The organism is Pseudomonas capsici (assembly GCF_017165765.1).
Lineage (GTDB): Bacteria > Pseudomonadota > Gammaproteobacteria > Pseudomonadales > Pseudomonadaceae > Aquipseudomonas > Aquipseudomonas capsici.
Window position 1 is genome coordinate 56149 of sequence record NZ_JAFGZD010000010.1, and the last position, 115343, is coordinate 171491.

Below are 115343 nucleotides of genomic sequence, written 5' to 3' on the forward strand. Positions count from 1 at the left end.
CCCGCGCCCCAGGCGGCGACCAGCAGCCACTCGCGGGCAAAGCCGGCAGCCAGGCCGGTCAGCGTCGCCAGCGTCAGCCACAGGGTCGAGCCGAGCATGGGCGGGCGGCTTAGTGGAACAAAGTGAAGAGGCCTTTGCCGCCCACTTTGTACTTGAGGTTACGGGCGCGCTCGCCTTTGATTTCGGCATTCGGTCCGCTGACGATGGCGTAGTCCGGAACAGGTTTGGAGACCACGCTGCCGCCACCCACCACCGCACCTTCACCGATATTGGCCCCGAACGAGAGCAGGGCGCGGCTGCAGATCCAGGCGTAGTCGCCAATGAATACCGGCCCGCCCACCGCCCAGAATTCGGGCTCGTTGAGATCGTGCCCGCCCGCGATGATCAGCACATGAGAGGCAATGGTCACATGATCGCCGATCACCAGCCCGCCACGGGCATCCAGCTGACAGTGCCAGCCGACGGTGGAGTCGTTGCCGATGCGCAGGCTGTCCACCCCCAGCACCTCGGTATTGCGCCAGACCGTCGAGCCCTTGCCGATCTTGGCCCCGCCCATGCGCAGCCAGAGCAGACGCAAGGTGTGGCTGGGAATCTTGCAGATCAGGATGTTGTAGATCTGCTCCCAGGTGCGCAGCATGCGGTCGCGCAGTGTCGGCCAGTTGATGCCGTACAGCGGAATCAGCGCGCCCAGGGTTTCGCTGGCCAGCAGGCGATAGAAGCGTCGAGCCAGAGGATGCTCGATGCGCGGCTCGATATTCAGGTAGCAGATGAAGGACAGGGTGTTGTTCTTGATCCGGGTTTCGAAGCACACCTCGTTGTCCAGCATCCACTGGTAGGCGGCCTGCAGTTCTTCCAGATCCACGCCCATCTTGCGGGCATAGTCGGGAAGGGCCTCTCTGAGGTTATGCGAATGCATCATGCGGTGTTTCATTGCGGTGTTCCCAGGTCGGTTGAGGCGGCGGGGGATTTCAAGGGATTTGCAGCCTTGGTGCGCAGGCGCGTGGCTTCGTGCAGGCTGATGCCGACGAACAGCCAGAACAAGGCGACCAGCACGCTGGTGAAACTGAAATAGTGATCGAACAGACCGCTGAACAGCGCGGACAGCACACCGATTGTGCAGCCCAGGCCAATGGCATTGTCAGGGGTGAGGATGATCTTGCCGGAGGTCGGACGTACTTCTTTCCACCAGCTCAGGGTGACGGCAATGAACAGCAACATGCCGGGAATGCCCATCTTGTAGATGAAGTTCAGCCACAGGTTGGAAATACCGAACTGGGTATAGCCCGGCACGGGAGGATCGATCTTGAAACCGATGCCGAACGGAAACAGCGCCATGGCCTGCGGGAAGTGCGTGTACTCCAGGAAGCGGATGGCGGTACTGGTGTCGTCGTTGCTGAACAGGCCCATGAGACGATCCTGCAAGGGCGGATAGAACATCAGCAGCAACACGCCTCCGATGCCGCCCCCGATCAGCAGTCGCCCGAGATACGGCAGGCGACGACGCGCCATCCACAGCATGACCGCCATCAGACTCACCAGTGCGCCCCGTGAGCCGGTCAGCAGCAGGCCGATGGCACCCAGCGCCGCGACCAGCAGGCCCAGCGAACGAGGTCCGCCGCTGCGAGTGATGCCGAAGCAGAAGGCAATCGGCAGGATCATCGCCAGGACACCTCCGGCCACGTTGGGGTGCAGCCATGGCGAGCCCATGCGACTGGAAAGTGACAGCAGGCTCTCGCTCAACACGTCCAGGCCGCCGTAGCCCATGATTGCCAGAACCGGCGTGATGGCCGACGCCGAACCATTGATCACATAGGTCGGAATCGACAGCACCAGCATCATCAGAGTGCCGCTCAGTACGGCGATGATCACGTGCTCGATTGTCTTCTCATCGTTCAGCAGGCGAGGCACCAGGAACAGGATCGACAGGTTGAACAGCCAGCGTACCCAGTTGATCGGGCCGTTGCCGTCGGAAACGATGGTGATCTGGCCGATCAGGAAGGGGAAGGCGCTGAACAGCATCAGCGCCAGCAGCAGGCGTTCGGTGCGCATCATCTTCGGCACGCGGGGCTGTTCGAAGAACATGGCCTGCAACAGATAGCTGGCCCAGGTCAGCATGATCAGGGCTTCGGACACCGTGGTGCGAATGCCGATCTGTATCGTGGAATAAGGGATGAAGGCACCGATCACACAGAACAGCAGCAATCCGCGGATGGGCTGGCGGACCACGGTGATGATGGACGCTGTTCCGACCGCTATCAGCAGGACCTTGGACGCTGGCAGCAGCCAGATCATGACGCCGAAGGCCAGACCGAAAAACAAGCCGAGTGGCATCGCTACCGGCATCAGCGCAACTCCTCGAGAGCTTCATGCAGGCGCTTGTAGAACGCTTCGGGGGCATAATAGGTCGCCCAGGCCCTGGAAATTTCGGGGTCTTCCTCGGGGGCCGTTGACAGTTCTCCCATCAGTTGCACCAGTGCTTGGCTGTTGGTGGGGGAAAAGCGCGGGCTGTCCGGCGGCGTGATTTCATCCAGAGACGAGCCGGTGGCGACCGCGACCCGTGTACCGACTTTGAGGGCTTCGATGACCGGCAGGCCGAAACCTTCGGCATACGAGGGTTGCCAGAGACGGTCGGCGTTGCGATAGACCGCATGCAGTTCGCTGTCGCTGATACCGCTGAGTACATGCAGCCCCGGCAGGCGGCGCTGGGAATCGTTCAAGGGTTCGCTGCCGCCGACCAGCACCAGGTCCGGCACGGTGGGGAACTGCAGGCGGGCGTTCTGCCAGGCGTCGACGAACCAGGCAATGTTCTTGCGGGGCTCGCGGGTTCCGACACACAGCCAGTAACGCTCGGGCAATTGCAGTGCGGCAATGTCCGCAGGCTCGTCTTTGAAGCCTTCTACCAGCAGCGGCACGATGCGCAGCTTTTTCCTGGCTGAAGGGAACAGGCGAATGACTTCATTGGCGGTGAATTGCGAGGGTACCCACACCACATCGGCGACTCTCAGGGAGTAAGCAATCGAGAGATAGTCGGTCAGGCGATAGAACGCGGCCTTGAGGCGCGAGCCGTGATTGTTCTTCTGGGTGATCTGGAACAGGTCATGCAACTGCAGCACGTAACGCACATTGGCAGGCTTGCGCCCCAGTGGCAGCCCCATGTTGATATTGGCAACGTAGATCTGGACCTCGGTGTCGCGCAGAGCCTTGGGCAGGAACAACCCCTCGAAACCCAGGCGATCCGGCAGGCGATGCACCGAGTTGAGTGGGGTTGCCCATTTGGGGGTATGGATCAGACGCCGGATCGGATGTTCGTAAGGCGCAACTCCGAACAGTTGCAGTTGCACATCGGGGTGAGCGCGAAAGGCTTCTTCCAGCGCGAAGTTCTGGCGGCCGATGCCGCTGACGGGGTAACCGGCCGCAGCGCGGTAATCAAGTCCGATACGCATGCGCGAGTTCCTTGCTTGGGGGCGAAATCCGGGTGTAGATACCTTCCAGCTGGGCGGCCGAAACCGACCAGTCGTGCCGTGAGCGCACGTAGGCACGTCCGGCTTCGCCAATCTGAATGAGACGTGCAGGGCTGTCGATGTTGTCGGCGATCAGACGCGCCAGTTGTGCCGGCTCCTCGCTGCCCAGATAGTGCTCGCCATGGGTGACGTCCAGACCTGAAACGCCTTGCCCGGTCGTGACCACCGGCAGACCGGCAGCCATGGACTCCAGAATCTTCAGCTTCGAGCCGCCACCCTGGCGCAGGGGGGCGAAAAACATCGAGGAACTGCTTTGCAGGGCGCGCAGGTCCGGCACGAAACCCAGCCACTCGATGCGCTGATCGGGCCAGCGCTCGCGCCAGGACTCGGGCATGCCAAAGCCGCCGATGGCAAGGCGCACGGTGGGTGAAAGCTCCCAGACCAGCGGCATGATTTCGTCCAGCGCCCATTCGACGGCATCCACATTGGGACCGTATTCATAGTTGCCGATGAACAGCAGACGGCGGTTGTAGCGGTCTGCATGAACGTTGGCGTAGTAGCTGCAATCAACGCTGTTGACGGCAATGGACGTGGCCCGGCCACTCAGGCGCGAAAGCACCTTGGCATCTTCTTCGGTCACGGCGACCAGTTCGCTGGTCTGGCGGAAGACCCGCAGCTCCCAGCGCCGGTAGCGCCAGCGGTCATAGACGGCGAAAAGGCTGGCCCAGCGGGGTAGGCGGTCATAACTGGCTGCGCCCAGCGCCGATTCGACGTTGTGTTCTGTGAGCACGAACGGCTTGCCCGAGCGCTTGAGCGGCCCCTCGAACGGCTGAAAGGCATAGGTGTGCTGGAGCTGAATGATGTCCCAGTCTTCTTCGAGCAGCTTTTCAAAGGCCTGCTCCAGTTTGGGGGCATAGCCGTTGACGCTGGCCAGCATCGGCGGTGGCGCAAAAGCCACGGCCAGCAGGGTGCGCAGGCTGAACAGCGGACGCCGGTCGATGACGATCAGGCGTTCCAGCCAGGGTTCCAGCGCGCTGCGACAGGCATCGTCGAGCGGCACCTTGGATTGCACCAGCAGGGTGATTCGATGACCGCGTGCGGCCAGATTGCGCAGCAGATGATACTCACGTGTCTTGCCGCCGCTGGTGGTGGGCCAGGGCAGGTAGGGCAGTGTCCATAGAATTCGCATGCTTATGGATTCCATTCCAGAATTTGCAGGGTGGGTTTGAGTGCCAGGCTGATGCCCTGGCTACCGGATAAGGGAGTCTGGGTGCCGGTCAATGGATCATGCACGATGCCTTCATGGATTTGCGGGAAATTCAGGGTGGTGCCGGTGGCGCTCCAGAACATCAGCAGGCGTTTGCCGTCGCTGCTGCGTGTCCATGGCACGGCAAACAGATCATCGGGGACTGTGCTGACGGTGGGCGGAGCGGCTGGCTCCAGGCGCGGCCCGGTAATGTTCAGAAAATTCTGCAGCGCGGTATAGACCGGCTTGGGGTTGGCTTGCAGGTCGAGCAGGCCGTAACCCTGATCGCGGGCGCTGGCGCGTTCGTCCAGATCGCTGAGGTTGAACAGGAAGATGCGCTGGAAATCCAGGGCGCTCATCAGTGCCAGGCGGCGCAGGGTGTAATCGGCCTGGCCCTGGGTGCCGATGATGGCCTGCATTTCCACCGGGCCGGCATAGCTCGACCAGCCCCATTCGGTGGCCCAGACCTGTGACACGCCATTGCTGTGCAGCAGATTGTTCATGGCATTGGAGCGCACCAGGAAATCCCGGTCTTTGACCGAGTCGCCTTCGGGGTATTCGGAGTACGGGTGATACGCCGCCACAATGTTCTGCGAGCCCAGGCCGTTTTCGACCAGTCTCTGCAGCATGTAGTCCGAACGATGCTGCATCTGGCTGTAATAGGCCATGCCGGCTGTCACGATGGTCTTGTCCGGCATGACAGAGCGGATCGCATTGGCTGTGGTGGTCAGCAGATTACCGTAGGCAACCGGGTCGGCCTGGGGCAGCCAGATGATGTTCGGCTCGTTCCAGACCTGCCAGTTACCGACATGAGGATAACGCTGGGCCAGCGCCGCCATGCGTGCGGCGAAAACGTTGAAATCCAGCGGAGGATACTGATCGCGGCTCGCTGCGGTAGAAACCGAACTGCTGGCGAAGGGTGCCGAGCCCACCAGATAGGCGAGGGTGTTGTAGCGATGGCTCTTGATGGCAGCCATGGCGTTATCAAGATCCGTGAGGTTGTACTGATCCTGGACCGGCTCGATGATCGGCCAGTGAATGGTCAGTCGCACCCAGTTCAGCCCCAGTGCGTCCAGACGCTCCATTTGCTGCTGGTAGATCTCCGGGGCGAAATACTGGAACTGCACGTTGACGCCCAGGAAGTCCTTCCAGACCACCGCGCGCGGTGCCTGCAGGACGGTCGCTGCCTGAGCGAAAGCTCCTGCCAATGTCATCGCGACGCTCAGTAATGCCGCGATGCCCAGCCGTGATCTTGATGTGCGCTGCATGTCAGTTCACCTCGCATGCCTGCCTGAATACATCCCTGAAACGTTCTGCCGTCTGGCTCCAGACACGGGTCTTGCCTATGCGCGTAGCGTTTTCCGACCATTCGATGGCCATCCGCGGTGCTGCGCAGATACGATTCAATGCCTCGGTCAAAGCGGCTACATCGCCCTGGGGATAGATCATGCCGTTGCCATGGGAGACTTCTTCGGCAAACGAGCGGGCATCAGACGTGATGACTCCGCGACCGCAGGCAGTGGCCCAGGACAGCGCGCCGCTGGTGCCGCGCAGCTTGCCCAGAATCTTCAGTTTGCTGGACTCGCGATAGGGCAGGACCATCACGTGATGGGCCTGGATGACATGGGGGATCTGTTCGGCGGGCAGGTCCAGTTGCCAGTCCACCAGATCCACCAGACCCAGTTGCCGGATACGCAGACGCAACTGGTCCAGATAGCTGCCCGACGGTCCAAAGGCCATTTCCGGTTCGCTGCCACCGGCCAGTGTCAGGCGGACTTTGGCGCGCAATTGCGGCTGGGCGACAAAGACATTGGCCAAGGCATCCAGAAGGTCCTCGATACCCTTGCCGCGATAGATGAAGCCGAAATACAGCAACCGCAGAGGCTGCAGAGCCGGGAGTGGCACCGGTTCGATTGCCAGGTTGCCATGATTGATCACGGCCATCTGCGACTGTTCCAGGCCCATGCGTTGTTTCAGGCTCTGGCTGCCTGCCTGAGTCAGGGTGATCAGGCGGGTCATGCTTCTTGCCAGTTGGCGCTCTTCGCGCAGGCACAGCGGGTCGGCCAGTACCGTGGCGATTTCCGGCAGGGGCGAGCGCATGCTGCTGGCCAGGGATAACGGCCATGGCAGTTTTTCCCGACGCCATACCAGGCGCTCCGGATCATGCACGGTGGCGGTCAAGGGCAAATGCGGGAAACGCTGACGCAATACCCGCAATGCCTGAAACTCCGCCAGTCGTCCGCCGCCCAGTTCGGCATGCACCAGATCGATGCCGCTCCAGTCGGTTTCGGCAACACGTTGCTCGGCCTGGCGAGGATCGTTGCCGATGCCCTGCAAGGGCGTATGTACCTGCACGCCCGACTCCAGCAGAGCATGCCTGAGGTGCCCGGCATAATCGGCGATGCCGTTCTGTTCCGGTGGCAGTGGGGCGAGCAGGGCTATTTGCATCAGGCACGGCTCCCGATACGTTTGAGGAAACGCAGGACACTTTCCGGGACCACGAAGCGGCGGCGGTTGAGAATAATGCCGTCGACTTTCTTGAACGCGGTGTTCAGCGTGGTCAGTGCATCTTCGAGCATCGGTACGGTGGTTTGCTCTGCACGCACCACCAGCACGATCTGATCGGCATCGCGCAGCAGGACAAACGCCTCCTGGTTACCGTAGACGCCTGACGCATTGATCAGCGCGATCTCTCCCGGTTTTGCCGGGCCGCGTCCCTCAGTGCGTACCTTGTGACCCTGTTCGATCAGCAGGGTACTGAGGCGCGAGATGACAAAGTTCACCCCTTCACCGCGGTGTACGGAGGTGAAACCGATGGCCAGGCCTTTTTCCGCAACCTGACCCAGCGGCAGGATGCCGTAGATCCGGTGCAGGTTGGCCGTGAGGGCTGCACTGCGATCCTGGGCACGTTCCAGGTCCGGGAGACTGGTCCAGACCGGTACGCCAAAACGTCCTTCGATCTTGTCGCCGTCGTGGATGCGCTGGTCCAGCAGATAGAAGAAGTACAGCGCCAGGAAACCCACGACAACGCTCAAGGGGAAGGCCATCAGCAGCATCAACAGGCTTTTCGGGAAGACCCGGCTGGCGTTGAAGGTAGCGTCTTCAATGGTGGCGATGTTGCTGATCTGGCTGTTATCCAGTTCGCGGTCGATACGCGCCTTTTCCAGGCTGTCGGTGTAGAGCGCATAGCTTTTCTGGGCCGCATCCAGTTCGTTCTGCAGGCGCGAAAGCTCCGGCTCCAGTTTCAGGGCCAACTGGCGGTCTTTTTCCAGTTGAGCCAGTTGTGAGTCCTGCTGCGCCAGTTGGGTCTGCAGGCGGGCGTAGCTGGTCTGCTGGTCGGCATACACGTTCTGCATGCGGTTATAGATAGGGTTGGGCGTAATGCTTTCGGAGCGCTGGATGGTCGCATCCTGTTCCTTGAGCAGTTGCTTGAGGTTGGCGATTTCCTCGTTGGCAGCGCGTACCGGCGGCGCCTGCTCCTTGAACGAACGCAGCAGTTCCTGACGCTCGACTTCCTTGCCGTTGATGCGGTTCTGCAGATCCTGGCGGTTCGGGTTCAGCGCCAGTTCGCGACCTGCCGAAACCGTCTTGGGTTGCGCAGCCAGCTGTTTCTTCAGCGTGTCGAGCCCGGCCTTGGTTGAGGCGATGGCACGGATGGTGTTGTTGCGCTCGGTACGCAGATCATTGAGACCCTGAGACGTATCGGCCAGACGCTGGGAAATGCTCACCGCACCCAACTGGTTCAGATAGCCCTGTATCTGCTGCTTGTAGGAAATGATGTTGGCACCAATCGCCTTGACTTCGGTTTCGTAGAATCCGTACAGACTGACACGGCCCAGGGTCTTGGTGCGTTGCAGCTGGTATTCGTCGATCCAGGTCTTGAGCACGGTCTGCGCAACGACCGGGTCATTCCAGGTGAAGGTCAGTTCCATCACCGAAGAGCCCTGTTCGTGACGGACCTTGAAGTTCTTCTCCAGATCTTCGGCCATGCGTTCGACCGGCGTGCGCTTTTCCGCCAGGCCGACGAATTGCAGCACGCTATGGCCAGCCTCGAAGACTGAACGTACGACGTACTTGATACCGTTTTTCACTGAAGCCAGAACGCCGGTTTCAGGTTCGGCCTTGGACAGCTCGTTCAGGTACTTCTCGGCCACCATCCGCATGATCGGGCGACCGGTGAGCATGCGCTCTTCGTCCAGCAACGGGTCACGAAGGCCGTTGGGCACGACGATTGCCTGGCGGTCGGACAGCTCGATGGGCACGGTGCTGGTGTCACGACCTGGCTTTACCAGCAACAGCGCGGTGGACTCATAGCGGTTGGGCAGCAGGAACGCACCCAGAACGACGATGACGAACGTCACCAGCACGGTGATCTGGACTTCGCGCTTGAAGATAAAAAACAGGCGTAGCAGATCGCGAAATGAACGGATATTGATCATGTCTTTTCCCTGACGATTAGTTGTTGTTGCGCAACTCGTAGTTCATGCCAAGACCTATCGATTTCGCGAAAGGAATCAACTGGTTGAAGTACAGGTTGACACCGTCCACCTTGTTTCCGACCGAGGATTTGGGGACGAACACTACATCGCCACGTTGCAGCAGGACCGGTGCGCGAGGACCGCCAGCGTCTGCCCAGAGAAATTTGCTGTAGTCGAAGAAGTAAGTCTTGTAGAGGCCGTTTTCTTCAAGGCGCAGCAGGGCCACCTTACCGGCATCTGCATCGAGTGCGACTCCGCCTGCACCGACCAGAGCCTGCTCCAGATTGGTGGCCACATTGACCGGCAGCGTGACCGAGTTGCGCACCGCGCCGCCCACGAACACTGTATTGCCCGGTGACTGGGAAATATTGATGGTCAGGGCGGTCTCGCGATAGACATCCTTGAGCTTGCTTTCCAGTACGTCGTTCAGTTGCTGCAGAGTCAGACCTGCCGCCTTGACCGTGCCGATGTAGGGGTAGGAAAAGGTGCCGTCATTGAGGACCTGAAACAGCGTCAGCTCATAAATGGAGTTGGCGGTGAACGCCGATATGGACGGTGCCTCCCCGGTGTTGCGCACGATACGCAGGGTATCTCCGGGGCGAATCCGTTCCGGTGGCAAGGGTTTGCCAGCAAGAGCCCGGCCAGCCGCCTGGCCAGCCTCTATCTGCGCCTCGTCATCGGGCAAGCCGACCCGGGCGGGTGTATTACAAGCGCTTAGCAGCAATACGCTGATTAACAGCAGAATGCTTTTCATCGGTCCTGAACTCCTGTCATGCACGAATAAGGCTCCCTTTCGGGTAAAGAAATCATGTTGGCCGGTACTGCCTGTCCAGTGCGTGTTGGTTCAGTTCCTCATCGCTATTGATTGGCGTGTCATGCTGACCTTGCCATCCGTGTTCATGCCTTGGCCGCTTCCGGTGCCCGGCCATAAATGTCAGTGAAGCGCACGATGTCGTCTTCTCCCAGGTATTCGCCGCTCTGGACCTCGATCATCACCAGATCGATGACTCCCGGATTGACCAGGCGGTGTGTGTGGCCCGGTTTGATGAAGGTCGATTCATTGGTGTCGAGCATGAATTCGCGCTCGCCATTGGTGACCCGTGCCATGCCGCTGACCACGATCCAGTGTTCGCTGCGGTGGTGGTGCATCTGCAGCGACAGCGAACCCTGCGGACGAACCACGATGCGTTTGATCTTGAAGCGCTTGCCTTCTTCGAGCACGGTGTAAGTGCCCCACGGCCGGGTGACGGTGCGGTGCAGGCGATAGGCATCGTGTCCCTGGCGCTTGAGTTCCTGGGCGATGATTTTCACGTCCTGGCTGCGGGTGCCATCGGCGATCAGCAGGGCGTCCGGTGTGTCGATGATGACCAGATTGTCCAAGCCCACCGCACCTACCAGACGTTTCGGAGAGTCGATGTAGCAGTTGGTCACGTCATGCAATACGGTCTGGCCATTGCACTGGTTGCCCTGTGCATCTGCGGCAGTGAGTTCGCGCACGGCCTGCCAGGAGCCGATATCGCTCCAGCCCAGCTGGCAGGGCACCACGGCGACTTTCTGCGAACGCTCCATCAGCGCGTAATCGATGGAGATGTCCGGCACCTGGCCGAACAGTTCGCTGTCCAGTTCCAGTTGCAGTTCGTGGTTGCCTTCCTTGCTGATGCTTTTTTCAAGGCAGGCCTTGACCGCTTTCAGCACGTCGGGGGCATGGATTTCAAGCTCGCGCAGTACGGCATCGACGCGCATGCAGAACATCCCCGCATTCCACAGGTGCAGTCCGCCGTCCACGTAACCCTGGGCAGTGGCTTCATCGGGTTTCTCGACGAAGCGTGCGACCTGATAGCCCTCGGCATTGAGTGACTGGCCTTTTTCGATATAGCCGAAACCGGTTTCCGGCTTGGTCGGCAGAATACCGAAGGTCACCAGCCAGCCCTGATCGGCCAGCTCCTGGGCAACGCCGACTGCCTTGGAGAAAGCGTCCACATCGGTGATCAGATGGTCGGCAGGCAGCACCAGCAGCTTGGCGTTCTCCCCATACAGACGGGTCACATGCAGCGCTGCCGCAGCGATGGCCGCTGCCGTGTTACGACCAAAGGGCTCAAGAATGAAGTCCAGAGGCAGTTTGGTCTTGTTGAGCTGGCGATAGTCGTCAGCGGTGCGGAAATACACTTCGCGGTTGGTGACCGTCAGCAGCCGTTCGACTTCCGGCAGGCCTGTGGCGCGTTTGAAGGTTTTTTGCAGCAGACTTTCGCCATCGGGAAGACGCATGAAAGGCTTGGGCATGGCTTCGCGAGAGACTGGCCAGAGTCGGGTGCCGGACCCGCCGGCAATGATGCAGGGGATGAGGTTGCTCATCAGTAGGCCTCACGAGTGAAGAGCACTGCCGGAACAGTGCGCATAAGGATGTAAAGGTCGAACCAGACGGACCAGTTTTCTATGTACTCAAGATCGAATTCGACGCGCTTTTCGATTTTTTCCACGGTGTCTGTTTCCCCACGATAGCCATTGATCTGTGCCAGACCGGTAATGCCCGGCTTGACCCTGTGGCGTGACGTGTATTCCTTCACCGCTTGCTCGAAGAGAATGCCGGCCGCTTTGGTTGCCGTTGCATGGGGCCGAGGTCCCACCATCGACATGCTGCCTGCCACGACATTGAACAACTGTGGCAGCTCATCCAGGCTGGTTTTGCGTATGAAGCGCCCGACCCGAGTGACCCTGGCGTCACCTCGCGTGGTTTGTTGCTCGGCGGTTGCATCGGCCTGATGCTGATGCATGGAGCGAAACTTGAAGACTTCGATCAGTCGGTTGTTGTAGCCATAACGTTTCTGGCGGAACAGCACCGGGCCTGGAGAATCAAGCTTGATCGCCAGAGCGATGAGCAGCATGACCGGCGACAGCGCCACCACCGCCAGGGTCGACAGCACAATGTCCTCGGCACGCTTGAAGAATGGTGACCAGCCATTGAGCGGCACATCGGATGCGTTGAACATCGGCAGTTTGGCGACTTCGGTAATCCGGTTGTGGGTGTGCCGGAACGCGATCATGTCCGGCACCAGCAAGACATTCACCGGCAGCCTGCGCAGTTCGCGAATGATGTAGTCCATGCGGTTTTCGGCGGTCCAGGGCAGGGCAACCAGCACCTGGGTGACCTTTTCCTCACGGATCAACCGTTCCAGGTCGCTGGTGTTGCCCAGCAACGGCAGGTTGGCGACGGTCTTGGGCATGCGGCCGATGCGATCATCGATGAAGCCTGTTACACCCGAGCGGATGTCCTGATTCTCAAGCAGGTATTCGGCCAGGCGCAGGCCGTTTTCCGTGGCCCCCAGAATCACAGCGTTCTGCAGAAAGATACCCTTGCGCATCTGGTGCTTGAAAAATACCAGCATCAGCAAGCGCACGATGCAGAACAGGGCCAGGCTGCTGATGTACCAGAAAATCATTTGTTCGTTGGTCAGACGCTCGAAAAAGCCCATGGTCTGATGCATGAACAGCAGGACGCCGAAGGCCGCAGACCAGGCGAAAACAATGACGCGCAGGCGCAATGCGTTGCTGAACAAGGCTTCGGAATAGACCCCCAGCGCCTGAAAGATCAGGACGCAGACCACGCTGAAGAACAGCGGCATCACGGCGTAGTCTTTAAGGTTGTCGATAGCCCCGTCGTGCATCAGGGCGAGAATCAGCAGCCCTGGCAGGATGCAGGAAACTCCATGTATCAGACGGATGCCCAAAAGAAAGTATTCGACCAGGCTGGTGCGAGTCAGCGAAAGACTGTCGACTGGTTGCAACCGCATAAAGCTCCCTCACTACATGGCACTCATGGCCGGTCCATGATCTGTCGGTCGTAATATCCTAGAGTCAAAAAAATATCTTTTCTATTTATTTGTTGATAGAAAAGCCATTTATTTGTCGTTTTTGATTTTTTCTTATTTGTTTTGATGGTGTGTCAATTTTTTCAAGATATTCAAAGCCTTTGATAGCGTAGGTCTTTTCTTTACTTTTCGAAGATGAGCACCCTCGAATGGGGGGTTCTTGACAGTAAAGCTCATGACACAAAAAAAGTTTCCCTCTGGCGATATTATTTTGCCCCTTGAGAGCGCTGCAGAAGGGTTTCAGAAGCCTTTCCCCCAATAATTTCGGGTAATCCTGCGCTGCGGAGGGTGCGGAAAAAAATCTCTTCACAGAGGGGCCTTTTCCTGCTCGGTGGGGTCACATTCAGGTGCTATACGGAAATTGTCTTTGGACAGATCATCGATCATGGGGAGGCGTCATGACAAAACGCAGAGCGATTCTGATTCTGCACGGCAAGCAGTCGCTTAATGAGGATGTCCGCAGTGCCGTGCTGGAAAAGCGCCAACAAGGCTGGGAACTGGATGTGCGACTGACCTGGGAGGGCGGTGATGCCCAGCGACTGGTGACTGAAGCACTCGCTGCCGGCCATCGGCATGTCATTGCCGGAGGCGGTGACGGAACGGTACGCGATATTGCCGAAGCACTGGCTCAGGCCCGGAGCCAGAGCAGCCTGGTCATTCTGCCGCTGGGTACCGCCAATGATTTCGCCCGTGCTGCAGGCGTGCCGCTGGACGTGGCGGACGCGCTGGATCTGCTGGATGTGGAGCCGCGTGCGGTGGATCTCGGCGAGGTAGACGGCAAATTGTTTCTGAACATGGCCACCGGCGGCTTTGGCAGTCAGGTTACGGCCAATACCTCCGAAGACCTGAAAAAGGTGCTGGGCGGGGCTGCTTACCTGTTTACCGGTCTGACGCGCTTCAGTGAGCTGCATGCGGCCCACGGTGAACTGGTCGGGCCTGACTTCCACTGGCGTGGCAATCTATTGGCTCTGGGTATCGGCAACGGTCGACAGGCCGGGGGCGGACATGTGCTGTGTCCGGGTGCCATGGTCGATGATGGTCTGCTCGATATCAGCATCCTGCCAGCACCCCAGGAGGTGGTCGGTACGCTCAAGAGCCTGCTCGAAGGTGGCCTGGGGATCGACAATCTGTTTGTGCGAGCACGTTTGCCCTGGGTCGAGCTCAAGTCTGCCCAGGGGCTGGACATCAATCTCGATGGTGAGCCGCTGTCGGGTGAGAGCCTGCGCTTCGTGGCGCGTCCGGCTGCCTTGCAGGTCCATCTGCCGAAGAACTCACCTGTGCTCGGAGCGGTTCAGGCGCTCAATCGTCGAGACTGATGATCCGTTCACGCACGCTGAACAGCACCAGCCCGGCGACATCGTAGATTTGCAGGCGCTTCATGATCTGTGATCGATGACTCTCTACGGTCTTGATGCTCAGGCCCAGTCCGCTGGCGATTTCCCGGGTGGACTTGCCCCGTACCACCAGGCGCAGTATCTCCAGCTGGCGAGCCGTGAGGTTGTATTTGTCCAGCGCTTCGGGTCTGTTGGTACGCGGTCCGCGCAAGGCCCGGTTGATCACGGTATGGGCGATGGCCGGGCTCAGATAGCGTTCGTCGTTGCGCAGGGCTTCGAGCGCCTGCTCCAGTTCTCTGGCTGTCGCATCCTTGAGCAGATAACCATGGGCGCCCATCTCCAGAGCATTCATGATCGTTTCGGGATCGGTGTGCATGGATATGATCAGCACCTTGCTGTGGGGTTGTACCGCAAGCAGTTGCTCCAGCGCATCCAGGCCATTGGTGTCCTTCATGGTGATGTCCAGAAGGATGATGTCAGGTTGCAGTTCGAGCGCCAGGCTCGACAACTGGCTGCCATCGGCTGCTTCGCCAATGACGGCATAGCCGGGAAGGTCTGAAACCAGGGCGCGCAGGCCCGCCCTGATCAGCGAGTGGTCATCGATCAGCAGTAGATTGCAAGTCATTGAGGCTTCTTGTATGCGTTGGCCCGTTCGTGTGTGCGAGGAGCCCAGGGAAACAATACGTCGATCTGTGTGCCTTTACCTGGCGTGCTGTGCAGGCTCCAGGAGCCCTTGAGCAAGGCTACCCGTTCGGCCATGCCAGCCATGCCGCGCTGGTCGGCGTGTGCCGGGTTGTCAGCCGGCTCGAAGCCGACCCCGTCGTCCGAGATGAAGAGCGAAAGCCCGGCGGGCAGGCGCTGCAGGCGTACCAGCAGGTTTTTCGCGTGGGCGTGGCGCAGCATGTTGGTCACGGCTTCCTGAGTGACGCGAAAGGCCGCCACCGCCATTTCTTCGGGAATACCGGCCAGTCGCTGCTGACATTCCAGGCTCCAGCGGACCTGACTGTCGCTCAGGGTTTTCAGCAGGTGGGCCCGCAGGCTGGCCTCCAGACCCAGGCTCGACAACTGGCGGGGATTGAGGATGCTCGACAGGTCGCGCACTTTATCCAGGGTTTCTTCAAGGATGGCGTTCAGTTGCGCGCCGTGGGATTGCGCCTCTTCGGGCAGGCGGCGCTGCAGCCAGTTGCACTGGATCTTTGCCGCAGTGAGCATCTGTCCGATGTCGTCATGCAGTTCCCGGCTGAGTCGATGGCGCTCGCTTTCCTGAACCTCCAGCATCCGGTCGGCCAGTTCCTGGGGCTTTAGCTGAATCAGCTGGCGGGTGCGCAGTTGGGCGAGCCAGATACTGACAAAGGTGATCAGGTTGAGGGCAAGCAGTGGAAGGGGCAGGGCGTCTGAAGTCAGGAACAGCCCGATATTGCCCAGTATTGCGCCAGTGCACAGCACGTTGGTCAGCCAGTGGCCGTTTTTCGTGTTGAGGTATCGCAACCCTGGAAGCTTCCTGCTGACATGCATAGCGAATGGCGCCACTTGATGGTCGGTGCGGATCGATGTCCGGCAATTGTATAACCGCTCCTCAATTCAAGAGCCTGTCCATTACCGGGCAGTGATCTTGTCTCAATACAGGGCGATTTAATGGTTAACCCGCATTTCTGTAAACAGAAAATTGCCGGTCAATATGTGCGGTGGCCATTCCTGATGATGTTTCTGGATATTTCCATGATGCCGCAGAATTGAAAAAACATGGCTTGCGAACAGGGCTGACTCGCAAGGCCGACTGTTACTGGCCACTGATATTGGAAATTTCGGACAGCTTTGCCAGAAGCTCCTGCTGCTCTTCGCAATCCATGAGAAGTTCGCCAGTCTGGGGGTCGATCAGCTCCAGTTGCCATGACATCAATTCCAGACAGCTTTTCAGCGTATTCAGGACTTCCGGCGAAAAGCCCTTGTACTGACAGGCCTCGGTAAGCCACTGCTGCAGCTTTCTGGAAAAATCGGCAAGGCTTTCGATCGAGGCGCTCTGGGCCTCGATGCTCAGTTTGAGCAGATTGGTCAGCAGGCCTTCGATGGCGTCTTCATCGTCGCCGATCATTTCCAGGTGCGACAGGCATTCTTCCGACTTGTAGAGAAGGCTCTGTGAATTGCTAAGGAACTGATCGTGTTTTTGCTGCCACTCATTACTGTTCAGCATCCTCTGTCTCCACGCATTTGAGGTAGCGAATTTGTTTCGCCCGCAGCGAATGGACGACAGTTAATGTTGATTTCAAATGAATGTATGTAGGGGTTTTCTGAATGTTGCTTAAGGATTGCTTGTAAACATTTGAAGCATGAAGCCCTTCAATGACACCAAACCCTTGTCGGATTGCAATGCGAGCAAAGGGAGGCTTCCATTCGCTCACTGTGAATGGCGTCACAATAGTGGCTATTGAGAGTTGAGAATATCAGGTCGTCCCTGATAGGGGCTCAGGGGTACCCCTAGGCTCGAAAGCATCGAGCCTGTTTTTTTGTAAGGGTCAAAGAAGAGTTTTCTGTCATATTTGACCACGGGCAGTGCGACATCAGTAAAGCATGATGGTAATGTGACATCAATGCTTGGACATTGTATTTATGGCTATTAAGGTCCGGGCTGTTGCAGCCGATACAGGTACTGCAGACTCATCGTGATCAACGCTTCAGGAGCTATAAATGGCTGGCATTCTCGACACAGTAGATCAACGCACACAGCTGGTGGGCGAGAATCGCCTGGAAATCCTCATGTTTCGCCTTGCCGGTCGTCAGTTATTCGCGATCAACGTGTTCAAGGTCCAGGAAGTGCTCCAGCTACCCAAACTGACCCTGATGCCGCAGCGACACTCGTTTGTCTGCGGCGTGGTCAACCTGCGCGGCCAGACGCTGCCGGTGATCGACCTGTCCCAGGCGATCGGCATGCGCCCGCTGGTGCCAGGCCCGGGCAGTACCATCATCGTGACCGAATACAACCGTTCCGTGCAGGCGTTCCTGGTCGGTGGCGTGGACCGTATCGTCAACATGAACTGGGACGCGATCATGCCGCCGCCGACCAGCGCCGGTCGCCAGCATTACCTGACCGCCATCAGCAAGGTCGATGACCAGCTGGTGGAAATCATCGACGTGGAAAAAGTCCTCGCCGAGATCGTGCCCTACAACGCCAAGGTGTCCCGCGAGAAGCTGGAAGATCCGGCCCTGGAGCATGCCCGTGGCCGCGAAATCCTTCTGGTGGACGACTCCAAGGTGGCACTGGCCCAATTGCGCGACACTCTTTCGCAGCTGGGGCTCAAGCTGCATGTGGCCAGCGATGGTCTCAAGGCGCTGAACATGCTCAAGGGCTGGGCAGATGCCGGGGAGAACGTCGAGGAAAAACTGCTGATGGTCTTTACCGATGCCGAGATGCCGGAAATGGACGGCTATCGCCTGACCACCGAAATCCGCAACGATCCGCGTCTGCGCAGCCTGTACATCGTGTTGCACACCTCGCTGTCCGGCAGCTTCAACGAATCGATGGTCAAGAAGGTCGGTTGCGACAACTTCCTCTCCAAGTTCCAGCCCGACAAACTGGTTGAAGTCGTGCGTCAGCGTCTGCTGATGGTCAGCGGCGGCTGAAACATTTGCTGCCTTGCCTGGGGTGGCTCGTATAAGCTGCGACTTTCATGTCGCAGTTTTTCGAGCCACCAAGGAACAGGCAATGCTACGTCTCGCTTCTCTCTATCGTTTTCCTCTCAAATCATGCAAGCCCGAAGTGCTGCAGCGCGCGGCGTTCGACGAATTGGGGTTGGCAGGCGATCGACGCTGGATGCTGGTGGACGCAAACAGCGGACGTTTTTTCACTCAGCGAGCCTTGCCGCATATGTCACAACTGTCCGTGCTGTGGAATGCAGCGGGTGGCGTGACCCTTTCTGCTCCCGGTTTCCAGCCTCTGGATGTGGCTCTGCCTGCCAATGCAGAGGCGACTCTGCGCGGTGTTACGGTCTGGCGCGATACCTTGCAGGTGCCGGATGCGGGAGAGGAGGCGGCTGCCTGGGTCAGCGAATTCATCGGCAAGCCGACTCGTATGGTGTATGTGCCGGTGGATCGCGCTCGTTCGCTGCCCAGTGGATACGGCACTGGCACTGACAAGGTGTCGTTTGCCGACGGTTTTCCCTTGCTGCTGATCGGTCAGGGTTCGCTCGACGATCTGTCGGCCAGAATCGGGCGTCCCCAGGAGATGCTGCGCTTCAGGCCCAATCTGGTCATCGAAGGTGCCGAGGCCTTTGCCGAGGACAGCTGGAAGCGCATTCGCATCGGTGAGATGGAGTTTCGAATCCTCAAGCCGTGCGCGCGCTGCATCCTGACCACCATCGATCCGGCGACCGGGCAGCGCAGCGAAGATCGCGAGCCTCTGACGACGCTCAAGACCTATCGTGAGGTCGAAGGGGATGTGCTGTTTGGCCAGAATATGGTCAACGACGGGCCGGGTGTGCTGGAAGTCGGGATGCCGGTGGAGATTCTGGAGTAACGGCCAGCTATCCGGAGGGCAGGGCAGCATGACTGTCCTGCCCTCCGTCAGCGTTTAAAGGTCGTCGAAGAAACGCTCGTGCCAATCCACCAGCGGCTGAGGTGAATTGAGCTTCTGTCCGTAGATCACGGAATAAGACAGCACGTTCTGCACGTACTGACGGGTTTCGTCAAAGGGAATGCTTTCTACCCAGACATCGAATGCCAGATGGTTGGCACCCTTGAGCCATTGGCGAACGCGGCCAGGGCCGGCATTGTAGGCGGCGGAGGCGAGCACCCGGTTGCCATTGAACTGACCATGGACCTGGCTCAGGTAGGCAGCACCCAGCTGGATATTCTTGTCAGGGTCGAACACCTGCTGCGGCGAAGCCAGCGGAATGCTGAACTTGCGGGCGGTTTCCTTGGCGGTGGCCGGCATCAACTGCATCAGGCCGCTGGCACCCACGCCTGAGCGGGCGTCGTCCATGAAGGCGCTTTCCTGGCGGGTAATGGCGAACACCCAGCTCGAATGCAGGCCGCGTACCTGTGCTTCCCGGACCAGCGTGTCACGGTGGGCCATGGGGAAACGGATATCCAGGTCGTCCCAGTACTGCGCCTGACTGATGGTGCGAATCGCCGGGAAATACCACTTCATGTCATAGGCCAGCTTCGCCTGGGCAACCATTTCATCGCGGTTGAACAGGCGGCTGACGTGATACCACTCGCGACGGCCGTCGACGATTTCGCCACGATCATGAAACTCCAGGGCGCGGCGTATGCCCGGCGTGTTGCGAACCTTGTTGACCAGCGCAGGGCTGAGCACCAGAGGCTTGTTGTTGAGCTGGTAAGGGCTCTGGGTGCGGTCGGCCGCCAGGAAACCATAGAAGTCGCGCTCCTTGGCCACGTCCTTGTACAGAGTCGGGATCAGCGGGTTGTTCGGCTGGGCAAGTTCGAGTGCGCGAGCTTCCCAATAGCGCCAGCGATTGGTGCTGGCCAGATCCTGAGGCAGGCGGCGGGCCAGTTCGTAGGCATCCTCCCAGCGTCCCAGGCGCAACAGCAGGCGCAGGCGCCATTCGGTCACTGTGTTGTCCCGCAGTTCGGGATCATATTTGGTCATGACCTCCAGAGCCCGGTCGTCATAACGACGGGCCAGAGTCAGGCCGATTTCCTTGGCGATCTCTACCTGCTCTTCGCGGGAGAAGTGCATGGTCGCGGCGTAACCGTCGAGCATGGCCAGGGCTTTTTGCGGGTCCTGTCTGGCGAGGCGACGCAAGCCAAGACCGACCACGTCGGACATGGCTTCATCCACAGGGGCGAACTGCGCCGGGTTATTGAGCATTTCCGGCTTCTGGGCAACGGCCAGCAGCAACTTGCCCTGAGGTGCCAGTGAATTGAGGCTGTTGACCAAGGTGTTTGCCAGGCTGTAGTTGCGAGCCTGGGCGGCCAGCTTGGCGCGCTGCCAGCGTTTCTGCTCGGTCAACTGACCGGCCGCTGCCCACTGGCTGAAGAATGCATCGCAGGCGTCCGGCTGGGTCTTGCCGGTCATCCACAGCTTTTCGGCGCTGGCATAGCCTTCGGCGCGCATGTTGTTGTTCAACTGGTACTGACCGTACAGGCAGTCCAGTTCGACAAAATTCATCTTGGGGCTGTAGTACTTGACGAAGGTTTGCCAGTCGCCGCGCTCTGCCAGCCAGCGCAACCAGCGCAGCTTCATCCAGTTGGCCTGTGGCAGATCGCCGTGCTCGGCCAGGAATCGTTCTATTTCCTGATTGCTGGCGGTCTTGAGGCGCGCAGTCAGTTCGTCGTATTCGAGGTAGGGCTCCAGCGGATAGGTGGCCAGTGCCGATCTGTACATCTGATAAGGGCCCGAATCACCCTTGGCCAGTGCCCGTTTTGCTTCGTCGTAGTATTTGCGTTGTTGGCTGAGGTCTGCCGCGTGAACATTCTGGGCCGCGGTGGCAGAGAGCAGCAGGCAGGATAAAAAGCTGAACAAGCGACTGCGCATGAGACTTCCGAGCAGATGATTCGTGAAAAGTGCCACTAGCTTAGCCTTTTGCCAGCCCCGGGTGAAAGCATTGCCGAAGGCTGTAGCTCGCGGGAATGAAACCGGATGTTATAAGGCCGACACCCTCCGTCGCTGGCGGGCGGCATGAATACCGACATCCATGGGTGATCTCAGGTAGAATGCGCGCCCGGTTTTTGGAGAAGATCATGACCCTGCTCAAATTCAGCGATGTGTCCCTTGCTTTCGGCGCCATGCCGTTGTTGGACAAGGTGTCCTGGCAGATCGCCCGTGGTGAGCGGGTGTGCATCATCGGTCGCAACGGTACAGGCAAGTCCAGCATGTTGAAGCTGGTCAAGGGCGTGCAGAAGCCCGATGACGGTGCCGTCTGGCGTGCGCCCGGCCTCAAGATCGGCGAGTTGCCCCAGGAATTGCCTGTGGCCGACGAGCGGACCGTTTTCGACGTGGTCGCCGAGGGGCTCGATGGCGTGGGCTCCTTGCTTGCCCAGTATCACCATCTGGCCCAGAACTGCGTGACCGAGGAAGACCTCAACAAGCTCATGCACGTCCAGCAGGAACTCGAAGCCCGTGACGGCTGGCGCCTGCAGCAACTGGTCGAAAGCACCCTGAGCCGTCTGCAACTGCCGGCCGACAAGACCCTGGCCGAGTTGTCCGGTGGCTGGCGTCGCCGTGTGCTGCTGGCTCAGGCGCTGGTGTCCGAGCCGGATCTGCTGCTGCTCGACGAGCCGACCAACCACCTGGATATCGGCGCAATCGCCTGGCTCGAAGAAGCCCTCAAGGATTTCCAGGGCGCGGTACTGTTCATTACCCACGACCGGGCATTCCTGCAGAACCTGGCGACCCGCATTCTGGAACTGGACCGTGGCGGTCTGATCGACTGGAACGGCGACTACGCCAGCTTCCTGGTGCACAAGGAGGCGGCACTGGCGGCCGAAGAAACCGCCAACGCCCTGTTCGACAAGCGTCTGGCCCAGGAAGAAGTGTGGATTCGTCAGGGCATCAAGGCCCGTCGCACCCGTAACGAAGGCCGTGTGCGCGCCCTCAAGGCTCTGCGCGTCGAACGCAGCGAGCGTCGCGAGCGTACCGGCAAGGCCAATATCCAGCTCGATACTGCCGAGAAGTCCGGCAAGCAGGTAATGATGCTGGAAAACGTCAGTTTCGCCCATCCGGGTGGTCCGACGTTGATCAAGGATTTCTCCATGGTCCTGCAGCGCGAGGACCGTATCGGTCTGCTGGGAGCCAACGGTACTGGCAAGACGACGTTGCTCAAGCTGATGCTGGACAACCTGCAGCCTACCCAGGGCAAGGTCGAAGTCGGCACTCGTCTGGAGGTCGCTTACTTCGACCAGTTGCGTCATCAGCTCGATCTGGAAAAGACCGTGATCGACAACGTGGCCGAAGGTCGTGACTTCATCGATATCGATGGCCAGAGCCGCCACGTCCTGAGCTATCTGGGCGATTTCCTGTTCAGCCCGCAACGTGCGCGGACGCCGGTCAAGGCATTGTCCGGTGGCGAGCGTGCCCGCCTGCTGCTGGCCAAGCTGTTCAGCAAACCGGCCAACCTGCTGGTCCTCGACGAACCCACCAACGACCTGGACGTGGAAACTCTGGAACTGCTCGAAGAAGTGCTGCTGACCTTCAAGGGCACCGTACTGATGGTCAGCCACGACCGGGCATTCCTGGATAACGTGGTGACCAGCACGCTGGTGTTCGAAGGGGAAGGCAAGGTTCGCGAGTATGTCGGTGGCTATCAGGACTGGCTGCGTCAGGGCGGTTCGCCGCGCCTGCTGGGTGTGACCGACACCAAGTCGGGCAAGGCCGAGCTGAACAGTGCCGTGGTGCAGGCTGCACCGGTTGCCGCTCAGGAAATGCCGGTCGCGAAAAAGAAGCTCAGCTACAAGCAGCAGCGCGAGCTGGAAGCCTTGCCGGGGCAGATCGATGAAGTGGAAGGGCTGATGGCTGCCCTGACTGCCGAAATGGCCGAGCCGGGCTTCTATCAGCGCTCTTCCGAGCAGACCACTGCGGTGCTGGCTCAGGTCGAAAGCCTGCAGGCGCAGCTCGATGCCTTGCTGGAGCGCTGGGCCGAACTGGACGAGTGATACCGATTCGCACCTTCAAAAAAAGCCCGGGATCGATGCCCGGGCTTTTCGCTGGTGAGTGTTTTTACTCAGGCTTGTTGAGGCGTACGGCCAGAACGTCGCAAGGTGCGCCATGCAGGACGTCATTGGCGGTCGAGCCCAGCAGCAGGGCCAGACCATGGCGGCCATGGCTGCCAACAACAATCAGGTCGCACTTCTGGTTCTTGGCCAACTGGTGGATTTCCTGGCGTGGCTGGCCGTAGACCAGATGGCTTTCGCCTGCCTTGATCTCCGGGTATTTTTCCTTCAGCTTTTCCAGCTTTTCCTTGGCCTGATCGAATTGCTGCTGTTGCAACTGTGACAGATCCATCGGGACGTCGCCCCCGAAGGCCATGGCCATGGGTTCGACGATATGCACCATCGACAAGGTGGCATTGCTGGCCTGGGCCAGCACCCGGGCGCGACGTATGACGGGATCGCACTCGTCGGTGAGGTCAATGGCAACCAGAATGTGTTGATACGACATAAGGAGGTCCTCCGAGAGGATTGCGATAAGTGTGAGTATGGCTTCTTCGCACGCTTGTGGGCAGGCCCTTTTGCAAGCCATTGTTTATTTTGATTTTTTTAGTGCTGCGAAAGCTGGCGAGCAAGACTGTGGTCTGCTCTGCGACTCTTTCGGGTGATCTCCTTTTATCGGCGCGCATTCGCATCCGTTTCGATGCCGGATATTTCCAGATGCGGCCACTTTTCGTACAGAGCCTGATCGGGCGGGGACAAGAAATATGATGACCTTGGTGGTTCTGTCAATCATTTGTGTGATGTTGAGCCCTCTGGTATGGCTGCGTCCCTCGCGTCAACAGAGCGGCAGAATGGCCTTGCGCCTTGAGGCCCGGCGTCTGGGAATGGCCATGCAACTGGTACCCCAGGAGTGGCCGCACTGGCTGTCAAAGGAGCCGCCAAGCCCGTGCGCCCAATATCATCGTCCTCGATCGGGCTCACAGATGGCATGTTGGGCCTATTGGCAGAGCGAGCCGGGTGTCTGGCTCAATCGCTGGCGCGAGCCTTGCGAGGATGCCGGGTTGATAAATCATTTCAATACGTTGCCGGCGGACGTGTTCAAGGTCGAGGCCGATACGCAGATGATTGCCTTGTTCTGGGGCGAAAAGGGGGAGCCGCAGGTCTTGCCGAAAATCGATGCGGTGCTCAAGGCGCTGGCCTGAAGCCCGCTTGATTCGCAGCCAATAAAAAGCCCGACAAAAGCATCGGGCTGGGGGTTGGCCAGGCAGGCCGATAATTCTGGGTGCTACGGTGCAATGCCGTAGATCGCCGGGTGCCCTGCGCCGATGAGCGGCTTTGCTGGCACTGGCCAGACTTTAGACCTTGCGCTCCGTTTTGTCGCGTTTTTCCCGAGTATTTTTCATCTGCGAGCCTCAACGGTGCAAAAAGCCCTGTCCGGGGTTTGCTCCGAGCTTTGCATTATCACTTTTTTGAATGGGCCCAAATCAAACTCGGGGCCTTGAGTGAGGGCTGGCCCGCAATCTGGCCAATACGCCGTTTTTATTGATGTTTCGTTGAATTGACAATTTTCGGGTTTTGCCTGATGGTGTGCATACCCAAATCAAACGGGCGTATGAATTGATCGTTTGGTCGTCAGACGGCTCTGACAGAACTCTGACTACCACGTCGGCGGGTGTGCTTGATTTGGCGTGTTCATCGACGGCGACGTCGTAGTCTCGTCGAACCCCAAGGTTCGGCGAGTATTGTTCAGCTTCCCTATTGTGGAGATCAGTTGATGATTTACGAAGGTAAAGCCATCACGGTTAAGGCTCTTGAAAGTGGCATCGTCGAATTGAATTTCGATCTCAAGGGTGAGTCCGTCAACAAGTTCAATCGCCTGACCCTGAACGAGCTGCGTCAGGTGGTGGATGTCCTCAAGGCCGACGCTTCTGTCAAAGGTGTGATTGTCACCAGCGGCAAGGATGTATTCATTGTCGGTGCCGACATCACCGAGTTTGTCGATAACTTCAAGCTGCCGGAAAGCGAACTGATTGCCGGTAACCTGGAAGCCAACAGGATCTTCAGCGACTTCGAAGACCTGGGCGTGCCAACGGTCGTTGCTATCAATGGCATCGCTCTGGGTGGTGGCCTGGAGATGTGTCTGGCGGCTGATTATCGTGTCATCGCCAGTACTGCGAAGATCGGTCTGCCAGAGGTCAAGCTGGGCATTTACCCTGGTTTTGGCGGTACTGTCCGCCTGCCTCGTATCATCGGGGCCGACAACGCCATCGAATGGATCGCTTCGGGCAAGGAAAACGCTGCCGAAGACGCCCTCAAGGTCGGCGCTGTCGATGCGGTGGTCGTCCCTGAAAAACTTCAGGCTGCTGCTCTGGATCTGGTCAAGCGCGCCATCAGCGGCGAGTTCGATTACAAGGCCAAGCGTCAGCCCAAGCTGGACAAGCTCAAGCTCAATCCGATTGAGCAGATGATGGCATTCGAAACCGCCAAGGGTTTTATCGCAGGTCAAGCCGGACCGAATTATCCGGCACCTGTCGAAGCCATCAAGACTATCCAGAAAGCCGCCAACTTCGGTCGCGACAAGGCTCTGGAAGTCGAAGCGGCCGGTTTCGTGAAAATGGCCAAGACGTCTGCGGCCCAGAGTCTGATCGGCCTGTTCCTGAACGATCAGGAGCTGAAAAAGAAAGCCAAGGCATACGATTCGCTGGCCAAGGATGTGAAACAGGCTGCCGTACTGGGCGCTGGCATCATGGGCGGCGGTATCGCCTACCAATCGGCTGTCAAAGGCACGCCGATCCTGATGAAGGATATCCGCGAAGAAGCCATTCAGCTGGGTCTCAATGAGGCTTCCAAGCTGCTGGGCAGTCGTGTCGAAAAAGGTCGTCTGACTCCAGCCAAGATGGCCGAGGCACTCAATGCGATTCGTCCGACCTTGTCCTATGGCGATTTCGGCAATGTCGACCTGGTGGTCGAAGCGGTAGTCGAAAACCCCAAGATCAAGCAGTCCGTACTGGCCGAAGTCGAAGCCAATGTGGCTGAAAACGCCATCCTGGCCTCCAACACCTCGACCATTTCCATCACCTTGCTGGCTCAGGCCCTCAAGCGTCCGGAAAACTTCGTCGGCATGCACTTCTTCAACCCGGTGCACATGATGCCGCTGGTGGAAGTCATCCGTGGCGAGAAGTCCAGCGAAGAAGCCGTGGCCACCACCGTTGCCTACGCCAAGAAAATGGGCAAGAACCCGATTGTGGTCAACGACTGCCCGGGCTTCCTGGTCAACCGGGTCCTGTTCCCGTACTTCGGCGGTTTCGCCAAGCTGGTCAGTGCCGGTGTGGACTTCGTGCGTATCGACAAGGTCATGGAAAAATTCGGCTGGCCCATGGGGCCTGCGTACCTGATGGACGTGGTCGGCATCGACACGGGGCATCATGGTCGTGACGTCATGGCGGAAGGTTTTCCGGACCGCATGAAGGACGACACTCGTTCAGCCGTGGACGTGCTGTATGAGGCCAAGCGCCTGGGTCAGAAGAACGGCAAGGGCTTTTATGCCTACGAGACGGACAAGAAGGGCAAGCCCAAGAAGGTCAGCGATCCGACCGTGCTGGACGTACTCAAGCCGATTGTCTACGAGCAGCGTGAAGTGACCGATGAAGACATCATCAACTGGATGATGATCCCGCTGTGCATGGAAACCGTGCGCTGCCTGGAAGACGGTATCGTCGAAACCGCCGCCGAAGCCGACATGGGCCTGATCTACGGCATCGGTTTCCCTCCGTTCCGTGGTGGTGCGCTGCGTTACATCGACTCCATCGGCGTCGCCCAATTCGTTGCCCTCGCTGACCAATATGCCGAGCTGGGTGCCTTGTATCAACCGACCGCGAAGCTGCGTGAAATGGCCAGTAAAGGCCAGAGCTTCTTCGGTTAAGCGCCTTCTGAGGAATGAACGTATGAGCTTGAATCCAAGAGACGTCGTGATTGTCGATTTCGGTCGCACTCCGATGGGCCGCTCCAAGGGCGGCATGCACCGCAACACCCGCGCCGAAGACATGTCGGCGCATCTGATCAGCAAGTTGCTGGAGCGCAATGCGAAGATCGATCCGGCCGAGGTGGAAGATGTCATCTGGGGCTGCGTCAACCAGACCCTGGAGCAGGGCTGGAACATCGCGCGCATGGCGTCGCTGTTGACCCAGATCCCGCACACTTCCGCGGCCCAGACCGTGAGCCGCCTGTGCGGCTCGTCCATGAGCGCGCTGCACACGGCAGCCCAGGCGATCATGACCGGCAACGGTGATGTCTTCGTGATCGGTGGCGTCGAGCACATGGGCCACGTCGGCATGATGCATGGCGTCGATCCTAACCCGCACATGTCCCTGCATGCTGCCAAGGCGTCGGGCATGATGGGCCTGACTGCCGAAATGCTCGGCAAGATGCACGGCATTACCCGTGAGCAACAGGATGCCTTCGGCCTGCGCTCCCACCAGCTTGCCCACAAGGCGACGCTGGAGGGCAAGTTCAAGGACGAGATCATCCCGATGCAGGGTTATGACGAAAACGGTTTCCTCAAGGTTTTCGACTACGACGAAACCATCCGTCCGGATACCACCCTGGAAAGTCTCGCGGCGCTCAAGCCTGCATTCAACCCCAAGGGCGGTACTGTGACAGCGGGTACCTCATCGCAGATTACCGATGGTGCGTCCTGCATGATCGTCATGTCTGCCCAGCGTGCCAAGGACCTGGGCATCGAGCCGATGGCCGTCATCCGCTCCATGGCCGTGGCGGGTGTCGACCCGGCAATCATGGGTTACGGCCCTGTGCCTGCAACCCAGAAAGCCCTCAAGCGTGCGGGCCTGGGCATTGCCGATATCGACTTCTTCGAGCTCAACGAAGCCTTCGCTGCACAGGCCCTGCCAGTGCTCAAGGATCTGAAAGTGCTCGACAAGATGAACGAGAAGGTTAATCTGAACGGCGGCGCTATCGCCCTGGGCCATCCATTTGGATGCTCCGGTGCGCGTATTTCGGGTACTTTGCTCAATGTAATGAAGCAGAATGGCGGCAAGCTGGGTGTCTCGACCATGTGTATCGGTCTGGGCCAGGGCATTGCCACTGTTTTTGAACGCATCTGAGATTGAAAGGGTCTGTTGTCGTCAACGGACCCTGAATTGATGCGAGCCGGGGCCTGGTCCCCGGCTTTTGTATTTTGGAAAAGGCAACTTTTTTACCCGTTGTTTCAGTCATGTTTCAAGAGGGCAGCAGCATGCAATTACAGCCAGGGCTCTATCGCCATTACAAAGGCCCGGAGTACCGGGTATTCAGTGTTGCGCGGCATTCCGAGACCGAAGAGGACGTGGTGTTTTACCAGGCTCTTTACGGTGATTTCGGGATGTGGGTGCGTCCTTTGAGCATGTTCCTCGAGTCCGTCGAGGTTGACGGCGAGCAAGTGCCGCGCTTTGCTTTGGTTCAGGCCGAGCCGAGTCTCTTCAGCCGTCCGTGAGTCGGCATCGCACAACAGCCTGTGCTTGACCTCACCTTGTAGCCACTATATATAGCGTGGCCTTTATAAGCTCCACTCGTCTTTCATCTAGTTTTCAGGAATTTTCTGATCCATGGGCAAATCGCTGGTCATCGTGGAATCCCCGGCTAAGGCCAAGACCATCAACAAGTATTTGGGCAACCAGTACGTGGTGAAGTCGAGTATCGGCCATATCCGAGACCTGCCCACCAGCGGTTCGGCTAGTGCTGCCAAGGAACCTGCCGCCAAGCGTGGCAAGGCAACTGCGAGCGAAGCGCCCGCACTGAGCCCCAAGGAAAAGGCCCGGCGTCAGCTGGTGTCGCGTATGGGCGTCGACCCCGAACACGGCTGGAAGGCCAAGTACGAAATCCTTCCCGGCAAGGAGAAGGTGATCGAAGAGCTGCGCAAGCTGGCCAAGGATGCCGACACCATCTATCTCGCAACGGACTTGGACCGCGAAGGGGAAGCCATTGCCTGGCACCTGCGCGAAGCCATCGGCGGGGATGACAGTCGCTTCAAGCGCGTGGTGTTCAACGAAATCACCAAGAAAGCCATCCAGGAAGCCTTTTCAAAGCCCGGCGAGCTGGATATTGCCCGTGTGAACGCCCAGCAGGCCCGTCGCTTCCTCGACCGCGTCGTGGGCTACATGGTTTCGCCTCTGCTCTGGCAGAAGGTTGCTCGTGGCCTGTCGGCCGGTCGTGTGCAATCGGTTGCCGTGAAACTGGTCGTCGAGCGTGAACGCGAAATCCGCGCCTTCATTCCTGAAGAATACTGGGAAATCCATGCCGACCTGGGCACTGCCAAGGGTGCCAATGTGCGCTTTGAAGTCGCCAGGGAAAACGGCGAGGCCTTCAAACCGCTCAACGAAGCTCAGGCCATGGCGGCGCTGGAAAAGCTCAAGGCTTCCAGCTACAGCATCGTCAAACGTGAAGACAAGCCGACCAGCAGCAAGCCGTCGGCACCGTTCATCACGTCCACCTTGCAGCAGGCGGCCAGTAACCGTCTGGGCTTTGGTGTGAAGAAAACCATGATGATGGCTCAGCGCTTGTATGAAGCGGGCTACATCACTTACATGCGTACCGACTCCACCAACCTGTCGGCCGATGCCGTCAGCATGGCGCGCACTTACATCGAGACAGAGTTCGGCAAGAAATACCTGCCCGACTCCCCGAATGTCTACAGCAGCAAGGAAGGCGCACAAGAGGCTCACGAAGCGATTCGTCCGTCCGACGTCAACACCCATCCAAGCAAGCTGTCGGGCATGGAGCGTGATGCCGAGCGCCTTTACGAACTGATCTGGCGTCAGTTCGTGGCCTGCCAGATGCCACCGGCCCAGTACCTGTCGACCACGGTCAGTGTTGCTGCCGGCGACTTCGAACTGCGCGCCAAGGGCCGCATCCTGAAGTTCGACGGTTACACCCGCGTATTGCCGCAGATGTCCAAGCCTGGCGATGACGGTGTGCTGCCGGACATGGCGCAGGGCGAAACCCTGAAACTGGTTGCGCTGGACCCGAGCCAGCACTTCACCAAGCCGCCGGCGCGTTACTCCGAAGCAAGTCTGGTCAAGGAAATGGAAAAACGTGGTATCGGTCGTCCTTCGACCTATGCGGCGATCATTTCCACCATTCAGGATCGTGGCTACGTTGCATTGCACAATCGCCGTTTCTATTCGGAAAAAATGGGCGATATCGTCACAGGCCGTCTGTCCGAGAGCTTTTCCAATCTGATGGACTACGGCTTTACGGCCGGCATGGAAGAGAACCTCGACGATGTGGCCCAGGGTGAACGCGACTGGAAGAACGTGCTGGACGAGTTCTACGGCGACTTCCGCAAGAAGCTCGAAGTGGCCGAAGCCCCTGACAGCGGCATGCGTGCCAACCAGCCGGTCATGACCGACATTCCGTGCAAGGTATGCGGCCGTCCGATGCAGATCCGCACCGCCTCGACCGGCGTATTCCTCGGCTGCTCGGGCTACAGCCTGCCTCCGAAAGAGCGTTGCAAGGCGACGGTCAACCTGACTCCCGGTGACGAGATCGCCGAGGATGATGAAGGTGAGTCCGAATCCCGCGTATTGCGCGGCAAGCATCGTTGCCCGGTCTGCAGCACGGCCATGGATGCCTATCTGCTGGACGAGAAGCACAAGCTGCATATCTGCGGCAACAACCCGGATTGCTCGGGTTACGAGATCGAAGAGGGGACTTATCGCATCAAGGGCTACGAAGGTCCGAGCCTGGAATGCGACAAGTGCGGCAGCGAAATGCAGCTCAAGACCGGGCGTTTCGGCAAGTTCTTCGGCTGCACCAATGCCGAATGCAAGAACACCCGCAAACTGCTCAAGAGTGGTGATGCAGCGCCGCCGAAGATGGACCCGGTGAAGATGCCTGAGCTCAAGTGCGACAAGGTCGACGATACCTACATCCTGCGCGACGGAGCTTCCGGTCTATTCCTGGCTGCAAGCCAGTTTCCGAAGAATCGTGAAACCCGCGCACCGCTGGTCATGGAGATCGTGCCGCACAAGCACGAAATCGATCCCAAGTATCATTTCCTCTGCGAAGCGCCTCAGAAAGACCCCGATGGCCGCCCGGCGGTAATTCGTTACAGCCGCAAGACCAAAGAGCAATATGTCCAGACCGAAGTGGAGGGCAAGCCGACCGGTTGGCGTGCGTTCTATGAGGGTGGCGTCTGGAAGGTCGAAGACAAGCGCTGATCGAATGTGCCCGGCGCAAGTCGGGTACGGTTTGTCCCGAAGGCTCCTGGCGGGTTTATCCTGTCGGGAGCTTTGACGCTTGGGGCTATGCTCTTTTTATCTGACCGTTATGGAGAATGCCGCCATGGCCCATGAACTCTATACCCGCACCAATCAGAAGATCTATTTTGCCGGGCTTGCGCTTGAGGCGCTGGGCAAGGCCGAGAAGGGGCAGGCCATCAATGCCCAGGCACTGTTGCAGGCTGAGCGTGAAGCCGTCCTGTTTCATTTGTATGGCGCGCTGCTGGGGCTGTGTCATGAGATTGCTGGTTTCTATCGCTTGCCTCAGGCCAATGCGCCCCGGGCCGAACTGCTGCTGACTCAGGATGTGCTGGACGCTGTGGCAATCCCGGAGATGGCCGAGCTGGTCGAGCTGACGAAGAATCGGGAAACCTGGCTGGCGCAGCTTCTGTCGGCCTACAGCGCCTTGTTCGAGCCGCCTCGCGCCCCGAAAACGCCCAAGGGGGATGTGACCCAGGCGATGATTGTGGCGGTAAATCTGGACAGTGACCCTGAGATCGAGCTGACTCGTGAGGAACTGGAAGGCTGGCGACAACAACTAAAGGGTCTGGCCATTCGTTTTCGTGAAGGCTTGAGCGAGTGCTAAAACCAATGATCTACAGGCTGGCAGACTGTTACAATGCTGGCCTTTCGCGGAGTATTTGTACTGATGCCTACCTCTTTTCTTGAAATTGTCGAACTACCTGACGGCCGCATAGAGTTGCGTCGAGCCGATGATGAAGGGGCGCTGGTCACCCTCGACTTCTCGGCGGATGCCAAGTCTTTCATGCAGGGTCAGCATGTCGAGATTGCCAAGGCAATGCTGAGCGTAGGTGTGCAGATGGCCGGACGGCTGGCCGAGGGTGAGCTCGAAAAGGACACCGGCCCGAGAGTTCTTCATTAACGAGTGGGCAATCAGCCCAGTCGAATATTCAGGCTCTGTGCATTCCCGACCCGTGCCGCATTGACCAGTTGCTGGCGAGCAGCAGCGCTCAGCGGGTTGAGCCAGCTGACCACCGTATGACTTCTTCCCAGTCGAAGCGCCTCACGAGTCAACTCCAGTGCGCTTTGAGTCCCGCGCGGTTGCAATAGCAGAATTCGCTCTCTGTTGAGCCCTGCATCCCTCAGCCATGTCTGAGTCAGGCTCGAGGGTGGCGCAATCAGGGTCAGCCAGCGGTCGCTGGTATCCTGGCTCAGCTCTCGAAGAATGGGGGCCATGAGGCTCAGGCAGTTCCCGGCAGCGCCGCGCAATGTCAGTTCACTGAAAGCTTCCGGCTCGTTTCTCCAGGCTTTTTCGGGTTCTTCGGCAATCATCGGAGTCATGGGCTGAGCCAGGAACGCCTCGAACAGCGGCAATTGCGTATGCGGTGCTTGATGGATCTGCATGGAGTCTCCTTAGCGGCGAATGACGCCGACACTCAGGCCTTCGATTACCAGTTCCTGATCCTTGAGATCGACCTCGATGGGGACGAACTCCGGGTTTTCAGCAATGAGCCAGACCTTGCTGCCTTCACGCTTGAAGCGTTTTACCGTGACCTCGTCGCCGATTCGTGCCACCACGATCTGGCCGTTGCGGGCTTCGCGGGTGGTGTGGACGGCCAGAAGGTCGCCGTCGAGGATGCCGATATCCTTCATGCTCATGCCGTGGACACGAAGCAGGTAGTCGGCACTGGGATGGAAGAAGGTCGGGTTGATATTGCAGGACTCTTCGATATGCTGCTGGGCCAGGATCGGCGCACCAGCGGCAACACGGCCGATGATCGGCAGGCTGTTTTCGTCGGGTTTGGCCTCGAAACCGGGAATGCGGATGCCGCGTGAGGCACCAGGCGTCATTTCAATGGCACCCTTGCGGGCAAGTGCCTTGAGGTGTTCTTCGGCCGCGTTGGGGGATTTGAACCCCAGTTCCTGAGCGATTTCCGCACGGGTAGGCGGGTAGCCATTGTCTTCGAGGCAGCGTTTGATGAAGCCCAGAATCTCGGCTTGGCGTGGCGTCAGTTTGATCATGGCGGGCGCTCTGTCTTTTTATACAGTGACTGGGATTATATACAGTGAAGGCGTATTGGCAATCGTCCTTTTCATTTTCGTCGCCCGGCGGTCGGGTTGCAGTCTGTCTGCAAGAAGTCGGATAAGTGACTGTTCGGCCACTATATGAACAGCCCGCTTGACAAGAGCCCCGGCTGATACGTATGTTTCAAACGTTCGTTTGTTAGGCAGAGAGCCATGGCCCAGTCGGAAACCGTTGAACGCATTCTTGATGCTGCCGAGCAATTGTTCGCAGAAAAAGGCTTTGCCGAAACTTCCTTGCGTCTGATAACCAGCAAGGCGTCGGTCAATCTGGCTGCGGTGAACTATCACTTCGGCTCCAAGAAGGCTTTGATCCAGGCGGTTTTCTCGCGTTTTCTGGGACCTTTCTGCATCAGTCTCGAGCGCGAGCTGGAGCGTCGTCAGGCAAAGCCCGAGCAAAAGCCAACCCTTGAAGAGCTGCTGGAAATGCTCGTCGAGCAGGCGCTGGTGGTTCAGCCGCGTAGCGGCAATGACCTGTCGATCTTCATGCGTCTGCTGGGGCTTGCCTTCAGCCAGAGCCAGGGGCACTTGCGTCGCTATCTGGAAGACATGTACGGCAAGGTATTCCGCCGCTACATGATCCTGGTCAACGAAGCCGCGCCACGCATTCCGCCTATCGAACTGTTCTGGCGCGTGCATTTCATGCTGGGTGCCGCAGCCTTCAGCATGTCCGGTATCAAGGCCCTGCGTGCCATCGCCGAGACCGATTTCGGCGTCAACACTTCCATCGAGCAGGTCATGCGTCTGATGGTGCCATTCCTGGCTGCCGGCATGCGTGCGGAAACCGGCGTTACAGACGCTGCCATGATTGCCGCACAGCTCAAGCCACGTACCAAAAGCTCTTCAAGCGCCCCCGTCGCCGCCAAGGCCTGACGATTCCTGGATGCGCTCGCATTGCGCGAGGCTCCAGGATCAAGCACCATGCCGGGATTGATTGGAATGGTGTGTTAAGGGTTTTTCTATGAGTTCTGGCCTGCAAGGCTCCCTGATGGTCGATATCGACGGTACCTGGCTGACCGCCGAAGACCGTCAGTTTCTACGTCACCCCGAAGTGGGCGGTCTGATTATCTTTGCCCGTAACATCGAGCATCCGCGCCAGGTACGCGAGCTGAGCGCGGCCATTCGTGCCGTTCGCCCGGACTTGCTGCTGGCTGTGGATCAGGAAGGTGGCAGGGTTCAGCGTCTGCGACAGGGCTTCGTGCGGTTGCCGGCGATGCGTGCCATTGCCGACAAGCCCGATGCCGAGTCATTGGCCGAACACTGCGGCTGGCTGATGGCGACCGAGGTGCTGGCTGTGGGCCTGGACCTGAGTTTCGCGCCGGTCCTGGACCTCGATTTCCAGCGCAGCGCGGTAGTTGGAACCCGTTCCTTCGAGGGTGATCCGGAGCGGGCCGCCTTGCTGGCTGGTGCCTTTATCCGTGGCATGCAGGCTGCCGGCATGGCCGCCACCGGCAAGCACTTTCCGGGGCATGGCTGGGCGGAAGCCGATTCCCATGTGGCAATCCCCAATGACGAGCGCAGCCTGGACGAGATTCGTAGCAAGGACCTCGTGCCTTTTGCGCGCCTGAGCAAGCAGTTGGCAGCCGTCATGCCTGCCCATGTCATCTATCCGCAGGTCGATTCGCAGCCTGCCGGTTTCTCCCGTCGCTGGTTGCAGGACATCCTGCGCGGCGAACTGCAATTTGACGGTGTTATCTTCAGTGACGACCTGTCGATGGCGGGTGCTCACGTGGTGGGGGATGCGGCCAGCCGTATCGAGGCTGCGCTGACGGCCGGTTGTGACATGGGCCTGGTCTGCAATGACCGTGCTGCCGCCGAGTTGGCCCTGAGTGCTGCACAGCGTCTGAAGGTCAAGCCTTCTGCGCGCATCGCCCGCATGCGTGGCCAGGCTCATGCTTCGACGGATTATCGCCAGCATCCGCGCTGGCTGGCGGCGCTTCAGGCGCTGCGCAATGCCCAATTGATCGATTAAGGATTTGCAATGACGGTTTACGCGATTATCGGCGGCACGGGCCTGACCCAGCTGGAAGGTCTGAACATTCGCCAGTCCCTGCCCATGAATACGCCTTATGGCGCGCCGTCGGGCGAAATCCAGATCGGTGACTATGCCGGTCGCGAAGTGATGTTTCTGGCCCGTCACGGCCATCCTCATCGCCTGCCGCCGCATCAGGTGAACTACCGCGCCAATATCTGGGCCTTGAAGCAGGCCGGTGCGCAAGCGATTCTGGCGGTGAATGCCGTGGGGGGTATTCATCCGGCCATGGGCACCGGGCATTTCTGCGTGCCCCATGATCTGGTGGATTACACCAGCGGCCGGCAGCACACGTTCTTTGCCGACGATCTGGAGCAGGTCACCCATATCGACTTCAGCTACCCCTACAGCGAAGCCCTGCGTGCCCGTCTGATCGCTGCACTGGCGGCTGAAGGGTGCGAGTTCAGTGACCGTGGAGTGTATGCCTGCACCCAGGGGCCGCGTCTGGAGACAGTGGCCGAGATCATTCGTCTTGAGCGTGACGGCTGCGACATCGTTGGCATGACCGGTATGCCGGAAGCGGCACTGGCCCGTGAGCTGGAGCTGGATTACGCCTGTCTGGCGCTGGTGGTCAACCCGGCGGCGGGCAAGTCGACGACTGTCATCACCATGGCCGAGATCGAGCAGGCGCTGCGCGATGGCATGGGCAAGGTGAAAGCGACCCTGGCGCGGGTGTTGTCGGCGCAGTGAAAAACCGCTTCATCAGCCATTTCAGATTCAACGTATGGCCAAAGGCTTACAAGTGCTGAAGATATTTCGCTCTTTTCGCTTTATGCCGGGGTCCGTACTATTGGATCCAACAACTGGTGAACAGGGAGTTCGCCAGGATCAAGGATGATCGACCATTGCCTGGGAGGCGGCCGACAGGGAGTTGGATGGTCTTTGGAAAAACCCGCTTCGGCGGGTTTTTATTTGCCTGTCAAAAAGTTTCGGATGCCCCATAGGAGCTTATTTCTTGCCTTTCTTTGGGGCTGCCGGCAGCGGTGCGAACAACGCCTGCAGGTCTTCGTCGCGCAGCTTCCAGTCTCCGGCCGAGCGGCCATCCAGAACGCCTGCCGCCAGTGCCGATTTTTCCTGCTGCAAGCGCTGGATCTTCTCTTCCACCGTGCCTCGGGCAATCATCTTGTAGACGAATACAGGTTTGTCCTGGCCAATGCGATAGGCGCGGTCGGTGGCCTGGTTTTCTGCGGCCGGGTTCCACCAGGGATCATAGTGAATCACGGTGTCGGCAGCGGTCAGGTTCAGGCCGGTGCCGCCGGCTTTCAGACTGATCAGGAACACCGGCAACTTGCCGTTCTGGAATTCATGAATCGGTGTACGACGGTCCCGGGTCGCTCCTGTGAGCAGGGCATAGGGAATGCCGCGCTGTTCCAGCTCCTGCTCGATCAGGGTCAGCATCGAGGTGAATTGCGAGAACAGCAGGATCTTGCGACCTTCGGCCAGCAGTTCCTCGAACATCTCCATCAGGCTTTGCAGTTTGGCCGAGCTGCCCTGTTTGGCATTGACCGGCATATCGTCGTTGACCAGTCGCAGGTCGCAGCAGACCTGACGCAGCTTGAGCAGAGCCTCAAGAATGATGATCTGGCTGCGGGCCACGCCTTTGCGGGAGATCTCGTCGCGAACCTTCTTGTCCATGGCCAGGCGCACGGTCTCGTAGACGTCGCGTTGCGCGTCATTGAGTTCGACCCAGTGAATGATCTCGGTCTTGGGCGGCAGCTCGGTCGCCACCTGTTCCTTGGTGCGACGTAGCAGGAAGGGTTTTATGCGGGCGTTGAGGTGATGCAGGCGATCGACATTGCCGTGTTTTTCAATGGCCGTCCGGTAATTGCTGTTGAATTCCTTGCTGCTGCCCAGCCAGCCAGGCATCAGGAAGTGGAACAGCGACCACAGCTCGCCCAGATGGTTTTCCAGGGGCGTACCGCTCAGGCACAGGCGCTGGCGGGCATTGAGGTTGCGTGCGGCCTGGGCGGCCTTGCTGTTGGGGTTCTTGATGTACTGTGCTTCATCGAGAATCAGCACATGCAGCGGCAGTTTCTCCAGCAGTTCAAGATCCCGGGGCAGCAGGGCGTAGGTGGTCAGGATCAGGTCGTAGTCCTGAAGATTGCTGGCTTCCTGATGACGATTGGCGCCATACAGGGCCAGGACCTTGAGCTGAGGCGTGAAGTTTTCGGCTTCGTCCAGCCAGTTGGGGATCAGGCTGGTGGGCATGACCGCCAGGGCAGGGCGGTCGAGGCGTCCGGCCTGTTTCTCCATCAGCAGATGCGTCAGGGTCTGCAGGGTCTTGCCCAGTCCCATGTCATCGGCCAGCACGCCGCCCACTTCCAGCTCGCGCAAGGACTGCATCCAGCTCAGGCCTTCCAGTTGATAAGGGCGCAGCGTGGCATTCAGGCCTTCGGGCATGACGATCGGCGCATCCTTGATGTTCACCAGTCGTTCGGCGAACTGGCGCAGGCGGTCGCCGCCTTGCCATACCAGTGGCAGGTCATCGAGTTCGGTCAGGCGCGCCGCATCGGCCCGGCTCATGCGCAGGGTATTGCTGTCTTCCTCGCGCCAGTAGAAATCACCCAGGGTCGCCAGCACCGGCTTGAGCCGCCCGTAGGGCAGGGCGACCTGTACCGGGCCGCCGCCGTTCTGGGTGAAGTGATTGAGCTGGACCAGCAGTTGTTCTTCATCGCCGCGCTTGGCTACGGCCGAAGGGCTCATCAGTTCCGGGTGGCTGCGCAGCAGGTTGATCAGGATCGGCAGCAGGCTCAGGCGTTCGCCGTTGACGATGATGCCCAGTTCCAGGTCGAACCAGTCGCGTTCGGTTTCCTCGTCGATGACGGCATACCAGTCGTCCACGGGCGTGACATCGAAGCCGAAGTCATCGCGTATTTCGATTTCCCAGCCTTCCTCGCGCAGCCTTGGCAGGTCGTCCAGTACAAAATGCAGCCAGGCCTTGTCGGTAGGCAATTCATACATGTCCCCGGCGCTGTCGGGCAGAGCCTTGCTTTGTCGGGTGGCGACCTTGAAGCCGATGTCGTTCAGTTGCTGGCGATATTGCCGCTCCTGCTCGCCCTGGCGACGGATGCGCAGGGTTTCGGTTTCGGTGTGCTCGATGATGTCGCTCTTCTGGTTGACCAGATCGCTGCCCAGGGAACTGACCAGAATGCTGACGTTGGTAGTGCCGACTGCATAGTGCTTGCCATAGGCGAAGGCCAGGGCCGCACGGTGCTGGATGTGGCGCTGCATGCGACCGTTGCGCGGCTCGTAGGCGCTGAATTCGATACTGGCGAGTATCAGTCGCGGTGTGGGTTTGATGGTGTCGATCAGGCGCTCGGGCAGGGTGGTCTGATGTTCTGCAACCTCGCTGGCGTGGGAAGCCATGGCGGCAGCCAGGGCCTGCTTGTTGGCCGGGTCCTGCAGAAAATGCAGGGCCGCTACGCAATGCTTGCAATCGTTGTGTACCGGGCAGGTGCACTTGCAGACCAGAAAGTTCTTGTAGCGATCCGGATCCTTGAACAGCAGGGTCTGGGTATAGAGCTCGTACCCTGAGCCCCGGCAGGTGGTGCGAATGATCTGTGGGCTGGACTCTTCGAGTGCGATGCGATTTTGCAGGGCATAGCTGTACCCCCGCTCAAGAGTCTGGGGTTTGAATAGCTGTGTCCATGCCGAAGCAAGGACTTTTTCGAGAATGGACGACACTGTTTTAAAAAGCCCTACGCCTTAGCGATGCTCAAAAGAAAGGGAGCGCAGGTGCGCTCCTGAGTGCTCAAAGGGGAGAAACTTTTATCAGCAGGGCTAGGCTGCTGTTATCCAGATAGATCAGCTCGCCGTTCTTGACCCTGGCGGTCTGTTTCATGTGCTCACTGCTGATCAATATGCCATGAGGATCAAGCTGGTTGATCCAGAAGTTCGCGGATATATCGGTAAAGCGCGAGATTGCCAGGCTGATGGTGCCCTCCACCGGGAAGTGGCCAAGTTGTTCCTTGCCGCTGGTCACGGCCATTTTACTGTTTTCGGTGCCGATGCTCTGTTGCCAGGCCTTTTGCAGCAGTACCTGATATTTACCGCTGTCCTGAAGCTTGCTGGCCATGTCGTTCAATGCAGGGCTTCGCTCGTTGCCGGAGTCGATGCGGGTGGCGCCGGCGCTCCAGTCTTCGGGGGCGAACTGCAGTGTGGCGGCAGGCTCGCCGAGCTGGCGAAACAGGATCATTTCCACCTGATACAGGCTGTCGGCAAAGGCTGTCGGAGCGACAAGCGTCAGCAGCAGGATCAATGAACGGAACAGACGCATGGATGAATCCTTCAAGCAGTTTTCGGGGTCAGGCGCTCAAGCAGCGCTTCGATCGTATTGAAGCGCTCGTCGGGGCGCTCCATGGGGACCATGAATTTGAAGAGTGTGGCACCTTCGAACTTGTAGCGGTTGGGCTGGCTCTGGATCAGTTTGATCAGGGTCAGCGGGTCAACCGGGGTATCGGCTGCGAACTCCAGACGTCCACCCTGAGGCCCGGCATCGATCTTGCGGATGCCCAGTTTCTCGGCATGCAGCTTGAGCTGCGTGATGCGTATCAGGCTCTTGGTGGGTTCGGGCAGCAGGCCGAAGCGGTCGATCATCTCCACCTGCAGGTCCTTGAGGCCATCCTCGTCGGCAGCGTTGGCAATGCGCTTGTAGAGGATCAGGCGGGTATGCACGTCCGGCAGGTACGATTCGGGAATCAGTGCCGGAACCCGCAGGTTGATTTCCGGGCCGCCGCCCAGCGGCTGATCGAGGTTCGGCTGTTCGCCCTTGCGGATCGACTTGACGGCGCGTTCGAGCATTTCCATGTACAGGGTGAAGCCGACGGCCTGGATCTGGCCGCTCTGACCGTCGCCCAGCAGTTCGCCTGCGCCGCGGATTTCCAGATCGTTGGTGGCCAGTACAAAACCTGCGCCCAGGTCCTGGGTGTTGGCGATGGCTTCCAGGCGCTTCTCGGCATCGGGGGTGATCTGCTTGCGTGGTGGCGTCAGCAGATAGGCATAAGCCTGGTGATGACTGCGTCCGACCCGGCCGCGCAACTGGTGCAACTGCGCCAGACCGAACTTGTCGGCGCGCTCGATGATGATGGTGTTGGCGCTGGGCACGTCGATGCCGGTCTCGATGATGGTCGAGGCGATCAGTACGTTGAAGCGCTTGTGGTAGAAGTCGCTCATCACCTGTTCGAGTTCGCGCTCGCGCATCTGGCCGTGCCCGATACCGATACGTGCCTCGGGCACCAGTTCGGCCAGATCGGCGGCGCATTTCTCGATGGTCTTGACGTCGTTGTGCAGGTAGTAGACCTGACCGCCGCGCAGCAGCTCGCGCAACAGCGCTTCCTTGATGGTCGGCTTGTTCTGCTCCATGACAAAGGTGCGGACCGACAGTCTGCGGGCTGGTGGTGTGGCGATGATCGACAGATCGCGCATGCCCGACACGGCCATGTTCAGCGTACGCGGGATCGGTGTCGCGGTGAGGGTCAGGATATCGACTTCACTGCGTAGGGCCTTGAGCTGTTCTTTCTGGCGTACTCCGAAGCGGTGCTCTTCGTCGATGATCACCAGCCCCAGATTCTTGATTTTTACATCGTCCTGCAGCAGCTTGTGGGTGCCGATGACGATATCGATCTTGCCCTCGGCCAGATCGGCCACGGCAGCGCTCACGTCCTTGGCGGACTTGAAACGGCTCATGACTTCTACCCGGACTGGCCAGTCGGCAAAGCGGTCGCGGAAGCTGTTGTAATGCTGCTGGGCGAGCAGGGTGGTGGGCACCAGAATCGCTACCTGACGTCCGCCGTGTACGGCAATGAATGCGGCGCGCATCGCCACTTCGGTCTTGCCGAAACCCACATCGCCGCAGACCAGCCGGTCCATGGGCTTGGGCGCCAGCATGTCGGCGCGGACCGCTTCGATGGTGGTCTGCTGGTCCGGTGTTTCCTCGAACGGGAAACCGGCGCTGAACGTTGCGTAATCGGCTTTCGGGTCCTGGAAGGCATAGCCTTCGCGGGCAGCCCGGCGAGCGTAGATGTCCAGCAGCTCGGCGGCTACATCGCGCACCTGCTCGGCGGCCTTGCGCTTGGCTTTCTGCCAGGTTTCCGAGCCCAGGCGGTGCAGCGGCGCATTTTCGTCGTCGCTGCCGGTGTAGCGGGCGATCAGGTGCAGGTTGGCGACCGGTACATAGAGCTTGGCGTCTTCGGCATAGGCCAGCATCAGGAACTCGGCGACCTGATTTTCGACTTCCAGCGTCGCCAGCCCGAGGTAGCGACCAACGCCATGATCGATGTGCACCACCGGCGCGCCTTCGCGCAGTTCGGTGAGGTTCTTGATCACCGCATCGTTATTGCCGTTGTCGTTGCGCTTTTCACGGCGTCGGCGCTGCATGACCCGCTGCCCGAACAACGGGCTTTCGGCCACCAGGGCCAGTGCCGGTTGTTCCAGCACCAGACCTTCATCCAGAGGTGCGATGGTGATTGCCAGCCGGTCCTTGCCATTGACGAAGTCCAGCCAGCTATCGACGGTCCTGGGACGCAGTTTCAGGCGATCCAGCAGCTCCAGCAGCACTTCGCGGCGTCCGGCGGATTCTGCGGTGAACAGCACGCGACCGGGGAATTCGTCGAGAAAGGTCGACAGCGCGGCCAACGGCTGGCTGGCCTTGGCCTCGATGGCCAGATCCGGCAGCCCCTGGGCCGGGAAGCGTTCGCGACCGACACCGGGCTCGACATCCTGCTGGCTGGCAACCACTCGCGGCCAGCTCTTGAGGCGTGAAAAGCAGTCTTCCACCGGCAGGAACAGCTCGGCAGGCGGCAGCAGCGGGCGATCCGGGTCGATGCGACGCTCTTCGTAGCGGTTGCGTACATCGTTCCAGAAGTTTTCGGCGGCCTGTTCGATGCCCGGCAGCGAGAACACCTGGGTGTCCTGGGGCAGGTAGTCGAACAGGGTCGAGGTTTCCTCGAAGAACAGCGGAATGTAGTACTCGATCCCGGCTGGCGTGATGCCGCTGCTCAGGTCCTGGAAGATCGTACTGCGTCGGAAGTCCACGTCGAAGCGCTCGCGAAAGCGCGCCTTGAAGCGTGTGACTTCTTCTTTCTGCAACGGAAACTCCCGGGCCGGCAGCAGGCGGACCGACTCGACCTTGTCTATGGAGCGTTGCGTGTCGGGATCGAAGGTGCGCAGGGTTTCGATTTCGTCGTCGAACAGGTCGATCCGGTACGGCACCTTGCTGCCCATCGGAAACAGATCAATCAACGCGCCGCGCACGGTGAACTCGCCATGTTCGTACACCGTATCGACATAGCGATACCCACTGGCCTCCAGGCGTGTGCGCATGGCTTCGACATCGAGCTTCTGGCCGACATCCAGTACCAGGCTGCTGCCCAGCAGGAATTTGGTCGGGGCCAGCCGATGTAGGGCGGTGGTGATGGGAACTACCAATACGCCATGATCCAGTTCCGGCAGGTTGTAGAGGCTGGCGATACGCTGGGAAATGATGTCCTGATGCGGCGAGAACAGGTCGTAGGGCAGGGTTTCCCAGTCCGGAAAATGCAGGACCGGCAGTGTCGGCGCGAAGAACCTCAGTTCCTGCTCCAGCCGCTCGGCGCTCTGGCTGTCGGCGGTCAAAAGCAGGGTGAAGCGCTTGGCGGCGCTGGCTGCCTCGGCAATAGCCAGGCTCAGTGCGGCACCGGGAAGATTGCCCCAGTGTTGTTTGCCGGCAGCGGCAGGAAGAAGCGGTAGACGCAGAACGGGCACGGAAGGTCAGGCTCCAGGCGTTGCGACAGGGGCGGCGATTGTACCGGGGTAAGGTACTGGCTGTCAGTTTTCAGGTCAGCTTGAAGCATAAAAGCCCGGCGCGGCGATTTGTCGTTCATATGAGGAACAAAATGTAGTGCGCGTTGATCTGACAACGGCGCATTGCTCATAAACAAAGGCGGCGGCATAATGTAGCCCCTTTTTTCAGCCCCTACATGTGGAAGGTTCCCGTGACTCAGAAGCCCGACCAGTGTCTTGGTGAATGGATCGATCGTGAAGCGCTCGCCGAGGCGATGATTCCGCTTATCGGCCAGCTCTACCGCAATAACAATGTGGTGAGTTCGATCTATGGCCGCAGCCTGATCAACCGTTCAGTCATCGCGATTCTCAAAGCTCACCGCTTTGCCCGTCATCGCCAGTCCGATGCACTTGAGTTGTCCGTGCACGAAACTTTCCCGCTCGTCAAAGCGATGAGCGAGCTTGAGCTGGGTGCCGCTTCGGTGGACCTGGGCAAGCTGGCCGTGAAATTCAAGACCGAAGGCAATGGCCGTTCCGCCGAGCAGTTCGTGCGTGACGAACTGGCCAGTGTCGTTGGCAAGAAAAACGCCACTCCGGCCAAAGGCACTGACGTCGTGCTTTACGGTTTCGGTCGTATCGGTCGCCTGCTGGCCCGTATCCTGATCGAGAAGACCGGTGGTGGCGAAGGCCTGCGCCTGCGTGCCATCGTTGTCCGCAAAGGCGCGGAAAACGATCTGGTCAAGCGTGCCAGCCTGCTGCGTCGTGACTCGGTACATGGTCCTTTCGACGGCACCATCACCATCGACGAAGCCAACAGCACCCTGACTGCCAACGGCAACCTGATCCAGATCATCTACGCCAAGAACCCTGCCGAGGTGGATTACACCCAGTACGGTATCAAGGACGCCCTGCTGGTGGACAACACCGGTGTATGGCGTGATGCCGACGGTCTGGGCCAGCATCTGGCATGCCCGGGTATCGACCGCGTTGTTCTGACCGCGCCTGGCAAGGGCAAGCTGAAGAACATCGTGCACGGTATCAACCACGGTGAAATCACGGCCGACGACAAGATCGTGTCCGCTGCATCCTGCACCACCAACGCCATCGTGCCGGTGCTCAAGGCTGTCAACGACAAGTTCGGTATCGTCAACGGTCACGTTGAAACGGTTCACTCGTACACCAACGACCAGAACCTGATCGACAACTTCCACAAGGGCGATCGTCGTGGCCGCAGCGCGGCGCTGAACATGGTCATCACCGAAACCGGTGCTGCCACTGCTGCTGCCAAGGCTCTGCCTGAACTGGCCGGCAAGCTGACCGGTAACGCGATCCGCGTTCCGACGCCGAACGTTTCCATGGCCATTCTCAACCTCAACCTCGAGAAAGCCACCAGCCGCGAAGAAATGAACGAGTACCTGCGTCACATGGCGCTGCACTCGGACCTGCACAAGCAGATCGATTTCGTGAACTCGCAGGAAGTGGTTTCCACCGACTTCGTTGGCTCGCGCCACGCTGGTGTCGTGGATGGCGAAGCAACCATCGTCAATGACAACCGCGTTGTTCTGTACGTCTGGTACGACAACGAATTCGGTTACAGCTGCCAGGTTGTTCGCGTCATGGAAGATATCGCCGGCGTCAACCCGCCAGCCTTCCCGCAGTAATGATGTAATTGCCCGGTCTTGCCGGGCAGTTCCCCAAACGGGCCGAATCCTGTATCTACAGGTTTCGGCCCGTTTTGTTTATGGAGAGTCGCTTGATGAGCGGTGGTTCGACAATGGATTGTGCGCAGAAACAGCTCAAAAGCAGTTTTTTCATGTTGTTTCTGACGATTTTCATCCCTTTTGGCCTGGGGCACTTCGTCTCTTACATGTTCCGTACGGTCAATGCCGTGATCTACGTCGATCTGCAGACGGACCTGAGCCTGCCTGCGAGCAGTCTGGGATTGTTGACGGGGGCCTATTTCCTGACCTTCGCGGCAGCGCAGATTCCGCTGGGTGTCATGCTCGATCGTTACGGTCCTCGCAGCGTGCAGGCGCCGATGCTGCTGCTCGCGGTACTGGGTGCGGTGATTTTCAGCATATCCAGCACCGAAGCGGGTCTGCTGGTGGGGCGCGGCCTGATCGGCCTGGGGGTGGCGGGTTCGCTGATGAGTGCCATCAAGGCCTGCGCCATCTGGTTGCCGCCTGAGCGTCTGCCCTTGAGTACGGCTTGCCTGCTGTCGATTGGCGGGCTGGGTGCCATGGCTTCAACGACGCCCTTGCATGTGCTGCTCAGTTGGTTCACCTGGCGTGAAGCGTTTCTGATTCTGGCGTTGCTGACTTTTTGTGTCGCCGTGATCATTCACGTCAGCGTCCCCCGGACTTACGAAGCCAGGAGCACGCGTTACTCCGATATGTTCGCTGCCGTGGGCAAGCTCTATTCGTCATGGACCTTCTGGCGCCTGGCTCTGTACTCGGTATTCGCCCATGCGATTTACATGTCGGTGCTGTCGTTGTGGATGGGACCGTGGTTGCGCGATATGGCCGGTCTGAGTGATTCGGGTATGGCCAGCGTGTTGCTGTTCGGCACTGTCGCCATGGTTGCCGGTTCTCTGGCGTTTGGTGCCATAACCGATTATCTGCGCCGTTTCGGGGTGCAGCCGATCATGGTCTGCGGTGCGGGGATGGTGATCTTTATCGTCTTCCAGATGCTCATGGCCAGCGGCTTGCCGGTTTCACCGTACCTGATTGCCATGGGGTTCAGCTTTTTTGGTACGTCCACCACCATGAACTACGCCATCGTTGCCCAGTCGGTTGCACCCGAACTGGCGGGACGAGTGAGTTCGTCCTTCAACCTGGTGGTATTCGTACTCGCGTTTTTCCTGCAATGGCTGATGGGGATCGTGCTGAATCTATGGCCGATGGGCGAGGGGGCAGGGCACCCGGTGGAGGCTTATCAGTGGTCGCTGGGCCTGATGATTGCCTTGCAGTTGCCGGGTGTGTTGCTGTGGCTGAGTTTCAGGCCCTGGAAGCTCAAGGTCTGAAAACGAAAATGCCCCGACACCGGGTCGGGGCATTGTGATGTTGCGTTGCTACAGTGCTGATCAGGCTGTAGCTGTAACACCCGGGGTTTGCAGTTTGTGTCCGCCCTTGCGGAACAGCACCAGTGTTGCGATCAGGCCCAGGATCGCAGCGCCGGTCAGCCAGATACCAGGCGCAGCCTTGTTGTCCAGTACATGGATCAGGTAGGTACATGCCGCCGGGGTGAAGCCACCGAAGGTTGCAGTCGCCAGGCTGTAGGCCAGGGAGAAACCGGTGGTGCGAACGTCTACCGGCATGATTTCGGTCAGGGCTACCACCATGGCGCCGTTATAAGAGCCATACAGGAACGAGAACCACAGCTCCACCATCAGCAGATTGCCGAAGCTCGGGTGTGCCACCAGCCACGACAGGGCCGGATAGGCTGTTGCGATGGCCAGCACGGTTGCAGCGATCAGGAGTGGCTTGCGCCCGATACGGTCGGAGAACGAACCCATGATCGGCAGCCAGATAAAGTTGGACACGCCCACGCAGACCGTTACCAGCAGGCTGTCGATGTCCGACAGATGCAGTTCGTTCTTGCCGAAGGTCGGGGTGTAGGCAGTGATCAGGTAGAAGGACACGGTGGTCATCACGACCAGCGCCATACCGCCCAGCACCAGGCCGAAGTTCTGGCTGATGGAGCGCATGACTTCGCTCAGGTTCGGACGATGGGTACGGGCCTCGAACTCGGGCGACTCTTCCAGGGAGCGGCGGATGATGAAGATGGCCGGTACGATCAGGCAGCCCACCAGGAACGGCACGCGCCAGCCCCATTCGCCCATCTGATCAGGGCTGAGCCAATGGTTGAGGCCGACGCCCAGCAGGCCGGCGAAAACCACGGCAGCCTGTTGACTGGCCGACTGCCAGCTGACGAAGAAACCTTTGCGACCCGGCGTGGAAATTTCCGCCAGATAGACCGAAACGCCACCCAGCTCCACGCCCGCGGAGAAGCCCTGCAGCAGACGGCCCAGCAGAACCAGCAGGGGAGCGGCAACGCCCAGGGTTGCGTAACCCGGTACGCAGGCGATCAACACAGTGCCCAGAGCCATCAGCGCCAACGTGATGATCAGCCCTTTGCGGCGACCGTGACGGTCAATGTAGGCACCCAGGAAAATCGCACCCAGAGGGCGCATCAGGAAGCCGGCACCAAAGGTAGCCAGCGAAAGCATCAGGGACGCGAATGCGCTGTCGGCAGGGAAGAAGGTCTTGGCGATGGCTGTGGCGTAGAAGCCGTAGACCATGAAGTCGAACATTTCAAGAAAGTTACCGCTGACAACGCGAAAAATCGCCTTGCCCTTGCCTGTGTTTGAGGCCATTGGAAATACTCACTTAGGCTGTATAGCTAGGGGATCCGTTGTATTTATGTCCTGCTTTGCACCGGTGAAGGCTCAAGCCCGCACCTGACGCATAATTGTAACCATATGTGTAAACGCCTTCGAAAACAACCTTCCACTGCATGACAGTCTTTTGAAATGCGAGGTCGATCATGACTGTATGGGGTATTTGTTTATGTCTCGGGGAGGGGGCATATGGCTTTAGCTCATTGAAATAGCGCCTGGGCCTCTGGCTTGCAGATGGCCATCAAACAAGTGAGCCGATTTCATATGACTATTGCATTCGATGTTGCAGAACAATTTGCCGCTCGCCCGACCTTGCGTCGGGTCGCTGTCGCAACCTTGCGTCAGGAGCTGCGTCAGTTGTACCCGACATTGCAGATCGACCCGCAGACGGCAGTCGTCTCCCGCAAGACGACCGCAACACGTCTCTCATCTTCAGCCTCACAAGAGGCTCAACCCCTTGTCGACTGTCTGCTGGAGCATTTCGCAGCCCAGTCCAGCGTGAAGTGGAGCAGCGCACAGCACATGCTGCTGGGGGCGGCAGGCCCGTTGTCTGTAGAAATGTCCGACGTCAGTGCTTTGCTGAACCGGGTAGCGCTCGGTCTGTTCGAAACCTTCAAGCTGGCACTGGTCAATTACTGGAGCGAGTGCACTGAAGAGTCTGTCGGTTGCCGCAGCCGCTGGGAGTGGCTGGCGGGGCGGATCAAGCAGGTCTTGCTCGATGAACTGAGCACAACGCCTTCCCGTGAGCAGTCGCCCATGGCCAGGAAATGGTTGCACGATGTCGCCCTGTTTCCGGAAAAAGCCGAGCGTGAACGGTTGGCTGTACAGCGGCCTCTGCCCAGTACCTGCATTATTCGCTTGCAGGTCGGCGGACCCGACTCTAAATCGGTGATCCTGCCGGCCCTGGTCATTTTCAACACTCGGAAGGGCAATGAGCAGGTCCTGATGTATCAGCTGTCGGGTCGCTACCAGAGCTGGCCGACGTTCAGCGCCTGGGAGCGAAGCCTGGCGTATCTGCTGGATGATCAGGTGGAGAAACTGAACGTGCAGTGGACCGCCCATGAGCCGGAAGACGACATTTTCGGCGTGCTGGCCATGGCATTGCTGGAGAACCAGCTGGTGGGCATCCAGGGGCTCGAAAGCAGCCCGGGCTATGATCTTGATCGTCTGGAACATTCACTGGCAGCGCTGACCGACATCTGCGGACTCTTTGAGGTGGAATCCGCTCGTTCTTCGGCGCTGGATATCGAGCGTTTGCCGCTGTGGATGAGAAACGCGCAGGAAGCGGACCGCAATCAGTACAGTCGCCTGATGGTCGATCTGGCGGTGACCCAGAAGCGTTCCGGGGGCCACTCCTTCAATGAAGGGCTGCCGCCGATTCTTGAATTCGCGTCCCGATCCCTGGCCATGGCCATCGCTCAGGATCACCTCGACGGAGTGGACTTTCTGCCCGAACAGATTCAAGTGCGAATAAACAAGGTCACTGCTATCGCTGTGCCGTCAGGCGGTCAGGTTGTTGTATCCGGAGGTGTCGAACCGGTGATCATGACATTTCCCGAGTTCGCTCTGGAAAATCTTGCCGGGCTGCCTGCTGGGGAAATCAAGGTCTATCGCACGGATGGAAAACCATTGCCGCACTGGATGACGGGGGAGTATCTGAAAGAGCTTACCGTGCGCGTCGATATCGGCCAGGTTTATCCGGATCTGCTCAAGCGCTATCTGGTGACTGACACCGCCGAAGCGCAGCGGCGCGAGGCCTTGTTTGCCGCTCAGTTGCGTCTCCAGCTGCCTTTGCAGGCGCTGGAGCAGAAGATCAAGGGCGATCTGAGCCAGAGGGCTTATCAATCCGTTTGCGCCATCATGCAGACAAGTGTGACCGAGCGACGTGTTGGCACTCGGCCAATCGTCCTGCGACCCCTTTCCTTCGTTCGTCAGGCGGGACATCGGGCCGATGTGGTGGCCAATATGTTCGTGATCGGCCCGCAGGATAACGCTGTCGGGCCGCATGTGCTTTACAGGCCTTTTGCCCATACCCCACTGACCGAGTTTGCCAACTGGTCGGCGTTGCTTGCGGCGGTCAAACAACCCGGAGCATTGCAAAACAACATACTGGTCTGGTTGAGTGACAGTGCGCGTCCGGTTTATGCCAATGGCGGTTTTGATGAGCCACATATCGTTCGCTTTGGTCTGGGCTCGGATTCCGCCCCCCTGGAAAAACCCCAGCCAGCGGTGCTGGGCACCGATGTTCTGCGGGGCGACATCATGCTCGGCCTGTTCAATGCCAATGCCCGGGCGCTGATCGAACTGGCAGACCGCAATGCTGTTTCCAATGCTGAAAGTCGCTGGGCGCTGTTCAAGGAAGGCGGCTGGCTCTTGCTCAATACCGTGCTGCCGCTGTTCAGCGGGCCGTTTGCCAATGCCTTGTGGCTCGAGCAACTGTTGTCCGGCGTCGATCAGCAACTTTCCAGACCCGTTTCGGAGAATGAAGGGGGCTCGGCACAGCTTGCCGGCCTGTTGCTCAATATCTCGCTGATCTTGCTGCATTCCGGGGTTTCTCTCAATAACCTGGCATCCGTGAATAGGCTTGCCACCAGGCGGATGCTGGCAGAGCCGGTTATGGCAGCCGATCCTGTAACCGTTCGTCAGGCTCCTGCCGTTGCCGGGAGCTTGTTGAGCGATGTGCGGACCGTGCTCGACTTTTCCTGGTCGCAACCCGGCAATCGACTCAGCGGAGCACAGCGTCTGGAGCTGGAAAAATTCAAGATCCGGCCTGCAACTGTCCCCGGCAATCCTGTTGCCTCGGGGACGTATGCCGGTCTCTACAGCTTCAATGACCTCTGGCTGGCCAGAGTCGGCAGCGACCTGTTTCGGGTTACGGTCGGGGAGGATGGAGTGCGTGTCGTGCGTCCCGACAGTCCAGAGGTGCCCGGTCCCTGGCTCAGGCACGATGGCCAGGAATGGCATCTGGATCTGGGGCTGCATCTGCGTGGTGGCGGGCCGAAGAAAAACATTCGCCAGATGGCCCGGCAGAACGCAGAGAATCTGACCCGTATCAATCAGAGCCTGGCAGAGCTCGATGGGCGCGAAACGGAACTGGTGAACAGGATCACAGGCTACAACGCGCATCTGAATACGGCCACCGGTGAAGTGCGGCAGCTTTTTTTCGACCGTCTCGAAAGCGCAATGGGCGAAGAGGTCGAGCTATTGAAGCAGCGGATGAATCTGTGGGAGCAGTTGCGGGCAGGAGATCGACCTCCCGAGCGACAGAGGGCACAGGATATTGCACGGGTCACGATCTATCTGGAGTTTCTGGAAGGTCGGCTGGCGGCCGAGAACGGCATCCTGGCCGGCACCGAAATCGCGAAAATGGCCGGTACCGGGAGCGTGCTCTCGGATGAAAATATCGAAACCTATCTGGGACTGTTCAAGTCGCTGTCGAACAGGCAGGAAAAGGGCATGCACTGGTCGCAGATTCGCGAATCGCTCTGGGAGAAGCTGCGCGCGGTGCCCAAGGTGGGCGAAGAGTTCTGGCGCAAGCAGGTTACGACGCTTTATCAAGGCAAGCTGTTCTCCAACCTCGAGTGGAGTTTCCAGCACATGATGTCGTACCTGGAGCTGTGTTTCAGCAGAGAGCACATGACAGCCAATGAAGAGTTTCGGCCTTTCAAGGAGTTGCGCAACGACATGGGCTTGAATGGCGCGTTCGCGTCTCATGCCGAGCTTGAAAGGCCCAACGACTATTCGCTGGCCGAACGAATCGATGTTCTGGAAAGTGTCTTGCGCGAGTATCACAAGGCCAGAGGGATTGCTGACGATGTCGATGCCGGACTCTTCACCGGGGATCAGGTTCAGTACCTGGAGAGCTTCAGGCGCGAGCTCAATATGCTGTGCGAGAGGACTCAAACCCAGCTGGCGAAGCTGATTCAGGAAAACGTCGAGCCTTCGCCCGCCGTGGTCGAATATGTGCCGCGGGTCGCGCAGCCTGACAAGAGGGTCATCAGGACCCGAAATCATCGCTCCTTTGTCGGGCATGTACGCCGCGACGACAAGAGTTTTCCGGGTGAAGTCGCCGATGTCATGAATACGCAGACTGGCCAGGTGATCAGTTCCTGGCACCGGCATGCGGATGGTCAATGGGTGGAAATGCAGACCGCCCGACCCGAAAGGCCAACTCCCGGTGCCCGACCGGTATCGGCAAGTGAGTTGCAAAGACGCGCCCGTACATTTCTGCTTGAAGTGGAGCCTGCCCTCGAAAAGGCCCGCTCGCAGGCCACACAGGCCTATGAGCCCGAAGATATCGAAGACATTCTGGTTTTCAAGGCGGGCAAGCTGATTGCGCTTGCCGAGCAGATGACCGAAAGCGCCAGGACATCTGAAAATCTGTCGCAACAGATGATCTCGAGTGCCGCGCAGTTGCGCGATGCCGCAGCCCGTCTTACGGCAGAAGGCCGCAGACTGCGTATCACCATGATCAAGTCTCAGCCGCCGACAGCCGCACGTATCAGCTATCTGCATCGCCAGGGCGAAATCAACATTTCCTCTTTCGAGGGCAGGAAAAACATGTCGGGTGCCAGGCGTGATGACTTTCTGCAGGAGTATGCGATTCGTGACAAGGACAACCGGTTGTTATGGTGGGCGCATTTCCACTACAGAAACGAAACGGACAGCGCCCAGGCATTCACGGCGGCTCACCTGAAATTGCCCGAGCAGAGGATGATCGGTTACAAGTCACTGATCAAAAGCTCGGGAGGGGCAAAGGACGTGGTCAATATCTATCGCAGTGCCATTGGCAGGGACGTCGCACAGCGCCTTTTCCTGGTGCTGAGTCCATGAGGGTGTGGCTGGGCAGGTCTGTGCTCATGCTGTTTTCCGGTGCCATTGCCGGCTGTGATCCGGGGCCTGCCTTGCAGAATTTTGGTGGGCCGACCATGGGCAGCGGTTATTCGGTGAGTTATGTGCGCCACCCCGGTCAGCCCGATGTACGTGTCGTCCAGCCCGAAGTCGAGGCGATACTGGCCGAGGTCGACCAGCAGATGTCCACCTGGCGCAGCGATTCGGATGTCGAGCGTTTCAATGTCATGCCGGTCAATCAATGCCAGATCATGCCGCCAGCGGTGCTTGATCTGGTTCGCGTCGGTGAGCACCTGTCCCGTGAAACGCAGGGCGCTTTCGACCTGACGGTCCTGCCGTTGATGAACCTGTGGGGTTTCGGCCCCCAGTCCCGTGGCCAGCAGGTGCCGACTGCGCGGGAACTGGCCCGGGCGCATGAGCGAGTGGGGTACCGGCACCTGAGCATCGATAACCGGCGCTTGTGCAAGGATGCCGATGTTGAGATAGACCTGAGCAGCATGGCTGCCGGTTACACGGTAGATCGCATCGCCGCACGACTCGATGAGCTGGGCGTGCATAACTATCTGGTACAGGTCACCGGCGAACTGAAGGTGAAAGGGCGCAAGCCCGATGGTTCGGCATGGCGGGTTGCTCTCGAAGCGCCTCGCGACGATCAGCAGATCGCGCAGAAGATCTTTGCCCTGGACGGTTGCGGTGTTTCGACGTCCGGGGATTACCGTCACTACTTCGAATATGAAGGGCACCGCTATTCCCATACCCTGGATGCGTTGAGCGGGGCGCCGGTGGATCATGACCTGGCATCGGTGACGGTGATTCATCCTTCGGCTCTGATGGCCGATGGCTTGTCTACTCTGTTGCTTATTCTTGGGCCGGAACGGGGCTGGGATTACGCACAACAGCATCAAATCGCTGCTTTCTTTGTGATTCGCGCCGATAAGCGTTTTATGATTCGCAGCAATCCGGCGTTCGATCGGTTGTGTGCCGTGCAGTCGCAGTGAACTCATGGCGTGAGAATGATCGATTGCAACGAGGCCAAGCAGACAAAAGTGGCCTTCGGCGCGACCAAGGGGTAATGTTCGCCCCCTTGGTGCAGCGCTAGACTGGACCCCGTGATTTAGCCAGAGATGCCAGAGTGGCGCCTCGGTATGTTCTAAAGGAGTACGCATGGCTGTCTACAACTACGACGTAGTGGTACTGGGTTCCGGCCCAGCCGGAGAAGGAGCGGCAATGAATGCCGCCAAGGCGGGACGCAAGGTTGCGATGGTCGACAGCCGTCGGCAGGTCGGCGGCAACTGCACTCACCTGGGCACGATTCCTTCCAAGGCATTGCGTCATGCGGTCAAGCAGATCATTCACTTCAACACCAACCCGATGTTCCGTGCCATTGGCGAGCCGCGCTGGTTTTCGTTCCCGGATGTGTTGAAGAACGCTGAAATCGTCATTTCCAAGCAAGTGGCCTCGCGTACTGGCTACTACGCCCGCAACCGGGTGGATGTGTTCTTCGGCACCGGCAGCTTCTCCGACGAAAACAGCATCGACGTGGTATGCGCCAACGGCGTCGTCGAAAAGCTGGTGGCCAACCAGGTCATCATCGCCACCGGTTCGCGCCCTTATCGTCCTGCCGATATCGATTTCAATCACAAGCGTATCTATGACAGCGACACCATCCTCAGCCTGGGTCATACCCCGCGCAAGCTGATCATTTATGGTGCCGGTGTGATCGGCTGTGAATACGCCTCGATCTTCAGTGGTCTGGGGGTGCTGGTCGAACTGGTGGACAACCGCGATCAGTTGCTGAGCTTCCTGGATTCGGAAATTTCCCAGGCGCTGAGTTATCACTTCAGCAACAACAACGTGATGGTTCGCCATAACGAAGAGTACGAGAAGGTCGAAGGCCTGGATAACGGTGTGATCCTGCACCTCAAGTCCGGGAAGAAGATCAAGGCCGACGCCTTGCTCTGGTGTAACGGTCGCACCGGCAACACCGACAAGCTGGGTCTGGAGAACATCGGCCTCAAGGCCAATGGCCGCGGTCAGATCGAAGTCGACGAGAACTACCGCACCAGCGTTCCCAATATCTACGGCGCAGGCGATGTCATAGGCTGGCCGAGTCTGGCCAGTGCCGCCTATGACCAGGGGCGTTCGGCAGCGGGCAGTCTGGTGGACAACGGCAGCTGGCGTTATGTCAACGACGTGCCGACCGGCATCTACACCATTCCCGAGATCAGCTCGATCGGCAAGAACGAGCATGAACTGACTCAGGCGCGGGTGCCTTACGAAGTGGGCAAGGCGTTCTTCAAGGGCATGGCCCGTGCGCAGATTTCCGGTGAGCGGGTCGGCATGCTGAAGATCCTGTTCCACCGTGAAACCCTGGAAGTCCTGGGCGTTCACTGCTTTGGCGACCAGGCTTCGGAGATCGTGCACATCGGTCAGGCGATCATGAACCAGGAAGGTGCTGCGAATACGATCAAGTATTTCGTCAACACCACCTTCAACTACCCGACCATGGCCGAAGCCTATCGGGTAGCGGCCTACGATGGTCTGAACCGGCTTTTTTAAGCGGCTCCGGCCGGTGGCCTGAGCCGGCCGGGGAGACCGATTTCAGCGATTCTCGAGGGTGGCGCTGGCCAAACCGGGAAAGTCTGTAATCAGGCTGTCTACGCCGAAGTCGGCGAGCCTGCGCATCAGCGCAGGTTCGTTGACGGTCCATACCGACACATGCAAGCCCTGACGCTGCGCTTTCTGCAGACGCTCCGGGGTGCACAGTGTCCAGTTCAATGCCAGAATCTCGCAGCCATAGCTCTGGGCGACCTTCAACGGGTCGAGCCAGGCATATTCGGCGACCAGTCCGCGGCTGATGTCCGGTGTCAGTTCGACAGCGGCGCGCAGTACTTCCCGTGAGCTCGAGGTGATGGTCACCTTGTCCAGCAAGCCATGGCGCTGAGCCAGTTCACGAATCGCCAGCACGGTGTTGGCGGCACGGGTGCGTGAAGCGCTTTTGACTTCCAGTTGCCAGTGTTCAAAGTCGCATTTCTCGAACAGTTCTTCCAGATGCGGGATCGGGCAGGGTGTGACCCAGCCGGGGCCGCCCTTGCGGGCGTCGTAGGTCACAAGGTCGGCGGCCAGATGTTCGTGGACCTTGCCGCGCCGATCCGTGGTGCGCTTGAGGGTCGGGTCGTGAATGACCATCAGTTCCCCGTCGCGAGACAAGTGCAGGTCCAGTTCGCAACGGCGAACACCGTGCTTGAGGCATTCCTGAAAGCTGGTCAGGGTGTTTTCCGGTGCTTCGCCCTTGGCGCCGCGGTGGCCGTAGATAAGGGTCACAATTACTCCTGGCCTCAAAGGCGCCAATTACATGAATGTGAGATGTGCAAGGGAACGGCTTCAGGCTCTGGGCTGACTGCCTTGTTCAAGTGCCTGACGGCGTTGCTGGGCCTGGCGTTGCAGGACATGGCGGGCGAGCAACTGGCGCTGGGCGTCCGGCAGGTCCACGAATTCGGTGCCGACATCGAATTCGCCGTTTTCCAGAGTGTTACAGTGAATGACAGTGGCGCGCAGCATCAGGCCTGAAGCCTGGGGCATCAGCACCATCTTGATCGACAGTTTTTCGCCCGGCGTGTAGCTCTGTCGAGAGGTAAAGAGCAGGCCGCCTTCGGACAGTTTCACCGGTTGCGGAGCACCCAGCTTGCCCAGAGCGGTATGGGCAACAACCCGGCCCAGCAGGTCGATACGCTTGTTCAGCGATTTGAGAAAACTGTTGAGCACCCGGTCACGCTCGTCGAGCTGACGCAGCAGGTGCTGGGATTCGAACTCGCTGACATGCAGTTCGCTGAGCAGATCGAACAGTGCCGAAGTCTCGCGCATGGCTTCCTGGCTGGCTTGATCTGCCTGCGACAGGGGGTTAATTTCCAGTGCGACGCTGTCTTCGATACGGTAGTATTCGCGGCGTTCTTCTTCATCTAGTGTCGACATGGCGAACCCATGGTAGCTGCTGTGGTCAGAGAGTTTCGAGTGTAAAGCTGCACGTCAAGGCCCGCCACACGGACGTCCCCATTCCTGCGAACAATTCCCTACATGTTCAGACCTCTTTTTGTTTTCATCGGCACGCGTTACACCCGTGCAAAACGACGTAACCATTTTGTTTCCTTCATTTCCCTGACCTCCATCATCGGCCTCGCCCTGGGCGTAGTGGTGATGATAGTCGTGTTATCGGTCATGAATGGCTTCGATCACGAAATGCGTACCCGCGTGCTGGGCATGGTGCCTCACGCCACCATCGAATCGGGCGAACCGATCGCCAACTGGCAGGGGCTGGCTGCCAGGGTCCAGGAAAATCCGCAGGTGCTGGCGGTTGCGCCATTCACCCAGATGCAGGGCTTGCTGACCAATAACGGCAAGGTCCAGAAAGTACTGCTCAACGGTATTGACCCGACTCAGGAGCGCAAGGTTTCGATCATCGACAACTTTGTGAAACAGGGGAAACTCGACAGCCTTGAGCCCGGCAGTTTCGGCATCGTGATCGGCGACAAGGCCGCCACCAAGCTGGGAGTCGGCATCGGTGACAAGCTGACCTTCGTGGCCCCGGAAGTCACGGTCACGCCTGCGGGCATGTTTCCGCGCATGAAACGGTTCGAAGTGGTCGGCATCTTCCACGTCGGTGCCGGTGAACTGGACGGCTATCTGGGCCTGACCAACCTCGAGGATCTGGGGCGTCTGCATCGCTGGAAGCCGGAGCAGGTCCAGGGCCTGCGCCTGAAGTTCGATGACCTGTTCGCTGCCCCTCGCACTTCATGGGAAATCGCCCAGAAGCTGGGCGAAAACAACTTCTACTCTCGCGACTGGACCCGTACCCACGGCAACCTGTATCAGGCGATCCGCATGGAAAAAGCCATGATCGGCCTGCTGTTGCTGCTGATCGTCGCGGTGGCTGCGTTCAATATCATTTCCACGTTGGTCATGGTGGTCAACGACAAGAAGGGCGACATTGCCATCCTGCGCACGCTGGGCGCGACGCCGCGACAGATCATGGCCATCTTCATGGTGCAGGGCTCCGTGATCGGTGTGGTCGGTACGCTGATCGGCGCGGCGGTGGGTATTGTGGCGGCGCTCAATGTCAGCTCGGCGATTTCGGCGCTCGAAGGCCTGATGGGCCACAAGTTCCTCAACGCCGACGTGTACTTCATCGATTATCTGCCTTCGCAACTGATGGCCCAGGATGTGTTCCAGGTCTGCGGTGCCGCGTTGGCCCTGAGTTTCCTCGCCACCCTGTATCCAGCCTGGCGTGCGGCGCGCACCCAGCCTGCGGAGGCGTTACGTTATGAGTGAGTCGGGCATGTTAGATAAAGCTGTATTGAGTTGCCGCAATCTGGGTAAGTCCTACGAGGAAGGTCCGGAATCTGTCGTGGTGCTGTCCGGCCTGCAGCTTGAGCTGCATCCGGGTGAGCGGGTGGCGATTGTCGGCAGTTCGGGCTCGGGCAAAAGTACCTTGCTCAACCTGCTGGGTGGCCTGGATACGCCTTCCGAAGGCAGTGTCTGGCTGGCCGGGGAAGAACTGTCGGCACTGAATGAAAAGGCTCGCGGCCTGTTGCGCAACCGCGCGCTGGGTTTCGTCTATCAGTTCCACCATCTGCTGCCCGAGTTCACCGCCCTCGAGAACGTCTGCATGCCGCTGTTGATCGGCAGCACATCGATTCCCGAGGCCCGTCAGCGGGCCACCGCCCTGCTGGAGCGCGTAGGCCTCGGGCACCGGCTGGCGCACAAGCCAGCGGAATTGTCCGGTGGCGAGCGCCAGCGTGTCGCGATTGCCCGTGCGCTGGTGAACCAGCCGGGGCTGGTAATGCTCGACGAGCCCACCGGCAACCTCGATCATCACACAGCCCAGGGCATTCAGGACCTGATGCGTGAACTGAGCACCTCGTCGCGTACGGCGTTTCTGGTGGTGACCCACGATATGAACCTGGCCCGGCAGATGGACCGTGTCCTGCGCCTGGAAGACGGTCACCTCGTCGCCGGTTGATTGACCCGCCCCGACGCAAGTCATCGCGTCGGGGTCTTTACCTTTTGCTACGGTGCTCCGCGAATGTTCAGACCGTTATCCATTTTCATCGGCGCGCGCTATACCCGCGCAAAACGCCGTAAAAGCTTTATCTCGTTCATCTCGATGACCTCGATGATCGGTCTGGCGCTGGGCGTGCTGGCGATGATCGTGGTGTTGTCGGTCATGAACGGTTTCCAGCGTGAAATGAGTTCACGGATCCTCGGCATGGTGCCCCATGCGATGATCGCTGGCGTCAAGCCGGTGGATGACTGGAAGCCGCTGGCAGACGCGGCTCTGAAGAACCCGGAAGTCACGGCTGCGGTGCCGCTCACCGAGATGGAAGGCATGCTGTCCTACAAGGGCTCCATGCAGCCGATCCAGGTCAGTGGTATCGATCCTGCGCTTGAGCATCAAGTCTCCATCGTGACGAAGCACATCACTCGCGGCAACCTGCAGGATCTGAAGCCGGGCGAGTTCGGCGTGGTGCTGGGCGATATCACGGCGCGTCGCTTTCGCTTGAGCGTGGGTGACAAGCTGACCCTGATCGTGCCGGAAGTCAGCAGCGCGCCGGGCGGCATCACGCCGCGTATGCAACGCCTGACCGTGGTCGGTGTGTTCAAGGTAGGGGCCGAACTGGATGGCTCCATGGCGCTGATCAACATTGCCGATGCCGCGCAGATGCAACGCTGGGAGCCCGGTCAGGTTCAGGGTGTGCGGCTGGCGCTGAAGGATCTGTACAAGGCACCGCAGGTTTCCACTGCCATCGCTTCGAGCCTGGGCGCCGATTATCGTGCCGATGACTGGACTCACACCCAGGGCAGCCTGTTCAGCGCCATGAAAATGGAAAAGACCATGATCGGCCTGTTGCTGCTGATGATCGTCGCCGTGGCGGCGTTCAATATCATTGCGACCCTGATCATGGTGGTGAACGACAAGGGCGCGGATATCGCCATCCTGCGCACCATCGGTGCCACACCTCGGCAGATCATGGCGATCTTCATGGTTCAGGGTACGGTGATCGGTATTGTCGGCACCTTGATCGGTGGCGTGCTGGGCGTGATTGCCGCACTGAATGTCAGCAGCATCGTCGGCTGGTTCGAGCGGGTCAGTGGCCAGCACATCTTCAGTTCCGATGTGTATTTCATCAGCAACCTGCCTTCCGAGTTGCAGGGCGGTGACGTGGTGCTGATCTGCAGTGCCGGTTTCATCCTGAGTTTCCTGGCAACCATCTACCCCGCATGGCGCGCCGCCCAGGTGCAACCGGCCCATGCACTGCGATACGAATGACCGATCCCGTGCAGCAATGAATTCGTTGCTGCACGGGCGTCACAGTGCGAGCAGGCGTTAAAGCTGAAAGCCCGGTGCAAACCCTATAAACTTGCCGGGTTAATTCATGAGATTCCAGGTATCGCCATGCATCCCGCAGCCGAACACTCTCCGCTGGGCAAGTCCAGCGAGTACATCGCCACCTACACGCCATCCCTGTTGTTTCCGATTCCGCGCGCTGCGAAGTGGGCCGAGCTGGGGCTGACGGCTCAGACGTTGCCTTATCGGGGTGTCGATTTCTGGAATTGCTATGAGCTGTCCTGGCTGCTGCCGTCGGGCAAGCCGGTGGTGGCCATTGCCGAGTTCAGCATTCCGGCCGATTCGCCCAATATCATCGAGTCCAAGTCCTTCAAGCTCTACCTCAACTCGCTGAACCAGACCTCCTTCGAGAGCACCGAGCAGTTGCAGGCGACCCTTGAAAAGGACCTGTCGGCAGCGGCGGGCAAGCCTGTAGGTGTTCGCATCAGCCGTCTGGCCGATATCGAGAGCGAGGGCGTGGCCAGCTTGCCGGGCACCTGCATCGACGATCTGGATGTGAGCATCGACAGCTATGACCATCCGCAACCCGAGCTGCTGCGTTGCGACGATTCCCGTGTCATCGAGGAAAGCCTGCACAGCCATCTGCTCAAGTCCAACTGTCCCGTGACCAGCCAGCCTGACTGGGGCAGTGTGGTGGTGGAGTATCGTGGTGCGGCGCTGGATCATGCGAGCCTGCTGGCTTACATCGTCAGCTTCCGCCAGCATTCGGACTTCCATGAGCAATGCGTGGAGCGGATCTTTCTCGACCTGCAGTGCTTGCTCAAGCCAGAGAAACTGACGGTTTATGCGCGCTATGTGCGCCGTGGCGGGCTGGATATCAACCCGTATCGCAGTACTGAAGCGTTGCAGGTCGATAACCGTCGACTGGCACGTCAGTAAACAGAGAAGCCCGTCATTCGACGGGCTTTTTCGTGATGTCAGATCCCGATGTTGCCCAGGGTCTGGACGATATTGCGCAGGGTGCCGGCGATGGCCGGATGCTCCAGCTCGAAGCGTTCTACCGCGAGATTGACACCATCGGCCAGGCTGGCGTCCTGAGTCATGCTTTCCAGCTGAATCTTTGTTTCGATCTGTTCCATCAGCTCATGAAGATTGACACGCTCGGCTTCGGACAGCGGCGGATTATGCTCCAGTTGCTCGCGCAGGGTATTGAGTTGTTCTTGCAGTTCGCGGGCAGGCATGGCGTGCTCCTTGGTTGATAAGTCTGTTTCATGGACTCTTCCAGAGGACGAAAGGTCCGTGATGCATTAAGACTAATCCACTACAGAATTGCCTGCATGATATGTATCAGGGCTTTTCGCCTTTACTGCGGCGCAAGGCGATGTCTGCGAGGCATGACTCCAGTTCGCCCAGATGATCGATGACCGAATGCACGCCCTGGGCGTAGAGCTTGAGCGTCGCGTGGGCGCGGCGTTGTTCGCGTTCGCTGTCGTTCAGCGCCTGCCATTGTTTTGGCGAAAGACCGCACAGAGGTCCGCAGGAGGCCAGGCCTATGGTCCAGAGTCCGGCATTCAGTCCCGATTGCAGCAGACGCGGATCGCCGCTGATGAGCACGCAGCCCTCCAGCTGATTCACTTTCAACGCCATCAGGGCCAGCCAGCAGGCGTCGGGGGCAGGCCATTTTGCGTTCGGGCGTGGAGCCGGCGTGATCCATTCGCTGACGGTCGCAGCCAGCGCATGGCTCAGGTTTTCAGGCAGTTCATCGATCCAGGCGCACGGCATGCCCTGGCGACTCAGGGTTTGCAGAATGTCCATTGCGCCGGGCGTCGCGAGGGCGAAGTCCGGTTCCTGGGCCTTGATGCCTGCCTGCGCACCAAAGTCCACCAGACAGCCGCTGAGGCCGAACAGCAGGGCAGGGAAGTCAGGCAGAGCGTTGGCGACTGGCGCGAGCATGGTAATGTCTCTGAAATATTCATGAACGCTACCGGGCTTTTATGACATTCGGATGAATGTCCGGTGACTGTGTTTAAACGCTCGCGGGCTGACAGAACTGACTTATTTCTGGCGGAACGCTTTATACTGCCAATCCTTGCGTATGGGTTCGCAGTCGCGCGTCATAATCTTGATCAGGAGTTTCAGCTATGCCCGTGATCGGTGCAGGCTTTGCCGGGCGTCTGGCTCGGTTGTGTGTATGTGTGGGAGTTGCCTTCGCTCCGGTAGTGGTGCAGGCGGCCGAAGACGATCCGTGGGAAGGCGTCAACCGCGCCATTTTCCGGTTCAATGACACCGTCGATACCTACACCCTCAAGCCTATTGCGCAGGGCTATCAATACATAGCACCGCAATTCGTCGAAGATGGCGTACACAACTTCTTCAACAACATCGGCGACGTGGGCAACCTGGCCAACAACATCCTGCAGGCCAAGCCTGCGGCTGCCGGTGTCGATACTGCGCGTCTTATCGTCAACACCACCTTCGGCCTTCTGGGGGTCATCGACGTCGGTACCCGCATGGGCTTGCAGCGCAGCGACGAAGATTTCGGCCAGACACTCGGATACTGGGGCGTGAGCAGTGGACCCTACGTCGTGCTGCCGCTGCTGGGGCCAAGCACCGTGCGCGATGCCATCGCCAAATATCCGGACACCTACACCGAACCCTATCGTTACATCGACCATGTGCCAACCCGCAATACCGTGTGGGGTATCGACCTGATCGATACGCGTGCCAGTCTGCTGTCGGCCGAGCGTCTGGTGAGCGGTGACAAATACACCTTCATCCGCAACGCCTATTTGCAGAACCGCGAATTCAAGGTCAAGGATGGTCAGGTCGAAGACGATTTTTAATCGTTACGCAATGTTGATCGAATGAATGAAGGCGACCTTGGTCGCCTTTGTTTTTTTCGGGAAGGGATTGGCAATCAATTCATCGAAATGATGGAGAGCCCCAGTTTCTGCCCGCCGCCTTCGATATCTGTCAGCCAGACGACCTCTGTCTCGGCGGACAGTCCCGAGAGGGCCGGGTGATCGGAATCGATGCTGACGCTGAGTTTGTCTCCGATCTTGAAGGAACGTGGCGCCTCGACCTGCATTCCGGTGCTGGAAAGGTCGATGCAGACGGCTGGAATTACCTGACCTGCATGGAGCAGGTTGATATCTGCATCGATACGCATGCGAATATAGTCGCGTTTCTCCTCGTAGCTGCGATCATTTTGACCCATGTCTATCCCTTCGTTTTGGTTGCTGATTAGTAGGTTCTTATAACTCCCGGCGATTTGCGATGTAAAGACGTAAAGTGAGCAGGGTCGTACGCTTGAAACGCCCGTCGGATGGGAGTACCGTCTGCGCCTTGAAGGGCACCTCTGAAACCTGATTGCCGGTCCGACTGCGGACCTGCCGTTGCAGAGAGGCTAGAAGCGAATCCAGTAAGCAGGTACCGGCATGGCCGGGCCGCCTACACAACCTCATCTGGCGCCGTTTGCCCACATGCCAAAAACCAGTGCCACACTGCTGATTATCGATGACGACGACGTAGTGCGTGCGAGTCTCGCCGCCTATCTGGAAGATAGTGGCTTCAGCGTCCTCCAGGCGAATAATGGCCTGCAGGGAATACAGACATTCGAGCAGCAAAAGCCTGATCTGGTCATTTGCGATCTGCGCATGCCCCAGATGGGAGGCCTTGAGCTGATTCGTCAGGTGACGGGCCTGTCTCCACAGACTCCGGTCATTGTCGTTTCCGGGGCGGGCGTCATGAGCGATGCGGTCGAGGCCCTGCGTCTTGGCGCTGCCGACTACCTGATCAAGCCGCTGGAGGACCTGGCCGTTCTCGAGCATTCGGTGCACCGCGCACTGGATCGTGCCCGTCTGCTTCAGGAAAACCAGAACTATCGCGACAAGCTCGAAGCGGCCAACCGCGAGCTGGAAGCGAGCCTGCATCTGTTGCAGGAAGACCAGGATGCCGGTCGTCAGGTGCAGATGAACATGCTGCCGATCAGCCCCTGGGCCATCGATGAGTTCCAGTTCGCGCACCAGATCATCCCGTCACTGTATCTGTCCGGCGATTTCGTGGACTATTTCCGTGTCGATGAGCGGCGTGTCGCGTTCTATCTGGCCGATGTTTCGGGGCATGGCGCATCTTCGGCATTCATTACGGTGCTGTTGAAGTTCATGACCACTCGTCTGCTGTTCGAGTCCAAGCGCGGCGGCACATTGCCTGAATTCAAGCCGTCGGATGTACTGTCGCACATCAACCGGGGTCTGATCAGCTGCAAGCTGGGCAAGCATGTGACCATGGTCGGTGGCGTTATCGACGAAGATACAGGCGTCCTGACCTATGCAGTCGGTGGCCATCTGCCGTTGCCTGTGCTGTTCACGGACGGGGAAGCGCGCTATCTGCAGGGTCGCGGTCTTCCTGTCGGGCTGTTCAACGAGGCAACCTATCAGGACCATGAACTGGAATTGCCCGCGTCCTTCAGTCTGACGATGTTGTCTGATGGCATACTGGACCTGCTGCCCGGTGATACACTCAAGGAAAAAGAAGCGGTCTTGCCGGAAATGGTGAAGACTGCTGGTGGCAGCCTGGAAGGACTGCAGGAGGTTTTTGAATTGGCTACGCTAGGGGAGATGCCGGATGATATCGCCTTGTTAGTGTTACGCAGGAATCTTGAATGAGTACCGGTAGAATCCAGTTCGCCGAGCAGGAAGGCACCTTCGTACTGAAGTTCGTGGGCGAAGTGCGTTTGACGCTGTGTTCGGCCTTGGATGCGACAATCGAGAGAATCTTCAGCGCGCTGAATTTTTCGGCCGTGGTGATCGATTTGACCGAAACCCGCAGCATCGACAGCACGACATTGGGCCTGCTGGCCAAGCTGTCGATCCTGTCGCGTCAGAAGGTAGGGTTGCTGCCAACCCTGGTAACGACCCACGAAGACATCACGCGGCTCTTGCAGTCGATGGGCTTCGATCAGGTGTTCAACATCGTTGACCGCCCCGTCCCGCGCCCTGAGTGCCTGACCGACCTGCCGTCGCAGGATCAGTGCGAAGAAGTGGTCAAGGCCAAGGTGCTGGAAGCGCACAAGATCCTGATGGGGTTGAACGACTCCAACCGTGAAGCCTTCCACGATCTGGTCAATGCCCTCGAGGGGCAGCGATAAGTCAATCCGCAGGTTTGCCACGCCGAATGGCGGGCAATGAAAAGGGCGACCCCCGCGAGGAGGTCGCCCTTTAGTGCATTCAGGCCTTGGCGGCGAGCAATGCTTCGAGCTTTTCCTGGTCGCGAGCGAACTGACGAATGCCTTCGGCCAGTTTTTCCGTGGCCATTGCATCTTCGTTGGAAGCCCAGCGGAATTCCTTCTCGGTCAGGCTCTGACGGGCTTCGCCAGCGTTGCCCGGTGCCAGTTTCTGTTCCAGGCTGCCGTTGTCTTCGGCCAGTTGCTTGAGCAGATCCGGACTGATGGTCAGGCGGTCGCAACCTGCCAGTTGCTCGATCTGACTCAGGTTGCGGAAGCTGGCACCCATGACCACGGTCTTGAAGTCGTTGGCCTTGTAGTAGTTGTAGATGCGGGTTACGGACTGCACGCCCGGATCTTCTGCGCCGGTGTACTCCTGGCCCGACGATTTCTTGTACCAGTCGTAGATACGGCCCACGAACGGCGAGATCAGAAACACACCGGCTTCGGCGCAGGCCACGGCCTGAGCGAAAGAGAACAGCAGGGTCAGGTTGGTCTGGATACCGTCTTTCTCCAGTTTCTCGGCGGCCCTGATGCCTTCCCAGGTGGAAGCCAGCTTGATCAGGATCCGGTCGCGACCAATACCGGCTGCATCGTACAGACTGGCCAGACGCTCGCCGCGTTCGATCATTGCATTGGTATCGAAGGAAAGCCGTGCATCCACCTCGGTGGAAACCCGCCCGGGCACAACATCCAGAATCTTGCGGCCAATGGCGACGGCAAAGCGGTCGGACGCCAGACCGATATCGCCCTTGCTGCCGCTGAAGGCTTCGGCCAGCAGCTCGGCATTGCTTTCGCTGGAGGCCGCCTTGAGCAGAAGGGAAGGGTTGGTGGTGGCGTCTACCGGCTTGAGGCGGGCAATGGCATCGAAATCACCGGTATCGGCGACGACAGTTGTGAATTTCTTGAGTTGTTCCAGCTTGGAAGTCATTAGCGTGCTCTGTCCTGTGCGGTTGGATGACATTACCCGAGCGTTGCCTGCCACTCAAGGTCGCAGATCATGATCTCTGCGTTTGATGACGCGCTTTCCTCATTCGCGGGCAATGGAGGGTGCTCGGGGGTATGGAAGACGGGTTCAGACTGGATTTGAGCGTGGTTGGGGCCGGTTGTTCCCTTGGTGTGGTGCAAGCTTGGTCCGCAGTCTCGATGCTTCCTGATAGACTAGGCAACCTTTGCGTTTTGGCATTATTTGCCTTGGCGTACCGAATTCGCTGTCCTGCTCCACTCGTCCGATGAATATATCCGTGAATACTGCCCGATCCCTGAAACCCATCCCATCCCGTCGCTTCTCCGTTGCGCCGATGATGGACTGGACTGACCGCCATTGCCGGTATTTCCTGCGCCTCCTGTCGAAGAACGCCCTGCTGTACACCGAGATGGTCACCACCGGTGCATTGATCCACGGTGATCGCGAACGTTTTCTGCGCTATGACGAAGCCGAGCATCCGCTGGCCTTGCAGCTGGGTGGCAGTAATCCTGCGGATCTGGCGACCTGTGCCCGTATGGCTGAAGAGGTGGGGTACGACGAGGTCAATCTGAATGTGGGCTGTCCGAGTGATCGGGTACAGAACAATATGATCGGTGCCTGCCTGATGGGGCATCCCGAGCTGGTGGCCGATTGTGTGAAGTCCATGCAGGATGCCGTGGCGATTCCGGTGACGGTCAAGCACCGGATCGGCATCAATGGCCGGGACAGTTACGCCGAGCTGTGCGATTTCGTCGGCAAGGTTCATGAGGCTGGCTGCAACAGCTTTACGGTGCATGCCCGTATCGCGATTCTGGAAGGGCTTTCGCCCAAGGAAAATCGCGATATTCCACCGCTGCGCTATGACGTGGCGGCGCAGTTGAAGCGGGACTTCCCGGGCGTTGAGATCATCCTCAATGGCGGCATCAAGACCCTTGAGCAATGCCGGGAGCATTTGCAGACCTTCGACGGTGTGATGCTCGGGCGTGAGGCGTATCACAATCCCTATCTGCTGGCTGAAGTGGACCGCCAACTGTTCGGCAGCACTGCGCCGGTCATCAGTCGTGCGGAAGCTCTGGAAGCGTTGCGGCCTTATATTGCTGCGCATATCGAGAGCGGCGGCACCATGCACCATGTCACGCGGCATATCCTGGGCATGGCCCATGGCTTTCCGGGGGCACGACGTTTTCGGCAGTTGCTGTCGGTCGACATTCACAAGGCGGAAAAGCCCTTGTTGCTGCTGGATCAGGCGGCGGAGTTTCTGGCGGGTCATTAAACGTTTTGGTCTTTTCGTGAATGAACTGGCTCCCACAGGTGCAGGAGCCAATTCATTCGCGAGGGGCTGCCAACAATAATCGCGCCTGATTTGCTCTGGATCAATCAAAGCCGCCTTTGCGATGGTCGCTGACCTTGAACGGGACTATGTTGAATACATACCCATTCAAGGAGAGATGTCATGCACAAAGTACTGGTTCCTTATGACGGATCGGCTCATTCGAAGCATGCGCTGGAGTACGTCATCGGTCTGTCGGGCAGTCTTGCGCGGCCCCTGCAGGTGCATTTGCTCAATGTGCAGGCCAGCCCGGTCGTGTATAGCGACTATCTGGCACCGGACATGATCGAGGGCGTAAAGGCCGGGCTTTTCAATGAAGCCAATCGCGTCCTTGCCGAAGCCGTGGTGCTCTTGAAGCAGGCCGATATTGCCCATCAGACTCACGTGGATCTGGGCAACGTCGCCGATCAGGTCAAGCTGGCTGTGCCGCAACTGGGTTGCGACACTGTGGTGATGGGCACTCGCGGCCTGGGCAGCTTCGGTGGTTTGCTGCTGGGCTCGGTCGCCAACCGTGTGATTCATGAAGTATCGGTGCCGGTCATTCTCATCAAGTGATCGAATTCAAGGCTGCGCCGGTGCCCGATACTGGCGCAGCAGTTCGATTTTTTCCGGCGGCAGCAACTGGCGCAGGGTTTTGTACAAGGCGCGGGTTTCCAGCAGGTTCCAGATCCGCAGCATGGTTTCCAGTGCATCCAGTGGCTTGCTGATGAAGTCCCGGGCTCCGAGGGCAAGTGCGCGCAGACGGGTTTCGCGGGTGGCGTCGGCGGTCAGGACCATGATCGGCATGTAGTCGTTGCTCGGGATTCGCCGGTTCAGTTGCTCCAGCACCGCAAACCCGTCGAACTCCGGCATGTGCAGGTCGAGAATCACCAGATCCGGCTCGAAGCTGTTGAACAAGTCCAGGGTTCTCAGCGGCTCGGTGCTGCTCAATACATTGGTCAGGCCTTCCCGGGCGAGCAATTGCTCCATCAGCTCAAGATTGGGGCGTTGGTCATCGATAATCAGGATACGGAAATCGCCGCTCATGAAGGCTCCGGTAGGTATTGATCGAGATGCGCGAGAAAGGCCGGCACCTGGATGGGTTTGGTCAGGATGGCCGTCGCTCCGGCCTGGCGCAATTCGCGGTGGGTCTTGTCACTGGCGTCGGCCGTGATCATCAGCACCGGCGTGTTGGCCGTGCTGGGGGATTGTCGCAGGCGCTGCAAGACATCGCGCCCTGTCAGGTCCGGCAGGTTGACATCCAGCAGAATCAATTGCGGTGCATGTTGCCGGGCCAGATCCAGCCCCAACTGTCCTTGCATGCTCGACAGTAACTGGATACCTGGCCTGCGCTGCAGCAGGGTTTCGATCAGGGCCATGCTCGACAGATTGTCTTCGACGCACAGCACTTTGCCGTAGTGTTCGACGCGGTCAGGGTGGGGGGCGACAGGCATCGTGCTGATGCGGCGAATCGGCGCTTCTTCTGCCTTGTGCACTTGCGTATAAGGCAGTTCCAGGGTGAAGCGGCAGCCTTCTCCCGGCGTGCTGTCTACAGTCATGCTGCCGTTCATGGTTTCCAGCAGGCTTTTGCTCAAGGCCAGACCCAGACCAGTGCCTTCGACACTGGAGTCGGCTTCGAGGCGTTCGAAGGGTTTGAACAACTGATCGAGTCGATCCAGCGCAATGCCTTTGCCCGTATCGATGACGCTGATGGCTACCCGGTCGTCCTGTTGCCGGACTTCGATTCTCACCAGTCCATTGGGGCGATTGTATTTGATGGCGTTGGAAAGCAGGTTCAGCAGCACCTGAACCAGACGCTGACGGTCGGCAATCACACCGCTGTCGCTTGCCAGTTCCGGCAGTTCGGCCAGCTGGATGCCGCCATCTGCCGCCATGGGCCAGACCAGGCTCAAGGCTTCCTGCAGAACTTCGGGCAAGAGCACCGGCTCCAGATTGAGTGACAGATGACCCGCTTCGATCCGTGCAATGTCCAGGACTTCGTTGATCAGCGTCAGCAGGTGTTGACCGGCCCGCAGGATATGACCGACCTGGGGTTTCTGATGATTGCTGGAGTCCATGTCCAGCAGTTGGGCGAAGCCGAGGATGGAGTTCAGGGGCGTGCGCAGTTCGTGGCTCATGCGCGAAAGAAACTCGCTTTTGGCACGGCTGGCGCGTTCTGCTTCTTCCCGGGCTGTGCCGAGGGCGATCTCGGCTGCGCGGCGGTCGGTGATGTCCCGGGTGATCTTGGAGTAACCGCGCAGGGCATCGCTGCTGTCATATTGAGCGGTGATGACCACGCTGGCCCAGAAGCGGCTGCCATCCTTGCGGCAGCGCCAGCCTTCTTCCATGTAGCGGCCATTGAGTTTCGCTTCGCGCAGCGCCATGTCGGGGTGTTGCGGGCATTCTTCCGGCAGATAGAACAGCGAGAAGTGCTGGCCGAGGATTTCCTGTTCGGTATAACCCTTGATGCGTTCGGCCCCGGCGTTCCAGGTGGTGACATAGCCCCTGGCATCCAGTGCGAAGATTCCGTAATCCTTGACGCCTTCGATGATCAGGCGCAGGCGCTCTTCGTTCTCGCGCAAGGCCCGCTCGCGTTCGGCCAGCAGTTGACCAGCCTCCACCAGACGTGTGCCCAGTTGACCGACTTCATCGTTTTCCGGCGGTTGCGGCAGCAGCGGGTGGCCCAGCGCCAGACGCTGGGCGTTGCCTTGCACCTGCTGCACCCTGGCCACGATGCCTCTGGAGAGCATCAATACCGCAAGGATGGCACCGAATACACCCGAGCCTGCGGCCAGAAACGTCGACCACAAAAGCCGGGCACGGGTCTCGGCTGCGTCTGCCGTGCGTTCCGCCAGCAAAGTGTCTTCGCGTTCGCGCATGGTGCGGATTCGGTCGCGCAGTTCATCGAGAATGTACTTGTTCTCGATGAGGATGGTCGAAATCGTGTCCTGGCCTTCCTGACTCAGGTTGCGCAGGGTTTCCAGCCCGTCGACCTTGGTTTCGATCAGTGGCGCAATGGCCTGCAGGTGTTCGCGCATCTGTTGGTCGCGCACATTGGTATTGAGTCGGTCCAGGGCGGCTTCGATCTGTGCCTGGGCATTCAGATAGCCCGGCAGGAAGTCCTCCCGCCGGGTCAGCAGGTAACCGCGCACGCTGGCTGCCGCCTCAGCGAGTTGGGTGTGAACGCTCTGGATATCGCCCTGAACCAGCAGAACTCTGCGCACATCTTCTTCAGCCTGGGTGGTCTGGCGCTCGGCAATGTAGATGAGCATCAGCGAAAGCATCAGAATCACCAGTGGCAGGGAAATAGCCACCAGTGCCTTGCCGCGTAGCGGAAGGTCTTCCCAGCGTCTGACGTTAAGCAAATTCACCTCCAGTCTTCGGATGTCTGATTCACCAGGCCCAGGGCCATACCTCGCACCGCTGCCTGTGTCCGGTCTGCGGCACCGAGCTTGGCGATGACCTTCTCCACATGAGACTTGGCAGTCCCCGTGGTGATGCCGAGTTTTTCGCCGATTTCCCGGTTGCTGCAGCCGCTGGCCACCAGACCCAGAACCTGGCATTCACGGGGTGTCAGGGTTTCGGTCAGCAGACTGCGGTTGCTATTGTTTTCGCTCATGCGCGGCAGCGGAGCATTACCGAGGACCCTGGAGGCATGGGACACAGGTTGCAGGCTGGCGAGCACTTCGTCGCGGCAGGCATCCTTGGGCAGATAACCGACCGCACCGGCGCTGATGGCGGCTTGCATGTGGTCGGTGTCGTCATCCGTGTTGAAGACCATCACGTTCAAGCGGGAAAGGAATTCGTTTTTGGCGCGACTGGCGCGTTCCACTTCTTCACGGGCTGTGTCGAGGGCCATTTCGGCTGCGCGGCGGTCGGTGATGTCCCGGGTGATCTTGGAGAAGCCGCGCAGGACATTGCTGCTGTCGTACTGAGCGGTGATGACCACGCTGGCCAGGAAGCGAGTGCCATCCTTGCGGCAGCGCCAGCCATCTTCCGTGTAGTGCCCTTTGAGGGTGGCCTCGTGCAGAGCCCTGTCAGGGTGTTGCGGACATTCTTCGGGCGGGTAGAACAACGAGAAATGCTGGCCGAGGATTTCCTGCTCGCTATAGCCTTTGATGCGTTCTGCACCGGTGTTCCAGGTGATGACATGGCCCTGGGTATCCAGAGCGAAGATCCCGTATTCCCTGGCACCCTGGATGAGCAGTCGCAGGCGTTCCTCGTTCTCGCGCAGGGCCTGTTCGCGTTCGGCGAGCAGTTGACTGGCTTCCATCAGGCGAGTGCCCAGTTGACCGACTTCATCGTTTTCCGGCGGCTGAGGCAGCAATGGATGGCCTTGTACCAGACGCTGGGCGTTGCCTTGTACCTGTTGCACCCTGGCCACAATCCCTTTGCACAGTATCCATATGGCCAGAAGGGCACCCAGCAGGCCTGATCCTGCAGCCAGCATCGTTGCCCAGAACAAGCGTTCCCGGTTTTCCGAGGCGACGGCCGTGCGCTCCGCCAGCACGGCGTCTTCGCGCTCGCGCATGGTATTCAGGTGACTGCGCAGTTCATCGAGAATGAATTTGTTCTCCATGAGGATGGCCGCAATCGTGACTTTCCCTTCCTGGTTCAGGCTGTGCAGCATTTCAAGACCGTCGACCTTGTTTTCGATCAGCAGCGTAATGGCCTTGAGATGTTCGCGCATCTGTGGGTCGCGCACATTGGTGTGGAGCCGGTCCAGCGCGGCTCCGATCTGGGTCTGGGCGTTCAGATAGCCCGGCATGAAGTCTTCCTGACGGGTCTGCAGATAGCCGCGCACGCTGGCAGCGGCTTCGGCGAGCTGGGTGTGAACGCTCTGGATATCGCCGCGAACCAGCAGCGCCCTGCGTACATCCTCTTCGGCCTGGGTGGTCTGGCGTTCAGCTATGTAGATGAATGTCAGAGAAAACATCAGCATTATCAGGGGCAATGAGGTCGCCACCAGTGCCTTGCCGCGTAGCGACAGGTCTTCCCAGGGTTTGAGGTTGCGCAAGGTTTACCTCCAGTCGCCTGAAGACTGGCTCACCAGTCCCAGAGCCACACCGCGTACCGCCGCCTGGGTCCGGTCGGCGGCACCGAGTTTGGCAATGACTTTCTCGACATGTGCCTTGGCGGTGCCAGCGGTAATACCGAGCTTTTCGCCGATCTCGCGATTGCTGAAGCCGCTGGCCACCAGCCCCAGGACCTGGCGTTCCCGGGGCGTCAGGGCTTCGGTGGTGATGGCGCGGCTGCTGTTGCGTTCGGTCATGCGCCGCAGCAGGCGGGCGCTGACGGCACTGTTGAGGGCTTCTTCGCCGCGGGCCACACGTTGCAGGCTGGCAATCACTTCGTCACGGCTGGCGTCCTTGAGCAGATAGCCCACTGCGCCGGCACTGATGGCGGCTTCCAGGTGATCGGTGCTGTCATCCATAGTGAACATCACCACTTTGAGCTGGGGCATGCGCTGCTGGAGGATACGTGCGGCACCCAGGCCGTTGAGGACCGGCATGCGGATATCGAGGATCGCGATATCCGGCTGCATCTGTTCGCACAGTTCGATGGCCTGCTGGCCGTCGGAAGCCTGGCCGATGACCTCGAATTCCGGGTGGCCGGCCAGGAGCGAGACGAATCCGGTCCGGGTTACTTCATGATCGTCTGCCAGGACCAGTCGGAGGGTATTCGTCATAGTGTTGCCTTGTCTGTGGTGAGAGGGACGGTAGCGCGTATCCGGGTGCCGGATTCCGGGCTACTGACGAAAATCAGTCGGCCACCCAGAAGGCTGGCCCGTTCCTGCATGGCCACCAGTCCAAGCTTCTGTACGCCGTTGTTCCTGGGTTGCTGGTCAATGATGAAGCCACAGCCGTTGTCTTCGATCAGCAAAGAGGCAGTGGTGTCATGCAGCTCGAGCGCCAGTTGCACGTTGTCGGCATTGGCATGCTTGAGAATGTTGTTGATGCCTTCCTGGGCAATGCGAAACAGGGCGATTTCCAGGTGGCTGGGCAGGCGGGTCATGGAGCGTGAGCGCCAGTGTACGTTAATCCCGGCTTCGCGTAGACGGTCTGCATCCTTGTCGACGGCCTGCAGCAGGCCGAAATCGTCAAGAACGCTGGGCCGCAGGCCGCTGATCAACTGTCGGCCTTCACCGACGCAATGCTGGGCCAGGGTCAGGATGGCCTGCAGGTCGTTATCCAGCGGTTCTGGCAATCGGGGGCAGCGACCGGCAAACCCCTGCAAACGCTGATGCAGGCCGGCGAGGGTCTGGGCCAGTCCGTCATGCAGGTCATAGGCCATGCGCTTGCGTTCGTCTTCCTGGGCGGTGAACAACTGATTGACCAGTTCGGACATGGTCCGCTCACGTGCCACCAGGGCTTCGAGCAGACGATTGTTCTCCAGATGCGCGGCCAGCAGGGTGGCGAGCAGTTGCAGGGACTCGATGTCTTCGCTGTCGGGGGCGCTGATATTCACGCTGTTGGCCAGTACCAGCGTGCCAAAGGAGCCATCGTCGGCCCCGCGCAGGGGCAGCATCAGGACGTTGGGCAGCGTGGCATGGTCGCGTTCCAGCCATTGCGGCCCTATGGCCAGCGTATCGGCGACGATTTCCAGGCTGCGCAGGCGCTCTTCACTGCCATGCAGGGCAGTGGTGCGCACCACATTGTCGCCTCCCCATTCCAGTAGCAGGCCGTGGTCCATGGCGACGAACGCGCAGGCCCTCTGCAAGACGCGCTGGCGCATGGCTTCGGGAGGCAGCTGGGTCAGTTCCTGTCCGGTATCCACCAGCAGACGAAGGCGGGCGGCACGGCTTTGTGACTGGCGATATTGCGTGCGAATCGCCAGGGCACTTGCTGGATCATGTGGAGGGCTTTGCATCTGTGTCGTACTCCGGGCGTGGGTTCATGCCCGCGCGGGCACAACATAATGCCATTAAAACCTGTGATGGCGCGGGGTGCCTATCTGCCAGTTGGCATAGAAAAATAACCCCGGTTGGCCGATGGATAAAGTTGTTCGCAACGGCAAATTAGTACTCGCTGAATCCCTGAACAGATCCTTGTAGGAGTGTTGCGATGAAACTGAAACAAACCGCCCTGGTCATGCTTTTTGCTCTGAGTGCTCCGCTGGTTCACGCAGCAGACACGGCTCCCTACACCTATCGGATGGTGGCCGAGCAGCCGTCCAACGTGAAGGACCAGGAAATTTCGGGTTTGTTTGACCGCTGGAACAACGCACTGAAAACCGGCAATCCACAGACTGTGGTGAGCCTCTACGCACCCAATGCCGTACTGCAGCCGACGGTTTCCAACAAGGTGCGCGCCACTCCGGCAGAGATAAAGGACTATTTCGATCACTTCCTGGCCCTCAAGCCGGTCGGTGAGATCAACTACCGTGAAATCCGTCGTCTGGGCAAAGACGCCGCGGTGGACAGTGGTGTCTATACCTTCACCCTGACCGCTGCCGATGGCAAGAAAAGCAAAGTGCAGGCGCGCTACACCTTCCTGTACGAGCGTGTAGGTGGGCAGTGGAAGATCCTCAATCACCACTCTTCGGCCATGCCGGAAGTGCAGCCTGAGTACCAGGTCAGCCGCTGATTCGGGAAGTCGGGTATCTGAAACACATCCGGGGCCTTTGCTCCGGATGTGTTTTTTTGCGTTTGTGAGGGCGGATCCGCCATGCGAACGAGCAGCTCATATGCCGAATGGCATAGTCAAATAACCCCGATTGGCCGATGGCGCAGGTTATCCGCAGCGGCAAAGTAGCACTCACTGAATCCCTGAACAGATCCTTGTAGGAGTGTTGCGATGAAACTGAAAAAAACCGCCCTGGTCATGCTTTTTGCTCTGAGTGCTCCACTGGTTCACGCAGCAGACACAGCTCCCTACACCTACCGCATGGTGGCCGAGCAGCCGTCCGACGTGAAGGATCGGGAAATCTCGGGTCTGTTTGACCGCTGGAACACTGCACTGAAAACCGGTAACCCGCAGAGTGTGGTCAGCCTGTACGCGCCGAATGCGATTCTGCAGCCAACGGTTTCCAACAAGGTGCGCGCCACGCCTGCAGAAATCACGGATTACTTCGACCACTTCCTGGCCCTCAAGCCGGTCGGTGAGATCAACTACCGCGAAATCCGCCGTCTCAGCCCGGATGCAGCGATGGACAGCGGTGTCTACACCTTCACCCTGACCGCTGCCGATGGCAAGAAAAGCAAAGTGCAGGCGCGTTACACCTTCCTGTACGAGCGTGTAGACGGGCAGTGGAAGATCCTCAACCACCACTCTTCGGCCATGCCGGAAGTGCAGCCTGAGTACCAGGTCAGCCGCTGATTCAACCAGTCCGATACCTGAAACACATCCGGGGGCCTTTGCCCCCGGATGTGTTTTTTGCGTTCGTGAAAACGGATTCAGTTTCTGACGCCGCTGACCTTGCGGCAGTGAATCAGTGCATCGCGGATCATGAAGTTCACCAGAGTAGGGGAGACGCCCAGTTCCTTGGCGATATCCTTTTGCGGGACGCCGTGCAGACGATACATCTCGAAGGCGTATCGGGTGCGCGCCGGCAGTTCCGACAGCGCGTCGGCGATCTTCTCCAGGCTGGAGAAGTTGATGTGCGAGGTTTCCGGCGAGGCACCCTGAACCACCACATTCAAGCCTTCATCTTCCGGGCCTGTGTATTTGAGCTCCAGGGCCTGCTTGCGATAGTGATCGATGGCCAGGTTGCGCACGATCTGGAACAGGTAGCTGAGCTGGGCCTTGAACGAAAGGGTGATCTGGGGGGCGGAACGCAATCTGAAAAATGCGTCTTGCACCACATCTTCGGCGCGGGAGCGGCAGCCAACGATACGGGCGGCGATTTTGACCAACAGCAGATAGTTGTCGATAAAAACCTGGAGTAAGGGTGAGTCACACTTACTTGTGAGCACTTGTTCCGTCATGGAATTCACCTTGCTGCGAGTCTTGGAGAAGGTGTGTCCCCGTATTGGGTGGCACCTGCTGAACGGCGGGTAAACTATTCTTAATGATAATAATTGTCAAATGCGAAATCGAATCAGTGCACCTGGAGGGCGCAATTCGACTCCTGTGCGCTTTTGCAGCGCACCGCTCAGATGCGACTAATTATTTCCAGATGCCATCCGTTCTCATTGATGACAGGCCCGTCCACGACTGCGGCCACGGATCAGATCAGGAGGACACAATGGGTTTCGAGCGCGCGCATCGCAGCTTTTTCGTCGGCGTTACCGGATGGCAGGGCCTGATATGAGCACTCCTGCGAGCCTGACGCTGTTCTGTCTGCCGTTTTCCGGGGCCAGTGCGATGTTTTACAGCCCGTGGCGGCGCAAGCTGCCGGAGTGGGTGAACGTTCGTCCTCTTGAACTGCCGGGTCGTGGCATGCGCATGAACGAGCCGCTGCAGACCGATATCGTACAGTTGGCCAACCGCCTGGCTGACGAGATCAGTATTGAACTGGATAAGCCCTACGCGATTTTCGGACACAGCCTTGGCGCCTTGCTGTCCTTCGAGCTGGCTCATGTACTGCGCGCCCGCGGTTTGCCTGCACCGCTGGCCCTGTTCACTTCGGCCTCGGCGGGGCCGGTGCGCCGCGATGTCAGCGAATACGCCATCGCCAAGACCGACGAGCAACTGATCGCCCGGTTGCGCAAGCTCAAGGGCACCAGCGAAAACGTGATTGCCAACGATGAGCTGATGCAACTGATGCTGCCCATCCTGCGCGCCGACTTCCTGGCCTGCGGCAGCTTCAAATATGGCGAACGCGAGCCCTTGAGCGTGCCGATCCATGTCTTTGGCGGCAAGCAGGACAGCGTCACGGTGGAGGAACTGCTCGACTGGCAGGAAGAAACCTGCACCGGTTTCTCCCTGGACATGTTCGAGGGCCATCACTTCTATCTGGTCGACGAGCAGGCCCAACTGCTGCGTCACCTTCGGCGTTACGCCGAGCAGCACCTGACCCGCTGGCGCAACGGCGCAGCGCGGCAAATGGCCCTGGCGGCCGGTTGATCCCCCGATTGCCTCACGCGCGTCTGTGCCTGACAGCGCGCGCCTTTTCTTGAAATCCAGACCTCATTTGGCAAGCCGAATACAGCAGGAACCTCATCATGGATGCGTTTGAACTCCCCGATACCCTGGCACAGGCCCTTCAGCGTCGCGCCTCGCAGACGCCTGAGCGTCTGGCCCTGCGTTTTCTCACTGACGAAAAAGATCAGGGCATCGTGCTGACCTACCGTGATCTGGACCTGCGTGCCCGGACCATCGCCGCCGCGCTGCAAGCCCGGGCCGAGCCGGGTGAGCGGGCCATTCTGCTGTTCCATAGCGGGCCGGACTACGTGGCGGCCTTCTTTGGCTGTCTGTATGCCGGTGTGATTGCAGTACCGGCCTATCCGCCGGAATCCAATCGTCGTCATCACCAGGAGCGTCTGCTGTCGATCATCGCCGATGCCGAACCGCGTCTGTTGCTGACCGGCTCCGACCTGCGCCCGGCCTTGCTGCAGATGGATGAGCTGGCGGCAGCCAATGCCCCGCAACTGCTGTGTGTCGACACCCTCGACAGCGCCATCGCCGAAGGCTGGCAAGGTCCGGTCCTGAGCAGCGACGATATCGCGTTCCTGCAATACACCTCCGGTTCCACCGCCTTGCCCAAAGGCGTTCAGGTAAGTCATGGCAATCTGGTCGCCAATGAACTGTTGATCCGTCACGGCTTCGGTATCGATCTCAACCCCGATGATGTGATCGTCAGCTGGCTGCCGCTGTACCACGACATGGGCCTGATCGGTGGTTTGCTGCAACCGATTTTCAGCGGCGTGCCCTGCGTACTCATGGCGCCTGCCTATTTCCTGACCCGGCCACTGCGCTGGCTGGAGGCGATCAGCGAATACGGCGGCACCATTAGCGGCGGCCCGGACTTCGCTTATCAATTGTGCAGTTCACGGGTCAGCGATTCGGCGCTGGCGCGTCTGGACCTCAGCCGCTGGCGCGTGGCCTATTCGGGCTCCGAGCCGATTCGTCAGGACAGCCTGGACAGCTTTGCCGAAAAGTTTGCCGTGTGCGGTTTCACCCCGGACAGCTTCTTCGCCTCCTATGGCCTTGCCGAAGCGACACTGTTCGTGGCCGGTGGTCAGCGCGGCAAGGGTATTCCGTCCCTGCGTCTGGATGAACGTGCCTTGGCGCGCAACGTGGCCGAGCCGGGTGACGGCAATCCAGTGATGAGTTGCGGCACCAGCCAGCCCGAACATGGCGTGCTGATTGCCGATCCACAGACCCTGGCGGTACTGGGGGAAAACCGTGTGGGTGAAATCTGGGCCTGTGGCCCGAGCATCGCCCATGGTTACTGGCGCAATCCCGAAGCCACGGGCAAGACCTTTATCGAGCATGAGGGTCGTACCTGGCTGCGCACCGGCGACCTGGGTTTCCTGCGTCATGGCGAGCTGTATATCACCGGTCGCTTGAAAGACATGCTGATCGTGCGTGGGCACAACCTGTACCCGCAGGACATCGAAAAGGCTGTCGAGCGTGACGTCGATGTGGTTCGCAAAGGCCGGATTGCAGCGTTCGCGGTTACTCAGCAGGGCAGTGAAGGGATCGGCATTGCGGCTGAAGTGGGGCGCAGTGTGCAGAAAACCCTGGCTCCCGAGACGCTGATCAGGATGATCCGTCAGTCCGTGGCCGAAGCCTTTCAGGAAGCGCCCACTGTGGTGGTGCTGCTCAACCCGGGAGCCTTGCCCAAGACCTCCAGCGGCAAGCTGCAACGTTCTGCCTGCCGCACCCGTCTGGTCGATGGCAGCCTGGACAGCTATGCGGTATTCCCGCAGAACATCGTTGCCGACAAAGATGCAGTGTCAGCTACCGGCCCTGATCTGCAGGCCCGTGTAGCCAGAATCTGGTGCGAGCATCTGCAAGTGGAAGAGGTGGCCGCCGATGACCATTTCTTCCTGCTGGGCGGTAACTCGATCATTGCGACCCAGGTGGTTGCCAGCCTGCGCGATGCGCTGGGTATCGAGTTGAACCTGCGCCTGCTGTTCGAGGCACCGACCCTGGCGGCGCTGGTTGCGCAGATCGAAGTACTGCAACGCGAAGGTCAGACTCAGGATGCCATTCCCCGCTTGTCGGGCAACGATGCCTTGCCGCAATCCCTGGCCCAGAACCGCCTGTGGTTCCTCTGGCAGATGGACCCGCAACGCAGTGCCTACAACATTCCCGGTGGCCTGCACCTGCGGGGCGAGCTGGACATCACCGCGCTGCGCAGCAGCTTTCAGCGCCTGGTCGAACGCCATGAATCCCTGCGCACCCGTTTCTACGAGCAGGACGGCGTGGCCTTGCAGCGTATCGACCCGATCAGCGAACTTCCGCTGCAGGTGATCGATATCAGCGATCTGTCCGGCGAAGAGCGCCAGGCCCGTGCCCAGGCCATCCGCGAAGAGCAGGCACGCCTGCCGTTCGATCTGCAAGCCGGCCCGCTGCTGCGCGTCACGCTGGTGAAGCTGGACGATGAAGAGCATCAGTTGCTGGTCACGCTGCATCACATTGTGGCCGATGGCTGGTCGCTGAATGTGCTGATCGACGAATTCTCGCGCCTCTACGCCGCTGCCATTCAGGAGCAGCCTCTGGAGTTGGCACCGCTGTCGTTGCGTTACGCCGATTACGGTCAGTGGCAGCGCGAATGGCTGGCCCGTGGCGAGGCTCAGCGTCAACTGGATTACTGGAAGGCACAACTGGGTGACGAGCAGCCGACCCTGACGCTGGCCACCGATCATCCGCGTTCGACCCGCAAGCAGCACAGCGCTTCGCGCTACAGCCTGCGCCTGAGCAGCGAGTTGAGTGCAGCGGTCAAACAGGCCGCCCAGGCTTATCAGTCGACGCCGTTCATGTTGCTGCTGGCCGGTTTCCAGAGCCTGCTGCATCGCTACAGCGGGCAAAAGGATATTCGTATCGGCGTGCCCGGTGCCAACCGTCCGCGTCATGAAACACAAGGGCTGATCGGTTTCTTCATCAATACCCTGGTGTTGCGTGCGCAACTGGATTCACGTCTGCCGTTTTCCTCGCTGCTGGCGCAAACCCGTCAGGCGGCGCTGGAGGCCCAGGCCAATCAGGATCTGCCGTTCGATCAACTGGTCGAGGCGTTCCCGCAGGCCCGTGAGCAGGGCCTGTTCCAGGTCATGTTCAACCATCAGCAACGGGACCTGAGCGCCTTGCGCCGTCTGCCGGGGCTGCTGGCCGAAGAGCTGCCATGGCACAGCCGTGAAGCCAAGTTCGATCTGCAACTGCACAGCGAAGAAGATCGCAATGGTCGCCTGAACCTGTCTTTCGACTATGCCGACGAGCTGTTCGAGCGCGACACCATCGTGCGCATGGCCGGGCAGTTCGTGCGTCTGCTGACCCAGGTCTGCGAGCAGACCGATATCGTGCTGGGTGATGTGCAATTGCTCAATGCCGATGAGCTGGCCGAACAGGCGAAATGGGGCGCTGCACCTTGCGCGCCTGCCGCTCAATGGCTGCCGGAACTGCTGAATCTTCAGGCTCGCCAGACCCCGGAGCGCATTGCCCTGATGTGGGACGGCGGCAGCCTCGACTTTGCCAGCCTGCATGCCCAGGCCAACCGTCTGGCTCATTACCTGCGGGACAAGGGCGTCGGCCCGGACGTCAAGGTGGCGATTGCGGCCGAGCGTTCGCCGCAGCTGCTGATCGGTCTGCTGGCGATCCTCAAGGCCGGTGGTGCCTATGTGCCGCTGGACCCTGATTACCCTACCGAGCGCCTGGCCTACATGCTCGAAGACAGCGGCGTTGAACTGCTGTTGACCCAGAGCCATCTGCTGGGCGATCTGCCGGGTGCCGAAGGCGTCATCACCATCGTCATGGACACCCTGCATCTGGATAACTGGCCTGTCAGTGCGCCGGGCCTGCACCTGCATGGCGATAATCTGGCGTACGTGATTTACACCTCCGGCTCCACCGGCCAGCCCAAGGGCGTGGGCAACACCCATGCCGCACTGGCCGAGCGCCTGCAATGGATGCAGGCCACTTATGCGCTGGACGAAACCGATGTACTGATGCAGAAGGCACCGATCAGTTTCGACGTTTCGGTGTGGGAATGCTTCTGGCCCATGATCACCGGTTGCCGCCTGTTGCTGGCCGCTCCCGGTGAGCATCGCGACCCGCATCGCATTGCCCGGCTCATCAAGGAATACGGCGTCACTACGCTGCATTTCGTGCCGCCGCTTCTGCAACTGTTCATCGATGAACCGCTGGCCCGGGAGTGCAATAGCCTGCGCCGCCTGTTCTCCGGTGGCGAAGCCTTGCCCGCCGAACTGCGCAACCGGGTTCTGGAGCAATTGCCGAGCGTGCAGTTGCATAACCGCTATGGCCCGACGGAAACCGCCATCAACGTCACCCACTGGCAATGCCGGTTGACGGATGGCGAGCGCTCGCCGATCGGTCGCCCGCTGGGTAACGTGCTGTGCCGGGTTCTGGACAGCGACCTGAACCTGCTGCCCCGAGGCGCAGCCGGTGAGTTGTGCATCGGTGGCGTCGGTCTGGCTCGCGGCTATCTCGGACGTCCCGGGCTGACGGCCGAGCGTTTTGTCGTCGATCCGCTGGGCGAAGAGGGCGCACGTCTGTATCGCACCGGCGATCTGGTGCGCTGGGCGGCGGACGGTTCGCTGGAATATTTGGGGCGTCTGGATCAGCAGGTCAAACTGCGTGGCTTCCGGGTCGAGCCTCAGGAAATCGAAGCCCGTCTGCTGGCTCAGGAAGGCGTCGGTCAGGCTGCGGTACTGGTGCGTGAAACCGCTTCCGGTCCGCAACTGATCGGCTACTACACGGCAGCGCTGGAGCAGGAAAACGACGCCGGACAGATCGAGCGCATCAAGTCTTCCCTGGCCCTTGAGCTGCCCGAGTACATGGTCCCCGCGCAACTGGTGCGTCTGGACAGCATGCCCCTGAGCCCCAGCGGCAAACTGGATCGCCGTGCCTTGCCCAAGCCGGTCTGGCAGAGCCGTGAACACGTCGAGCCCGAGACGGACCTGCAAAAACAGGTCGCTGCTATCTGGCGCGAAGTGTTGGGCGTGCCGCGCATTGGCCTGCGCGATGACTTCTTTGCTCTGGGCGGCCATTCGTTGCTGGCTACCCAGATCATTTCCCGGGTTCGTCAGGCCTGTGATATCGAGCTGCCGTTGCGGGCGCTGTTCGAAGCCAGCGAGCTGGGCGCGTTTGTCGAGCAGGTTGAATCCATTCAGGCCTCCGGCGTCCGCAACAGCCAACAGGGGATTGCCCGGATCGACCGCAATCAGCCGGTACCGCTGTCCTACTCCCAACAGCGCATGTGGTTCCTGTGGCAGATGGAGCCGGACAGCCCGGCCTACAACGTGGGCGGCATGGCACGTCTGAACGGCGTGCTGAACATCGAGTGTTTCGAGGCGGCACTGCAAGCCTTGATCCTGCGCCACGAAACCCTGCGCACGACCTTCCCGAGCATCAATGGTGTGGCTTGTCAGAAAGTCTCCGAGGAAACCGGCCTGCGCATGCAGTGGCAGGACTTCTCGGCACTGCAAGGCGAAGCCCGTCAGCGTCGCCTGCAAGAGTTCGCTGACAGCGAGGCGCACAAGCCTTTCGATCTGGAAACCGGTCCGCTGTTGCGTGCCTGCATGGTCCGGGCGGGCGAGCTTGAACACTATTTCGTCCTGACCTTGCACCATATCGTCACCGAAGGCTGGGCGATGGATATCTTCGCCCGTGAGCTGGGCCTGCTTTACGAAGCCTTCCTTGAGGGGCGTGCTTCGCCGCTGGAACCTCTGGCGGTGCAGTACCTGGATTACAGCGTCTGGCAGCGCCAGTGGATGGAAGCCGGCGAGCGTCAGCGTCAACTGGATTACTGGACGGCACAACTGGGCAACGAGCACCCATTGCTGGAGCTGCCGAGCGACCGTCCGCGTCCGCCGGTGCAGAGCCACAAGGGCGAGCTGTATCGTTTCGACCTGAGCGATGAACTGGCGGCTAAGGTGCGCGCCTTCAACGCCAGCCATGGTCTGACCCTGTTCATGACCATGACCGCCACCCTGGCGACACTGCTCTATCGCTACAGCGGCCAGACCGACCTGCGCATCGGCGCGCCGGTGGCCAACCGGATTCGTCCGGAAAGCGAAGGGCTGATCGGTGCGTTCCTCAACACCCAGGTGCTGCGCGTCCAGCTCGACGGGCAGATGAACGTCGCGCAACTGTTCGAGCAGGTTCGCCACACGGTCATCGAAGGCCAGTCCCATCAGGATCTGCCGTTCGATCATCTGGTCGAAGCCCTGCAACCGCCACGCAGTGCGGCTTATAACCCGCTGTTCCAGGTGATGTGCAACGTACAGCGCTGGGAATTCCAGCAGAGCCGCGAACTGGCCGGCATGACAGTCGAATATCTGGTCAACGATGCCCGGGCGACCAAGTTCGACCTGAACCTGGAAGTTACCGAACTGGATCATCGTCTGGGTTGCTGCCTGACCTACAGCACCGATCTGTTCGATGAACCGCGTATCGCACAGATGGCCGGGCACCTGCTCAATCTGCTGCAAGCCTTGCTGGCCGATCCGGCACAACGCTTGAGCGAGCTGCCGCTGTTGCAGGAGGCCGAGCGTCAGCAGTTGCTCGACAGTCTGGGTGTCGAAGCGGGCGAGCAGCGTCTGGACCAGTGCATCCACAGCCTGTTTGCCGAACAGGCCAAGGCCCGTCCGGACGCACCGGCCCTGACCTTTGCGGGTGAAACCCTGAGCTATGCCGAACTGGATGGCCGTGCCAATCGTCTGGCCTGGATGCTGCGTGAGCGTGGCGTCGGCCCGCAGGTGCGGGTCGGTCTGGCGCTGGAGCGTTCGCTGGACATGGTGGTCGGCCTGCTGGCGATCCTCAAGGCCGGTGGCGCCTATGTGCCGCTGGATCCGGAATATCCGCTGGAACGCCTGCAATACATGATCGAAGACAGCGGCATCGGCTTGTTGTTGAGCAATGCTGCCTTGCTCGAAGCCTTGGGCGAACTGCCAGCGGGTGTCGGCCGCTGGTGCCTGGAAGATGACACGCCAGCCCTGGCCGCTTACCCGGCGAGCGAGCTGCCTTTTATCAGCCTGCCGCAGCATCAGGCGTACCTGATCTACACCTCCGGTTCCACTGGCAAGCCCAAGGGTGTGGTGGTGTCCCACGGTGAAATCGCCATGCACTGTCAGGCGGTGATTCGCCGCTTCGAGATGCGTCCCGATGATTGCGAGCTGCATTTCTATTCGATCAACTTCGATGCTGCCACCGAGCGTCTGCTGGTGCCGCTGCTCAGCGGTGCGCGGGTGGTATTACGCGCCCAGGGGCAATGGGATGCCGAGGAAATCTGCGAACTGATCCGCAGCCAAAAGGTGAATATTCTCGGCTTCACCCCAAGCTACGGCAGCCAGTTGGCGCAATGGCTGTCGACCCAGGGCCAGACCCTGCCGGTTCGCATGTGCATCACCGGTGGCGAGGCGCTGACTGGCGAGCACTTGCAGCGGATTCGGGCGGTCTTCAAGCCGGAGCTGTTTTTCAATGCCTACGGTCCGACCGAAACCGTGGTCATGCCGCTGGCCAGTCTGGCTCCGGCCTGGCTGGAAGAAGGCGAAGCCAGCGTGCCGATCGGCAGCGTAGTGGGCGCCCGGGTGGCTTACATCCTCGATGCCGATCTGGCGCTGGTGCCGCAAGGTGCGACCGGCGAGCTGTATGTCGGCGGTGCCGGTCTGGCCCAGGGGTATCACCAGCGCGCAGGCATGACGGCCGAGCGTTTTGTCGCCGATCCGTTCAGCGGCCATGGCGGGCGTCTGTATCGCACCGGTGATCTGGTGCGCCAGCGTGCCGATGGCCTGGTGGAGTATCTGGGGCGGATCGACCATCAGGTGAAGATCCGTGGCTTCCGTATCGAACTGGGCGAAATCGAAACCCGCCTGCTGGAACATGAAGCCATCCGCGAAGCCGTGGTGCTGGCGCTGGATACACCGGCGGGCAAGCAACTGGCCGGTTATCTGGTCAGCGATGTGGCCGGGCAGGGTGAAGAACAGCAGGCGCAACTGCGCGAGTCGATCAAGACACACTTGAAGGCGCAACTGCCGGATTACATGGTGCCCACGCACCTGATCCTGCTGGACAGCATGCCGCTGACTGCCAACGGCAAGCTCGACCGCCGTGCCTTGCCAGCGCCCGACCCGGAACTCAATCGTCAGAGCTATGTGGCCCCCACCAGCGAACTGGAACAGACCCTGGCGGGTATCTGGTGCGCGGTATTGAATGTCGAAAAGGTCGGCCTCAACGATAACTTCTTCGAACTGGGCGGCGATTCGATCCTGTCGATTCAGGTGGTCAGCCGTGCGCGTCAGGCCGGGATTCACTTCAGTCCTCGGGACCTGTTCCAGCACCAGACCGTACAGACCCTGGCTGCCGTGGCCACGACCAGCGAAGTGGTCCGCGCCGAGCAAGGGCTGCTGACCGGCGAATCGGCCCTGACACCGATTCAGCACTGGTTCTTCGAGACACCGATTCCCCGGCGTCAGCACTGGAACCAGGCGCTGGTGCTGGAGCCGACCACTGCACTGGAGCCTCGCCATCTTGAGCAGGCGCTGCTGGCACTTCTTGAGCAGCATGATGCCTTGCGCCTGAGCTTCCGTGACGATGCGGGCAAATGGCAGGCCGAGCACCGTGCCGTGACCGGTGAAAGCCTGCTGTTGCAAACGCGTGTGGCCGATATGAACGAGTGTGCCGCACTGTTTGTGGACACCCAGCGCAGCCTCGATCTGCAGAACGGTCCGCTGCTGCGTGCCTTGCTGGTGGACGGGCCGCAGGGGCAGCAACGCTTGCTGATGGTCATTCACCATCTGGTGGTCGATGGCGTTTCGTGGCGTGTGCTGCTGGACGATTTGCAGGTCGCCTATCGCCAACTGGCCGATGCCGCAGCGATTCAGTTGCCAGCCAAGACCAGCGCCTTCCGGGACTGGGCTGCACGTCTGCAAGCCTATGCCGGTAGCGAGTCGTTGCGTGAAGAGCTGGCCTGGTGGCAGCGCCAGCTCAACGGACCGGGTGCCGAATTGCCTTGCGACAATCCTCTGGGCGGCCAGCAGAATATTCATGCGCAGACCGTCAGTGTGCGGCTGGATGCGCAAAGTACCCGACAGTTGCTGCAACAGGCGCCGAGCGCTTATCGAACTCAGGTCAACGACCTGCTGCTGACCGCACTGGCGCAGGTGGTCTGCCGCTGGAGCGGACAGGCGTCGGCGTTGATTCAACTGGAAGGCCATGGTCGCGAAACCCTGTTCGACGAAATCGACCTGACTCGCACCGTGGGCTGGTTCACCAGCGCCTATCCGTTGCGACTGACACCGGCACTGCTCGACGGTCCGGGCGCATCAATCAAGGCGATCAAGGAACAGTTGCGTCAGGTTCCGCACAAGGGGCTGGGTTATGGCGTGCTGCGTTATCTGGCCGACGGCACCAGCCGCGCGGCGATGCAGGCCTTGCCGGTCGCGCCGATCACCTTCAACTATCTGGGGCAGTTCGATCAGAGCTTTGCCAGCGATGCCTTGTTCCGTCCGCTGGAAGAGTCGGCGGGCGCGGCTCACGATGCCCATGCGCCGTTGCCCAACGAACTGAGCATAGACAGTCAGGTGTATGGTGGCGAACTGGTGCTGCGCTGGACTTTCAGTGGCGAGCGTTACCGGAGCCAGGCCATTGCCGAACTGGCGCAGGCTTATCTGGAGCAATTGCAGGCGCTGATTGCTCATTGTCTCGCTGACGGCAGTGGCGGCCTGACGCCTTCGGACTTCCCGCTGGCCGCTCTGGATCAGGCGCATCTGGATGCGCTGCCGGTTCCGGCAAGCCAGATCGAAGATGTCTACCCGCTGACCCCGATGCAGGAAGGCATGCTGCTGCATACCCTGCTGGAGCCCGGCACCGGTCTGTATTACATGCAGGATCGCTATCGCATCAACAGCGAACTGGACCCGCAACGTTTCGCCCAGGCCTGGCAGGCAGTCATTGCCCGTCATGAAGCCCTGCGTGCCTCGTTCTGCTGGGACATCGGCGAAACCATGCTGCAGGTCATTCACAAACCCGGCAATACGCCGATCGATTATCTGGACTGGCGCGATGTTGCTCATGACGAGCAGGAGCCGCGTCTGCAGGCCTTGCTCAAGTCCGAGCGCGAGGCCGGTTTCGATCTGCTCAACCAGCCGCCGTTCCACCTGCGCCTGATTCGTGTCGACGAGGCGCGCTACTGGTTCATGATGAGCAACCACCACATCCTGATCGATGCCTGGTGTCGCTCGTTGCTGATGAACGACTTCTTCGACATCTACACCGCGCTGGGCGAAGGCCGCGACGCACAACTGGCCGCGCCGCCGCGCTATCGCGATTACATCGGCTGGCTGCAACGTCGTGGTCTGGTGCAGGCCCGTGACTGGTGGCGGCAGAACCTCAAGGGCTTCGAGCGTCCGACGCCGATCCCGAGCGACCGTCCGTTCCTGCGCGAACATGCCGGTGACAGCGGCGGCATGGTGGTAGGTGACTGTTACACCCGTCTGGATGTGGCCGATGGTGTGCGATTGCGCGAACTCGCCCAGCAGCATCAACTGACCATCAACACCTTTGCCCAGGCGGCCTGGGCCTTGACCCTGCGGCGCATGAGCGGTGACCGCGACGTGGTGTTCGGCGTGACCGTGGCCGGGCGTCCGGTGGAAATGCCGCAGATGCAGCGCACCGTCGGCCTGTTCATCAACACCATCGCCCTGCGCGTGGGACTGCCGCAGGATGACCAGCGATGCAGCGTTCGGCAGTGGCTCAACCGTTTGCTGGAAAGCAATATGGAGCTGCGCGAATACGAATACCTGCCACTGGTGACCATCCAGGAAAACAGCGAGCTGCCCAAGGGCCAGCCGCTGTTCGACAGCCTGTTCGTGTTCGAGAACGCGCCGGTGGAAGTCTCGGTGCTGGACCGTGCGCAAAGCCTCAATGCCACCTCGGATTCGGGCCGCACCCACACCAACTATCCGTTGACGGCGGTGTGCTACCCCGGCGATGACCTGGGGCTGCATCTTTCCTATGACCAGCGTTACTTCGACGAAACCACGGTCCAGAACATGCTGGGCGAGTTCAAGCGCCTGCTGCTGGCCTTGATCGAAGGCTTCCACGGCGATATGTCCGAACTGGCACTGCTCAGTGCAACGGAGCGCGAGTTCCTGCTCGAGGGCTGCAACCGGAGCGATCACGACTACCCGCTGGAGCGCAGCTATGTCGAGCTGTTCGAGGCGCAGGTCGCGGCTCATCCGCAACGTGCCGTCGTCAGTTGCCTGGATCGTCGGTACAGCTATGCCGAATTGAATGCACTCGGTAACCGGCTGGGCCATGCCTTGATCGAGGCCGGTGCCGGTTTCGATCAGCCGATTGCCCTGCTGGCCGAGCGCAGCCCCGAACTGCTGGGCATGATCATCGGCAGTTTCAAGGCCGGTGCCGGTTACCTGCCGCTGGATCCGGCGCTGCCGAATCAGCGCCTGAGCGGCATCATCGGGCAAAGCCATACGCCGGTGCTGGTCTGCAGTGCCGAATGCCGCGAGCAGGCGCAGGCCTTGCTGGCCGATATCGAAGAAGCGAAGCGGCCGCGCCTGCTGGTCTGGGAAAGCGTGCAGCAGCGTGAGTTGTCGCAGGACAATCCGGGTCGCTACAGCGCGCCGGACAATCTGGCTTATGTGATCTTTACCTCGGGCTCTACCGGCTTGCCCAAAGGCGTGATGGTCGAGCAGCGCGGCATGCTCAATAACCAGTTGAGCAAGGTGCCTTATCTGAACCTGAGCGATGCCGATGTAATCGCCCAGACCGCTTCGCAAAGCTTCGACATTTCGGTCTGGCAGTTCCTCGCGGCTCCGTTGTTCGGTGCGCGGGTGGACATTGTGCCGAACGATATCGCCCGTGATCCGCAGGCTTTGCTGAACCATGTTCAGGCTCAGAAGATCAGTGTGCTGGAAAGCGTGCCGTCCCTGATTCAAGGGCTGTTGGCCGAGGAGAAGGCCACCCTCGACGGCCTGCGCTGGATGTTGCCGACCGGTGAAGCCATGCCGCCGGAGCTGGCCAGCCAATGGCTGCAACGCTATCCGCATATCGGACTGGTCAATGCCTATGGCCCTGCCGAGTGTTCAGACGACGTGGCGTTCTTCCGCGTCGATGCGGAATCGACTCGCAGCACCTATCTGCCAATCGGTACACCCACCGACAATAACCGCCTGTACCTGCTCGACGAGGCGCTGGAGCTGGTGCCGCTGGGGGCGGTGGGCGAGCTGTGTGTGGCGGGGACCGGTGTCGGTCGCGGTTATGTCGGCGACCCGCTGCGCACTGTGCCGGTGTTTGTGCCCAACCCGTTCGGTGCGCCGGGCGAACGTCTGTATCGCACCGGCGACCTGGCGCGCAGAAGGGCTGATGGCGTGCTGGAGTATGTGGGTCGTGTCGACCATCAGGTGAAGATTCGCGGCTACCGTATCGAACTGGGCGAGATCGAAACCCGTCTGCAGGAACACGAAGCGATTCGTGAGTCCGTGGTGCTGGATATCGATGGCCCGCTGGGCAAGGTGCTGGCGGCCTATCTGGTGCCACGTGCCCCTGCACAGGCCACGGACCTGCTGCGCGACGAGTTGAAAAGCCACCTCAAGAGCAGCCTGCCGGACTACATGGTGCCAAGCCATCTGGTGATGCTCGACGCCATGCCGCTGACGCCGAACGGCAAGCTGGACCGCAAGGCCCTGCCAAGACCGGATGTCAGTCAGGTGCAGAACGATTACGTGGCACCGCAGAGCGAGCTTGAGCAGCAACTGGCGACGATCTGGGCCGATGTGTTGAAGGTTGAGCGTGTCGGGATCACCGACAATTTCTTCGAGCTGGGCGGTCACTCGCTGCTGGCGACTCAAGTGGTTACCCGTGCGCAGAAGCTGCTGCAACGCAATGTACCGCTGCGCGCCATGTTCGAGTTCAACACCATTCAAGGCCTGGCAGGGTATCTGGAAGGCCTGGGTGGACAGAAGGTCGATGAGCAGAAATTCGACCGGCTGGCGGATCTGATGGCTGAACTGGAGGGGCTGTAAATCAGCCTCTCGTCGGCGCACGCGCACGGCTGACAAAAAAGCCGTGACAGGGTGTAAATCCGCAGGCGGCTGGCGCGTTTTTCAATGAAGCAATGAATGCCCGATACACGACTCAAGTGCGTGTATCGGGCCACATGGACATTTCGCTTATCGACAGCGTATTGAGGGTTGCACAGATGTCAGTCGCTACCAGGTTTATTGAAGATCAGCCGGCGCAGCCTGCCGAGACGCTTTACCAGTTCGACGAATCGCCCTTGCTGGCCCGCCAGAATCGTCAGGAATCCAACGCCCGCAGCTATCCGCGACGTATTCCTCTGGCGCTCAAGCGTGCCAGGGGTATTCATGTCGAGGACGTCGAGGGGCGTCGTTTCATCGATTGTCTGGCGGGCGCTGGCACCCTGGCGCTGGGGCATAACCATCCGGTCGTGATCGAGGCCATTCAGCTGGTCATCGGCGACGAACTGCCGTTGCATACCCTGGACCTCACCACACCGGTCAAGGATCAGTTCGTTCAGGACCTGTTCGGCCTGCTGCCACAGGCACTGGCGCAGGAAGCGAAAATCCAGTTCTGCGGCCCCACCGGCACCGATGCGGTGGAAGCAGCCTTGAAACTGGTGCGTACCGCCACCGGGCGCAGCACGGTATTGTCGTTTCAGGGCGGTTACCACGGCATGAGCCAAGGTGCCTTGAGCCTGATGGGCAGCCTGGGGCCGAAGAAACCGCTGGGGGCCTTGCTCAGCTCCGGTGTGCAGTTCATGCCGTATCCCTACGATTACCGTTGCCCGTTCGGTCTGGGTGGTGCGCAAGGGGTCAAGGCCAACCTGAATTATCTGGAAAACCTGCTCAACGATCCCGAAGCCGGGGTACAGCTACCGGCTGCGGTGATCGTCGAAGTGGTGCAGGGCGAGGGCGGGGTGATTCCCGCGGACCTGGACTGGCTGCGCGGTCTGCGCCGTATCACCGAGAAGGCCGGAATTGCCCTGATCGTCGATGAAATCCAGAGCGGCTTTGCGCGTACTGGCAAGATGTTTGCCTTCGAGCATGCGGGGATCATTCCGGATGTCGTGGTGATGTCCAAGGCCATCGGCGGCAGCCTGCCGCTGGCAGTGGTGGTCTATCGCCAGTGGCTGGACACCTGGCAGCCAGGGGCGCATGCCGGGACCTTCCGCGGCAATCAGATGGCCATGGCTGCCGGTTCGGCGGTGATGCGCTATCTCAAGGAACATGACGTCTGCGAGCACGTGAACACCGTGGGCGCACGTCTGACCCGGCACCTGCGCGAACTGCAGCGCGACTTCCCGCAACTGGGGGATATTCGCGGTCGCGGGCTGATGCTGGGTGTCGAACTGGTAGACCCCAATGGCGAGCCCGATGCTCTGGGGCACCCACCGGTCTTTGCCCGTCTGGCACCGCTGGTTCAGCGCGAATGCCTCAAGCGCGGGCTGATTCTGGAACTGGGCGGTCGTCACGGCAGCGTCGTGCGCTTCCTGCCACCGCTGGTGATTACTGCCGAGCAGATCGACGAAGTGGCCGGTATATTCGGTCGTGCGCTTTCGGCGGCTGTTGCCAGCCTTTAATTTTCCGACGTAGCGATACGTTCACTTTACATAGCCGTTGTGAATTGGCGCATCGGCACTGAATAACCATGGAGAGCAGCAATGACTTCAGTTTTCGACCGCGACGACATCGTCTTTCAGGTCGTGGTCAACCACGAAGAGCAATATTCCATCTGGCCGGATTACAAGGCGATCCCCAATGGCTGGCGCACCGTAGGCAAGAGCGGCTTCAAGAAGGAATGCCTGGCCTACATCGAAGAGGTGTGGACCGACATGCGTCCACTGAGCCTGCGTCAGAAGATGGAAGCGCAGTCAGCCTCCGTGCATTGATTGCAGACCCGTCATACAAAAACGCCCCGATCATTATCGGGGCGTTTTTGTATGTGCAGGCTGGGGATTATCGCCTTGACCTGTCGCGGGCAAGCCCTTCCACAAGGATTGCGCTCATCTTGTGGGAGCAAGCTTGCTCGCGACAGCTTTATTACAGGCGACAAATAAAAGAGGGCCGTCGTAAAGACGGAACTGTTAGTTGCAACTCAGGCAAATCCGGATATGCCCGCCGAGGATGAGCGTGCCCGTTACTTGATGATTTGCCAGGCTTGGGGCCGCCTTGCGCCTTTACGGCGCGTCACTTTGGTTTCGGCCAAAGTAACCAAAGCCATTGCTCCGGGTTCGGCCCCGCCTGACGGCGCGGTTCCTTCGCTCCGGCACTGATCCGGCGGTCGCCACAATGGGCCATCCATGGCCCAATGCGGCTAACTCTGCATCCATGCAGAGTTCCCACCGGATCAGCACCTCCACTCAGCCTTCACCAACGTCGCGTTCTACGGTGTCTGCACTATCGCGTTAAAGAACTGCTGTTGTTTGGCTCTGCTTTTCTTTTTAAACACAAAAAGCCCAGACAACGCCGATTGCGACGTTGGTGACGGCCGAGTGGAGGCGTTGTGTAGTGGGTTGCGAGGCAGGACGCCGAGCAAGCGCCGCCGGGCTAGGGACGGCCCGTCGGTGCGTACCCACGGAGCAATGCCGGAGCGAGGGAACCCCGGCTTGCCGGGGCCGAACCCGGAGCGCATGGTTTTCCCCCCTTTTGCCGAAACAAAAGGGGGCCGTCGTAAAGACGGAACCGTTAGTTGCCACTGAGGAAAATCCGGATATGCCCACCGAAAAATGAACGACAGCACGTTCGGCAAACTCCAGAACCCCGGCTATCAACCTTTACCTCCCAACCCCCCAATCACCTGATCAATATTCCCCTGCAACTCAGCCAGTGGATCCTCACCATCGATCCCCAGCACCAACAACTTACTGCCTGTCGCAGCAATTGCAGCCTTCACCGCCTCCGGTGGCTGACGATGATCCAGCACTACCGCCACATCGTTCTCTTTCAGCGTCTCCGTCAGCTTTGTCAGCGCTTCGGGTGTCCATTGCTCGTCGGTGAGTGCCTGAGTATCGATCAGCTCCAGGTTCAGACCGCTGATCAGGTAGCCGAAACGGTCTGAAAGGCTCACCACACTCAGATTGTCCGCACTGGCCAGACGGGCTTCGCTGGCTGCGCTCAGTTTGAGTAACTGCTGTTTGAATGCCGCCAGGTTGGCTTCGATTTTCGGTTTGGCTGCCGGAGCAAGGCGTACCAGATCGGCTGCCGTCACATCCGCCATGCGGCCCAGATTATTGCTGGACAGCCATGGCTGACTGTTCAAACCATCGGGACCCTGGCCGGGCTGCACCGCGATACCGGGCAGGCTGCCATCTACCGGCCGCGCAGCGTCGATTTCGACGATGCGGATATTGCTGCGTCGGGCATTGGGGTAGAGCGGGTCGTCGGCCCAGATCGAGCGCAGCCCGATCACCGCGTCGGCTTCCACGCTCAGCTTGCGCAGGGCTTCGGCGCCGCGGCCGGTGAAGTAGGCGGTCTGGCGCGAGCCGGGCAGGTTGGCGGCTGCTGCGCGCTCCAGCACCACGCCGCTGTCCTTGAGCAGAATTTGCCCAAGGCCATAGGTGATGGGCAGGCTGGCCAGTACCCGAACCGTTTCTGGCTTGGCACTTTGGGTATCGGCCGCATACAGGCTGTTGCTGAACAGGCCGGTCAGGGCCAGGGCGAGGGTCAATGTGCGCAGAGTAGACATTTATCCGATATTCCCTTTGAGGCTGGGGACCGTGCCGCGAGCGATGGCGGCCAGGGCGAAACCGATGCCGGCCACCAGAATGATCGCCGCGCCGGACGGCACAGGCAGGTCGAAGACGATAGGCAGCAGAATGCCGCACAAGGTACTGACGGTGGCGATGGCGACCGAAATCCAGAAGAACCCCTTGAGTGACTGGCTCAACAGTCGCGCTGCGGCTGCGGGGATCACCAGCAGCGCGCCCACCAGAATGGCACCGATGACTTTTACGGCAGCCACGGTAATCAGCGTCACCAGAATCACGAACAGGTAATCCAGAGCCTTGACCGCGACGCCGCGCACGGCGGCCAGTTGCGGGTTGAAGCTGGCCAGCATGATGCGGTTGTACAGCGGCAGGCTCAGGCCCATGACCAGCGAGCCGACGATCAGCAGCACCAGCAGGTCGTTGCCGTTGACGGTCAGCACCGAACCGAACAGCACGTTTTCCAGAATGTGTACGTTGATCTTGCCCGCCAGTACCAGCAGCAGGCTGGCCCCCAGTGCCAGAGATACTGAAAGGAACACACCGATCAGGGTGTCCGGTGCCAGGCCGGTGCGGTTGCGCAGATAGTTGAGCACGATGCCGAACAGCAGGCAGTAGCCGAACAGGCTGCCATAAGGGCCGGTATAGGGTTCGCCCAGCAGAATGCCGATGGCCACGCCGGTCAGGGCGGCATGGCCCACGGCTTCGGAGAAGAACGCAAAGCGCTTGACCACCACCAGTGTGCCAAGTCCGCCCAGCACCGGGCCGATCAACAGGCCGGCGAGCAGGGCGTTGACCACAAAACCGTAGGCCAGGGCTTGCGGCAGATAGCCGGACGAGGCCAGGCCCTGAATGAACAGACGAAAGCTTTCGTAATCCATCATGCAGCACTCCCTTGGCTGTCCGCTGCACGCGGGTGGGCAGAGAACAGCGTCAGCAGCCGCTCGGGTGTCAGTGCGGTCTGTGCCGATTCATCGAACAGCACGCGGCGATTGAGGCCGGTTACGTGATCGGCCAGACGCTTGACGGCCTCAAGATCGTGCTCGATCCACAGCACGGTGATGCCCGCCTGACGCCAGTCGCCCAGCAGACGCTCGAATACCTGGATACCGGCTTCATCGAGGGCCGACATCGGTTCGTCGAGCACCAGCAGTTGCGGTGCCGGAATCAGGCCCTGGGCCAGTAACACACGTTGGCGTTCGCCGCCGGACAATGCACCCATGCGTCGCTTGCGCTTGTCCTGCATGCCGACACGCTCAAGGGCTTCGCCGATGGCTTTTGCGTAATGACGTGACAGGCCGAGGAATGCGGGACGTCGCTGGCACATGGCGGCCATGAAGTCATCGACCGTCATGGGCAGACCGCGGTCGAACTCCAGCGCCTGAGGCACATAACCGATCAGACCGGGTGAGCCGGGCCACTGCAAGCTGAGTTCACCTTGATGAGGCGTCTGCCCGAGCAGGGTCTTGATCAATGAGCTCTTGCCGCCGCCGTTTGGTCCGACCAGCGCATGCACGCTGCCAGCCCGCACGTTGAAGCTGATGCGATCGAGAATGGTGGTACGACCCAGGGTCAGGCTGACATCGGCAAAGGCGATGCCCGGCCCGCGGCTGGCGAGGGAGAGCGGTTCGGCAGCAGTCATGCGCCAGCCTCCTGGATGGCTTGGACCACGGTATCCAGGTTGCCTTTCATTTCTTTCTCATACTTGTCGGCGCTGTATTCGCCATAGGAAATATGCGACAGCGGGTAAAGCTTGACTCCGGACTCACGCTGGATGGTTTCGACGTAGGTGGACGGGAAATCCAGCTCCGAGAAAATCACTTTCACGTCCAGTTCGCGCAACTGGTCGATGGTCTTCTTCAACTGGCTCGGGCTCGGCTCGATGCCGTGGGCGGGCTCTACTACAGCCGTAACTTCCAGGCCAAATTCACGCAGCAGGTAATCGTAGGCAGCATGCACCGTGGCAACCCGCAGGTCGGCATTCGGGGCTTTGGTGAGCTTGGCCAGCGCATCGGCGCGCATCTGCCGCAGTCGCTTGCCATAGGCGCGGGCATTGGCGGTGTAGGTCTTGGCGTTGTCCGGGTCAAGCTTGCCCAGTTCCCGGGCAATGTTGTTGACCTGGGCGATAGAGGCACTGATCGACAGGAAAGTATGCGGGTTGACTACCTTGCCGGCACCGCGAGCTGCGATCCCGGTAGCTGCCAGCAGCGGTACATCGGCGTTGGCTTCGATGGTGGCGATATCCGGCTTTTCGCTGGCGGCGATCATGCGGTCGGCAAAGTCGTCATGGCCCACGCCGTTGAGCACGACCACGTCCAGCGAACCGATACGCTTGATGTCTTCGGCGCGGGGTTCATAGGCATGAGGGTTGAAGCCGGCAGGAATCAGCGGCACCACTTCGGCCTTGTCGCCGACGATATTGCTGACATAGCTGTAGTAAGGATGCAGGGTAATGCCGATCCGCAGGCGTTTGGCCGGGTCGGCGTTGACCAGCGGGGCGAGCAGCGTGGCGAACAGGCCAACCAGTACGACGCGCAGCAATGGACGGCGTTTCAATGAAATAGGCATGGGCAAGCGGTCTTCTTTTCAGTGAATGCGTGGGTTCAGTGTCGATGCTGGCGGGTAACCCCGGCATCGAATTGCGCGACGACCTGCTGCCAGCCAGCGCTGATCAGCGCCTGGTCGCCAAGATCGGTCGGCACGGCGGGCGAGTCTTTGCGGTTGATCCAGATATCGGCTTCGGCCTTGTCATCGGTCTCGATGCGCAGCAGGAAGGATCCAGCCACTGCCGGTGTCGGGCTCAGGCCCAGATAGGAATGACCGAGCATTTGCCAGGCATGATTGCCACGGCTCACGGAGCTGGCGTCACGGGTAAATGGCGCAAAGCCTTCATCGGCCAGTTGCCCGGGTGTGACCGGCTCCTGTTGCTCCTGGGTCAGCAATCGCACTTCGTCCAGAGTCACACGCAGGTCGGCGTAGATGCCTTGTTCGGCAGCGCTGAGGTCGCGGCGGGCGTCCAGTTGATGGCTGGCGAGCGCGTCGGCTTCATGTTTTTCTCCGCGCAGGCCGACCACTGTTGCTGCAACGCTCAGGATCAACAGGCACAACAGCAGCACGTAAAGGGTTTCATGACCGGCACCGGCCGGACGGACAATCTGTCGGGTCGATGTACTCATGGGGCCTCGATATCGGCTTGGTCGATTTCCACGACGTGGCCCGGGCCTGCATCGAACAGCACATAGAACTCGGCGGAAGGGCGCTTGAAGGTCAGGGTCGAGTCCTCGCCCAGCTTGCCGGGTACCAGAATGGTTTCGTCATAGCCGATGACGTCCAGTGTCACCCCCGGCGCGCCGCTGCCATCGGAAAAACCGCCCGTGCAGCGGATCTGCTCGGCGTCGATCTGCTTGCACTCGCACATCGGGTTGTGCGCCAGGGCATTGCCGGCAAAACCGGCGCTCAGCAGGAAGAGGGCGCTGATACCCGACTGGCGTAACGGGAAGCGTACGATCATTTTTTGGCTCCTTGTTTTTTCAGCCAGGCTACGGTCGTGGGGGAGGCCTGTTGCAGCGGAATGGAGGTTTGATGCACGGAGCCGTCCCAGCCTTCCATGGTGATCCACAGGTCCTGATCGGGGTCGGTGGTTTCCGGAATCTGCATGAAGGCGGTCATGCGATAGGCCACGCCGAAGAAGATCACTCCGGCGGTCCGCAGGCTGCGGGGTTTGCCGATGCGCAGGTAAGTCGCCTTGACCTGATCGGCGCAGCTTTCGCACAGCGAGGCATTGAAGTTTTTCATGTAGCCCGAAGCGCCGGAAAAGATCGGCGCTTCGTTGCGTTCCTCGGCCAGTTTCATGCTCCATGGTCCGACCTGAATGGTACCCAGCTCACGCTGGCCTAGCCCCTTGTCGCCACGCAGCAGGGCATCGTCGGCGAAGTACTTGGGCATGAAACCCAGGGGAACCAGCACCAGCAGGATGTTGATATGGAAACGCCACTTGTGCCAGAGACGGCCCAGGGACGACGCAGGTTGTACGGTTGCGGCCTTGCTCACAGGGTGTTCTCCGGAATTTCGGTGGCCAGGGAAGGGCGCGGGGGCTGTTGTTTCCTGGCTGCGGACTGTTCGGCCTTGGCGTCACGTTTCAGGGCATTGAGGGTGGCCAGCGCCGTGCGCTTGCTCCAGATCAGCAGGCCACTGAGGACCATCATGCTCAACAGCAGGCCAAAGAAGGCCCAGATCAGTTTGATCCAGATCCCGCCGAAGTCGCCGGTATGCAGCGGGCGCATGGATTCGGTGACGAACTCCAGCTTGTTGCGGTCCGACAGCAGGTGCGAAGTGGCGATTTCACCGCTGTACGGGTTGATCTCGGCGGTCTGATACATCAGCGGATACCAACTGCGCCCACCGACCTCCATATTGGCGTAGGCATTGCTGGGCGGGCTGATAAAGCTGGCTTCCAGGCCGGGAATCCGTTGTTTGGCAATTTCGATGGCCTTGTCCAGGCTGATGGTCGGCGCAGGGCTGCCGTCAGCCGTGAGCGGCACGCTGCTGTGGGGAATGATGGACGCCGCCTGGGATTTGCTGGAAATGCTGATCTGGTTATCCCAGAGCAGGGCCTGGATCAGGAACCAGGTGCCGGTGATGGAAATCACGGCAATGAACCAGATCGACCAGATGCCGCTCAGGCGATGAAAGTCGCCCCAGAAGATCCGCGCACCGTGCTTGAAGCGCAGCGTGGGTTTCAGGAAGCCTTTCCAGAATTTCTTGTAGACCACCAGCCCGGTGATCAGCGACACCAGCATCGGCAAGCCGAGGATCGACACCAGATACCAGCCCCAGGAATAGCCATTGGTGAAAGGCACCAGCCACCAGCCATGCAGGGCGCGGGTAAAGCGGCGGAAGTCGAAGGCCGGCGTGACGCCCTGGATAAGGCCGGTGTAAGGGTTCACATAGGCCGGCACGGAGCGCCCGTCGGGGTAGGTGATGTTGACGCTGAGGGCGAAATATTCACCGTCCGGCTGCATCATCGTGCCGATGATCAGGTTCGGCTCGTTACGCTCGATAGTGGCCCTGATCTGCTCGAAGGTGAGGCGCGGCGCATCGTCCGATGGCTTGACGGCACGCATCTCCGGATTGGCCAGCCACATGATCTCCTTGCTGACCACCGCCAGCGTGCCGGTAACGCACACGATCAGCACAAAAAACCAGATCGGCAGTGCCAGCCAGCTATGGACGAGAAACCAGATTTTTGAGCGGGACTTCTTTGACATGGGGGAACGGTCTCGATTCACGGTGTCAGAGCGGCCATTGGTGAAGGGCACAGGCTCTTGTTTGCTGAAAACGGTCATGGCTTTTGGCCGATGCTGCCGCTGCATCTAATAAAGACGAATGAGAATGAAAATGATGTAATTATTTCTTTCGTTTAAATGAAAGTAAATGTTTCAAGCGACGGAAGTGAGCTGTATTTCTGTGGGAAAGGCCTAATTTTCAGGTGGCCGGGTACGTTAAATCAGGACGTCGGTGTTGCGTCAGGCCGTTGGGGCTCGCACGCTTTGCCATCAAGGGAGAGTCATCATGAGTCATACGTTGAGTTTGAATATCCGGCCATTGCAGGCCGGGGCCGGTACCTTGCCCCTGCTGGTGGAGGCACCCGAGCCGGGCCTGGACTTGATGGAAGCCCTGAGCGAATTCAAACCACTGGTTGCCGAGCATCTGTACCGCAGCGGCGGAATTCTGTTCCGCGGCTTCAATGTCGGCGGGGCGGAAGCCTTTCGTGAGTTCGCCGCCGGGTTTGGTGACCCGTTGCTCACTTATGAATTCGGCTCGACGCCGCGCAGCAACGTGACCAAAGGCGTCTACACCTCCACCGAATACCCGGCCCACCAGAGCATTCCCCTGCACAACGAGCAGGCCTATACCCTGGAATGGCCGATGCGTATCTGGTTCTACAGCATGATTGCTGCCCAAACCGGTGGCGAAACCCCCATTGCCGACAGCCGTGAAATCTATCGCCGGATTCCTGCACGCATTCGTGACCGTTTCGTCGACAAGAAACTGATGTACGTGCGCAACTTCGGCAACGGCCTGGATGTGGACTGGAGTCAGGTGTTCAATACCGAAGACGAAAGCGTCGTCGAAGCCTACTGCCGCGCCCACAACATCCAGTGCGAGTGGAAGGACGATGGCGAACTGCGCACCCGGCAGATCTGTCAGGCGGTGGCGCGTCATCCGGTGACCCAGGACATGGTCTGGTTCAATCAGGCACATCTGTTCCATATCTCCAACCTGCAACCGGAAGTCCGCGAAACCCTGCTCGATGTGGTCGACGAAGAAGATCTGCCGCGCAACGTCTACTATGGCGACGGCTCACCCATCGAAGAAAGCCTGCTGGACGAAGTCCGTGGTGTGCTCGATGAATGCACCGTCAGCTTCCCCTGGCTGGAAAACGATGTGCTGATGCTCGACAACATGCTCTCGGCCCATGCGCGCTCGCCGTTTACCGGCAAGCGCAAGGTGGTGGTGGCCATGGCGCAGGGGTATACCGAGCCGGTCAGGTGATACTGACCTTTTCATTGCGTCATTCGTCGTAATCAGCGCGTCGCGCAAAGTCCTCAGCCTTGGGCGTCGCCTGGATGCCCTTGGCTTCCTGAGCTCGATACCAGGCTTCGATGGTCAGCTCTTCGCTCAGACGGGATTTGATCACGCAGGGTTGCTGCTGCCACGGGTAGTGCTGCAATTGCTCGTTGAGTTTCTTTTCTCCTGAGGTCTTCCAGCCGGTTAATGCCTGATCGCGCCAGCGGCGTGGATTGCGCTTGATGCGAGCATCATGGGCACTGGTGACCGGATCCAGATGACGGCTCTGTTCCAGCACTGGAAGGTCGGGCAGGGGCTGAGTCACGTCCATATAGCGTTGCAGAGAATCCCAGAAGGCGAGGGCATTGGCCTTGTCCAGTCCCAGGCTATGCATCTTGGTGGCGAGACAGATTCGGGTGTTGGTGTAGCGGTGATAGAGCGTGATCGCATAGTCACGGTAGCCATAACCGCTGGGCAGCGTGGTCAGCACCGGATCGAATTCTTCGAAAGGTGCAACAAACAAACGCCGAAAACGCCGTTTGAAACGCACCATACCGTCTACCCGATTGAACTCGCTGCCGTCGTGACGGCTGATGGTGCTGTGTAGCCAGAGCAGGCAGTCGAAGCCGATGGCGCCCATGAAGTAGAGGAAGGTGCCTGTCCAGAATGCAATATGCATTTCGCTGTTGCCGAAGAGAGAACCTTTTAGCCAGAGGACAAGGCTAGTGCAGATAAGGAGTCCGGCAATTTGAATGTAATGAACGGATTTTTTTTCGGTCATGTAAAGGGCTAGGGACGTGACCATCAGACCTACTGATAGCGCGGCTATTAAAACGATGATTTCAGTTGCCACATTTCCATATGCCAGTTCAAGAATGACTGAATAGAAAGTACCCATACCCCAAAGAGCCCATATGAAGAAAAAGCTCATTAGTTTAAGCGTAAATAAAATATGAGGTATCTTGCTGGAGTTCTGAAATCGCCAGTGTTTTGCATCACAATACACTTCCTGTTTTTCACCATCCTCTTCCTGCTTCTGATAAATCAGATGCTCTTCGCACTCCAGTTGCAGGGTGATTTCCGTAGCTGAATCCAGCCCGGCGTAATGACCAAAGGCAAGATGCGTGTCGAACAGGCCGTTGCGGTTGAGATGGACGTACCATCTTGGTAGTGGCAGAGGTTCTTGGCTGTCGCCTCGGTAGGCGCTAGTGGCGTAGGCATTCATATCTGTGACTCGTCGTAATCAGCACGTCTTGCAAAGTCTTCAGCCTTGGGCGTCGCCTGGACGCCCTTGGCTTCCTGAGCGCGGTACCAGGCTTCGATGGTCAGCTCTTCGCTCAGACGGGATTTGATCACGCAGGGTTGCTGCTGCCACGGGTAGTGCTGCAATTGCTCGTTGAGTTTCTTTTCTCCCGAGGTCTTCCAGCCGGTTAATGCCTGATCGCGCCAGCGGCGTGGGTTGCGCTTGATGCGAGCATCATGGGCAGCGGTGACCGGATCCAGATGACGGCTCTGTTCCAGCACTGGAAGGTCGGGCAGGGGTTGGGTCACGTCCATATAGCGTTGCAGGCAATCCCAGAAGGCGAGGGCATTGGCCTTGTCCAGTCCCAGGCTATGCACCTTGGTGGCGAGACAGATTCGGGTGTTGGTGTAGCGGTGATAGAGCGTGATCGCATAGTCACGGTAGCCATAACCGCTGGGCAGCGTGGTCAGCACCGGATCGAACTCTTCGAAAGGTGCGACAAACAAACGCCGAAAACGCCGTTTGAAACGCACCATGCCGTCTACCCGGTTGAACTCGCTGCCGTCGTGGTGGCTGATGGTGCTGTGCAGCCAGAGCAGGCAATCAAAGCCGATGGCACCCATGAAGTAGAGGAAGGTGCCTGTCCAGAATGCAATATGCATTTCGCTGTTGCCCCAAAGGGTGCCTTTTAGCCAGAGGACGATGGCTGTGCAGATAGTTAAGCCGCAAATTTGAACGTGGTGGAGGTACTTGTTTTCGGTCATGTATAAAGTTAAAGCCCCGAACATCAGTACGACCGATAAAAAAGCTATCAGCAATGTAAGTCCTGTACCGGGATAGCCATGTCCAAGTTCTTCCTGGATTGGAAAGAAAATCCATGTGCTCCATGGAAACCATATAAAAGGAAAGCTCATCAGCTTGGATGTGAATAATATATGTGGAATATTGCTGGCATTCTGAAAGCGCCAGCGCTTGGCATCGCAATATACTTCCTGTTTTTCACCGTGCTCTTCCTGTCTCTGATAAACCCGGTGTTCTTCGCACTTCAATTGCAGGGTGATTTCCGTAGCCGGGTCCAACCCGGCGTAATTGCCAAAGGCAATGTGGGTGTTGAACAGGCCATTACGGTTGAGATGGATATACCACCTCGGTAGTGGCAGAGGTTCCTGGCTGTCGCCTCGGTAGGCACCAGGGCTGTAGGGCGTATCTTTATTTGTGTTCATACAGTTAACTCGACGGTTTCTATTTGCCAATACAAGGGGGCGTTGTCTGGAGTGGGTTGGCCGGATGGCGCTCGACGATGCGTGGGGATGAAGGGTTTCCACTTTTTCGGATGGGGCTGTGGAAGTACCAGTGGCGGGGTATCCGGTTCGGCGCGAAGTTCGATCTGGGTGCTGATTTGCAGTCCTTCGGTTCGTTTGAAGCGTGCGCCGGAGAGCGGCGACTCCATCAGCGAGGGCAGTACATACAGCACGCTATGGGCATCCAGCGGCACGGCGGACAGTTTTGGCGTGCCGCAGGGTTGCCAGTGATAGAGACGAGAGGCATAGGCCTGGCCGGTGTCCAGAGCCGAGCGGAATTCATGGCCCAATAGCTGAAGATGGTTCGCGTCATTACTGAGCATCCCCAGCAAGGGCGTGCTCATGATCACCACCCAGTCTTGCCCGCTCAGCGCGGTTTGATCGGGTCTGAGGGTTTGGGTATGGCTGTTGGTCGGGAGTTTGCGTTGTCGTTCGGCGGCCTGCAGGGTTTGAAGCTGAGGTGCTGATGCCTGTCTGCGCCAGTCGGCGAGCCGTTGCACGCTGATCGTTGGCTTGCCCAGAATGCCTGCCAGTTGCTGATAGGCAATCAGGGGGTCTTTCAAGTGCATGTACGATTGCGAGCTATCTGTGGCTTGCACTTTTCCGATCAGGGCATCTATACCGAAAGGCCCATAGCGCACTGCAAGTTCGGCTTCGTTGTCGTTCAGCAGATTAGTTCTCACTATGCCGCCAATGACCATGCTTGCAGCAATCAGGAGTGCAATGGGATTGGTTACAATGCCTACGGCATAGAGGCCCCAGAGAATACTTCCGGCGGTAATGACGGCATAACTGATGGAAAGTGCATAATCACCAGCTTTATAAGCTCTATAACAGTCCCATACGCTGATCACCGCGCCAATTAATGTGGCTACGCCGCCAATGGCGCGAAGAAGCGGTAGCTTGGAACTACCTGTCTGTTTCTCAAGGTTTCTTGCCCAATGGGTTGAAAATAGCGCTACGTTTATACGGGGCTTACTTAAATAGTTTGCAGTGGTTACTCCAAATAGAAGTCTGCTGTTGTTTGCGATGGCTGCCATCAAGTCTGCTATAGCACTTAATATGCCCGCGTGTCCTCGGGCGGACTCTCCCTCAGCTTTAAAACTTTGCAGCGCATTCGTCTGCACCACCAAGTTATAAACCGCCAACCCCAGCATCAACGTCGGTACCGCTGTGGTTTTTTTCAAATCCTGGGTCAGCGCACCAAACTTCATCCGGAAGTTGCTGTAGTGCTCCAGTTCCGGATGTTCCTTGGGTAGCGCGATAACCATCACGTTGCGCAACAGCGGATCATGCTTGCTGCTGCCTTTGGCGCTGGTACTGCCCAGGGTTTCGCCGGACTGGCCGTGCAGCGTGGCGTAGCGGTAGTTCTTGCGGGTCAGTTCGGCGCGTTCGCTGTTGGTCAGCCCTCTGCGCAAGCCCGCACCCTGAACGCCGATCACCACGTAATCCCTGCCCAGTGCTTCGTCCATAGGCATCAGGCGGATGCCGGTCATCTTTTTCGACAGGGCCGCGAGGGTGGTGAAGGTGGGGGCGAAGAGTCGGTCGAGCTTGATTTTCGAGGCGCTGTTCGCCAGTCGACTGATTTGGGCCACGACGCTGGCCCCGAAAATATCCAGCAGATCGCCCATGAAGAAAGCAAAGCTTTTGGCTATCCCGGCACCATCGAGCTTGTCGACAAAGGAAGCGCTGAACATCAGTGTGCTCAGGCCCATGGCTTGTGGTTCGGGTGGTTGGCCGCTGTCGCGCAGGGCAATCAGGCGTTTGAGCAGTTCGGGAGGCTGATCGGATTCCCTGGCCAGCAGCATTGCGCCCAATGGGTGATCGGCCTGCAGCACGCTTCTGGTCAAGCTTCTGATGGAGGTTTCCAGCTCGCTGATGTCCATGCCGGTCAGCAGCGCATCTGCCTGCGCCGGTGTGTATTCAAGCGCGCCCAGAGCATCTGCCATCAGACTGTAGGGCTCCAGCAAGGCCTGGTCGTGGCGATGAATCCAGTCCTGAAGTACGGCGGGCAGTTTCCGGTCGAGCACGTCGACCAGTCGCCTGAGGTGCATCGCCAATGATTGGCGACCGAACCTGCGTTCCTGCTCGAAAACCGTTGCATGAAATTTCGGCAGGTCGATCTTGCTTTTCAGGTCGGCGTGCTCGCCGCCGACAGCGCTATACAGCACCTGGGCGTAACGTCCGTTGGGCTGATGGGCAATCAGGGCATTCAGGGTTTGCAGATAGGCCACGCAATGACGTATCTGCGCGGTGGCATGGCGCACGGCAAACAAAGGATCTTCGAGGATCAGGGCAACCAGATGGCTGTTGTCCCGAAGTTGGTATTGATCCAGCAGATCCGCTCCGGCCTCGATATCCGGAAGTGGCGGGGGTGGTGGTTGCTGGAGGTGTTGCGCCAATTGCTCCTGGCGCGTTTGCAGGCACTTGAGCAGGTTTTCGTCGCTGAACGAGCAAAGCGCAGGGGTAAATTCCAGCGGGTCCTGCAGGGCGCTTTCAATATTGAAATCCCTGGCCCGCAGGCCTTTGCTGATGCGGCCAACAGGCAGGCTCGGGTTGGCCTGGGTGGTTTTCCATTGCTTCGAGCCGACCACTGCTGTGTCCCAGATGCGTGCCACGTGCTGGCAGCGGGCCTTGATCCGGTTCGCGTCGTTCTCAAGCCAGTCGATGTATTCCCAGCTCCAGGCCAGTTCGCTGTAGGCCATCTGGAACTGGTCGGCGACAAAGCGCCCCTGGAGCAGCATTGGCAGGAGCAGTACATGCTGTTTGACGGTCACGGGGGCGCGCTGGTCGGCATTGCCGAGTTGCCCGGCGACCTTGCGCCAATGCGCGACATCGACCTCGAACAACTGGCCCTGGCCGTCGGTTTCCAGTTCCCGCCACAGAACGTTCTTCCAGAACACATAAATCCGTCCCCGGCGTGGCAGGCCGCCCCGGGGGGATTCCTCGGGTTGGTCATGGCCGGGAAGTCGGGTCAGAGGCAGGATGGACAAGAGTGTATTGCGCTGAATGGTTTCCTCTTCCCGGGTGCTTCGGGCATCGGAAAGCAGCGGGATTTGCAGCACACCGCCATCGCTACGCGGAATTTGCATGGCCAGTTGCGCACGATGGTCATTGAGGTACTCGGTTTTCTTGCGTGTACCTTGAGTGATGGGCTTGTTGTTGAACACGCTCATGGCTGTTCCTCCGGACTCAGCAGGATCACCTGACTGCCATGATCGGGGTCGCCCCAGACATCGACGATCAGCGCCTCGGGCTTCTGGCTGGAGGGGGATGTTTCGGGTTGCACGGTCAGCGGTTTTCTGCCGGATACGGATGTATCTGCCGCCTTGGGAGCGATGGGCGGTACAGACGGCGCTTCGCTGCCGATACCTGGATAGCCGCCCTGATTGGTCCTGACCAGCGGCCCGTTGATGCTCACGCCGCTGTGATCGAGCTTGATAAAGCTGCCGCCGACCTTGAGGGTCAGTTCCATGCCTGCATCGATCACCAGCTTGTCGCCGGACTTGAGATGGATTTCCTCACCGGCCTCGACCAGTTGTGCCACGCCGACCTTGATGTGCTGGACCTGCGCAATGCTCAGGTGATCGTTCGCCCTGACCTCGACCTTGCGGTCGGCGTTGACGGTGCAGTGCTGCTCGGCCCTGAATTCGCTGTAGCTGTTGGCCTCGACCCGGTCGTGACGCTCATGGCCGACATGGATCTTCTGATCATGACCAATGCTCTGGTCCCAGTTGCGCTGGGCGTGGATGAAGATCTGTTCCTGATCCTTGCGGTCCTCGATGCGCAGCTCGTTGGAGCCCCCGCCGCCGGGGCTGCTCAAGGTCTTGAACACGCTGCGGGTGCGGTGTTCGGGCAGGGCGTAGGGCGGGACGTTTTCGGCGTGGTACAGGCAGCCGGTCACCAAGGGCTGATCGGGATCGCCTTCCAGAAAGGTCACCAGCACTTCCATGCCGACCCGTGGCAGGGCGACAGCGCCATAGCGGTTGCCCGCCCAACCGGACGAGACCCGCAACCAGCAACTGCTGCTGGCATCCTGCCGGCCCTCACGGTCCCAGTGGAACTGCACCTTGATCCGGCCATGCCGGTCGCAATGGATGTCCTGATCCTGAGGTCCGGTGACCATGGCCGTCTGGCTGCCGGCAATGCGGGGTTTGGGGTGGCGCAGGGGCGGGCGGTAGAAAGCATCCCACGGCGTGCCCCGGAAGGTGTTGCGATAGCCCTGCCAGGCAGGCTGTGGTTCATGGCCTGCGGCTTCTTCCAGCACCTGCGGCTGGCGGCCTTCGTGGCGTACTTCGGTCAGCAGCCAGAGTTGATTCCAGCTTTTCTGCGGGTGCCCGGCCAGGTCGAGAAAGTGTCCGCTGAGCAGGGCGGGCTGGTCGCTCTGGCCTTCGGCAAGGCGGTAATCATGGCGATGGCGCTCCAGGGCGCGTCTGGTCAGCAGGTTGCCGCGTTCCCGGTCGGTGAAGCGGCCGGGGTAATCGTAATCCTCGAGGTCCGGGAGGATCGCTTGATCCTGTGTGCTTTCCAGGGCTACGCGGGGTTTCTGAAAGTCATAGTCCCGCCGGGTGGTGCGGGTGCTGCGGGTTTCCAGACGCACATTGAAGCGGTTGACCAGCGGCTCATGGGGGAGCATTCCGCTGTCCTGTCGGTAGCTCAGGGGCGCGAGGCGGGGAAAGACGGTCTGGTCATCGCCAAACACCAGCTTGTGCATCGTGCGGCTGTGCTGGAAGTGGTAGTGCAGGCCTTCCTCTTCGCAGAGGCGCTGGATGAAATGCAGGTCCGACTCGTCGTACTGCACGCAGTATTCGCGTTTGGGGTAGGGCAGGCCGAGCTGGAAGTGATAGCGGTCGGCAAGGATGCCGTGATCCTGCAGGATTCGGGCAATGATCTGCGGCACGGATTGCTGCTGGAAGATGCGTTGGTTGATGCGGTGGCCCAGGTACGCCAGATGCGGCCGCAGGGTCATGGCGTAGTGAGTCAGACGCTTGCGCGAATCCCCCTGAGCGATGCGGTCGATCAGGCCATGCACGCCAATGTCGTCAGGGCCGAACTGCAGAAAGGCCGGGCGATTGAGCAGGCTGTCCAGGTCCTGCGCCGGATTTTCGCTGACCAGTTGCAGCTCAAAGGCAAAGGGCTGGCTGATGGCTTCATTGCCGGTAAAGGCCAGTACCTGAAAGTCGTGTTTGACGTCTTGCAGGTGCAGGTTGAAATGCGTCTGATGGGCGGATGCGGACATCCCTTGTTCCTCCGTCTTTAAGGGGCGCTAACGCCCGTTGAGCGGAGGGAGGAATGTCAAAAAGCGTGCCGACAGAAATTTATCCAGCAAATACAGGCATATGGCGTTTTGCAGGGTGAGAAAAGGGCGAAGGATTCAGCAAAAAGTGCGCAAGGGCTTGCGCACCTGAGTAATTCCTTGCGCAGTGGCTGGAGGCCTTGTAATCCGTGGCTTTCAGTGTGAATGACCGGTTTTGGGTGCGCATTTTCTTGCATATCAGGGCCATGAGCTATCGAGCATTAATTTCCGTTAAATATTTTGTCTCCAGTTCGTTCTTGTTGATACGACCAAGCCTCATGGTCAGGCCTATTCAGCAAGGACCCAATGCATGAATCCCGAACACGCCCATAAACTGGCTCGCCGTTTTGTCGAGCTGCCTCCTGAAAAACGTCGGTTGTTTCTCGACGGTATGCGCCAGGAGGACATGGACTTTTCGTTGTTCCCGATCCCGTCCTGCATTGGGCTTATTGAGCGCGATGGCCTGTCCTATGCCCAGCAGCGCATGTGGTTTCTCTGGCAACTCGACCCTGAAAGCTCCGCCTATAACCTGCCGATGTCGGTGTGTCTGAACGGCTCGCTGGATGTCGCGCTTCTGGAGCAGGCCTTCAGTGCCCTGGTCGAGCGTCATGAAAGCCTGCGCACGACCTTTGGTCAGGACGGCGACCGGGCCTTCCAGCGGGTAGCGGAACCTGCGCCGGTAAGCATCGAATTGCTGGATCTGAGCACCTTGCCAGCGGAGCAGCGCTGGTCGACGGCGCATCGGGAAATGGCCCTTCAGGCCGGGCAGTCCTTCGATCTGGAGAAGGGGCCGCTGTTCAGTATTCGTCTGCTGCGTCTGGCGCAGCAGGAGCATGTATTGCTGCTGAACCTGCATCACATGATCACCGACGGCTGGTCGATGAATGTGCTGATCGATGAATGGTTGCGTGGCTACGATGCGTTGGTGGCAGGCAAGACCTTGCAGCTGAATCCGCTGGCCGTGCAGTACCGCGATTATGCGTTGTGGCAACGCAGTTGGCTGGAGGCGGGCGAGCAGGAGCGGCAGCTCGACTACTGGCGCGAGCATCTGGGTGAAGAACATCCGGTGCTGGAACTGCCCACCGACCGGCCGCACCCGGCGCTGCCGACTCATAGTGGCGCGCGTCTGGAAATCTCGCTGGACACCACGTTGCTGCGGGACCTGAAAAATCTGGCCCAGCGTCAGGGCGTCACCTTGTTCGTCGTGTTGCTGGCTTCCTTCAAGAGCCTGCTGCATCGCTACAGCGGGCAGACCGATATCCGCGTCGGTGGGCTGATTGCCAACCGCACGCGCAGTGAGACCGAAGGTCTGATCGGTTGCTTCATCAACACTCAGGTATTGCGCAGCGAAGTGACGGCGCAGACCCGATTCGTCGATCTGTTACAGATCGTGCGCCAGGCGGCGATGGGCGCGCAGTCCCATCAGGAGTTACCGTTCGATGCGGTGATCGATGCCTTGCAACCCGAGCGCAGTCAGAGCCATAACCCGCTGTTTCAGGTGATGTTCAACCATCAGCCGGTGGTTGCCGATCTGCTGGACAAGCAACTGGCAAGCGGTCTGCGGGTGACCAATCTGCCAGCCGAACAACAGGCTGCTGCCGGACGTGCCCATGCCGCTGCCAGCGACCTGATGCTGGCCACCAGCGGTGAAGGCGAGCAGCTCAATGCGGCCTTTACCTACGCCACCGATATTTTCGACGAGGCGACCATCGCTCGTATGGCCGGACACTGGCGCAACCTGCTGGTTTCGGTCTGTGCCGATCCGCAGTTGCCGGTGGGCGAGCTGTCGATGCTGGCGGCCGACGAGCGTCAGCAATTGCTGGATGTCGATGCCGCGCCACGGGCCAGTTCTGCCACGCCCGCACATCGTCTGTTCGAGGCGCAGGTCAAACGTACGCCCCATGCGCAGGCGCTGGTCATGGCAGGTGAAAGCCAGGCACCTGGCCTGAGCTACGAACAACTGAATCAACTCAGCAACCGTCTGGCCCATCGCTTGCGTGGGCAAGGCGTAGGGCCTGACGTATTGGTGGGCGTTGCCTTGGGTCGCTCCCTGGAAATGGCCGTGGCCTTGCTCGCGGTGCTCAAGGCGGGCGGAGCCTATGTACCACTGGACCCCAGGACACCGACCGAGCGTCTGAACCATGTGCTGCAGGACAGCGGCCTCAAATTGCTGCTGACCCGCAGCGAACTCCTGCCAGATTTGCCGGCGCTGGGCGATATCCAGTGCCTGTGTCTGGACCGGCAGGACGAGCAGGGCGAAGCCGCTGAACAGAATCTGGATGTCAGCGTCGATCCGGCCAATCTGGCTTACGTGATCTACACCTCCGGCTCCACCGGTCGCCCCAAAGGCGTGGCCATCAGTCATGGCGCGCTGGCCGAGTTCGTCACCCTGGGCGCGACTTACAGCGACTTGCGCGAAGGTGATCGGGTCCTGCAATTCGCCACCAACAGTTTCGATGGCTTTGTGGAGCAGTTCTATCCGCCGCTTTGTCATGGCGCCTGTGTGGTACTGCGTGACGATCGACTCTGGGACAGCAGCACCTTCCATCAGGCGGTTGTCGAGCATGGCATTACCCTGGCGGACCTGCCTGCCGCGTACTGGCTGACCCTGGTGCAGGATTACGCCGCCCGGCCACCTGCGCACTATGGTGCGTTGCGTCAGATCCATGTGGGCGGCGAGGCCATGGCCGTAGAAGGCTTGCGCTTGTGGCGTCAGGCCGGGCTCGGTCATGTGCGACTGCTCAACACCTACGGGCCGACCGAGGCCACGGTGGTGTCGAGCATCCATGATTGCAGCGCATTGACGCCGCAGACCGTCTCCTGGCGCGGCGTGCCCATTGGCCGGGGGCTGGCGGGACGTCGTCTGTACGTGCTCGACGACCAGTTGAACCTGCTGCCTCAGGGCGCGGTGGGTGAGTTGTATATCGGTGGGCCGGGTCTGGCCCGGGGTTATCACGGCCAGCCAGCGCTGAGCGCCGAGCGTTTTATCGCCGACCCGTTCGTGGCGGGTGAACGGCTTTATCGCACCGGCGACCGGGCGCGGCTGGGAGCCGATGGTGCGCTGGAGTACATCGGACGCGTCGATCATCAGGTGAAGATCCGTGGCTTCCGGATCGAACTGGGCGAAATCGAATCGCGTCTGCAACAGTGCACCGGCATTCGCGAAGCGGTGGTGCTGGCGCTGCCACTGGCTGGCAGCACGCAACTGGTGGCTTATCTGGTGCCTGAAGCTGCAGCCAGTCTCGATGTCGAACAGGCAGCGCTGCGTCAGGGTATCAAGGCCCAACTGCAAGCCGGCCTGCCGGACTACATGGTGCCCACCCATCTGCTGCTCTTGCCGAGCCTGCCGCTGACCCCCAGCGGCAAGCTCGACCGCAAGGCCTTGCCGGTTCCCGACCCGAGCCAGTTGCAAGCGGCGTATCGCGCACCGCAAACCGAGCTGCAGATCTGTCTGGCGGCCATCTGGGTGGAAGTGCTGCATGTACCGCAGGTTGGCCTGGACGATCAGTTCTTCGAGCTGGGCGGCCATTCGCTGCTCGCCGCGCAAGTGATTGCCCGGATCAAGACGCAACTGGGCGTCAGCCTGCCGCTGCGCACCCTGTTCGAGAAACCTGTGTTGAGCGATCTGGCCGCCGAAGTGGCGCTGCTCACCGATGACACGGCTGACAACGACTGGAGCGATATGGACCAGTTCATGGATTCACTGGAGGAATTTGGCGCATGACCGGGACTACTGCTGCACGTATCGCTAAACGCTTTGTCGGGCTGCCCCTGGAACAGCGTCAACAGTTCCTCGCCAGACTGCGCCAGGAAGGCAAGGACTTCAGCCTGTTGCCGGTGCCGGTCAGCCGCCATGATTTCGACGAGATTCCGCTGTCTTTCGCGCAACAGCGACTGTTGTTTCTCTGGCAACTCGACCCGCTGAGCGATGCCTACAAGATGACCACCGGCCTGCGTCTGCGCGGTGAGCTGGATGAGTCGGCGCTGCTGTGTTCGTTCGATCATCTGATCGAGCGCCATGAAGTCTTGCGTACGGTGTTCAACACCGAGGGCGACCAGCCGCGGCAAGTGATCCTCGGCAATCAGAGTGTGGCGCTGGAACGTGTCGATCTGTCGGCCTTGTCGGAAGGCGTCCGCGAAACCGAACTGGCCCAGCAGGTCGAGCAGAGCACTCGTCAGCCGTTCGATCTGCACAAAGGTCCGCTGTTGCGTGCCAGTCTGTACCGCCTGGTTGCCGATGAACACGTGCTGGTGGTGAGCATGCATCACATCGTTTCCGATGGCTGGTCGATGGATGTGATGATTCAGGAGTTCGTGCACTGCTATCAGGCTTACAGCGAATGTCGCGAGCCGGTGCTGCCGGAGCTGCCCTTGCAGTACGCCGACTATGCGATCTGGCAGCGCAAGTGGCTGGAAGCGGGCGAGGGCGAGCGGCAACTCGATTACTGGCGTCGGCAACTGGGCGACGAGCAGCCGCTGCTGGACGCTGCCCATGATTTTCAGCGTCCGGCGACCCAGAGCTTTCAGGGCGAGCACCTGAAATTCGACTTTGGCCTCGACCTGTCCCGACAATTGAATGCCTTTGCCCGCAGCCAGGGCATGAGCCTGTTCATGCTGGTGCTGGCCGGTTTTTCCCTGTTTCTGTCTCGCAAGGCCGGGCAGCGGGATATCCGTATCGGCGTGCCCAATGCCAACCGTGGCCGGGCTGAAACCGAAGGCCTGATCGGCTTTTTCATCAACACCCAGGTGCTGCGCTGCGAAGTGGACGAGCGCCTGAGCTATCTCGATCTGCTGGCCCGGATTCGTGAAACCTCCTTTGGTGCCCAGGCACATCAGGACGTGCCGTTCGAGCAACTGGTGGATCAACTGGCACCGGAGCGCAGCCTGGGTCACAACCCGCTGTTCCAGGCCAAGTTCAACCAGAACGTGGTGCTCAAGCAGAAAGTGGCCCTCAAACTGCCGGGGCTGGAGGTCAGTGAATACGCGTTCCACAAGGATGGCGCGCATTTCGATCTGGCGCTGGATATCACCGACGATGGCGCGCTGATTCATGGCGACATGACCTTTGCCAGCGACCTGTACAAACGCTCGACTGTCGAAGGCTTCATTCCGGCTCTGCTTGAGCTGTTCAAGACCTTGCTCGCAGCCCCGCAAGCGCCTTTGTTCGGCCTCGGCACGCTGCCTGTCCAGCATAAGCAGATCGATCGTGAACCTGCCGCGCAGGTGCTGCAACAGTGGCAGGCTCAGGTCGAGAAGCAGCCCGAGGCCCTGGCCGCCCGTTGCCTTGAGCGCACCTTGACCACTGCCGAACTGGATCAGGCGGCCAATCGTCTGGCCCATCATCTGGTGAGTCTGGGTGTGAGCGAAGGTCAGCCTGTGGCGGTGCTGATGGAGCGCTCGCTGGACTGGCTTACGGCGGTGCTGGCGATCTTCAAGGCGGGCGGCGTCTACATGCCGTTGGACGTCAAGGCACCGGATGCACGTCTGCAACAGATGCTTGAAGGTGCCGGTGCCCGGGTGCTGCTATGTGCCGAAGGCGATCAGCGCCAGACTTCGCTGTCGGTGGCCGGTTTTCAGGGTCTGACCTATGCGCCGAGCCTCTGGCAGCACCAGCCTGTCACCCATCCTGCCATTGTGGTTTCGGCGCAGTCGCCGGCCTATGTGATTCATACCTCCGGTTCCACCGGTCAGCCCAAAGGCGTGCTGGTCAGCCATGGCGCGCTGGGCAGTTATGTGCGTGGCCTGCTCGAACGTCTGGAGCTGGCACCGGACGCCAGCATGGCGCTGGTCTCGACCATCGCTGCCGACCTGGGCCATACCGTGCTGTTCGGTGCCCTGTGTTCCGGGCGTCCCCTGCACGTATTGACGGAGGCTCTGGGCTTTGACCCGGATGGTTTTGCCGAGTACATGGCCGAGCATCGCGTCGGCGTGCTGAAAATCGTCCCCGGTCATCTTGCAGCCCTGTTGCAGGCTGCCAACCCCGCCGATGTGCTGCCGCAGCATGCGCTGATTGTCGGTGGCGAGGCGTGTCCGCCAGCCTTGTTCGAGCAGGTTCGACAGCTCAAACCGGGCTGCCGCTTCATCAACCACTATGGTCCCAGCGAAACCACGGTGGGTGTGCTGACTCATGAAGTCCAGGCCATCGATCCGGCCCGTTCCGTGCCGGTGGGGATGCCATTGCCGGGGGCTCATGCCTACGTGCTGGACGATGTACTGAACCTGAGCGACGAACAGGTTGCGGGTGAGTTGTATATCGGCGGCGACAGCGTGGCGCTGGGGTATCTCGGGCAGCCGGGTCTGACAGCCGAACGCTTTGTGCCGGACCCCTTTGCCGGGGAAGGGCAGCGGGTCTATCGCAGTGGTGACCGGATGCGTCGCAGCCGTCAGGGGCTGCTGGAGTTCATCGGTCGCAGCGACGATCAGGTGAAAGTGCGTGGCTATCGGGTGGAGCCTGCCGAAGTGGCGCGGGTGCTGCTGCGCTTCGAGTCGGTGGCCGAGGCCACGGTGGTGGCGCAAGGTGTCGAGGGGGATGAGTCCCGCCTGCAACTGGTGGCGTATTGCGTGCCTGCTGCGGGCACGACGCTTTCGGTCGACACCCTGCGCGAGCAACTGACCGCCAGCCTGCCGGAATACCTGGTGCCTGCGCAGTTCGTGGTGCTGGAGCGTCTGCCGCTGACCGCCAACGGCAAGCTGGACAAGCGCGCCTTGCCCAAGCCGGGCGTGATCAAACAGCGCTACACCGCACCGGTGGGCGAGATCGAGGAAAAGCTCGCCGCGGTCTGGGCCGATGTACTCAAACTGGAGAAAGTCGGCACCACCGACAACTTCTTCGAGCTGGGCGGCGATTCGATCCTCAGCCTGCAGATCATCGCCCGTGCCAAGCGGCAGGGCCTCAAGCTGAGCCCCAAGCAACTGTTCGAGAAACAGACCATCGCCCA

The 115343-nt window shown here is 59.7% G+C and carries 82 protein-coding genes and 3 pseudogenes (2 of these 85 only partly in view); 37 read left to right on the forward strand and 48 right to left on the reverse strand.

The window, feature by feature from the left end; genetic code table 11:
* The 11 genes from JSY17_RS15170 to JSY17_RS15220 all read right to left on the reverse strand — a co-directional run.
* Positions 1–98, reverse strand: partial view of a lipid II flippase MurJ gene (locus JSY17_RS15170; protein ID WP_117187020.1) — the start only. 1318 nt of this gene lie to the left of the window's left edge; 98 of the gene's 1416 nt are visible here — the first part of the coding sequence; its start codon is at positions 96–98; the stop codon falls past the left edge of the window.
* A gap of 11 nt (positions 99–109) precedes the next feature.
* Positions 110–931, reverse strand: a complete 822-nt coding sequence (locus tag JSY17_RS15175; RefSeq protein WP_200976448.1) for an acyltransferase — start codon at positions 929–931, stop codon at positions 110–112.
* Positions 928–2343, reverse strand: a complete 1416-nt coding sequence (locus JSY17_RS15180) for an O-antigen ligase family protein (RefSeq protein ID WP_122371476.1) — start codon at positions 2341–2343, stop codon at positions 928–930. Before JSY17_RS15180 ends, JSY17_RS15175 begins: the two co-directional genes overlap by 4 nt.
* The gene (locus tag JSY17_RS15185) at positions 2343–3443 is read right to left on the reverse strand and encodes a glycosyltransferase family 4 protein (protein WP_206402254.1); all 1101 of its coding nucleotides are present in this window, start codon (positions 3441–3443) and stop codon (positions 2343–2345) included. The genes JSY17_RS15180 and JSY17_RS15185 overlap by 1 nt, the downstream gene beginning before the upstream one ends.
* Positions 3427–4650, reverse strand: coding sequence for a glycosyltransferase family 4 protein (locus JSY17_RS15190; protein WP_117187017.1), 1224 nt, complete (start codon positions 4648–4650; stop codon positions 3427–3429). Before JSY17_RS15190 ends, JSY17_RS15185 begins: the two co-directional genes overlap by 17 nt.
* 2 nt (positions 4651–4652) lie before the next feature.
* Positions 4653–5975 carry a cellulase family glycosylhydrolase gene (locus tag JSY17_RS15195; protein WP_117181289.1) on the reverse strand — a complete coding sequence of 441 codons (1323 nt, stop codon included), beginning with the start codon at positions 5973–5975 and terminating at the stop codon, positions 4653–4655.
* Position 5976: 1 nt separating this feature from the next.
* Positions 5977–7155 (reverse strand): glycosyltransferase, encoded by a 1179-nt coding sequence (locus JSY17_RS15200; protein WP_200976441.1) that lies wholly within the window; start codon positions 7153–7155, stop codon positions 5977–5979.
* Positions 7155–9146 (reverse strand): exopolysaccharide transport family protein, encoded by a 1992-nt coding sequence (locus JSY17_RS15205; protein ID WP_117181291.1) that lies wholly within the window; start codon positions 9144–9146, stop codon positions 7155–7157. The genes JSY17_RS15200 and JSY17_RS15205 overlap by 1 nt, the downstream gene beginning before the upstream one ends.
* Positions 9147–9162: 16 nt before the next feature.
* Positions 9163–9939, reverse strand: coding sequence for a polysaccharide biosynthesis/export family protein (locus tag JSY17_RS15210; RefSeq protein WP_117181292.1), 777 nt, complete (start codon positions 9937–9939; stop codon positions 9163–9165).
* Between the two features lie 143 nt (positions 9940–10082).
* Positions 10083–11537 (reverse strand): mannose-1-phosphate guanylyltransferase/mannose-6-phosphate isomerase, encoded by a 1455-nt coding sequence (locus JSY17_RS15215; RefSeq protein ID WP_117181293.1) that lies wholly within the window; start codon positions 11535–11537, stop codon positions 10083–10085.
* Positions 11537–12973 carry an undecaprenyl-phosphate glucose phosphotransferase gene (locus JSY17_RS15220; RefSeq protein ID WP_117181294.1) on the reverse strand — a complete coding sequence of 479 codons (1437 nt, stop codon included), beginning with the start codon at positions 12971–12973 and terminating at the stop codon, positions 11537–11539. Before JSY17_RS15220 ends, JSY17_RS15215 begins: the two co-directional genes overlap by 1 nt.
* Before the next feature lie 476 nt (positions 12974–13449).
* Between JSY17_RS15220 and yegS the strand changes: the two genes are divergently transcribed.
* On the forward strand, positions 13450–14367 hold the full coding sequence (gene yegS / locus JSY17_RS15225; RefSeq protein WP_201012185.1) for a lipid kinase YegS: 918 nt from the start codon (positions 13450–13452) through the stop codon (positions 14365–14367).
* Here yegS and JSY17_RS15230 read toward each other — a convergent pair.
* The 3 genes from JSY17_RS15230 to JSY17_RS15240 all read right to left on the reverse strand — a co-directional run bounded on the left by JSY17_RS15230 (position 14351) and on the right by JSY17_RS15240 (position 16576).
* Positions 14351–15010: a response regulator gene (locus tag JSY17_RS15230; RefSeq protein ID WP_117181296.1), complete on the reverse strand. Its 660-nt coding sequence runs from the start codon at positions 15008–15010 to the stop codon at positions 14351–14353. The two genes, yegS and JSY17_RS15230, sit on opposite strands and share 17 nt — an antisense overlap.
* A complete protein-coding gene (locus tag JSY17_RS15235; protein ID WP_206402256.1) occupies positions 15007–15900 on the reverse strand; it encodes a sensor histidine kinase in 894 nt (297 codons plus the stop codon). Before JSY17_RS15235 ends, JSY17_RS15230 begins: the two co-directional genes overlap by 4 nt.
* Before the next feature lie 265 nt (positions 15901–16165).
* Entirely contained in the window at positions 16166–16576 is a 411-nt protein-coding gene (locus JSY17_RS15240) for a hypothetical protein (protein WP_200976434.1), read from the reverse strand.
* Between the two features lie 494 nt (positions 16577–17070).
* On the opposite strand from JSY17_RS15240, the gene JSY17_RS15245 reads away from it, so the two are divergent.
* Both JSY17_RS15245 and JSY17_RS15250 read left to right on the forward strand, forming a co-directional pair.
* The gene (locus JSY17_RS15245; RefSeq protein WP_117166578.1) at positions 17071–18003 is read left to right on the forward strand and encodes a chemotaxis protein CheV; all 933 of its coding nucleotides are present in this window, start codon (positions 17071–17073) and stop codon (positions 18001–18003) included.
* Positions 18004–18085: 82 nt separating this feature from the next.
* Positions 18086–18895, forward strand: coding sequence for an MOSC domain-containing protein (locus tag JSY17_RS15250; protein ID WP_117187010.1), 810 nt, complete (start codon positions 18086–18088; stop codon positions 18893–18895).
* A 54-nt stretch (positions 18896–18949) separates the two neighbouring features.
* On the opposite strand, the gene JSY17_RS15255 is transcribed toward JSY17_RS15250, so the two are convergent.
* Positions 18950–20878 (reverse strand): transglycosylase SLT domain-containing protein, encoded by a 1929-nt coding sequence (locus JSY17_RS15255; protein ID WP_200976432.1) that lies wholly within the window; start codon positions 20876–20878, stop codon positions 18950–18952.
* A gap of 206 nt (positions 20879–21084) precedes the next feature.
* Here JSY17_RS15255 and JSY17_RS15260 point away from each other — a divergent pair, with 206 nt between their 5' ends.
* A complete protein-coding gene (locus JSY17_RS15260; RefSeq protein ID WP_117187060.1) occupies positions 21085–22995 on the forward strand; it encodes an ATP-binding cassette domain-containing protein in 1911 nt (636 codons plus the stop codon).
* A gap of 64 nt (positions 22996–23059) precedes the next feature.
* Here JSY17_RS15260 and JSY17_RS15265 read toward each other — a convergent pair whose 3' ends face one another.
* Complete coding sequence (locus JSY17_RS15265; protein ID WP_117166575.1) at positions 23060–23500, reverse strand: universal stress protein; 441 nt, start codon at positions 23498–23500, stop codon at positions 23060–23062.
* A gap of 256 nt (positions 23501–23756) precedes the next feature.
* On the opposite strand from JSY17_RS15265, the gene JSY17_RS15270 reads away from it, so the two are divergent.
* From JSY17_RS15270 to JSY17_RS15300, 7 genes are all read left to right on the forward strand, one after another.
* Positions 23757–24194 (forward strand): hypothetical protein, encoded by a 438-nt coding sequence (locus JSY17_RS15270; RefSeq protein WP_206402257.1) that lies wholly within the window; start codon positions 23757–23759, stop codon positions 24192–24194.
* 572 nt (positions 24195–24766) lie between these two features.
* The gene (gene fadB / locus JSY17_RS15275; RefSeq protein ID WP_206402259.1) at positions 24767–26914 is read left to right on the forward strand and encodes a fatty acid oxidation complex subunit alpha FadB; all 2148 of its coding nucleotides are present in this window, start codon (positions 24767–24769) and stop codon (positions 26912–26914) included.
* A 22-nt stretch (positions 26915–26936) separates the two neighbouring features.
* Positions 26937–28112 carry an acetyl-CoA C-acyltransferase FadA gene (gene fadA, locus JSY17_RS15280; protein WP_117187007.1) on the forward strand — a complete coding sequence of 392 codons (1176 nt, stop codon included), beginning with the start codon at positions 26937–26939 and terminating at the stop codon, positions 28110–28112.
* A 131-nt stretch (positions 28113–28243) separates the two neighbouring features.
* Positions 28244–28480 carry a DUF1653 domain-containing protein gene (locus JSY17_RS15285; RefSeq protein ID WP_117166802.1) on the forward strand — a complete coding sequence of 79 codons (237 nt, stop codon included), beginning with the start codon at positions 28244–28246 and terminating at the stop codon, positions 28478–28480.
* A gap of 112 nt (positions 28481–28592) precedes the next feature.
* Complete coding sequence (gene topA / locus JSY17_RS15290) at positions 28593–31205, forward strand: type I DNA topoisomerase (protein ID WP_117181304.1); 2613 nt, start codon at positions 28593–28595, stop codon at positions 31203–31205.
* Positions 31206–31329: 124 nt separating this feature from the next.
* Entirely contained in the window at positions 31330–31851 is a 522-nt protein-coding gene (locus JSY17_RS15295) for a DUF6586 family protein (RefSeq protein WP_117187006.1), read from the forward strand.
* A 63-nt stretch (positions 31852–31914) separates the two neighbouring features.
* Positions 31915–32148 carry a hypothetical protein gene (locus JSY17_RS15300; RefSeq protein WP_117166801.1) on the forward strand — a complete coding sequence of 78 codons (234 nt, stop codon included), beginning with the start codon at positions 31915–31917 and terminating at the stop codon, positions 32146–32148.
* 11 nt (positions 32149–32159) lie between these two features.
* Here JSY17_RS15300 and sulA read toward each other — a convergent pair whose 3' ends face one another.
* Together sulA and lexA are read right to left on the reverse strand one after the other, a co-directional pair.
* Positions 32160–32630, reverse strand: coding sequence for an SOS-induced cell division inhibitor SulA (gene sulA / locus JSY17_RS15305; RefSeq protein ID WP_117181306.1), 471 nt, complete (start codon positions 32628–32630; stop codon positions 32160–32162).
* 9 nt (positions 32631–32639) lie between these two features.
* A complete protein-coding gene (gene lexA, locus JSY17_RS15310) occupies positions 32640–33248 on the reverse strand; it encodes a transcriptional repressor LexA (RefSeq protein ID WP_206402261.1) in 609 nt (202 codons plus the stop codon).
* A gap of 216 nt (positions 33249–33464) precedes the next feature.
* On the opposite strand from lexA, the gene psrA reads away from it, so the two are divergent.
* The 3 genes from psrA to JSY17_RS15325 all read left to right on the forward strand — a co-directional run bounded on the left by psrA (position 33465) and on the right by JSY17_RS15325 (position 36030).
* Positions 33465–34181, forward strand: a complete 717-nt coding sequence (gene psrA / locus JSY17_RS15315; protein ID WP_117181307.1) for a transcriptional regulator PsrA — start codon at positions 33465–33467, stop codon at positions 34179–34181.
* A 100-nt stretch (positions 34182–34281) separates the two neighbouring features.
* Positions 34282–35280 (forward strand): beta-N-acetylhexosaminidase, encoded by a 999-nt coding sequence (gene nagZ, locus JSY17_RS15320; protein WP_206402290.1) that lies wholly within the window; start codon positions 34282–34284, stop codon positions 35278–35280.
* Between the two features lie 9 nt (positions 35281–35289).
* A complete protein-coding gene (locus JSY17_RS15325) occupies positions 35290–36030 on the forward strand; it encodes an S-methyl-5'-thioinosine phosphorylase (protein ID WP_117181309.1) in 741 nt (246 codons plus the stop codon).
* Positions 36031–36288: 258 nt separating this feature from the next.
* On the opposite strand, the gene JSY17_RS15330 is transcribed toward JSY17_RS15325, so the two are convergent.
* The 3 genes from JSY17_RS15330 to mfd all read right to left on the reverse strand — a co-directional run bounded on the left by JSY17_RS15330 (position 36289) and on the right by mfd (position 43080).
* Positions 36289–39024, reverse strand: coding sequence for a DEAD/DEAH box helicase (locus JSY17_RS15330; protein ID WP_206402263.1), 2736 nt, complete (start codon positions 39022–39024; stop codon positions 36289–36291).
* 67 nt (positions 39025–39091) lie between these two features.
* Positions 39092–39616 (reverse strand): CsiV family protein, encoded by a 525-nt coding sequence (locus JSY17_RS15335; protein ID WP_117181311.1) that lies wholly within the window; start codon positions 39614–39616, stop codon positions 39092–39094.
* Between the two features lie 11 nt (positions 39617–39627).
* On the reverse strand, positions 39628–43080 hold the full coding sequence (gene mfd, locus JSY17_RS15340; protein ID WP_206402265.1) for a transcription-repair coupling factor: 3453 nt from the start codon (positions 43078–43080) through the stop codon (positions 39628–39630).
* Positions 43081–43295: 215 nt separating this feature from the next.
* Here mfd and JSY17_RS15345 point away from each other — a divergent pair, with 215 nt between their 5' ends.
* Both JSY17_RS15345 and JSY17_RS15350 read left to right on the forward strand, forming a co-directional pair.
* Positions 43296–44759: a glyceraldehyde-3-phosphate dehydrogenase gene (locus tag JSY17_RS15345; RefSeq protein WP_117181313.1), complete on the forward strand. Its 1464-nt coding sequence runs from the start codon at positions 43296–43298 to the stop codon at positions 44757–44759.
* 95 nt (positions 44760–44854) lie between these two features.
* On the forward strand, positions 44855–46120 hold the full coding sequence (locus tag JSY17_RS15350) for an MFS transporter (RefSeq protein WP_206402267.1): 1266 nt from the start codon (positions 44855–44857) through the stop codon (positions 46118–46120).
* A gap of 60 nt (positions 46121–46180) precedes the next feature.
* On the opposite strand, the gene tcuC is transcribed toward JSY17_RS15350, so the two are convergent.
* Positions 46181–47473, reverse strand: coding sequence for an MFS transporter (tcuC, locus tag JSY17_RS15355; RefSeq protein ID WP_117166552.1), 1293 nt, complete (start codon positions 47471–47473; stop codon positions 46181–46183).
* 288 nt (positions 47474–47761) lie between these two features.
* On the opposite strand from tcuC, the gene JSY17_RS15360 reads away from it, so the two are divergent.
* The 3 genes from JSY17_RS15360 (at position 47762) to sthA (ending at position 54907) form a co-directional block, all read left to right on the forward strand.
* On the forward strand, positions 47762–52330 hold the full coding sequence (locus tag JSY17_RS15360; protein WP_206402269.1) for a dermonecrotic toxin domain-containing protein: 4569 nt from the start codon (positions 47762–47764) through the stop codon (positions 52328–52330).
* Positions 52331–52356: 26 nt separating this feature from the next.
* On the forward strand, positions 52357–53346 hold the full coding sequence (locus tag JSY17_RS15365; RefSeq protein ID WP_206402271.1) for an FAD:protein FMN transferase: 990 nt from the start codon (positions 52357–52359) through the stop codon (positions 53344–53346).
* 166 nt (positions 53347–53512) lie between these two features.
* Positions 53513–54907, forward strand: coding sequence for a Si-specific NAD(P)(+) transhydrogenase (sthA, locus tag JSY17_RS15370; protein ID WP_117166550.1), 1395 nt, complete (start codon positions 53513–53515; stop codon positions 54905–54907).
* 42 nt (positions 54908–54949) lie between these two features.
* On the opposite strand, the gene JSY17_RS15375 is transcribed toward sthA, so the two are convergent.
* Positions 54950–55672, reverse strand: a complete 723-nt coding sequence (locus JSY17_RS15375; protein ID WP_117166549.1) for a glycerophosphodiester phosphodiesterase — start codon at positions 55670–55672, stop codon at positions 54950–54952.
* A gap of 60 nt (positions 55673–55732) precedes the next feature.
* Positions 55733–56320: a PilZ domain-containing protein gene (locus tag JSY17_RS15380; protein ID WP_117166548.1), complete on the reverse strand. Its 588-nt coding sequence runs from the start codon at positions 56318–56320 to the stop codon at positions 55733–55735.
* 102 nt (positions 56321–56422) lie between these two features.
* Here JSY17_RS15380 and JSY17_RS15385 point away from each other — a divergent pair, with 102 nt between their 5' ends.
* The 4 genes from JSY17_RS15385 to queF all read left to right on the forward strand — a co-directional run bounded on the left by JSY17_RS15385 (position 56423) and on the right by queF (position 60629).
* On the forward strand, positions 56423–57673 hold the full coding sequence (locus JSY17_RS15385) for a lipoprotein-releasing ABC transporter permease subunit (RefSeq protein ID WP_117166547.1): 1251 nt from the start codon (positions 56423–56425) through the stop codon (positions 57671–57673).
* A gap of 7 nt (positions 57674–57680) precedes the next feature.
* Positions 57681–58364, forward strand: coding sequence for a lipoprotein-releasing ABC transporter ATP-binding protein LolD (gene lolD / locus JSY17_RS15390; protein ID WP_206402273.1), 684 nt, complete (start codon positions 57681–57683; stop codon positions 58362–58364).
* A gap of 63 nt (positions 58365–58427) precedes the next feature.
* The gene (locus tag JSY17_RS15395; RefSeq protein WP_117181318.1) at positions 58428–59672 is read left to right on the forward strand and encodes a lipoprotein-releasing ABC transporter permease subunit; all 1245 of its coding nucleotides are present in this window, start codon (positions 58428–58430) and stop codon (positions 59670–59672) included.
* Positions 59673–59798: 126 nt separating this feature from the next.
* Positions 59799–60629 carry an NADPH-dependent 7-cyano-7-deazaguanine reductase QueF gene (gene queF / locus JSY17_RS15400; RefSeq protein ID WP_206402274.1) on the forward strand — a complete coding sequence of 277 codons (831 nt, stop codon included), beginning with the start codon at positions 59799–59801 and terminating at the stop codon, positions 60627–60629.
* Positions 60630–60667: 38 nt separating this feature from the next.
* Here queF and JSY17_RS15405 read toward each other — a convergent pair whose 3' ends face one another.
* Entirely contained in the window at positions 60668–60931 is a 264-nt protein-coding gene (locus JSY17_RS15405) for a DUF4404 family protein (protein WP_117166543.1), read from the reverse strand.
* Between the two features lie 106 nt (positions 60932–61037).
* Positions 61038–61643 carry an HAD family phosphatase gene (locus tag JSY17_RS15410; protein ID WP_117186996.1) on the reverse strand — a complete coding sequence of 202 codons (606 nt, stop codon included), beginning with the start codon at positions 61641–61643 and terminating at the stop codon, positions 61038–61040.
* A 188-nt stretch (positions 61644–61831) separates the two neighbouring features.
* Here JSY17_RS15410 and JSY17_RS15415 point away from each other — a divergent pair, with 188 nt between their 5' ends.
* A complete protein-coding gene (locus JSY17_RS15415; RefSeq protein WP_117181321.1) occupies positions 61832–62533 on the forward strand; it encodes an MlaA family lipoprotein in 702 nt (233 codons plus the stop codon).
* Between the two features lie 74 nt (positions 62534–62607).
* On the opposite strand, the gene JSY17_RS15420 is transcribed toward JSY17_RS15415, so the two are convergent.
* On the reverse strand, positions 62608–62907 hold the full coding sequence (locus tag JSY17_RS15420; protein WP_117166540.1) for a PilZ domain-containing protein: 300 nt from the start codon (positions 62905–62907) through the stop codon (positions 62608–62610).
* Positions 62908–63172: 265 nt separating this feature from the next.
* On the opposite strand from JSY17_RS15420, the gene rssB reads away from it, so the two are divergent.
* Both rssB and rssC read left to right on the forward strand, forming a co-directional pair.
* A complete protein-coding gene (rssB, locus tag JSY17_RS15425; RefSeq protein ID WP_117166799.1) occupies positions 63173–64357 on the forward strand; it encodes a two-component system response regulator RssB in 1185 nt (394 codons plus the stop codon).
* Complete coding sequence (gene rssC / locus JSY17_RS15430; protein WP_117181322.1) at positions 64354–64839, forward strand: anti-sigma factor antagonist RssC; 486 nt, start codon at positions 64354–64356, stop codon at positions 64837–64839. The genes rssB and rssC overlap by 4 nt, the downstream gene beginning before the upstream one ends.
* Positions 64840–64918: 79 nt before the next feature.
* Here rssC and tal read toward each other — a convergent pair whose 3' ends face one another.
* Positions 64919–65845, reverse strand: coding sequence for a transaldolase (gene tal, locus JSY17_RS15435; protein ID WP_117166538.1), 927 nt, complete (start codon positions 65843–65845; stop codon positions 64919–64921).
* 313 nt (positions 65846–66158) lie between these two features.
* On the opposite strand from tal, the gene dusA reads away from it, so the two are divergent.
* Positions 66159–67154, forward strand: coding sequence for a tRNA dihydrouridine(20/20a) synthase DusA (dusA, locus tag JSY17_RS15440; protein ID WP_263942952.1), 996 nt, complete (start codon positions 66159–66161; stop codon positions 67152–67154).
* A gap of 180 nt (positions 67155–67334) precedes the next feature.
* Positions 67335–67766, forward strand: coding sequence for a universal stress protein (locus tag JSY17_RS15445; RefSeq protein ID WP_117163608.1), 432 nt, complete (start codon positions 67335–67337; stop codon positions 67764–67766).
* A 6-nt stretch (positions 67767–67772) separates the two neighbouring features.
* On the opposite strand, the gene JSY17_RS15450 is transcribed toward JSY17_RS15445, so the two are convergent.
* From JSY17_RS15450 to JSY17_RS15470, 7 genes and pseudogenes are all read right to left on the reverse strand, one after another.
* Positions 67773–68237, reverse strand: coding sequence for a response regulator (locus JSY17_RS15450; RefSeq protein WP_117163609.1), 465 nt, complete (start codon positions 68235–68237; stop codon positions 67773–67775).
* Positions 68234–68605 (reverse strand): annotated as a pseudogene (locus JSY17_RS26060) (response regulator); the annotation flags it as partial. The pseudogene JSY17_RS26060 and the gene JSY17_RS15450, both read right to left, overlap by 4 nt.
* A gap of 74 nt (positions 68606–68679) precedes the next feature.
* Positions 68680–70567 (reverse strand): annotated as a pseudogene (locus tag JSY17_RS15455) (ATP-binding protein); the annotation flags it as partial.
* A complete protein-coding gene (locus tag JSY17_RS25710) occupies positions 70558–70971 on the reverse strand; it encodes a LuxR C-terminal-related transcriptional regulator (RefSeq protein WP_404823404.1) in 414 nt (137 codons plus the stop codon). The gene JSY17_RS25710 and the pseudogene JSY17_RS15455, both read right to left, overlap by 10 nt.
* Before the next feature lie 3 nt (positions 70972–70974).
* Positions 70975–72132 (reverse strand): annotated as a pseudogene (locus JSY17_RS15460) (PAS domain S-box protein); the annotation flags it as partial.
* 78 nt (positions 72133–72210) lie between these two features.
* A complete protein-coding gene (locus tag JSY17_RS15465; RefSeq protein WP_117163610.1) occupies positions 72211–72879 on the reverse strand; it encodes a response regulator in 669 nt (222 codons plus the stop codon).
* Positions 72876–74060 (reverse strand): sensor histidine kinase, encoded by a 1185-nt coding sequence (locus JSY17_RS15470; RefSeq protein WP_117163611.1) that lies wholly within the window; start codon positions 74058–74060, stop codon positions 72876–72878. The genes JSY17_RS15465 and JSY17_RS15470 overlap by 4 nt, the downstream gene beginning before the upstream one ends.
* 194 nt (positions 74061–74254) lie before the next feature.
* Between JSY17_RS15470 and JSY17_RS15475 the strand changes: the two genes are divergently transcribed.
* Together JSY17_RS15475 and JSY17_RS15480 are read left to right on the forward strand one after the other, a co-directional pair.
* A complete protein-coding gene (locus tag JSY17_RS15475; protein ID WP_025260704.1) occupies positions 74255–74776 on the forward strand; it encodes an SgcJ/EcaC family oxidoreductase in 522 nt (173 codons plus the stop codon).
* A 210-nt stretch (positions 74777–74986) separates the two neighbouring features.
* Complete coding sequence (locus JSY17_RS15480) at positions 74987–75508, forward strand: SgcJ/EcaC family oxidoreductase (RefSeq protein WP_117181324.1); 522 nt, start codon at positions 74987–74989, stop codon at positions 75506–75508.
* A 77-nt stretch (positions 75509–75585) separates the two neighbouring features.
* Here JSY17_RS15480 and JSY17_RS15485 read toward each other — a convergent pair whose 3' ends face one another.
* Positions 75586–76116, reverse strand: a complete 531-nt coding sequence (locus tag JSY17_RS15485; RefSeq protein WP_025260702.1) for an RNA polymerase factor sigma-70 — start codon at positions 76114–76116, stop codon at positions 75586–75588.
* 322 nt (positions 76117–76438) lie between these two features.
* On the opposite strand from JSY17_RS15485, the gene JSY17_RS15490 reads away from it, so the two are divergent.
* From JSY17_RS15490 to JSY17_RS15505, 4 genes are all read left to right on the forward strand, one after another.
* The gene (locus tag JSY17_RS15490; protein ID WP_122370733.1) at positions 76439–77197 is read left to right on the forward strand and encodes a thioesterase II family protein; all 759 of its coding nucleotides are present in this window, start codon (positions 76439–76441) and stop codon (positions 77195–77197) included.
* 98 nt (positions 77198–77295) lie between these two features.
* Complete coding sequence (locus tag JSY17_RS15495; protein WP_232849473.1) at positions 77296–90294, forward strand: non-ribosomal peptide synthetase; 12999 nt, start codon at positions 77296–77298, stop codon at positions 90292–90294.
* 176 nt (positions 90295–90470) lie between these two features.
* Positions 90471–91871 (forward strand): aspartate aminotransferase family protein, encoded by a 1401-nt coding sequence (locus JSY17_RS15500; RefSeq protein WP_206402276.1) that lies wholly within the window; start codon positions 90471–90473, stop codon positions 91869–91871.
* Between the two features lie 81 nt (positions 91872–91952).
* Positions 91953–92180, forward strand: a complete 228-nt coding sequence (locus tag JSY17_RS15505) for an MbtH family protein (protein WP_206402277.1) — start codon at positions 91953–91955, stop codon at positions 92178–92180.
* An 878-nt stretch (positions 92181–93058) separates the two neighbouring features.
* Here the strand turns inward: JSY17_RS15505 and JSY17_RS15510 are convergent.
* From JSY17_RS15510 to JSY17_RS15545, 8 genes are read right to left on the reverse strand one after another with little or no spacing between them, the layout of a single operon-like run.
* Positions 93059–93976 carry a metal ABC transporter substrate-binding protein gene (locus JSY17_RS15510; RefSeq protein WP_206402278.1) on the reverse strand — a complete coding sequence of 306 codons (918 nt, stop codon included), beginning with the start codon at positions 93974–93976 and terminating at the stop codon, positions 93059–93061.
* Positions 93977–94879 (reverse strand): metal ABC transporter permease, encoded by a 903-nt coding sequence (locus JSY17_RS15515; protein ID WP_404823009.1) that lies wholly within the window; start codon positions 94877–94879, stop codon positions 93977–93979.
* Positions 94876–95637 carry a metal ABC transporter ATP-binding protein gene (locus JSY17_RS15520; RefSeq protein WP_117186986.1) on the reverse strand — a complete coding sequence of 254 codons (762 nt, stop codon included), beginning with the start codon at positions 95635–95637 and terminating at the stop codon, positions 94876–94878. Before JSY17_RS15520 ends, JSY17_RS15515 begins: the two co-directional genes overlap by 4 nt.
* Positions 95634–96563, reverse strand: a complete 930-nt coding sequence (locus JSY17_RS15525; RefSeq protein WP_117186985.1) for a metal ABC transporter substrate-binding protein — start codon at positions 96561–96563, stop codon at positions 95634–95636. The genes JSY17_RS15520 and JSY17_RS15525 overlap by 4 nt, the downstream gene beginning before the upstream one ends.
* Before the next feature lie 35 nt (positions 96564–96598).
* Complete coding sequence (locus JSY17_RS15530; RefSeq protein WP_117186984.1) at positions 96599–97171, reverse strand: DUF6162 family protein; 573 nt, start codon at positions 97169–97171, stop codon at positions 96599–96601.
* Complete coding sequence (locus tag JSY17_RS15535) at positions 97168–97506, reverse strand: hypothetical protein (RefSeq protein WP_206402279.1); 339 nt, start codon at positions 97504–97506, stop codon at positions 97168–97170. The genes JSY17_RS15530 and JSY17_RS15535 overlap by 4 nt, the downstream gene beginning before the upstream one ends.
* On the reverse strand, positions 97503–98045 hold the full coding sequence (locus tag JSY17_RS15540) for a thiamine pyrophosphate-binding protein (protein ID WP_117181336.1): 543 nt from the start codon (positions 98043–98045) through the stop codon (positions 97503–97505). The genes JSY17_RS15535 and JSY17_RS15540 overlap by 4 nt, the downstream gene beginning before the upstream one ends.
* Positions 98042–99262, reverse strand: a complete 1221-nt coding sequence (locus JSY17_RS15545) for a PepSY-associated TM helix domain-containing protein (protein WP_206402280.1) — start codon at positions 99260–99262, stop codon at positions 98042–98044. Before JSY17_RS15545 ends, JSY17_RS15540 begins: the two co-directional genes overlap by 4 nt.
* A 304-nt stretch (positions 99263–99566) precedes the next feature.
* Here JSY17_RS15545 and JSY17_RS15550 point away from each other — a divergent pair, with 304 nt between their 5' ends.
* Entirely contained in the window at positions 99567–100550 is a 984-nt protein-coding gene (locus JSY17_RS15550) for a TauD/TfdA family dioxygenase (RefSeq protein ID WP_206402281.1), read from the forward strand.
* A gap of 19 nt (positions 100551–100569) precedes the next feature.
* On the opposite strand, the gene JSY17_RS25715 is transcribed toward JSY17_RS15550, so the two are convergent.
* Genes JSY17_RS25715 through JSY17_RS15570 form a run of 4 tightly spaced genes read right to left on the reverse strand, consistent with a single transcriptional unit; the run spans position 100570 to position 108348 of the window.
* Entirely contained in the window at positions 100570–101790 is a 1221-nt protein-coding gene (locus JSY17_RS25715; RefSeq protein ID WP_232849474.1) for an MFS transporter, read from the reverse strand.
* Positions 101787–103031, reverse strand: coding sequence for a hypothetical protein (locus JSY17_RS25720; protein ID WP_232849475.1), 1245 nt, complete (start codon positions 103029–103031; stop codon positions 101787–101789). The genes JSY17_RS25715 and JSY17_RS25720 overlap by 4 nt, the downstream gene beginning before the upstream one ends.
* Positions 103028–106285: a hypothetical protein gene (locus JSY17_RS15565; RefSeq protein ID WP_206402282.1), complete on the reverse strand. Its 3258-nt coding sequence runs from the start codon at positions 106283–106285 to the stop codon at positions 103028–103030. The genes JSY17_RS25720 and JSY17_RS15565 overlap by 4 nt, the downstream gene beginning before the upstream one ends.
* On the reverse strand, positions 106282–108348 hold the full coding sequence (locus JSY17_RS15570) for a type VI secretion system Vgr family protein (RefSeq protein ID WP_206402283.1): 2067 nt from the start codon (positions 108346–108348) through the stop codon (positions 106282–106284). Before JSY17_RS15570 ends, JSY17_RS15565 begins: the two co-directional genes overlap by 4 nt.
* 367 nt (positions 108349–108715) lie before the next feature.
* Between JSY17_RS15570 and JSY17_RS15575 the strand changes: the two genes are divergently transcribed.
* Both JSY17_RS15575 and JSY17_RS15580 read left to right on the forward strand, forming a co-directional pair.
* Complete coding sequence (locus JSY17_RS15575; RefSeq protein ID WP_206402284.1) at positions 108716–112129, forward strand: non-ribosomal peptide synthetase; 3414 nt, start codon at positions 108716–108718, stop codon at positions 112127–112129.
* The coding region annotated (locus JSY17_RS15580) for a non-ribosomal peptide synthetase (protein ID WP_206402286.1) crosses the window boundary (this coding region is incomplete at its 3' end): on the forward strand, positions 112126–115343 show 3218 of its 6719 nt. The annotated region continues 3501 nt past the right edge of the window. The genes JSY17_RS15575 and JSY17_RS15580, both read left to right, overlap by 4 nt.

What these genes read in the sequence shown, in the direction of transcription:
- JSY17_RS15175 (WP_200976448.1), bottom strand. Translation starts at nt 931, where the DNA reads ATGAAACACCGCATGATGCATTCGCATAACCTCAGAGAGGCCCTTCCC.
- JSY17_RS15180 (WP_122371476.1), bottom strand. Translation starts at nt 2,343, where the DNA reads ATGCCGGTAGCGATGCCACTCGGCTTGTTTTTCGGTCTGGCCTTCGGC.
- JSY17_RS15185 (WP_206402254.1), bottom strand. Translation starts at nt 3,443, where the DNA reads ATGCGTATCGGACTTGATTACCGCGCTGCGGCCGGTTACCCCGTCAGC.
- JSY17_RS15190 (WP_117187017.1), bottom strand. Translation starts at nt 4,650, where the DNA reads ATGCGAATTCTATGGACACTGCCCTACCTGCCCTGGCCCACCACCAGC.
- JSY17_RS15195 (WP_117181289.1), bottom strand. Translation starts at nt 5,975, where the DNA reads ATGCAGCGCACATCAAGATCACGGCTGGGCATCGCGGCATTACTGAGC.
- JSY17_RS15200 (WP_200976441.1), bottom strand. Translation starts at nt 7,155, where the DNA reads ATGCAAATAGCCCTGCTCGCCCCACTGCCACCGGAACAGAACGGCATC.
- JSY17_RS15205 (WP_117181291.1), bottom strand. Translation starts at nt 9,146, where the DNA reads ATGATCAATATCCGTTCATTTCGCGATCTGCTACGCCTGTTTTTTATC.
- JSY17_RS15210 (WP_117181292.1), bottom strand. Translation starts at nt 9,939, where the DNA reads ATGAAAAGCATTCTGCTGTTAATCAGCGTATTGCTGCTAAGCGCTTGT.
- JSY17_RS15215 (WP_117181293.1), bottom strand. Translation starts at nt 11,537, where the DNA reads ATGAGCAACCTCATCCCCTGCATCATTGCCGGCGGGTCCGGCACCCGA.
- JSY17_RS15220 (WP_117181294.1), bottom strand. Translation starts at nt 12,973, where the DNA reads ATGCGGTTGCAACCAGTCGACAGTCTTTCGCTGACTCGCACCAGCCTG.
- yegS (WP_201012185.1), top strand. Translation starts at nt 13,450, where the DNA reads ATGACAAAACGCAGAGCGATTCTGATTCTGCACGGCAAGCAGTCGCTT.
- JSY17_RS15230 (WP_117181296.1), bottom strand. Translation starts at nt 15,010, where the DNA reads ATGACTTGCAATCTACTGCTGATCGATGACCACTCGCTGATCAGGGCG.
- JSY17_RS15235 (WP_206402256.1), bottom strand. Translation starts at nt 15,900, where the DNA reads ATGCATGTCAGCAGGAAGCTTCCAGGGTTGCGATACCTCAACACGAAA.
- JSY17_RS15240 (WP_200976434.1), bottom strand. Translation starts at nt 16,576, where the DNA reads ATGCTGAACAGTAATGAGTGGCAGCAAAAACACGATCAGTTCCTTAGC.
- JSY17_RS15245 (WP_117166578.1), top strand. Translation starts at nt 17,071, where the DNA reads ATGGCTGGCATTCTCGACACAGTAGATCAACGCACACAGCTGGTGGGC.
- JSY17_RS15250 (WP_117187010.1), top strand. Translation starts at nt 18,086, where the DNA reads ATGCTACGTCTCGCTTCTCTCTATCGTTTTCCTCTCAAATCATGCAAG.
- JSY17_RS15255 (WP_200976432.1), bottom strand. Translation starts at nt 20,878, where the DNA reads ATGCGCAGTCGCTTGTTCAGCTTTTTATCCTGCCTGCTGCTCTCTGCC.
- JSY17_RS15260 (WP_117187060.1), top strand. Translation starts at nt 21,085, where the DNA reads ATGACCCTGCTCAAATTCAGCGATGTGTCCCTTGCTTTCGGCGCCATG.
- JSY17_RS15265 (WP_117166575.1), bottom strand. Translation starts at nt 23,500, where the DNA reads ATGTCGTATCAACACATTCTGGTTGCCATTGACCTCACCGACGAGTGC.
- JSY17_RS15270 (WP_206402257.1), top strand. Translation starts at nt 23,757, where the DNA reads ATGATGACCTTGGTGGTTCTGTCAATCATTTGTGTGATGTTGAGCCCT.
- fadB (WP_206402259.1), top strand. Translation starts at nt 24,767, where the DNA reads ATGATTTACGAAGGTAAAGCCATCACGGTTAAGGCTCTTGAAAGTGGC.
- fadA (WP_117187007.1), top strand. Translation starts at nt 26,937, where the DNA reads ATGAGCTTGAATCCAAGAGACGTCGTGATTGTCGATTTCGGTCGCACT.
- JSY17_RS15285 (WP_117166802.1), top strand. Translation starts at nt 28,244, where the DNA reads ATGCAATTACAGCCAGGGCTCTATCGCCATTACAAAGGCCCGGAGTAC.
- topA (WP_117181304.1), top strand. Translation starts at nt 28,593, where the DNA reads ATGGGCAAATCGCTGGTCATCGTGGAATCCCCGGCTAAGGCCAAGACC.
- JSY17_RS15295 (WP_117187006.1), top strand. Translation starts at nt 31,330, where the DNA reads ATGGCCCATGAACTCTATACCCGCACCAATCAGAAGATCTATTTTGCC.
- JSY17_RS15300 (WP_117166801.1), top strand. Translation starts at nt 31,915, where the DNA reads ATGCCTACCTCTTTTCTTGAAATTGTCGAACTACCTGACGGCCGCATA.
- sulA (WP_117181306.1), bottom strand. Translation starts at nt 32,630, where the DNA reads ATGCAGATCCATCAAGCACCGCATACGCAATTGCCGCTGTTCGAGGCG.
- lexA (WP_206402261.1), bottom strand. Translation starts at nt 33,248, where the DNA reads ATGATCAAACTGACGCCACGCCAAGCCGAGATTCTGGGCTTCATCAAA.
- psrA (WP_117181307.1), top strand. Translation starts at nt 33,465, where the DNA reads ATGGCCCAGTCGGAAACCGTTGAACGCATTCTTGATGCTGCCGAGCAA.
- JSY17_RS15325 (WP_117181309.1), top strand. Translation starts at nt 35,290, where the DNA reads ATGACGGTTTACGCGATTATCGGCGGCACGGGCCTGACCCAGCTGGAA.
- JSY17_RS15335 (WP_117181311.1), bottom strand. Translation starts at nt 39,616, where the DNA reads ATGCGTCTGTTCCGTTCATTGATCCTGCTGCTGACGCTTGTCGCTCCG.
- JSY17_RS15345 (WP_117181313.1), top strand. Translation starts at nt 43,296, where the DNA reads ATGTGGAAGGTTCCCGTGACTCAGAAGCCCGACCAGTGTCTTGGTGAA.
- JSY17_RS15350 (WP_206402267.1), top strand. Translation starts at nt 44,855, where the DNA reads ATGAGCGGTGGTTCGACAATGGATTGTGCGCAGAAACAGCTCAAAAGC.
- tcuC (WP_117166552.1), bottom strand. Translation starts at nt 47,473, where the DNA reads ATGGCCTCAAACACAGGCAAGGGCAAGGCGATTTTTCGCGTTGTCAGC.
- JSY17_RS15360 (WP_206402269.1), top strand. Translation starts at nt 47,762, where the DNA reads ATGACTATTGCATTCGATGTTGCAGAACAATTTGCCGCTCGCCCGACC.
- JSY17_RS15365 (WP_206402271.1), top strand. Translation starts at nt 52,357, where the DNA reads ATGCTGTTTTCCGGTGCCATTGCCGGCTGTGATCCGGGGCCTGCCTTG.
- sthA (WP_117166550.1), top strand. Translation starts at nt 53,513, where the DNA reads ATGGCTGTCTACAACTACGACGTAGTGGTACTGGGTTCCGGCCCAGCC.
- JSY17_RS15380 (WP_117166548.1), bottom strand. Translation starts at nt 56,320, where the DNA reads ATGTCGACACTAGATGAAGAAGAACGCCGCGAATACTACCGTATCGAA.
- JSY17_RS15385 (WP_117166547.1), top strand. Translation starts at nt 56,423, where the DNA reads ATGTTCAGACCTCTTTTTGTTTTCATCGGCACGCGTTACACCCGTGCA.
- lolD (WP_206402273.1), top strand. Translation starts at nt 57,681, where the DNA reads ATGTTAGATAAAGCTGTATTGAGTTGCCGCAATCTGGGTAAGTCCTAC.
- JSY17_RS15395 (WP_117181318.1), top strand. Translation starts at nt 58,428, where the DNA reads ATGTTCAGACCGTTATCCATTTTCATCGGCGCGCGCTATACCCGCGCA.
- queF (WP_206402274.1), top strand. Translation starts at nt 59,799, where the DNA reads ATGCATCCCGCAGCCGAACACTCTCCGCTGGGCAAGTCCAGCGAGTAC.
- JSY17_RS15405 (WP_117166543.1), bottom strand. Translation starts at nt 60,931, where the DNA reads ATGCCTGCCCGCGAACTGCAAGAACAACTCAATACCCTGCGCGAGCAA.
- JSY17_RS15410 (WP_117186996.1), bottom strand. Translation starts at nt 61,643, where the DNA reads ATGCTCGCGCCAGTCGCCAACGCTCTGCCTGACTTCCCTGCCCTGCTG.
- JSY17_RS15415 (WP_117181321.1), top strand. Translation starts at nt 61,832, where the DNA reads ATGCCCGTGATCGGTGCAGGCTTTGCCGGGCGTCTGGCTCGGTTGTGT.
- JSY17_RS15420 (WP_117166540.1), bottom strand. Translation starts at nt 62,907, where the DNA reads ATGGGTCAAAATGATCGCAGCTACGAGGAGAAACGCGACTATATTCGC.
- rssB (WP_117166799.1), top strand. Translation starts at nt 63,173, where the DNA reads ATGCCAAAAACCAGTGCCACACTGCTGATTATCGATGACGACGACGTA.
- rssC (WP_117181322.1), top strand. Translation starts at nt 64,354, where the DNA reads ATGAGTACCGGTAGAATCCAGTTCGCCGAGCAGGAAGGCACCTTCGTA.
- tal (WP_117166538.1), bottom strand. Translation starts at nt 65,845, where the DNA reads ATGACTTCCAAGCTGGAACAACTCAAGAAATTCACAACTGTCGTCGCC.
- JSY17_RS15445 (WP_117163608.1), top strand. Translation starts at nt 67,335, where the DNA reads ATGCACAAAGTACTGGTTCCTTATGACGGATCGGCTCATTCGAAGCAT.
- JSY17_RS15450 (WP_117163609.1), bottom strand. Translation starts at nt 68,237, where the DNA reads ATGAGCGGCGATTTCCGTATCCTGATTATCGATGACCAACGCCCCAAT.
- JSY17_RS25710 (WP_404823404.1), bottom strand. Translation starts at nt 70,971, where the DNA reads ATGGTCTTCAACACGGATGACGACACCGACCACATGCAAGCCGCCATC.
- JSY17_RS15465 (WP_117163610.1), bottom strand. Translation starts at nt 72,879, where the DNA reads ATGACGAATACCCTCCGACTGGTCCTGGCAGACGATCATGAAGTAACC.
- JSY17_RS15470 (WP_117163611.1), bottom strand. Translation starts at nt 74,060, where the DNA reads ATGCAAAGCCCTCCACATGATCCAGCAAGTGCCCTGGCGATTCGCACG.
- JSY17_RS15475 (WP_025260704.1), top strand. Translation starts at nt 74,255, where the DNA reads ATGAAACTGAAACAAACCGCCCTGGTCATGCTTTTTGCTCTGAGTGCT.
- JSY17_RS15480 (WP_117181324.1), top strand. Translation starts at nt 74,987, where the DNA reads ATGAAACTGAAAAAAACCGCCCTGGTCATGCTTTTTGCTCTGAGTGCT.
- JSY17_RS15485 (WP_025260702.1), bottom strand. Translation starts at nt 76,116, where the DNA reads ATGACGGAACAAGTGCTCACAAGTAAGTGTGACTCACCCTTACTCCAG.
- JSY17_RS15490 (WP_122370733.1), top strand. Translation starts at nt 76,439, where the DNA reads ATGAGCACTCCTGCGAGCCTGACGCTGTTCTGTCTGCCGTTTTCCGGG.
- JSY17_RS15495 (WP_232849473.1), top strand. Translation starts at nt 77,296, where the DNA reads ATGGATGCGTTTGAACTCCCCGATACCCTGGCACAGGCCCTTCAGCGT.
- JSY17_RS15500 (WP_206402276.1), top strand. Translation starts at nt 90,471, where the DNA reads ATGTCAGTCGCTACCAGGTTTATTGAAGATCAGCCGGCGCAGCCTGCC.
- JSY17_RS15505 (WP_206402277.1), top strand. Translation starts at nt 91,953, where the DNA reads ATGACTTCAGTTTTCGACCGCGACGACATCGTCTTTCAGGTCGTGGTC.
- JSY17_RS15510 (WP_206402278.1), bottom strand. Translation starts at nt 93,976, where the DNA reads ATGTCTACTCTGCGCACATTGACCCTCGCCCTGGCCCTGACCGGCCTG.
- JSY17_RS15515 (WP_404823009.1), bottom strand. Translation starts at nt 94,879, where the DNA reads ATGATGGATTACGAAAGCTTTCGTCTGTTCATTCAGGGCCTGGCCTCG.
- JSY17_RS15520 (WP_117186986.1), bottom strand. Translation starts at nt 95,637, where the DNA reads ATGACTGCTGCCGAACCGCTCTCCCTCGCCAGCCGCGGGCCGGGCATC.
- JSY17_RS15525 (WP_117186985.1), bottom strand. Translation starts at nt 96,563, where the DNA reads ATGCCTATTTCATTGAAACGCCGTCCATTGCTGCGCGTCGTACTGGTT.
- JSY17_RS15530 (WP_117186984.1), bottom strand. Translation starts at nt 97,171, where the DNA reads ATGAGTACATCGACCCGACAGATTGTCCGTCCGGCCGGTGCCGGTCAT.
- JSY17_RS15535 (WP_206402279.1), bottom strand. Translation starts at nt 97,506, where the DNA reads ATGATCGTACGCTTCCCGTTACGCCAGTCGGGTATCAGCGCCCTCTTC.
- JSY17_RS15545 (WP_206402280.1), bottom strand. Translation starts at nt 99,262, where the DNA reads ATGTCAAAGAAGTCCCGCTCAAAAATCTGGTTTCTCGTCCATAGCTGG.
- JSY17_RS15550 (WP_206402281.1), top strand. Translation starts at nt 99,567, where the DNA reads ATGAGTCATACGTTGAGTTTGAATATCCGGCCATTGCAGGCCGGGGCC.
- JSY17_RS25715 (WP_232849474.1), bottom strand. Translation starts at nt 101,790, where the DNA reads ATGAATGCCTACGCCACTAGCGCCTACCGAGGCGACAGCCAAGAACCT.
- JSY17_RS25720 (WP_232849475.1), bottom strand. Translation starts at nt 103,031, where the DNA reads ATGAACACAAATAAAGATACGCCCTACAGCCCTGGTGCCTACCGAGGC.
- JSY17_RS15565 (WP_206402282.1), bottom strand. Translation starts at nt 106,285, where the DNA reads ATGAGCGTGTTCAACAACAAGCCCATCACTCAAGGTACACGCAAGAAA.
- JSY17_RS15570 (WP_206402283.1), bottom strand. Translation starts at nt 108,348, where the DNA reads ATGTCCGCATCCGCCCATCAGACGCATTTCAACCTGCACCTGCAAGAC.
- JSY17_RS15575 (WP_206402284.1), top strand. Translation starts at nt 108,716, where the DNA reads ATGAATCCCGAACACGCCCATAAACTGGCTCGCCGTTTTGTCGAGCTG.